This window comes from Pseudomonas sp. NFX98 (assembly GCF_047784845.1).
Taxonomy (GTDB): Bacteria; Pseudomonadota; Gammaproteobacteria; order Pseudomonadales; family Pseudomonadaceae; genus Aquipseudomonas.
In genome coordinates, this window is the sequence record NZ_JBLNNF010000010.1 from 114,629 (window position 1) to 223,976 (window position 109,348).

Consider the following 109,348-nt stretch of genomic DNA (forward strand, 5'->3'; position numbering starts at 1 on the left):
AATGGCAAATGCCGGCGGTGTTTCATGGACGGTGTTCCTTGGAAAGTGGGGGCTGTACTGACTAGCCGCCACGAGCGCAAGAAAACCCTACCTCCCTCGGCAATTATTTTTTCGTCGCCTTGCGCCGCACGTGAAGGGTGCCATCGAATTCGCTGTTGAGGCTGACCGGCAGGATGCTCGGCAACAGCTTGAGCAAGTCCTCGACGTTGCGGTTATCGAACACGCCGCTGATCGGCAGGCTGCCGAGGCTTGGGTCATCAAGGATGATCGCCGGCTTGCGGTAGCGCTGAATCTGCGCCAGGGCTTCGGCCAGCGATGTGCGCTCGAAAATCAGTCGACTGTCCTTCCAGGCAATCGCCGCGTCGGTGTCGACCGCGATCGGCTGTTGCAACAGGTGCTGTCGCACATCGACTTGTTGCCCAAGCACAAGTTGAACACTGTGTTTGGCTGCCGTTCTGTCGTTCACATTGATGACGCCGCGCACCAGCGTCACCCGCACCCCATCCTCAAGATGACTGACACTGAACAGCGTGCCCAATACGTTGACCTGTGCGCCACCGGCATCGACGCGGAAAGGGCGCAAAAGCGTTTTGGATACATCGAACAGCGCCTGCCCGGCTTGCAGTTCCACACGCCGTGAGCGCAGATGCCAGGCGACCGTGGCTCGGCTGTCACTGTCGAGAGTCATGCGGCTGCCATCGACCAGTTTCACCACCCGGCGCTCACCGATCACGGTATGGAATTGCTCGCTCTGGTAGGCCGGATCGAGCCACATCAGCCCTGCGCCGAGAAGCACCAGCAAGATCGTCGCGCCGAGTGCCTTGCGCGGTTTGCGCGGTGTCGGGGTGGGCATCGGGAAGCGATTGCGCAGTTCTTCGCGATGGCGCGCCAGGGCTTCGTCTTCGCGGGACGATGGGGTTGGGATGGGCGACTGACTCAATGGGCATGCTCCGTCTCAGCCAGCACTGTGCGGCAGGCGGCCAGGCCCAGGCGCAGATGTTTTTCCACGGTCTTCAAGGAAATACCCATGCGCGCGGCCACTTCAGCCTGGGGCAGTTCATGGATTTTGTGCATGACGAATACCATCTGGCAACGCGACGGCAACCCGGCGATGGCTTGTGCCAGACGCTCGAACTCCCGGGCCGCCTCATATTGCTGTGCGGGCAACGGCGCTTGGCAAGTCGCTTCGGGCAACTCGGGCATGGCCACGACCCAGGCCTGGCGCCGTCGCTCGCTGCGGTAGCGACTGACTGCCTGATCGTGGGAAATCTTGTGCAGCAACGCCAGTGGCGTGTGCACGCCTTCCTTTTCGCGCTTTTCCAGCAATTGCACACAGACGTCGTGCACCACTTCACGGGCAAAACCGCGATCACCAAAACGGCGACGAACACGGTCGACCAGTTCGTCGTAATGACGCACCAGCGTGGTGACCAGCGTTGGTTTGATGGAATCGAACGGCATGACAGACCTGTGGCGAGGCAGAACGGCAGCAAATATAAATGAGAAAGCTTTTCATTCATAGTCTCGGCAAAGTGGTTTGAGCGGCATTGCGAGAGCGTCTCTTCATTGATGGACACAGTAGTGGCTATTTAGTAGCCTTCCGCGCTTTCCATTGCACACGCCCCTCAAGGACGAACATGTTGGCCCTTAACTTTCAATCATCGCGCGCCGTTGCCACGGTAGCGCTGTTCTCCGTTTTGCTCGGCGGCTGTGTCGTCAACGGCACTTATCCCGATGCCACCCAGCCGGATGCCGCCAAGCTGCGCTTCGTCACCAGCATGCAGAACTCGACGTTCTCCTACTTCGATGCCGCGCATTGTGACGGCCAGACCACTGGCGCGCTCAACAACATGTTCACCAGCGATAGTCAGCGCCGGGTCGGCATGAGCGTTGCGCCACCGGCCGACGCCAAGGATTACCTGGAGATCAAACTCAAGCCCGACCAGGATGCTTACCTGCTCGCCCAGGCGGGTGGCTACTCAGTGTGCGGCAGCGGTTTCAACCTCAGGCCTCAACGGGGAGCGGAGTACGAGGTGACCCTTAAGGCCGGGCGCGGCTATTGCCTGACTACGCTGCAGCGTGTGCAGCGTATCGATGGCAAGGATGTGCGCATGCCGATGTTGCTCGACCGCAAAGGCGTTGCAGCGTGTGAAGGACGCAACGCGTTCTTCCCGAAAGTGCCGCCGGCATTACCGGATACGCCGCATCGCGTGACCTTGATCGATCAAATCATTGGCAGTTCCGTGATTGCATCGATGAAGCCCGATCCGGCCAAGCCGAGCATTTCGGCGCCGGACAAGCTCGACAAACTGATCACGGAGCGCAAGGCCAAGCTCGGTTTTGCGCTGCCGGACGACTACTGGACGCTGTATCGCCAGAACCTGATCGCGTTCGAAGAAGACATGGCGGCAAACAAGGGCGAGACGCTCAAGCGTTACACCGAGGAATACCGTGTGCGCCTGCAACGACTTGACGATAAGCAACTGGAGCAGTGGGCGCTGCCGGAAGACAAATCGGCCAAGCCTGCCAATGCGGCGGCGTTCGCGGAATACAAGGCGATGGCGATCTACTACTTCCAGATCAGCAATCGCGTGACGTTTGAAACCGTCGGCCGCCACCTGGAGCGGATGGCGCAGATGGATCAACAGTATGGCGTGTGCGCGCGTTATTCCGACTGCTGGAGAAACATCTGAAGAAAACATGAGGCGGTGAACTACGCTCGCCGCCTCGGGGGCGATTATCTGCCGGCAGCGGCTGCCAGCAGCGGCGCGATTTGCTCGTCGGTCAACGCGGCCTGAACCTCCATGTTCATGAGGTCGCTTCATTGCAGTACCCACCTCTGAATCGGTACTGGATCATTAGCCTCGGCAATACCAAAACCCGCAGAGCCACCGACGGCGTGCCAGCGCCCGAGCATCTTGACGCCTTCCGGCGGGGCGCCACCGGTCTTGAGAAAACGCTCGATCGCACTGTTGCGATTCGCTGAACTGATCGTCCAGCTGACGATGAATAACATTGGCCACCTCCTTCCAGGGATTGGCACCTGTCTGTCTTTGCGTACCGGGTTGGCGCCGGGACCACGGTCACGTTTGCTATTGCCTCGAAACGATTTCGTCCTGCAGAAGGCATAGCAGTGCCACGTACTTCACGTACGACCGCTGATCCTGTTTTTTCAGTCTTTTCAGGAGGTTGTTTCACCAGCGAAACATAGGCAACGGACGCAATGGCGAGCGGAGGAACTGCCGTACAGACTGCCTCATCAACATCCCGTGGAAGCCATGATCGGGAAACGTCGACTGCACCGTCTTGATGTATACCCGAGGCAGGCCGAAACGCACCAGTCCAAGCGACACATCAATCAGGTCGGCCCGCCGGAATGCCTCGACAGTCGTGGCGTTTGCGAAGCGATAGGGACGTACTTTGTGGTGCTCCAGGATCAGCGCACTGACTTCATCGATCAGTTCAGGGCGTTGTCGGGTTTCCAGATAATCAACGGCCAGGGCCACTGAAGGCGGTAGATAGTCCAGGGTGTTGTCGGTCCAGATGCCCAGGTCATGGAACCCTGCGGCGATCTGCACCGCCTCTGACGGCAGGCCTTGAATGTCGTTGAGCGCACGATAGAAATTCAGCACGCGATAGATGTGATTGCGATAGCCCTGCAAGTCCGTGCCGATTGCCAGCGCGAACGAGGTGAGTATCTCGTCGGTGACGGGGAATTCGAGCGCAAGGTTCATCACGCATCCCGCAGCAGGTCATTGGCGTTGAGGAGTTCGTAAGCGATTTCGGGGCGCTTTTCCATGGCGCGGCGGATCGCCGTCGGGATCGATGCGCGAGTCTTGCGGCACAGCCCCGGCAGTTCGCCGACGTGGATGCCGATGCCGCGCATGGTGCGCACTTCGTTGAAGCTGGGGACGATGTCGACGCGGATGCCCAGTTGCTCGAACATGCGCCGTTTCAGGTGCTCCAGGTCCTGGAGACTCGACAGGTTTTCCAGGCGCTCGATCAGGCGTTTTTCTTCCGCGCGGGTCAGAAACAGGATGCGTACGTCGGCCCCCGGCGTTTCCAGCAACGGGTCACGCCCGCAATCGCAGGCACCGGGTGGGCAGGGTTGGCGAATCGGAGCAGAGGTGGTCATGGGGTTCAATCATAGAGTGCTGTGATTGAATTTGCCCATAGGGATTGGACTGAAGGTGATCCAATGTGGAGCGCGGCCCCTTGTGGGAGCGAGCTTGCTCGCGATAGCGGATTGTCTGTCACATCGATTTTGAATGTGCCGACGCCATCGCGAGCAAGCTCGCTCCCACAGGGATTACGGTGAACCTGGTTTACATCATTTCAATACCAGCATCCGATAAACCCCGTTCTCGGCTTCGATCCCGTGAGTGTCATGGGTGAACCCGGGGAAGGATTTGTCGAAGGCTTCCAGCGCCTTGAGATAGGCCAGCAGCGGGCCGTCCGCAGGACCGGTGTTTTCGCCCGGCATCAGCAATGGAATACCCGGTGGATACGGCACGATACCGGTGGCGGCAATGCGCCCGGCAGCTTGTTCCAGGGTCACCAGTTCGATGTCGTTGCGCACCAGTTTCTCGTACGCCTCCACCGGGCTGAAGACCGCTTGCGGCAACGTACCGAACGCATTGGACATGGCCGAGGTGGTCTTGTGTTGCTTCATGGCGGCGAAAATTTCATCGGCCAGGTCCTTGAGTCCCATGCCCGCGTAACGGGTCTGGTTACCGGCAAGCAATTCCGGCAGGACCAGTTCCAGTTCGGCGTTGTCGTCGTAGTCGCGCTTGAAGTCGAGGAGGGCGTTGACCAGCGTGCCCCATTTGCCTTTGGTGATGCCGATGGAGAACAGGAACAGGATGGTGAAATCCGTGGTTTTCTCGACGACGATGCCTTGGCGTCCAAGGTACGCGGTCAGCACACAGGCCGGGATACCGGTCGGAAGCAGGTTGCCGTCGTCGCCCATGCCGGGGCTGAGCACCGAGACCTTGATCGGGTCCAGCATGCAATAGCCTTCCTCAATGTCACCGAAACCGTGCCAGACCTCGTTGGGGTGCAGGACCCAACAGTTCGGCTCGGTTTTCAGCAGCACCGGGTCCACCTCGTGGAACGGCACCGTGGCATTGCCGACTTGCACGGTCGGCGGTTGCCAGCAGGTGAAGAACCAGTCGTTCTTGCTCAGCATCTCGTTGTGCATGCGCGAGATGACCTGACGGAAAGACACCGCTTCTTCGATAGATTCGCTGGTGAGGATCTGCCCGCTGGGTGCTTCCATCATCGCCGAGCTGACGTCGCAGGAGGCCATGATCGCGTAGTTGGGCGAGGTCGAGGCGTGCATCATGTACGACTCGTTGAAGCGCCCGTGTTCGATCGGGTTGCGGCCGTTGCGCACGTGAATCATCGAGGCCTGGGACAGCGCCGCCAGCAGCTTGTGCGTCGATTGCGTGGCGAACACGGTCGGCTTCGACGCATCGTGATCGTCCGGGCTGCCATGCATGGCGTGGCGATCGCGGTACAGCGGGTTGAAGCGCGCGTAACCGTACCAGGCTTCGTCGAAATGCAGACGGTCGACGCTCTGGCCCAGCAACTCTTCGACGCGCGTGACGTTGTAGGTCAGGCCGTCGTAGGTGGAGTTGGTGATGATCGCGTGGACCGGCGTCGGATCGATGCCATCCTTGACCATCGGGTTGTTGGCGATGGCTGCTTTCACGCCTTCGGCGCTTAAGGTTTGCGGGAGGATCGGGCCGATGATGCCGTAGCGGTTGCGGGTCGGTACCAGATAGGTCGGCAGCGCCCCGGACAGGGTCATCGCGTGTTCGGCGGACTTGTGGCAGTTACGGTCGCACAGGGCGATCTGGTTGCGCGTGACGCTGGCCATGAGGATCACGCGGTTGGACATCGACGAACCGTTGGTCACGTAGTAAGTGCGGTGGGCGCCGAACACCTTGGCGGCGTAGCGCTCGCCCTGGCCGATGGGGCCGCTGTGATCGAGCAGCGAACCGAGTTCACCGACGGAAATCGACAGGTCGGAACGCAGCAGGTTTTCCCCGAAGAATTCATAGAACGCCCGGCCCGCAGTGCTTTTCAGAAACGCGGTGCCACCGGCATGCCCCGGTGTGTGCCAGGAGTATTCATAGGACCGTGCAAACTTCACCAGCGCGCCAAACATCGGCGGCAGCGCGGCCTGACGATAGCGCTCGATGGCCGCCAGTATGCGGCCGCTGAGGAAGCGGCTGGTGTCCTCGGGCAGCCAGATGAAGTCGTCGGCGTGTTGCATGACCACCAGCGGAATGCTCGAGGCAGTGCTGCGGTCGCTGATCAGGAATACCGGCACGCGAGTGTTGCGCTCGCGCAGGCTGATCAGCAGTTTGATGCACTCGTCGTGGCCCTCGCTTTTGTCCATCTCCCAACTGAGCAGCACACATTGAATGGCCGGGTCCGAGCGCAGGATGGAGGTGGCGTCGCTCAGGGATTCAGACGCCAGCACGTGAACGGCGCGCTCTTCCACGTCGTTGACCAATTGTTGCAGGGCGCGACCGAAGACGGTGCGTTTGTCCGGCGGGCTGCTGACCAACAGCGTCAGCATCCCGAGGGAGTGTCTATATTCCGTCATGATTGGGTCTCCAGTGCGACAGATTTCAGGTTATTTACCGGTACCGGATCGGCGGCGAGGTGCTGCGCGCTGACAGTCTGGGTCGGTACGCTGTTGTTCAGCGCTTCGAGACGAATCAGGCGGTTGTTGACGAAGCCGAACAGCGTGTAGCCGAAGATGGTCGCCACGCCGCCAAGCATCAGTGCCTGCTCACCGGAGCTGTACAGCGCCAGATAGCTGTAGGCCGCCGCGACCCAGGCAATGATGTTGGTGGCCAGAGCTTTTCCAGGCGGAACGTTGGAGACTTTTTGCATGGTCATCAGCGCGGCCATGGACAGGATGTACGGCACCAGGTTGGTGACTACGGCGAGGTTGACCAGGGTGTCGAACTGTTTGCTCAGGTTGGGGCTGATGGTGAGCAGGGCCAGCGCAGTCTGCGCCGCCAGCAGCACCAGCATGCCGACAATTGGCGTTCCCGCCTTGTTGGCCTTGGCGAAGATCGACAGGAAGTAACCGGTGTCGGCCGAGCTTTTGTACACCTGCGCGATGGTGAACTGCCAACCGAGCAACGAGCCGATACAGGCGAGCACCATCGCCGCCATCACGATGTCGCCGATCAGTGGGGTGAACATGTGGGCAAATACCAGGCCGAACGGTGCGGTGGAAGCGACCAGTTCAGCGTTACCGACGATACCGAAGATAACGTTGGTGGAAACGATGTAGATCACCGCCGCCCCCAGGGTGCCGCCAAGGACCGCAATCGGCACGTTCTTCTCGGGGTTTTCCACGGCGTCAGTGTTGGCGCAAGCCGACTCCAGACCGAGGAACGCCCACAGGGTGATCGCCACCGAGGCACCGGCCGCTTCGAACCAGGATCTGTCGTGGGGGTTCCAGCCAGCGGCGTAAACGCTGCTGTCGAACCAGAACCAGCCAACGGTCGACACCAGCACCACCGGGGCAATCACACCCCAGACCGTGATGGCGCCGATCCGGCCGGTGATCCGCGCACCGCCGAAGTTGGCGAAGGTGGTGATCCACAACAGCGCGATGGTCGCCAGGCCCACTTGCAGTGAACCAAGCTGAACGTTGAACAGCACCTGGATGTAGCCAACCGCGGTAATACTGATCGCCACGTTGGCAATCAGCAGCGACAGGCCGTAGGTGTAGTTGGTGATGTAGTTGCCGGCCTTGCCGAAGGTGTACTCAGCGTAACCGCCCATGCCGCCGGTCTTTCGGCTGAGCATCCCGCAACGCGCAAAGGCATAGGCCAGTGCGAGCGAGCCTGTGGCCGTGACCAGCCAGGAGAGAATCGAAATTGCGCCGACTTCCGCGAGTTTTGTCGGTAGTAGCACAATGCCTGAGCCCAACATGTTGACGGCGGTCAACATTGTCAGTTGCCCCACACTCATTTTCTTTGCGACTGACATTCCGTTGCCCCATTAGTTGGCAGAAGAGACTGTTAGCTATAGCAAAGGTTTGAAATGTCGCAAGAAAATGGCTTTCGTTTACTGACTCGGATCAGCTATTGAGGGTAAGGCATTATGCTGGCCCCCAAGGCTTTCGATTGTCGCCAGAATCGCTGGAATTTCAGGCGGTTAGGGTGGCATTTACATGCGCAATGTGTGGATCGCGCTGATCTCGTTCAGCGTTGCAGGCTGTGCAGTTTCTGCCCAGGCCAGAGAACTGAAGCCCGGTGATACTTATATGTGCAGCTGGGGTGCGGGGACGGCGGCTAGAGCGCAGGAACTCAAGTTGTCCGGGGTTTCGCTGTATGCGGCGCGGCAGAAAATCCAGTCTTACAAATTCGCTAAATCGTGGATGCGGATGATGGCAATGGGGATTACCGAGCAAACGTATGACAGTCCGACGAAGATGAAGCCGGCGGCATTGCGGCAGAGTTTTTATGATGATTGTGTGAAATATAAGTTGGCGCGCAAGTAATGCTTTTCTGTGTGCATAGCCGTTGCTTCGGTATCAGATACTTGTTTCGCCCATACGGCGAGCAAATGAAGGGTGAGCCAACCTTCTGCCACCCGGCAACGATAAGCGGTAAGTAGAGTGAGCACTAATTTTTAGCGCTCACTCGCGTAATGAATCAGCACAAACGCTGGTGTATCACCCGCGTCTCGGCAGCATCCAGTTTGGCCGAATGAAGTGGCAGGTATAGCCTTCAGGCAGCCGTTCCAGATAATCCTGATGCTCAGGCTCCGCTTCCCAGAACGGGCCGGCGGGCTCGATCTCGGTAACCACTTTGCCGGGCCAGAGGTCGGAGGCGTCTACATCGGCGACGGTGTCCTCGGCGACGCGTTTCTGTTCTTCGCTGAGGTAATAGATACCCGAGCGATAACTGGTCCCAATGTCGTTGCCCTGGCGATTTTGGGTGCTTGGATCGTGGATCTGGAAGAAAAACTCGAGGATCTGCCGATAGCTGATCTGCGCCGGGTCGAAGACGATTTCGATCGCTTCGGCGTGGGTGCCGTGGTTGCGGTAGGTGGCATTGGGCAAATCGCCGCCGGAGTAACCGACCCGCGTGGCGATCACGCCCGGTTTGCGTCGCAGCAGATCCTGCATGCCCCAGAAGCAGCCGCCGGCCAGAATGGCGGTTTCGGTGTTCGTCGTCATGTTACGCACCTTCCATCAGAGAACGGCCTCGTGGGGGAGGCCGTCAGACCCTCATTGCATTTTGCTGTGGTCCATCTTGCTGTGGTCCATGCTGCCGTGATCCATGGTGTCGAGGGCGCGCGCTGGAGCCTCGACCTTGATCGTCTCCTTCTCGCCCTTGGCGTTTTCCACGGTCAGGGTCAGCGGCACTTTGTCGCCTTCCTTGATCTGCCCGGTCAGGTTCATGAGCATGATGTGGTAACCATGGGGATCAAAGCTCACAGCCTTGCCGGCCGGCAGGGCGACGGACTCGACCTGCTGCATGCTCATCACATCGTCTTTCATGCTCGACTGATGAATCTGTACCAGTTTGGCCACCGGCGACTCAACGCTCAGCAGCTTGCTGTCGGTGTCGGCCTTGAGGGTCATGAACGCGCCACTCGACGGCTGGCCGGCAACGGTCGCACGGACCCAGGCGTCGTTGACCTGGGTTTGCGCCGATACCTGCCACGCCATGCCAATCAGGGACAGGCCCAAAGCTATTTGTTTAACACGTGAAGCGCAGAACGAAGTCATCAGCAGACCTCCATGACGGTGAGCAAATCTTCTGCACACTCTTGAGCGGTAAGGGACGCGGACAGGCCCAGGCGCAGATTGCCCCGGGAGTCGAACACGAAACTGGTGGCGGTGTGGGACAGGGTGTAAGTGTCGCCGCTCGGAACCTTCTCGAAGAATACGCCGAACTCCTTGGCGGTGGCGGCGGTTTCTTCCAGCGTGCCGTACAGCGCCTCGAAACTCGGGTCGAAGGCCTTGACGTATTTGTCGAGCAATTCAGGTGTATCGCGCTCGGGGTCGAGGGTGATGAAGATCACCTGCAGACGCTCGCCATCGCGGCCCATCAGTTTTTTCGCCTGGGCGGCGCGGGCCAGCGTGGTCGGGCAGACGGCCGGGCACTGGGTGAAACCGAAGAAGATCATCGGCATCAGGCCCTGATAGCTGCCCAGCATCCGGGTTTCGCCCCCGGTATCCTTGAGCTTGAAGGAGCGGCCCAGGATCTTGTCGCTCAGGTCCTTGCCGTACTTGAACGACAGCTTGCTGCTGTCATCGCAGCCGGCGAGCAGGCCAAGGCTCAGCAAGCCCATGCCTTGCAGGACCGTGCGACGGGAATACAACGTACTCATGAAAAAAAGCATCCTGTGTAGCGACAGATGGAACACAGTGCCTGACTGATCAGACGAAAAAAAGCGCAGGGATGTTAACAAACTGTTGCCCGTTAGCGCTTAATCGATGGCCGACCGGTCATGCGCCAAAAGGTCGCGGGTGCCGTGATACATGAACATACAAAAACGGCCCGCAGGCGGACACATTGCAGATACATCCGTGTTGTTACATCGGCTGGTCGAAACCTCATTGAGAGCACCGCCATGTTCCGCAAATCGCAGCAAGCCGCCCGATTCTTCAGCCAGAGCGCGCGTTTGATGGTGGGCGTTCCGGATTACGACAACTACGTCGCGCAGATGGCTATCAACCAGCCGGGCGAGCCGGTGATAAGCTATGAGGCGTTTTTTCGCGAGCGTCAGGAAGCGCGCTTTGGGCGTGGGAAATGTAATACGCGGTGTTGCTGACAAAAAGATCGCAGCCTGCGGCAGCTCCTACAGATGTACGCGATCCCCTGTAGGAGCTGCCGAAGGCTGCGATCTTTTGATCTTTGTACCTATTCAGGCGGAAGCGACCTGCGCACAGCTCCTACAGGTTTTGCGCGCACTTTTAGCGCGATGGCTGGCAGCGTGCACCAGTGCGAAGCGGTTTCCTGATCCATTCCCGCCTGCGACATCAACCGCTGACTTCGCCAGAAGCGTTGCCGACAAGGCTCGGCACGCATGTTTCCAGCCCCCGCGCTCGACTGGCACAAACACTGCATTCACCCCCTCAGCGCCATCTGAAAAAGATGGACCGCCCACTCGGTCAACGTCGATCGATCAACCGCACAGGTCGTGGGCACTATCGGTGGATCAGGCATGGCCGTCTGATTTCAACACCGCAAAAGAACAGGCAAAGACGCCTGGAACCGCAAGGTTTCAGGCGTTTTTTTTTGCTTTTTGAACCGTGATGGGCTTTGGGCAGGGTCGTTTATGAATTCCAATGTAGCCACATTGAACAAGCATCAAACGCTGATCGTGATCGGCAATGGCATGGTCGGGCATCATTGTGTCGAGCAGTTGATCGAGCGCGGCGCCCTTGACCGCTATCGGTTGCACGTTTTCAGCGAAGAGCCGATGCGCGCTTACGACCGTGTGCATTTGTCCGAGTATTTTTCCGGTCGCGATGCCGAGTCGCTGGCACTGAGTGACGCGTCGCTGTACCAGACGCCGGGTGTCACGCTGCACCTGGGCGTGCCGGTGCTGGAAATCGATCGTGACCGTCGCCAGGTGATCACCTCGCAAGGTTGCTTCACCTACGACAAACTGGTGCTGGCCACCGGCTCCTACCCGTTTGTACCGCCGATCGAAGGTGCCGATGGCGATTCGCGTCTGGTGTATCGCACCCTCGAAGACCTTGATGCGATCCGTGGCGCAGCGGCCAATGCCAAGCGCGGCGTGGTGGTCGGCGGTGGCCTGCTCGGCCTCGAAGCGGCCAATGCCCTGAAAAGCCTGGGCCTTGAAGCGCACGTAGTGGAATTCGCGCCGCGCCTGATGCCGGTGCAGCTGGATGACCTCGGTGGGTTGGCGCTCAAGGCGCAGATCGAACGGTTGGGCGTCGGTGTGCACTTGTCCCGCGCCACGCAATCGATCAGCGCTGGCGAAGAATTCCGCTATCGGATGAATTTTGCCAACGACGAATTCCTCGAAACCGACCTGATCGTGTTTTCCGCCGGTATCCGCGCGCAAGACGCACTGGCTCGCCAATGCGCGCTGGAGATCGGGCCGCGCGGTGGCGTGGTGATCGACGACACCTGCCTGAGTTGCGACCCGAACATCTACGCCATCGGCGAATGCGCATCGTGGAACGGCAGCCTGTTCGGCCTGGTCGCTCCGGGTTACCAAATGGCGCGCAGTGTCGCAGCAGGTTTGTGCGATGACGCCGCCGAGCCGTTCCAGGGCGCCGACATGTCGACCAAGCTCAAGTTGCTGGGTGTCGACGTTGGCTCCATCGGCGACGCACACGCCAACACGCCGGGCGCGCGCAGCTATCAGTTCATCGACGAAACGACCGCCAGCTACCGGCGTCTGGTGGTCGACGCCAGCGGCAAGCACGTGCTCGGCGCGGTGCTGATCGGCGACAACAGCTATTACGACACGCTGCTGCAGTACATGCAGAACTCGATTGCCTTGCCGTCGGAACCGGCCGCGCTGATCCTGCCGTCGTCCGAAGGCGCGCTGACCCTCGGCCCGGGCGCATTGCCGGAAACGGCCACGGTCTGCTCCTGCCACAACGTGACCAAGGGCGCGATCTGCTCGGCCATCGACGGCGGCTGCACCGACCTCGGCCTGCTCAAGTCGCAGACCAAGGCTTGCACCGGTTGCGGCGGTTGCGCCGGATTGCTCAAGCAGGTCTTTGAACATGAGCTGATTGCCCGTGGGGTCAGCGTCGACAAGAGCCTGTGCGAACACTTCGCCTACACCCGGCAGGAACTGTATGCGCTGGTGCGGGTGGAAGGGGTGATCACCTTCGAAGAACTGCTGGCCAAGCATGGCCGTGGCCACACCGGATGCGATGTGTGCAAACCGGCGGTGGGCTCGATTTTGGCGTCGTGCTGGAACCAGCCGATCATGGACCCGTCGCTGGTGCCGTTGCAGGACACCAACGACACGTTCATGGCCAACATGCAGAAAAACGGCACCTATTCGGTAGTGCCACGCATTCCCGGTGGCGAGATCACCGCCGACAAACTGATCGCCATCGGCGTGGTGGCGAAGAAATACGACCTCTACACCAAAATCACCGGCGGCCAGCGCATCGACCTGTTCGGCGCGCAGTTGCATGAGTTGCCGGACATCTGGGCCGAGTTGATCGAGGCCGGTTTCGAAACCGGGCATGCCTACGGCAAATCGACCCGCACGGTGAAATCCTGTGTCGGCAGCACCTGGTGCCGTTACGGCGTGCAGGACAGCGTGCAAATGGCCCTGACCATCGAAGATCGCTACAAAGGCCTGCGCTCGCCGCACAAGCTCAAGTTCGCAGTGTCCGGTTGCACCCGTGAATGCGCCGAAGCGCAAAGCAAAGACGTGGGCGTGATCGCCACCGAGAAGGGCTGGAATCTGTACATCGCCGGCAACGGCGGCATGCGCCCGCGCCACGCAGAACTGTTCGCCACCGATCTGGACGACGCGACGCTGATCCGCTACATCGACCGATTCCTGATGTTCTACATCCGCACCGCCGACAAGTTGCAGCGCACCTCGGTCTGGCGTGAAAGCCTGGAGGGCGGCCTGGATTACCTCAAGGACGTGATCATCCACGACAGCCTCGGCCTGGGTGCCGAACTCGAATCGCAGATGCAACTGGTGGTCAACCGCTATGAATGCGAGTGGGCCAACGCCCTCAAGGACCCGGAAAAACTCAAGCGCTTCCGCACCTTCGTCAACGATAAACGCCCGGACCCGGACATCCACTTTGTCCAGGAACGCGGCCAACGGCGCCCGATCATGGCCGCCGAACTCAACCTTATCCCTGTCACCGAGGAGAGTGTCTGATGAATCAGTCCAATACCCAACGCGCTGCGCCTTTGGAAAATATCGACGTCTGGCAATCGGTGTGCAGCCAGCAGGATCTGGTGAACGATTCCGGTGTGGTGGTGTGGCTGGACGGCGCGCAGGTGGCGCTGTTCTACCTGCCGAACGTTCAGGGCAAGACGCTGTACGCCATCGACAACCACGACCCGCAATCCGGGGCCAATGTTATCGGACGTGGCCTGGTCGGCAACATCAAGGGTGATTTGGTGGTGGCGTCGCCGATCTACAAACAGCACTTTCGGCTGGAGGACGGCAGTTGCCTGGAGTACCCGCAACAGCGCTTGCGGGTTTGGCCGGTGCGGTTGAATGACGGCAGGGTGGAAGTCGGGATGGCCTGACGAAGGCCTATGTAGCAGCTGGCGCAGCCTGCGTTCGGCTGCGCAGCAGTCGTAAAACCTGTGTATGCGGTTTACCAGATAGACCGCAGTGCCTGAACTTACGACTGCTACGCAGCCGAACGCAGGCTTCGCCAGCTGCTACAAATTTTGTGTCAGGTCAGAACTTGAAGGCTTGTCGTCCTACGAGTAACCATTTCCCATCCTGCTTCTGCCAGATCTGGAAGTTCTCGATCTCGGTGGGAACAACTTCCGTACCCTTCAACGCCTGCGCGGAGAAGTGATGGCGGACCAGCGCGACATCGCCGGAAACGGTGATGGTCTGGTTCTGCATCTCAAGAGTCTTGAACGCGCTTTTTCCGGTTTCGATGTCGGCGATGAATTCCTTCTTGTTCTGGATCTTGCCGCTGGAATGCCCGTAGGTCAGGTTATTGGCGGTCAAGGTCTGAAGCTGCGCGATGTTTTTGTGCAACATGGCGTCGGTCAGATGATCGACAGCTTGCGCAACATCGTTGTCAGGCGAAGAAGAGGCGGCGGCGACGTAGCCGCTGAACAGGCAGAGAAAACCAATCAGCACTTTGACTTTTTTCATGGGTGTTTCCTTGTTGTTGTAAGTTGTCGTACAACCTAGCAGATTTCTCCTGCAATGGAAGACGCAGGGCAGTGGATTGATAGCGGCCAGCAGCTACCGCAGGTCGTAAAAATCGCAATACATGGGCACAGGCTTTCAATAAGTGCGCGGATCAGTCGATAACCTTTTCAGCAATCAGACTTTAGTCGACCGACGAACGTAAGAAGAGAGGAACCACAGAGTGTCCATAAAACTGCGTTTACTGTTGTTGATCGGCACAGGCGTGCTCACTGCCTTGATCATGGGGCTGGTCAGTTACCTGGGTAATGGCCAGATGGGGCAAGCGGTGCAAGACAATGACGTCGGCATGAGCGCGCTGCGCAATCACCTCGAAGCGGACATGATGCACGATGCCCTGCGCGCCGACGTGCTGTCGGCGATGCTGGTGGGGTTGGGTAAAAGCACCAGCAGCAAGGCTGACGTGCGCAGTTCCCTGGAGGAGCACACCGTGCATTTTCGCGAGATGCTCGGGGAGAATCTCAAACTGCCGGTCGATGACTCTCTGAAAACCGCGCTGAACCAGATCAAGCCAAGCCTCGACACTTACATCAGTGCCGCCGAGCGCATCGTCAGCCTGGCGCTGGAAAATCCCGACGCGGCGCAAAAAGAACTGGGCGCCTTCAACAGCGCGTTCAGCCAACTGGAAGACCGGATGGCAGCCCTCAGCGAGTTGATCGAGAGCCACACGCAACAGACCAGCCAAGGCACGGCGCAGGCCATCATCAACGCCAACTTCACCGTCGGCGGTGTGCTCATCGCCAGTCTGTTGTTGCTGCTCGCGCTGGGTCGCTCGGCAATCGTCAGCATCATGGGCCCGTTGCAGACCGCCAGCCGCATCGCCGACAGCATCGCCCATGGCAACCTGAGCGAGCCGATTGTCGAGACGCAGCGCAACGACGAAGCCAGCCAGCTGATCCGCAGCCTGGCGACCATGCAGCGCGATTTGCGCGGCATGATCGAAGTGGTGCGCAGCAACGCCCATGGCGTCAGCGGCATGAGCGCGCAACTGAGCAACGGCTGCCACGAGGTCGCGGGCAGCAGCCAGCAACAAAGCGCAGCCGCCAGCACCATGGCCGCCGCCGCCAGCGAAATGACCGCGAGCATCGAGGAAATCACCCGACATGCCGAGCGTGCACTGGACATGGCCAATCAGGCTGAAGCCTTGGCCAAGGATGGTGGGCGGGTGATCCATCAAGTGGTCAACGACATGGACGGTATTGCCCGTTCGGCGCAGCAGTCGGCACAGGTGATTCGTACGTTGGACAAGGAATCCGAAGGGATTTTCAGCATCATCCAGGTGATCAAGGGCATTGCCGATCAAACCAACCTGCTGGCGCTCAACGCCGCCATCGAAGCGGCCCGCGCCGGTGAGCAGGGCCGTGGTTTTGCCGTGGTCGCCGATGAAGTGCGCAGCCTGGCCGGACGCACCAGCGCCTCGACCCAGGAAATCGCCACCATGGTCGCGCGCATCCAGCAAAGCACCCGCGAAGCGGTGATCAGCATGGAGGAGGGCGTGGCCCAGGTCGATAAAGGCATGGCGGTGACCGCCGATGTCGAACGCGCCATCCGCGAGATCCTCGAGGCCACGCTCAACACCACGCAACTGGTCAACGACATCAGCCGCACCATCGGCGAACAAAGCCTGGCCAGCAACGAAATCGCCCATCAAGTGGAGATGATTGCCGGCATGTCCGAGGGCAACAGCAAGGTGATCGGGCAGACGGCTTCGACCACCGATGAACTGTCGAGCCTGGCGGGGCAGTTGTCGCAGTCGGTGGATCGTTTCCGCCTTTGAGGTGTGGCTGAAAAGATCGCAGCCTTCGGCAGCTCCTACAATGGAATGCGTTTCCCTATAGGAGCTGCCGAAGGCTGCGATCTTTTGACTTTAAAGATACTTATCGGTAACCGCCCCCTCCGAAGCACTGGACACCGTCTTCGCATACTTGGCCAACACCCCGCGCTTGTACTTCGATTCCGGCCGCACCCAGCGCGATTTGCGCTCGGCCAATTCCGCATCGGATACATCCACCGTGATCTGCCGGGTCTCCGCATCGATGGTGATCTTGTCGCCGTTCTCGATCAGTGCAATCGGCCCGCCATCAAAGGCTTCCGGCGTGATATGGCCCACCACGAAACCGTGTGAACCACCGGAAAAACGCCCGTCGGTGATCAGCGCTACATCTTTGCCCAATCCCTTGCCCATCACCGCCGAAGTTGGCGACAGCATTTCGCGCATGCCCGGTCCGCCCTTGGGTCCTTCATAGCGAATCACGATCACTTCGCCGGGTTTTACTTCGCCGTTGAGAATGCCGGCCAATGCACCTTCCTCACCGTGATAAACCCGCGCCGTGCCTTCAACGCGCAAGCCTTCCTTGCCGGTGATCTTGGCCACCGCGCCGGTGGGCGAGAGGTTGCCGCGCAGGATGACGAGGTGTGAATCCTTTTTGATCGGCCGGTCGAAGGGCAGGATCACGTCCTGGCCATCGGGGTAGTCAGGCACGTTTTCGAGGTTTTCGGCGAGGGTCTTGCCGGTCACGGTCATGGCGTCGCCATGCAACATGCCGGCCGCCAGCATGCGTTTCATCAACGGCTGAATGCCGCCGATGGCCACCAGCTCGCTCATCATGTATTTGCCGCTGGGGCGCAGGTCGGCGACCACCGGGGAAATCTTGCCCAGTTCGACGAAGTCATCCAGCGTCAGCTCGACATCCACCGCGTGGGCCATGGCCAGCAGATGCAAAACCGCATTGGTCGAGCCAGCGAGGGCGATCACCACGCGAATCGCGTTTTCGAAGGCCTTGCGGGTCATGATGTCGCGCGGTTTCAGGTCGAGCTTGAGCAACTCCATGACCTGCTGGCCGGCGCGGAAACTGTCCGAGGCCTTGTCGCTGCCGACGGCGTCCTGGGAGCTGGAGCCCGGCAGGCTCATGCCCAGTGCTTCGATGGCCGAAGCCATGGTGTTGGCGGTGTACATCCCGCCGCAGGAACCGGGGCCAGGAATCGCCACTTCCTCGATCTGCTTGACCTGGATTTCGCTGATGTCACCGCGCGCATGCTGGCCCACGGCTTCGAACACGGAAATGATGTCGGTGTGCCCGGCACCGGGCCGGATGGTGCCGCCATAGACGAAGATCGAAGGCCGATTCAGCCGCGCCATGCCGATCAGGCACCCTGGCATGTTCTTGTCACAACCGCCCACAGTCACCAGCCCGTCGAAGCCTTCGCAACCGGTCACCACCTCGATGGAATCGGCGATCACCTCGCGGGACACCAGCGAATATTTCATGCCTTCGGTGCCGTTGGCGATGCCGTCGGAAATGGTGATGGTGTTGAAGATCACGCCTTTGGCGCCGGCAGCATTTGCGCCTTTCTCGGCTTCGATCGCGAGCTTGTCGATGTGCATGTTGCAGGGTGTGACCATCGCCCAGGTCGACGCGATGCCGATCTGCGGTTTCAGGAAGTCTTCGTCGGTAAAACCCACCGCTCGCAACATGGCCCGGGCGGGCGCGGCTTCGACGCCGTCGATCACTTGGGAGGAGTACTTGCGCAGATAGTCGTTATCGCTCATGACGATGCACCCATTGAGGCAAACAGCATCAGTATAGAGGCCCGGCAGCGTGTATCCGGACTAACCAGTCGGGAACAGACGCGCGGGTTTGTCGTGACGTGATATTCTTTGCGCCAACTTGGTTTGACCTATTCAGTTTTCCTGTCCTTGAGACGGGCGAACAGAATCACTGTCGCTCAAGTAGCTGAAGCCAAAAAAGATAAGAAGTCAGTTCAGTAGGGACATATAACGAGGGTCGATGCAATCAATCGGCCTTGTGTGCCCAGCCTGCGATTCGAAGGTGCCAGAGCCCGTGATCTACCGTGAAACACGGGGCTGCGTGCGTAAGAATGGAAGGGCGGATGGCGTTTTATCATAGGTGCTACAGATGTTTAAAAAAGTGAACACGGCCCTGCTGGGGTTGGCGTTGTCGTTGGGGATGACGACGGCCCAGGCCGAAGAGGCCAAGAAAGTCGATGTGCTGCTGATTGGCGGCGGCATCATGAGCGCGACCCTGGGTGTGTGGCTCAATGAGCTGGAACCCGGTACCTCGATGGAAATGATCGAGCGCCTCGACGGCGTCGCCCTGGAAAGCTCCAACGGCTGGAACAACGCCGGTACCGGCCACTCCGCCCTGGCCGAGCTGAACTACACGCCGGAAGACGACAAAGGCAACGTTTCGATCCCGAAAGCGGTTGAAATCAACGAAGCGTTCCAGATCTCCCGTCAGTTCTGGGCCTGGCAGGTTCAGCAAGGCGTGCTGAAAAACCCGCGTTCGTTCATCAACTCCACGCCGCACATGAGCTTCGTGTGGGGCGACGACAACATCAAGTTCCTGAAAAAGCGCTACGAAGCCCTGCAAGCGAGCCCGCTGTTCGCCGGCATGCAGTACTCCGAAGACCCGGCCGTGATCAAGAAGTGGGTCCCGCTGATGATGGAAGGGCGTGACCCGAACCAGAAAGTCGCGGCCACCTGGAGCCCGATCGGCACCGACGTGAACTTCGGCGAAATCACCCGCCAGTTCGTTGCCCATTTGCAAACCACGCCTAAATTCGACTTGAAGCTGTCCAGCGAAGTGCAGGACATCACCAAGAACGACGACGGCACCTGGCGCGTCAGCTACAAAAACCTGAAAGACGGCACCAAGTCCGAAACCGACGCCAAGTTCGTGTTCATCGGCGCCGGCGGCGGTGCATTGCACCTGCTGCAGAAGTCCGGCATTCCTGAAGCCAAGGAATACGCAGGCTTCCCGGTAGGCGGCTCGTTCCTCGTGACCGAAAATCCGACCATCGCCGAGCAACACCTGGCCAAGGCCTACGGCAAAGCTTCCGTCGGCGCACCGCCGATGTCGGTTCCGCACCTGGACACCCGCGTGCTGGACGGCAAGCGCGTGATCCTGTTTGGCCCGTTCGCGACCTTCAGCACCAAGTTCCTCAAGGAAGGTTCGTACCTGGACCTGCTGACCACCACGACCACGCACAACGTGTGGCCAATGACCAAGGTCGGCATCAAGGAATATCCGCTGGTCGAGTACCTTGCCGGTCAACTGATGCTGTCTGATGAAGACCGCCTCAACGCCCTGAAAGAATACTTCCCGAACGCCAAAGCCGAAGATTGGCGCCTGTGGCAAGCGGGCCAGCGCGTGCAGATCATCAAGCGTGATGAAGCCGCTGGTGGCGTGCTGAAACTGGGCACTGAAATCGTTGCTTCGCAAGACGGCACCATCGCCGGCCTGCTGGGCGCTTCCCCAGGCGCATCGACTGCCGCACCGATCATGCTGACCGTGCTGCAGAAAGTGTTCAAGGACAAGGTAGCGACCCCGGCGTGGCAAGAGAAGCTGCACCAGATCGTGCCGAGCTACGGCACTCAACTGAACGGCAATCCTGAAAAGGTTGCGCAGGAGTGGGCCTACACCGCCAAGGTGCTGGAACTGACTCCGCCACCGGTGATCGGGCAGGTAGCTGCTCCGGTGACTGCGCCGGCTGAAGCGCCTAAGGCACCGAAAGAGAATGCTGCGGCTGATATGGCGTTGTGATCGGGTTGCTTCACCGTTGAGGTGAGGCCTCATGATTAGCTGATCCGCAGAAAAGAAAGCCCGCTGAACCGGTAACGGTCAGCGGGTTTTTTTGTTGTGCTTGCTGTAGGAGCTGTCGAGTGAAACGAGGCTGCGATCTTTTGATCTGCGCTTTAAAAGATCGCAGCCTCGTTTCACTCGACAGCTCCTACAGGGTGCGGGGTTTCTTCGTAATGCGCATCTGATCCGTATTTTTCGTTGCTTTCTGCCTCTGTAATGCACACAGCTTGCAGCCCACAATAACAACACGCTCCGCCGCAACAGCAGCGGTTGCACCGCACATTCATGACGTAGGGGGCCTTATGGGCAAGATGGCGATTTTCCTCGGTGGTTTTTTGGTGGTGACAATTCTGATTGGCGTGCTGGCGACGATTTCGCCGGTGTGAGGTGAGTGGGTTCGATGCTTCAGTGCTTCTGCGCGATCTGAATCAGATTGCCGCACGTGTCATCGAACACCGCCGTGGTCACCGGCCCCATCGCCGTCGGCGGCTGGGTGAAGCGCACGCCTTCGTTGCACAGCCGGGTGTACTCGGCCCGCACATCGTCGACACCGAACGAGGTGTAGGGAATCCCGTCCTGCTTAACCGCCGACTTGAAGGGTTTGGCCGCTGGGTGGGCGTCAGGCTCCAGCAGCAACTCGACCCCGTCGGGATCGCCCGGCGAGGTGAGGGTCAGCCAGCGAAACGGGCCCATCGGGATGTCATGTTTCAGTTCAAAACCCAACACGTCGCGGTAGAAGGCCAAAGCCTTGTCCTGATCGTCGACCATCACGCTGGTCACCACAATCTTCATGAGTTTTGCTCCCGACTGATGCGCAGTTTTTTGTCTCAGCGTAGCCGCTGATGGCGCAGATGTTTACGATGGGCGACCACAGGGAGCGAGGTATCGAAGATGACATTGACCGTCGAAAGCCTGGTCAGGATCGCCATGACCAATCCAGTCAACGCAGAAATCAGCGCCCGCTTGCCGGCGCTCGGGTTGAGCCAGTGCATGCTGACCGCCGGGTGTCTGTTTCAGGCTGTGTGGAATCAGCAGGCGCAGTTACCGCCCGCGTGGGGCGTTAAGGATTACGACGTCTTTTACTTCGATGAAGACCTGTCCTGGGAGGCCGAGAACGAGGTAATCCAGTCTGCACAGCGCCTGTTCCAGCACCTGGACGTTAACGTTGAAATCAAGAATCAGGCTCGCGTGCATCTTTGGTATCACCAACGATTCGGCGGGGCTTACCCTCCACTTCAGTCGTCCAGGGACGGGATCAATCGCTACCTGATTGCCGGTACGTGCATCGGCCTGGATATTGAAACCGGCGAAATCTATGCCCCCAACGGCTTGAACGACATCGAGCAAGGGCTGCTTCGGATCAATCCGAGAAATCCCAAACCGGAGTTGTTCGAACAGAAGGCCCGGAGTTATCAGGCACGCTGGCCCTGGCTGAAGATCATTGATCCCGGCACCACGGACCTTGCCTGAAAAGCGGCAGCCCCGAACGAGGCTGCCGCCATTGGGCTAGTTAGGGATCGGGATGGTCACACCTTCCTTCTGCAAGTCTTCGCGTACCGACTGGAATTTCTGGTACTTGGAAATTTCCACCGGGCCGTCGTAGGTCATGCTCTGAATTTTGCGGGGAGGGTACTGGGCGTAAGTCTTCATCAGGTTGTTGATCGCGATGCTGATGGGGACCATTGACCAGGTGCGCTCGGTGAAGTTGTTCATGAAAATGTCGTAGCGCTCTTGCGGGTCTTGCAGCAAGTCGAAGACCTGCGGCACGGTGGCCACGTACTTGGTCGCGCCTTTCCAGCCGAGGTTGGAGTCGACCGCCAGGCCACCGGTCTGGGCGCCGTCATCGCCGCGCAGGTTGAACACGGCCTTGAAGTTGCCGACACGGGCAGCTCCGGGCGACAGTTCGTTCTCGGTGAAGTAGAACCACTCCTTGCGTGGCGATGGGCCGGTGCCAAGCAATACCGGGGTCATGTCGTAGCTGTCGAACATGATGGGCTGACCTTCGCGGTCTTTCTCCGGCAGCTTGATGCCGGCCACCGAAGCAAACGTCGCCATCAAGTCCAGGCCACCGATGATGTCGTGGTTTTTCACAGCAGGTTTGATTTTTCCCGGCCAGACCATGATGGCTGGTACCCGGTTGCCACCTTCACGTACCGTGCCTTTGGTGCCACGGAATGGCGTATAGCCGGCGTCCGGATAAACGTCCTGCCAGGCGCCGTTATCGGTGGTGTAAACCACCAGGGTGTTCTTATCCAGTCCCAGCGCTTTTAGCTTGTCCATGATGCGGCCAATACGCGTGTCGAGTTCGACAACAGAGTCGGCGTACTTGGACTTGGAGATCGACTTGTGCACGAACTCCGGTGCCGGCAAGTTCGGCTGGTGCACTTTCATGAAGTTGACGTTGATGAAAAACGGTTTGTCAGACTTGGCGGCGGTGTCGAGGAACTCCATTGCGGCTTTCTCGACATAACCGTCAAAGTAGGGAATTCCGACTACGCCGGGTTTTCCATCGACTACCGGCGTATCCACATACTCGCCGTTGATCTTGAATTCCTCGACCGGTTTTTCACCGGCCTTGCCGGATAACGCACCCTTGGTCACTTTGGTGAACATGGCGCGGGTGTCCGGGTCCATGTCCGGGAACCATTCGGGATCGGCATAGGTGTAGGCATTGAGATGGTATAGGCCGACGTACTTCATCACGTCGTAACCCTGGGCATTGGGCATGGCGTAATCGGCTTCGCCCAAGTGCCATTTACCGGTGAAATAGGTGTCGTAGCCGCCGGTTTTCAACACCGAGGCCAGTGTCCACTCGGCTGCCGGCAAACCTCCGCCCTGACCCTGGAAGGCCACGGTGGTCATGCCGCTGCGGTTGGGGATGCGCCCGGTTTGCATGGCTGCCCGGCCGGGGGTGCAACTGGGTTGGGCGTAGAACGAGAAGAAGGTTGTACCTTCTGCCGCCAGTTCGTCGATGCTGGGCGTCGGCATGCCGCGACCGACACCGCCGCCATAGGGCCCGAGGTCACCGTAGCCGGTATCGTCGGATACGATAAACAGGATGTTGGGTTTTTCTGTCTGTGCAGCGTGGGCAACGTTCATTGCCATGAGTAGTGAACATGCAAGGTAAAACCTGGAGCGGTGCGAGAACTTGTTCATGCGGGTTTCCTTTCTCAAGTTCCGATCCTTGTTGCGGGCCGCTCAACAATCGAAGGCAATACAAGGATCTTTGTGAGTAACCCCCAAACTTTTAGCCTGAATAAGCACGGGGCTTATCCCCATTACCATTCACAGCGCCCGTGAAAGACTAGTACGCAGTTTTCGTTCCGTTTGCTGTTGGCGATGTATTTCTGTGTCACTCGTCGTTTATATCGGACCCTGGCTAAAGTTGTTTCATTGAGCCTTTTGCTTGATATCGCCACAGAAAATATCAACGTTGCCATCGGTCGCGGCGGTTCGCACGACGATGGCGTGGTCACTGGCAAGCAGCTCAGACAACGGCACCGGTACGCTCCTTGAAAAAGTCCAGCCGCCTACCGGTTGGCGCTCGGTGTTGACCTTGTCATTCATCTCATACGCCACGGGGCCGGGTTGAGCGCAGCTGCCTTTGTAGATGAAAGAGTAGAGGCGCAAGGGCAGTACGACGCCGTTGGGAACGCCGCTGACGAAAAAGCTGAGCCCGGTTTGTTTGCCCCAGTCGGACAACGCCACATTGCCGATATGACCGCTGTTCTGCCGGGTGGCGTCCAGCGTCACCGACACACTTTTGTTTGATGATGTAGCGCAGCCGAACAGGCTTGCGGTGACCAATAGAACGGTAAGTGAGTTTTTGAGCTTCATTGCCAAACTCCTGTTGAAGAACTACAAGGGGAGATTAGCGGGTATAGCTCAAATATCGTCTTCTGGCGGAAAGAGAACGGTCACAAAGGCTGCTATCGAACAATTAAATACTCAACCGTTAAGCCGGTGAAACATCACTGCCTTCAACCAGCAGCATCCGGTATTCCGCGCCTTTGAATCGGTGCTGACGCGCCTCCTGATACGCAGGGCTGTCGTACCACGCGCGGGCGGCGGCCATGTCGGGAAAACACAGGATGGCGACGCCTTCCGCCGATGGGCCTTCCAGCACTTCGAACTGGCCATAGAAGGCGAGGCGGGTGATGTCGTGACCGGTGCGGGCGAGGGGAGCCTTTTGTGCGTACTGTTGCAGTTGTTCGGCGTCGGTGGTGTGTTCGCGGATGAAAATGACGTAGGCGGACATGATGAATTCCTCAGTGAATTAAAAACGAGCCTCAGGACGCTGGGCGCTGCACCGGCATGCCCAGCGTGTTTGCCTGCGAGGCTTAGCGCAGCGCTTCGACAATCGCTTTTGCCAAGGGGCCACCCGATGCCGGGTTCTGGCCGGTCAGCAGGCGGCCGTCAACCACGACCTGTTCCTGCCAGACCTCTGCCGAGGAAAACTCGGCACCCTCGGCGCGCAGTGCATCTTCAAGCAGGAACGGCACGTCAGCCTGGGCGTAGCCGGACTCTTCATCGTTGGAGAAGGAGGTCAGCTTGCGGCCGCGTACCAGCGGTGTGCCGTCTTCCAGCTTGACGCCAAGGAATGCCGCCGGGCCATGGCACACGGCGGCGACGATCTTGCCGCCATTCCAGGCCCGCTCGACGGCGCGCTTCACGTCCGGGTCGGTGGCGATATCCACCATCGGGCCGAGGCCGCCAGGGAAGAAGATCGCGTCGTAATCGAGGACGTCCACTTCCGACAGTTTGCGGCTGTTGGCCATGCGGCGGATCGCCGAGCTGTTGCGGAACGCGAGCTGCGCAGGATCGCTTTCGTCGTAGCCGTCTTCCGGTGGCGTGCCGCCCAGTGGCGAGGCGTATTCGATTGCCACGCCCGCTTCGGTAAAGACCTCGTAAGGGTGGGCGACTTCAGGGAAGAAGTAGCCGGTGCGGCGCTGGTTCGGGCCGATTTCGGCGGTGTTGGTCAGGATGAACAGGACGTGTTTGATGCTCATGGTTTAACTCCTCGAAGATCCGGAGACTTTCGTCTCAGGCGGTTTGCGGCAGATTGACCGCACGGGTGGATTGACGGGTGTTGATCAGGGTCAGGGCAAAGATCGCCAAACCGGCCAGGGTCAGGGCAAAGCCTGCCCAAGCTACAGAGAGCAGGCCGTAGCCGGCATCAATCGTGTAGCCACCGCCCCAGGCGCCGATGGCGTTACCCAGGTTGCAGGCGGCCAGCGTCATGGCGCCCACCAGCGAGGGTGCTTGCGGCGCAAAGCGGGTTAGGCGCACTTGCATGGTCGGGATGGCAGCCATCAAACCGGCACCGAGGACAAACAGCGCGGAGAACAGAATCCAGGGTTCTTGCCCGCCGGTCGCGATGATCAGCAGCACGCCGAGTGCTATGCCAAAACCGAGCACGATGCCGCGCATCGGGTAACGGTCTGCCAGGTTGCCGCCAACCGAGTTGCCCACGGTCATGCCGATGCCGAAGAGGGCGAGCGCGACCGGGATCATCGCCGGTGCCAGTTTTGCCGCATCGGTCACGATGGGCCCGACGAAGGTGTAGATCGCAAACAGACTGGCAATCCCGGTGGTCGCGACGGCCATGACACCCCAGACTTGTCCGCTGCGCAGCGCCGACAGTTCCTGGGTGATCGGAGTGCCGTTCAACGCCTCGGTACGTGGCAGCCACTGGCGGATGGCAAGTAGCGCCAGGCCGGAAAGAACAGCCACCGCGAGATAGGTTTCACGCCATCCCAGGTGTTGCCCCAGGAACGTTGCCAGTGGCGAGCCGATAATCGTTGCGACGGTCAGGCCGGTCATGACGATGGCGAAGGCGCGGCCTTCCTGACCCGGCCCCAGGATGTAGGACGCGACCATGGCGCCCGCACCGAAATAGGCGCCTTGGGGCAGGCCACTCAAGAATCGCGCGGCCATCAGCAGGTTCAAATCGGTGGCGACCGCTGAAAGCACATTGCCGACGACAAACAGCGCCATCAGTGCCAGCAGCAATGTCCGCCGATTGAGCCGGGCTGCTGCAAGCGTCACCGCTGGCGCGCCGATGACGACTCCCAGCGCATAAGCGGTCACCGCGTTCGAGGCCTGCGGCACATCAATGCCCAGGCTGGCAGAGACCAGCTGAATGATGCCCATGCTGGCAAATTCGGACGTGCCGATGCAGAAACTGCCAAGTGCCAGCGCAAACAGCGCCAGGGAGCGAGCGAGCTTGCTCGATGGATTTGTCATGTAAATGTCCTCGAATGAACTGGATGCCTTGAGCGAGCATTCCGTGGGATTTGGCGGATCCCTTTGGATGGGCTAACTTTGCTTCACGCCCAGATATTCGAGAAATTTACTTATCTGATTCTAGATATTCACAGAGCATTATGAGTCATGCGATACGACCTCAATCTCCTGCCGGTTTTCAGGGCGCTCATGGAAGAGCGCAGCGTTACCCGGGCCGCCGCGCGCCTGGGCATCACCCAGCCGGCGTTGTCGAACGGGCTGAACCGGCTGCGCGACACGCTCAAGGATCCGCTGTTCATCCGTGAGCGCTACGGCATCAAACCCACACAGTTCGCCGAAGAGATCGCGCCGGTCATCGCCGAGACCCTGGCCCGGCTGGATGAAGTGATCATCGGGCGGCAGCAATTTGATCCAGCGACTTCAAACCGGCAGTTCAACATTGCGCCGAACAGCTTCGTCGAGATCGTGCTGATGCCGAGCATCATCGCCCAGCTGCGATTGCAGGCACCCGGGGTCAAAGTGTCGCTCACGCCGTTCGGCAATGACCTGGCCGAAACCGGGGTGATTTCGGGCACGACCGACATGGCGCTCGGACGCATCATCGATCCGCCGGACAATTTGATCATTCAGCATTTGATGGACGACGGCCTCGCGTGCGTCGTGCGTGCCGACCATCCCGATATCGAAGACACGATGTCGCGCGAGCAATACGAGCAGTTGCGGCATGTCAACGTGCTGCCGCCGGGGCGAATGAAAGTCGGACTGTTCCAGGTGCTGGAACGTCAGGGTTTGCGTCGCGAGCTGGCCATTTCAGTCACGCATTTCCTGGCGGTGCCGGAAATCATCGCCGTCACCGATTACTGCGCGACGCTGCCTCGACTCATCTGCAACCAGATTGCCCAGGACCCGCGATTCAAGGTGGTGGCAGCGCCTGTCGACCTGGGCACCTTCCCGGTGGAAATCGCCTGGCACGTTCGTTATCGCAACGATCCGGCCCACCAGTGGTTGCGACAGTTGCTGATTGAAACAGCTGCTGAGTTGGCGGGGAAAACGGAAGTTTGAACGAAGGCGCCAGTTTTGGCCGACGCCATCGTCAGTGACGCTGGAGGGTCAAGCGCTTTTGCTGGCGGCCAAATGGTAGGCAACCAAAGCATTGGCATGGCCATGCCCCATACCGTGTTCGGTCTTGAGCCAGGCCACCATTTCCATGTGCTTCTTGTCGCTGGCTGTTTTAAGCAGATCGAGCCAGTGGTTGATGGGTTGCCCGTACTTCTTTTCGATGGAAGGAAAGTACGAAGCCGGTCCTTTGGTTTTTGTATCTTCGGTCACGGTGCAAACTCCGCAAGTTTGAGGAACGTCAGCCACGACCTTAGCCGGTTTTTTCAAGCCGTCTAGAAAAAACAGTGAAGACAACCTGCCAGGCGAAATATCTGATTCGCGCGCAGATCGCGGAAGTCGAGATGAGGATCAGTGGTCGGTTCGATGATGATTGAGCTGCTACTTTTACATGCACCAACGCTTGCTTGTAGTGGAGATGCAGCATGGACCGATTCACCGGCGGTTGCCTGTGCGGCAATGTTCGTATCGTGGCCTCGGGACGTCCCTATCGAGTCGGGCTCTGCCACTGCCTCGACTGCCGCAAACATCATGGGGCGCTTTTTTACGCCTCGGCGATATTTCCTCAGGATGCCGTGAAGATCGAGGGTGAAACACGCGACTACGGCGGGCGCTTTTTCTGTCCCCGCTGCGGTTCGTCGGTGTTTGCCCGCAGTGACGATGAAATCGAAGTGAACCTGGGTTCGCTGGATGCCCCGGATCAACTCAAACCCACCTACGAAAGCTGGACCGTGCGTCGCGAATCGTGGCTACCGGCGTTTCCCCTCGCCAGACACTACGAGCATGATCGTGAGGGAACCGGGCGCGTTGAGGAGTAGGGCACGCAGTAGCTCAAACAGCTTGTCGTAGCGCTTGCATCAACTGCCGCACGCACTGCGCTTCGACAACGCCTTGCTCTGCGCCTTGCTGAAACACCGCGCAACACGCCGAGGTTTCGCCATCGGAGCAACGGTAAACCGCGATGACGCTACCGGGCCCGCCGCCGGTGTGCCCGCAAGAAGTCAAACCGCCCTCGATTTCGCCCTGCATCACACCCAGTCCATAACCCGCGACAACCCAAGGGCGACCGGCAATCGGACCGCCCAAGATCCGCACCGTTTGCATTTGCTCAAGCAATGGCGCGGACAGGAGATGCCCGGCGAGCAATCGATCAAGAAACAGCGCCGCCTGTGAAACGGGGCCGATCAGCAAACCGTGATAGACCCACGCGGGGTCGTAGTTCGGGCAGGTCTCGGCTAAATCCGCGCGGGACGTAGCAAAGCGAACATTCGACAGGCCCAAGGGTGTCAACGCTCGTTGAGTGACGGCCTGTTCAATCGTCAGCTCCGTGACCAGTTCAATCAGCCTGGCGATAAGCATGTAGCCGACATTCGAGTAGCCCCAACCCGTTCCGGGACTGTAGCGAAGCCGGGTGCCTTCCAGACGTTGCATCATTTCATCCGCCGACCAGGCAGATTCATGGTTGGCGACAGCGGCGTGGTAGGGCGCCAGCTCGCCATAATCGGCGAGCCCCGCCTCATGCCGCAGCAGTTGGCGCAAGGTGAAAGGTTGATCGGGGAGTGGGTCGTCCAGTCCGATTCGACCATCGCGCACCAGTGTCAGCGCGGTCGCGGCCAGGACTGTTTTGGTGAAGCTCCACCAAGGGACCATGATCGGCGGTTCATCGGGCGTCAGCGACTGGCCGTTCGATATAAGTGAAATCAGCATGAATGGCCTTGGGAGTGGGGGGACAAGTCGGCAGGATAGCCCATTCGACTCCGAGAACGCGCCACTCCACGGACAGAAAACGAACCATCCGGACAGATCGCGCACAGATTTCCTGCTCGCGGGAATTTGTAACATTCAGTCTCACTTCGCCACAGATATTAGTCAGCCCAACGCTTTATCAATGAGGCTGCATCGTGTTTCAACGTCTTCTGTGTTCGCTGTCTGTTTTAAGCCTGTCCATCGCGGCCGCGCATGCCGCCGAGTCTGTTCCACTCAACACCCCGCGCCTGAAAGGCATGGACAACTTCCGCGATCTCGCCGGCACCACCACCGCGTACTCCACGGCCAATGACGGCACGGTGCGCGCCGGGGTGTTCTACCGCTCCAATGCGGTGACCCCGACCGCAGCGGATCTGACCATCCTCAACGGTCTCGGCATCAAGGCGGTCTACGACCTGCGGACCCCGAGCGAGATCGCCGCCACACCTGACACGCTGCTGACCGGCGCGACCTACAGCAACATCGACATCATCGGCGCCACCACCTCCGGCTCGAACATCACGAGTATCTCGTTCACCAGTGCCGCGCAAGCCTTCGCCATGATGCAAGAGACCAACCGCGCGTTCGTCAAGGATGCGGGGATGCGCAGCCAGTTCAACAGACTGTTCAACGAACTGGCCGGGGTCGACGGTGCCGCGTTGTTCCATTGCACCGCCGGTAAGGATCGCACCGGCTGGACCGCCGCCGTGCTGCTGAGCATCGCCGGGGTCGACAGTGCCACGATCATGAGCAACTACCTGGCGACCAACGACTACACTGCCGCGCGGATGGCGGCGACCCTGGCGGCAATGCCACCGAGCATGGCGGCCATCTATGCGCCGCTGCTCGGCGTGGACGCCAGTTACTTGCAGGCCGGCCTGGACCAGGTGACCGCGCAATACGGCAGCATGGACAACTACCTCAAGCAAGGTTTGGGTCTGTCCCAGCAAACCATTTATGTGCTGCGCGGCAAGATGGTCGAATACAACAGCCTGCCCGGTCAGCCAGGCTTTGTCGGCAACGCTGCCGCCGGTGCGCAACTGTTGCAACAGTTGCAGAACTCCAGCCTGTCGGGCACCTACAGCGACTACAACTACTACCTGCAATCGGCGATCGATGCCGGGACGCTCGGCGGCGTCGAGTCCACCGTCGGCGGTCAGGTGCACGCCGACGCCGCCAGCTACCTGCTGCGCCAGAGTGCGCTGATCGGTCAAGCCGCAGCGCCGTTCAGCAGCGGCACGGACCTCAAGGTCGGCCAATATCGTTTGTGGAGTACGGCCCTGGCGGGCTATCTCGGCACCGACGGTTCTTCCCATGCGCAGAGCAGCAACGAACACAGCCAAGGGTTGATGGTGGGCTTGACCCAGCGCTTTTCCGAACAACTCAGCGCATACGGCGGCTTCGGCTATAGCAAGGGCAGTGTTGGCGGGGCGGGTGGTGAAGCGGACACCGACCTGACGTTCTTCACCGCTGGCGCACGCTTTGCGCCGGACGGCCTGGAGCGCGGGCTGTTTATCGATGCAGACGCCAGCGCCGGGTGGGTCGACTACGACAGTAAACGCGACCTCGGTGGCGGCCTCGGCACGGCCAAGGGCGACAGCCATGGCAACCTCACCGGTTTGACTGTGGCGCTGGGCTACCGTGTGCCGGTCAGCGGCGTGACCCTCGAACCAAGCCTCGGCGTGCGCGTCAGCCACCTGGACCTCTCGGGTTTCCAGGAGAAAGGCAGCGAACTGGCCCTCGACGTCGACGGCATCCAGGAAACCCGCCGCAGTGCCGTGGCCAATCTCAATGCGTCGTTCGCCCCGATCGACATGGGCGCCTGGCAACTGGTGCCGGGTGTTCAGGTGGGTTACGAACATGTGCTGGGTGATCACGAGGTTGATAGCCAAGGGCATCTGCTGGGTTTGGATATCGAACAGCGTGCAGCCTTCGATAATCGGGATCAGTTCATCGGCGGCATCAATCTCATGGCTAACCTCGGCGCACTAAGTGTGGGAGCCGAAGTCGGCGCCAGCGGCGGAGGCGACAGCCACGGAAGCTATGGCAGCCTAAAGGCCAGTTATCTGTTTTGACGGGGACCTCTGTAGGAGCGAGCCTGCTCGCGATGGCGGTGTGTCAGTCGCCATGGGTGTTGGATGTGCTGACCTCATCGCGAGCAGGCTCACTCCCACAGGGTTTTGCGGCGAACACTGGATTTGCGGATGGCCAAATCCACTGTAGGAGCGAGCCTGCTCGCGATGGCGGCGTGTCAGTCGCCATGGGTGTTGGATGTGCCGACGCATTCGCGAGCAAGCTCGCTCCCACAGGGTTTTGCGGCGAACACGAGATGTGCGGAGGGCCTCGCTCCCAGCTGCTGGTAACAATCAGCCTGGATATCGCATTCGCAAACTCTTTCTCACCTCAGCCGGGCTGACGCCGTAGGCGTTCTGGAAATACTGGCAAAACCTGCCGACGTTGCTGAAGCCGTATTGCAGGGCAACGTCGGTGACCGAAGGTGCGGCACCTTGGGCCAGTTCGGCGTAGGCACGTTCCAAGCGAACCTGCCGCTGGTAGGCAACGATCGACGTCCCCATGAACCGTTGAAAACCATCCTGCAACGCGCGCAGGCTGACATTGCTTAGCCGTGCCAGATCAGTACCGCTGACCAAATTGTCGGGATGTTCCTGAATGTATTCGACAGCCAGCTTCACATGCCGTGGCGCGACTTGCGGGGCAGGGTGTTTGAGCGCTTGCGTGAAGTTGTGCGGCCAAGATTCCAGAACCGCATCGACCAGCATTTCCTGAAGGCGCGAAGGCATCAGCGAGCCCGTATTCATCAGCAAGTCGAATTCGCTTCCCGTGGCCAATTCCACCAAGGCCTTGATGCCCTGGAAGCCTGCGGCGTTCAGGTCCACCATCGGTTCGAAACGCAACTTGTCGAGGATCGGCCTGCCCAGCAGCGTCGAGAGTCGCTCGGTGAACAGCGCTCGCCTGATCGACACGCCGTAGTGCGCATGATCATCGCTGAAACGCATCGAGCGAACGTCGGCCTTGTCGATCGCCAGGCCAACCTGGGTAAAACCGACCGTCTCAGTGGCGTGATTGAAAATGATCTTGCCGGCGGTAGGAATGACGAAGGTGATTTCGTCCAGCGGGACCGGAAAGTCAACGCTGAAGTTGCCACGGTAATACATGCGGCGAAAACTCACGCCTTCATGCCTGCCGTAGACGCCGCCGATGATGATGCTGCTCGGCAGCGGCGGTGTGTCGGCGTAAAGGTTGCCGAACATCTTGCAGAACAGCGCGCCAAAGTCGTCGCTGCTCATGTCGTCGGACCTGAGGATGATCTGTTTGCGGGTCGTGCTTGAGTACACCGGAAGTGTCACCTTGAAGGGATGCGCCAATACGTTATCAGGTGTGAATGACAGGTTGGTGACGCATGGCGGAACACCGGCATACGCCTCACCCACAAGTCGACTCATCATTAATTTCTGAATGTTTCCGATTGAATTCGCTAAGTCCCATCGAATAACTCGATCTGATTAACCAACAATTCGCTGTTTTTTTGATGACGCAACGCCACGATAATTTCGCCACTATCAATGCTCAGAGGCAGTTCGCGATGGCGAAGGAAGGAAGCTACACCGGCACCGCAAAATGGCTGCATTGGGGCATGGCGCTGATCTGGGTGGCGGCCTGGGTCATCGGGATTGTGGCGACGCATTGGCGCGATGAATTCAATGCTCACCATGAACTGACTTTCCTGCACAAGGCCATGGCCAGCACGCTGCTGTTTCTCATCGTCGCGCGTGTTGCCTGGCGGTTGAGTCATCCGACGCCGGCGCTACCGGATTCGATGAGCCCCATGATGAAGCGCGGCGCGTATGTCGGGCACCTGCTGCTTTACGCCGTGGCGTTGATCGGCTTGCCGCTGTCGGGCTGGTATTGGAGTTCGGTCGCGGATAAACCAATCATGGTGGCGGCGTTGTTCGCACTGCCGCCGTTGGTCGATCCCGATCAGAGCCTGTACGACCTGGCCAAGGCGATTCACACCTATACAGCCTGGATGTGTGGCGCCCTGATCGGCGGTCATATGCTGGTTGCGCTCAAGCATCACTTCGTTGAAAAGGACGACGTACTCAAGGGCATGCTGCCGGAGCGCGGCAACTGATACTTAGCTGCGTCGCTCGGCCACCAACAGCAACGACTGCGGCAGCGGGCTTTGCGGGTGCTGCGGCTCCCGCAGGCTAGCTAGCTGAAAACCGGCCATGTCCAGCGCAGTGAACCAACTGGACAAGGTGCGCAAATACCACGGCATCGGCTGCCACCGGCCCTTGAACCCGGCGAAGGTCTCTTCCCTCCAGCCATCCTGATAATCGCCGGCTGCTGCGGCCCACGGATGCAGCGTCTGGATCACCAGCGCGCCGCCGGGGACGAGCAGGGCATGCATGGCGGCAAGCAGGGGGATGATGTCCTGGTGCAACAGGGCGAAGTTGGCGCAGATCACGTCGTAATCGCGGCCGATGTCCACTTTCGCCTCCACCAACTGTTCATAACTCGCCAGATGCACCGGCGAAGTGCCTGTCGTCTCTGCCGCCTCGACCAGCGTCGCATCGCCATCCACACCCACCACATGAATGCCCCGGTCGGCGAGTGCACGCAATAGCCAACCTTCGCCGCAACCCAGGTCGAGCACGCGCTCGGGCTGACGACTCAGCACCGCCAGCAGGACAGCCTGGTCGGTGACCTGGCGGCGGCTTTCGATGCTGCCGCTGCGCACGGCTTCGATCCAGTTGTGGGCGTTGTGATGCCAGCTTTGCAGGAGGGTGGATTCGAGGGTCGGCATGTCGATGTCCTGCGCGGGTGGTTACAGGAAAGGATAGGACCGGTTGGTCAGCATTGCCGAAAAGCACAAGACTTGCGGCTGAAAAGCCGGATAATGGCCGCCATTCGTTTAGCTCGTTATTCTGGTAATCCCGCATGGAAATCAAGGTCAATTTTCTCGACAACCTTCGACTTGAAGCCAAGTTCGACGACTTCACGGTGGTGGCCGACCAACCGATTCGCTACAAGGGCGATGGTTCGGCACCGGGTCCGTTCGACTACTTCCTGGCTTCGTCGGCGTTGTGTGCGGCTTACTTTGTGAAGTTGTACTGCCAGACCCGCAATATTCCCACCGAAAATATCCGCCTGTCGCAGAACAACATCGTCGACCCGGAAAACCGCTACAACCAGATTTTCAAGATTCAGGTCGAGTTGCCGGCGGATATCTCCGACAAGGACCGCCAGGGCATCTTGCGTTCCATCGACCGCTGCACGGTGAAAAAGGTGGTGCAGGCCGGGCCTGAGTTCGTGATCGAAGAGGTGGAAAACCTTGACGCCGATGCCCAGGCGTTGCTGATGCCTGCTTCCATGTCAGAGGCGGGCACCTATATCGCCGGCAAGGACCTGCCGCTGGAGCAAACCATCGCCAACATGTCGGGCATTCTGGCCGGCCTGGGCATGAAGATTGAAATCGCTTCGTGGCGCAATATCGTGCCCAACGTGTGGTCGCTGCATATCCGCGATGCGCACTCGCCGATGTGTTTTACCAACGGCAAGGGTGCAACCAAGGAAGGCGCGCTGGCCTCGGCGCTGGGCGAATTCATCGAGCGATTGAATTGCAACTTCTTCTACAACGATCAGTTCTGGGGTGAAGAACTCGCCAATGCAGCGTTCGTGCATTACCCGAACGAGCGCTGGTTCCAGCCGGGCCCTAAAGATGCGCTGCCTGCCGAGATTCTCGATGAATACTGCCTGAAAATTTACAACCGCGACGGCGAGTTGCGCGGCTCGCATCTGTACGACACCAACTCCGGCAATGAAGAGCGCGGCATTGTTTCGCTGCCGTTTGTGCGCCAGTCGGATGGCGAGGTAGTGTACTTCCCGTCCAACCTGATCGAAAACCTGTACCTCAGCAACGGCATGAGTGCCGGCAATACGCTGGCCGAAGCGCAGGTGCAGTGTCTGTCGGAAATTTTCGAACGCGCGGTCAAGCGCGAAATCATCGAAGGCGAATTTGCCCTGCCGGATGTACCGACCGAGGTGCTGGCGAAGTACCCGGGGATTCTGGCCGGCATTCAGGCGCTGGAAGAGCAGGGCTTCCCGGTGCTGGTGAAGGATGCGTCGCTTGGCGGCGAATTCCCGGTGATGTGCGTCACCCTGATGAACCCGCGTACCGGCGGTGTGTTCGCCTCGTTCGGCGCGCACCCAAGTCTTGAAGTGGCACTGGAACGCAGCCTCACCGAGTTGCTGCAGGGCCGCAGCTTCGAAGGCCTGAACGATCTGCCGCAGCCTACTTTTGAAGGCCACGCGGTGACCGAGCCGAATAACTTCGTCGAGCACTTCATCGACTCCAGCGGCGTGGTGTCGTGGCGCTTCTTCAGTGCCAAGTCGGATTACGAATTTGTCGAGTGGGACTTCTCCGGCGAGGGTGAAAACTCCAACACCGAGGAAGCCGCGACGCTGTTCGGCATTCTCGAAGGCATGGGCAAAGAAGCCTACATGGCGGTGTATGAACACATCGGCGCAACGGCCTGCCGCATCCTCGTGCCGGATTATTCGGAGATCTATCCGGTCGACGATCTGATCTGGGATAACACAAACAAGGCGTTGTTCTTCCGCGCCGACATCCTGAATCTGCATAGCCTGGACGAAGCCGAACTGAAGAGTCTGGTGGAGCGTCTGGTCGAAAGTGAGCTGGACGACTACACCGACATCACCACGTTGATCGGCATCGAATTTGACGACAACACCGCTTGGGGTCAGTTGACGATCCTGGAATTGAAACTGCTGATCTATCTCGCCTTGCAGCAATTCGAAGAGGCGAAAGAAGCGGTGGAAATGTTCCTGCAGTACAACGACAACACGGTTGAGCGCGGCTTGTTCTACCAGGCTGTGAATGCGGTGCTGGAGATGGAACTGGACGAAGACCTGGAGCTGGAAGACTACGAGGCCAATTTCCGCCGGATGTTCGGCAGCGAGCGGGTCGACGCAGCGATCGGCTCGGTGAACGGCAGCGTGCGCTTCCATGGCCTGACGCCGACGAGCATGAAGCTGGAAGGGCTCGATCGTCATCTGCGTTTGATCGACAGCTACAAAAAGCTGCACGCGGCGCGGGCCAAAGTGGCTGCCTTGTCCAGTTGATAGCTGTCGGGTCCTGAACCCGTTTTACATTCGTTTCACCCTGACGCCCGATGCATTGCATCGGGCGTTTTGTTTTATAGGGCGGCTGAAGTTTCTATGCGCTCCTCACATAGGATTAATGCAGATACATCACTGTTCTTTCAAATGTCCGGGGCACATTCTTAGGTGAAACAGCAACACCAACTCACCTCGTTCTTACAAAAGAGAGCCATTAAATGAGTGTGTTTACCCACGTTACCGTCGGCACCAATGACTTGAGCAAAGCCCGCAACTTCTACGACAACGTACTGGGCGAAATTGGCCATAAACGTCTGGCGGATCTCGGCGAAAACGGTTCTATCTGGGGCGAGGACGCACCGGCCTTCTTCGTTCTGAAACCGGCTGACGGGGCACCCGCCAGCGTTGGCAATGGTGTGACCGTCAGTTTCGAGGCGCCGACGCGTGCCGCCATCGACGCTTTTCACGCCGCAGCGTTGGCCGCTGGCGGTACGTGTGAAGGTCTGCCCGGGCCGCGTGGCTGGGCACCGAACGCCTATGCCGCATATGCCCGCGATCTGGACGGCAACAAACTGGCCGCCTATTGCTTCAACGCGGATTAAGGCTGTCAGGAGGCCAGCCTTGAACGGGCCGGCCTCATCAACTTCTTGCTCACAAAATTCCCAAGTAACGCCAATACATTTTCAGTCTTCGGGATCTGAAAAATACGTCGTACCCGCGTTTTCATAAAATAATAACAATCAAAGCCTTGAGGCCTTTAATGAAGAAGCGCTCACTGTTTGGCCTGTTCGTTTTTTCAATGTCCGCAAGTTCACTGCAAGCGCAGGCTGACGAAAACCAGGAAGGTTTTGTCGAGGGTGGGGCCGCGACGATCCTTGCACGCAACATGTATTTCAATCGCAATTCACTGTCCGACTATCCGGATTCAATCGGGTGGGGGCAGGGTTTCCTGATGGACTACAAGTCCGGCTTCACCCAAGGCGAAATCGGTTTCGGCATCGATGTAAGTGCCTATACCGCTTACAAGCTGGATGGTGGGCGCGGCACCGTGGGCACGGGCATGTTTCCCGCCGATGGCGATGGGGAAAGATCGGAATCGTCTACCGCCAATGCCTCGGTGAAGATGAAATGGTCGAATACGATTCTCAAATATGGCGACCTGCGTCCCTACAATCCGGTCTTCGCAACGCCTGACTTGCGCCTGATGCCGATGACCACAAGAGGCATTCAGTTGTTAAGTGATGACATTGACAAAGTCAGCATTGATGTCGGGCACTTCTATTCATCCAGGGGCTACACAAGCACCGGTCACGATGGTGGTTTCATGGCCGGGTACGCCGGGGTAGACGCCGGCAACGTGGACTACGCCGGTTTGACGTATCAGCCTGTGGATGAGGGCAGCGTCGCATTTTATGCCTCGCGTGCAGAGGATCTATGGCGCCAGTACTACGTGAATGCGAATTACAGTTTCGCGCTCACGGAGGATCAATCGCTGAGTTTCGACTTCAATCTGTATCGCTCACTCGATGAAGGGAATGCCAATGCTGGTTCGATAAACGTCACGGCCTGGTCGTTGGCGCCCTCATACGGAATCGGTCCACACACCTTCACGCTGTCTTATCAAAAAATCCATGGCAGCCAGCCGTTTGATTACCTGATGGCATCAGATGGCACTTACATGGACTCCATCTACCTGGCCAACTCTTCGCAATATGGCGACTTCAACGGGCCGGGTGAGCAGTCGGTAGGCCTCGGTTATGCGTATGACTTTGGCAGTACAGGCTACTTACATACAACGCTCAGTTTTCGTTATGTCTACGGGTTCGATATCGATAATGAAAAAGTCGATCCGGAAGGCCTGTACGCCTACTTCGCCCATTCGGACAAACAGATCGAGCGAGACATCGACCTGAAGACCGTCGTGGAAAGCGGCGCCCTGAAGAACCTGTCGGTACGCGTGCGCTATGCCGACCAATCATTTACCGGGGACAGCGTTAAGCAACTTCGAATAATTACCGAATACCCGTTCGATCTTTTTTGATGTGCACATCCCAATCCAATAAAAACAAGAGGTTTCACATGAAGAACTTTCCGGTCAAGTGCATCGCCTTGGCGGTCACACTTTCTTGCATGGCGTTGTCCGCGCACGCCGATACGGTGTATGTCCATGCGGGACGTCTGGTGGATGTCGAGAAAGGCAAGGTGCTGAGCGATCAACGCATCAAGATCGAGGGTGAACGCATCGTTGCCGTGGAACCGTGGAGTGCGCCGCCGGCCGACAGCAAAGTGATTGATTGGTCATCAAAGACCGTGTTGCCGGGGTTGATCGACATGCACACGCATATCTCCGATTGGGACATGACCAACAACGTGGCGGAACCGCTCCTGCATTCGCCGCAAGACGTCGCGCTGATGGGCGCCAAACATGCCTATCAAACTTTGCGCGCGGGTTTTACCACGGTGCACGACCTGGGCACCTATCGAGCGTTCACCGACGTCGCGCTGCGTGATGCGATCAACGAAAACCGCGTGCTGGGACCGCGGATGAACGTCGTGGGTGCGTACATCACCGTTGCCGGCGGTGGCGGCGAGGTGACGGGATTTGCGCCGGGTGTGGAGATTCCGGCCGATATGCGCGTGGGTGTTTACCGCGATGCCAATGACGCCAAACTCAAGACCCGCTACCTGTTCCAGCACGGCGTAGACACCATCAAGATGATGGGCACCGGCTCGGTACTGGCCGAAGGCACCGAACCCGGCCAAATGGAAATGACCGAAGAAGAAATGCGCGCCGTCGTCCAGGAAGCCAAGGTTCATAAAAGCTATGCCACGGTCCACGCACATGGTGCAGAAGGGATCAAAGCCGCCATTCGCGCAGGTGTCAGGTCCGTTGAGCATGCGTCGCTTCTGGACGATGAAGGCATCAAGATGGCGAAGGACAACGGCACCTATTTGGTGATGGATATCTACAACGGCGACTACATCGATGAAGTCGGCCGCAAGGAAAACTGGCCCGAAAGTTACTTGCGCAAGAACACCGAAACCACCGACGTACAGCGCCAGGCGTTTCGCAAAGCGGTCAAGGCCGGGGTGAAAATTGCCTATGGCACCGACGCTGGGGTTTATCCGATTGGCACCAACGCAAAACAGTTCGCGTACATGGTGAAGTACGGCATGACGCCCATGCAGGCGATTCAATCCGCGACCGTCGTGGCGGCTGACCTGCTCAATTGGCAGGCGGACGTAGGCGCCGTGAGTGCGGGTCGCTTCGCCGATTTGATCGCCGTCGACGGTGATCCGATTGCTGACATTTCAGTGCTTGAAACCCTTCCCGTGGTGATGAAGGGCGGGGCAATCGTGCCGGCGGATGTGTTGCCGGGTCTGTAAAAAACAGGTCGGTTGTGGCGGAAGACCGGGCTCAAGCCCGGACTTCCGTCAAAACTCTATTTGAAGGTAATCGCCCACGTGATAAAGGCTGCGATCCCGGTCGTGCAAGTCAGCGCAGTAAGAAAAAGAATGTCGATCAACTTTTCCAGGAAATGATTGCGGGCCATCTTTCTGGTGCGCAACGACCAGTACGAAAGCATGGTCGTGATCAAATACAGGATGGCGTTCACCGCAAGAAAGTCATCGCCCATCGAGTCTGCACTTCTCAACGTTGAAACGACCTGAAAGATCCCGATCACCGTAATGCACACGCCCACCATCGCGGCTGACGCGGTAAACACATGAACACAGATGTCTTCATCGAGGCTGATGAGGTCTTTTTTATCGTTCATGTCCGGTCACCGTTGTTTGTGAAGTGCAATTATTGGGCGCTGGCATCGCTTTCATGCTCCTCTGCAAAGGCCATGAACACCTGCAGGTCGAGCGCATCCAGATTGATCCGGGCGATGAAGGCAGAGAAGGCCAGGTTGGCGGCGAGCAGGCGCAGGTCAGAGGCCCAGGCGGGAACGTAAGTCGGGCCCTGGAGCCAGCCGGATTCGAACAGTGGCGCCAGGCGTACCGTGTCACCCAGGCTGAGGCGCCCGGCAAACAAATGGCCGACCAGGTCCGGCCGGTTATCTCGGATCGCAATGCGCAACAAGGTATGCACGCCGAGCAATCCGGTCAGGTAAGCGGCATCCTTGGTAAACGCCGATCCGCCCCGCAGATCGGCACCCCGGAACACCCGTTGGGTCGAGCGGAAGGACTCTTCTTGCGACTGTCCGCCCGCCAGAAAACCTTCGAACACCTGGATGAAGTCGGCGCCATCCAGGGCTTGCTGGACCGCCAGCACACGCAAGGCGAGGCGCCGCAGCCGGTTGATGTCCATGCTGCCGGTGAACAACTCGGCCAGCGTGGCAATGCCTTCCTGAGTCTGGGTTGTACGGGGCGCTCCCAAACCGAGACTTTTGAGGTTGGGTTGCAGCGCACCGTTCTGTGCAGTGGCGACATGCACGAAAGCCTCATGCTGCAACAACTGATTCTTGTCCAGTTCCGAGAACAACGCGCTGGCCCGCAGGCGGATACGACTCGCTCCGGCGATGGCTTTGGCGGCGAGGGTCGAATCGAGTATCACCGTGATCCGCCCCGCGCCGAAGAACCGGTCCAGTTCCGGTCGTATCCAGTCGGCGAAGGCTTCGGCCGGAATATCGGCCTGGGTCGGAGGAATCTGCGCACCACCCAGCAGGGCGTCGGTGATCTTGAGAAAGAAATGCGCCGCGTCCAGCATGCTCAGTTTCTGGTTGGTGTAATAGAAGTCCGGGCGCCGGTACAACGCGGATGAATATTGAGTAAACGCAGGCGTACCAATGGCCCCCGAGCATGCGTCCGGCGGTGGCATAGCTGCGAGCGGTCATGGCCAGATAGTTACTGGCCGGATGGCCCGGATCGCAGCGCTCGACAAAGTCCTCCAGGGCGGCGATATCGGCACTGTGGTCGCGGGAGCGAAGCTCGACTTTTGGCAACTCCGCACGCCCACCGCGCCATTTCGCCAGGAAGTCTTCCTCGATGCCATCCGGCCAGGACAAGGCATCCAGCACGCGGATCTTGCGGGTCAAACCGGGCAGGGCGGCATCGAGTTCGGACAGCGAGGCGCTCATGGAAAGCTCCTTGGTGGACAAGGTTCAATCGCAAGAGCTTAGACGTCGCCAAGCGGACCTGCTTCAGGTCACTCGAGCTGATCCGCTTTAGCCATTCAGCAAAACAGCGATTTTTTTACGCAGATCCCCGTGGGTTTCCTCTGAGTAAGCGATTGCAGTTTTCCAGTCGTAAAACCAGACGGGCATCTTGCGATTTTGCTCAGGCTCGGAGGCATAGCGGGGAAAGATGTGGCAGTGCAGTTCCGGCTCAGTATTGCCCAGAATTTCATAGTTCATGCGCAGGGCGCCGGTCGCTTGTAAAACCGCGTCGCCGATCCGGGCCATGTCGAGCAGGTAGGTGGCTCGGGCCTCGGCATCCAGATCGTTCAGGCTGGCAACGACCGGGTCGGGCAGCAACAGGCAGTAACCCGGCAGGAATTGCACATCACCCATTACCGCCCAACCGGAGGGCATTCGGCAGATGACTTTGTCGTTGGCGCCGTTGCGGGCCAGTTCTACGCGTTGTGAGATGAGTGGCATTCATTTTCCTTAATGATGGTGTGGGGTGCTTTTTGTGGTCATGACTGGTAGAGAACGACCAAGAGCTGATGGTGGCGACAGGCAGAAATCGGCCATTAGCTGCCACTCAACGCGACTCGATAACTCGCCCTCGACCGTGCATCATCATGCTCGCCACGATCCGGACCTAGCATCGAAGTTAAATAATTGCACAGATTTGCCCATCCATTTGCATTCGGCGTGACCAATCATTTGCATCGGATTTGACCAGCGAGGCTGGTGGACATGTCCGGCGGAAGTCGATAAAGGGCTAAGCTTGGCCCAGCCCCGGTAAAATCCGCAAGGTTGCGGTCTTCTGCGCCTTAGTTTTTCTCGGCACTGACCTGGCCGGTATACTTGGGCAGATTAATTTCCACGTCAGCTTTCTGTTGCAAGCCTAGTTCCATAAGGCGGCCGATATGGTGTTGGGCGGCAGGGCGTCGAACAGAGTTGAGAAAAGCGGGCCATTCCTTCCCGATGTCTTCGTTTGAAGGGAGGGAAGCTAAATTCACCAGTTCCTTGATCTCGCCCAGAGATTGCTTGTCGAAAGTGGCGATGCGGCGGGCCAGAGCATCGACGAAGCCGTTCAGCTCGTTTTCGGGAAAGCTGCGGTTTACGTAACCATAACGCTCGGCCAGTTTGCCATCGATGTCGTTACCGCTTAGCAGGACCTCTAATGCACGGCCTCGGCCGATAAGGCGTGGCAGGCGCGCCATTGGGCCTCCGCCTGGGACAAAGCCGGCGCCAATTTCAAATTGGGACAGCACTGCCTTGTCGCTGGCAAAACGCATATCGCTGGCCAGGGCCAGTTCGCTGCCCACGCCGGAGGCGCGGCCGTTGATCATCGCGATGGAAACCACTGGGGACTTACTCAGGCGTACCAACATGTCCGGAAGGGGCGGCAGGCCGGTCTTCCCGTTGGGCATTTCCAGGGTCCGCTCCAGGGGCTCCGCGAAGTCGTAGTGGGTCAGGAAAAAACCAGGCACCTTGCTTTCAAAAACCACCACCTTGAGGTTGGGGTCGCTTTCGATGGCGCTAATCACCTTCTCGAACTGAAAGGTAGAATCCGGGCCATATATGTTGAAAGGCGGATTGTTGATCTGTACTCGCCAGTATTCGGGGCTGACCTTATCAATGAGAAACTGGTTGGGGGAGGAACTGGCGGATTTGGGGGGGCTGGCAGTGTCGGCGGCAAGGGCCTGACCAGCCATGGTGGTGCCGCCCAGCAGCATAGTGAAGGCGAGAGTGGCGCTTACGATACGTCGTGATTTCATAATGGTGGAACTCCAATTTTATGGAATGAACAACGATGAATTGACCTGAATTTTGCTCAGGACCACGAGCACCAGTTGATGCTCGAATTAGCAGTACCGTTTTGGATGGGGTCACTATATTTATGATTATCATGAAGATAAACGGACGATTTTAAATATCAGTTAATACATGGTGTAACTAATAAGCTGAAGCTTGAGAAGGGATGGGCTATCAAATCCGAAGTGGCGATTGGGGGAATTGCCTAAGCGCAGCTGTTCTGCTCAGTGCTGCTGCCGCAATTCATAGAAAGCTGCCTATGATGTGTGTGTCTACGAGTGTAGTGCGGTTCACGGAGCTTGCTCGACAGGCCGCATTTGGTCTTCAAAGCGAGGCGGCTATGCAGTGCATATGAACGGAGACCAAGAGGGAAAGTGCTCTGGTGCACGCCTTTGGATGGGCCATGCTCGTCTGTACCAATGCTCGCGGTTTAGGGCATTAAGCCGAGATAGTTAACGTACGAAACGCCCGGTTTTACTGCCCCTGCATACCTAAATAGACCCGCCCAAAAAAGCGGTGCAATTCTGTATGAGCGGCAGTTGCTTTGGTTGTTAAGGGCAGCAGCGTCCAACTTGCGCTCGCCGTGATCGGCAAAGAGCGGCACAAAGCATTCCTTGGTAAGCGTCCGCTTAGGGTCGATTTCTGCCTATCGCGACCGGCAGTGATCGACCCAATGCTGTCTATCGAATGTCAAAAGCCAACCAAAAATTGCGTATTGGTAACAGTTGCCTACGCTTTCCAATTGCTTTCCCGAGCAATGGGGCTTTTCCTGTTGGATGGGAGTTTTGACTTTGATTAGCCAGCGGCGCTGCTGGATCAATGTTGAGTCTGAGTTTTTGCACGGAGCGATTTTCGATGAATGTACTGGCACCCACTGCTTTCCTGTTGAGCTTACTGGCAACGAGTATTCATGTTGCGCAGGCCAACGAAAAAACGCCCCTACTCAGCCTGGACGCGGCCCGAAAACTTGAGTCGTCGCTGGTCAACGAAAAGAACGTTGCTGTAACCCAAGAAAACTTCGCTTTCGCCGTGCTTGATGAATCCATGCAGAATGAAGTGAAGCTCGGAGCGACCAACAAATTTTACAATCACCGTAAACCGATGGAGCTCGATAAGCAGCCAGCCGTATTAATGAATCGCGATACTCTGTATTCATTCGCCATTATTGATGCGTCGCACGGTGCCACCATCCATGTACCCAAAGGCGACGGACGTTACACCTCGGTTCACCTCATGCAGCATGATCATGTCACAGACAACGTCTATTACGGCGGCGGTGAATACGTTATCGATCCCAAGACCGTCACCAACTTCGTCGTGGTCAATATCCGTACTCAAGTGAATCCGAATGACCCTGCAGATGTTGCCAAGGCCAATGCCATCCAAGATGAGTACAAGGTTAGTTTTCCGTCCGGTTACACACCGAAAGCCTTCAAGGCTATTGATTGGAATCAGGAGCAGCTCAAGCAAATCAAAGCGCATTACGTGAAGCTTGCCGATACCCGTGGCGTAAGCAAAACCATGGGGGCTCGCGGCGCTATCTCTCAAGATGACATCAATGTGGGGGCTGCCGTGGCTACCGGACTATTGCCCGACCAGCACGCCTGGTACTCCTTCAAATCATACAAGGTCAAGAAAGACACCTGCTACGCCGCGACTTATCCAGTACCGGGCATGACCAATCCACAGTTAGGCTTCTATTCCATGACGATGTACGGCGACGATCTGTATTTGCACACAGAGGAAGGCTCCAGTCTTTCGAACCACGAGATCGTGCCCGACAAGGATGCAAAGACGTTCACCCTGCACTTTGGCAATCCACAAAGCTGCGGTAAGGATGCTCAAAATTTGCTGATCGCACCGACAGACAACTGGACGTTGGCGTTCCGGGTGTACATGCCCGACAAGTCCGTTCAGAACAACGAGTACAAATTGCCTGAACCTAAACCTGTCACTCATTGATCATTGAGCCAAGGGTGACGAAGTATGAGGAATTACAAGCTTTGCTGGAGCATGGGGACGGCACTGCTCGTCACTCTTTGGTTCTTGCCAGGTGTTCAAGCTGAGGACTCAGCGGAGCTGGCCAAGAAAGCGCTCAACCCGGTCGCGGCCATGTACAGCCTGCCGGTGCAGTACAACTGGGATCAAAAAATGGGGCCAACCGGTGACGGCATGCACAGCGTCACCAATATTCAACCTGTGCTGCCGTTCACCCTCAATGATGACTGGAACGTGATTTCCCGAACGATCCTCCCAGTCATTGATCAGCACGGCCTGGCGCCGAACGGGGCGGCGGACAAGTCCGGTGTCGGCGATATCACTCAGAGCTTTTTCTTCTCTCCCAAGCAACCCACGGACAGTGGCTGGATACTCGGGGGCGGTCCGGCAATTTTAATTCCCACGGGCAGTGATGAACTGCTGGGCAGCGAGCAGTGGGGGATCGGCCCGACAGCAGTCGCCCTGAAACAGGAAAATGGCTGGACTCACGGTATTCTGGCCAATCACATCTGGGGGCTGGATGGTAGTCCGCCGGATGACAAGGAGAAGGTCAACCAGACCTTCCTGCAACCCTTCCTTTCCTACACCACCAGCACTCTGACCACGTGGGGTGTGAACACTGAATCGACCTACAACTGGCAATCACGCGAATGGTCGGTACCGGTCAATCTGACCGTTACGCAACTGCTGAAAATCGGCGGCCAGCCATTGACGGTCCAAGCGGGACCGCGTTACTGGCTCGACAGTCCTGACGATGGTCCACAAGGCTGGGGTTTTCGTTTTGCCGTGACCCTGTTATTTCCGCGCTGAGCCAACTCGCTCAAGCGTCTGCTTTTGGCCTATTCCGCCTGTAACCAAAGCCTACGCCTGCTTATTCAACATCGCCACACAGCGCGTGTTTAAAAGCGCCGAAGGAAACTTCATGCAAGCTACAAGACCTTGCGCCATTGCCTACGCGTACGCCAGAATCCGCCGGCTTGTGCGCCTTGAGGGCCATCGGTAACTTGGTTCGCGTCACTGCCCATCAGTGATCGGGTTTAGTAGCCCGGAGAAACAACAACGGTTGCACAAGCGTCTTTTGGTCAGGTGTCCCACCTGCCCTTAATGGTAGCTGTGCGCATGGCGTCCTCGGACGCGCCGGTTTGTTGCTTTCCCGGTCTACTAACTTGCGCACAGCTGCCACCCTTCGTTTAGTAGCGAAATGGTTGCGGCCTTACCAAGTGAGTAAAGCAACTATGTTCAAAGTCACTCCAAACCCGCCGGCAACCGATCCGGCATCCCCGTACGAACCCGACTCCAAAAAACTCAACGAAGCCGCCGAACGCGCCCTCGACTTTCACTTCCCCTCAACCGCCGACATCAAAGCCACACCGCGCACCGTCAGCACCCTCTTCACCGTCGACCCTGAGGTGACGCTCGAAACCCTGGCCGTTTATTTAGTCGAGACCCTGGCCTCAGTCGATGTGATGGTCCATCAGTTGGTCGATCACCTCGACGGGGAATCGCGCAATGCGCTGCTGGGGATTTCCAACAGCGTGATGCTGGCGGAGATCACGGCGAATCGGGTGCTGGATCAGATCGATCCGCCCGAGTAGCCGAGCAGTGAATTGCACAGCGGCCCGACAATGAGGCCGCTGCGCATCGTCATCCACTTCAAATCAGAGCTGCTACGCTTGTAACGACTTCGGTAACCCGTTTGTTTCCGCGTGCCCAGGCGAGTCGGTTTCATTGGGCGAGGGAGTGGACATGACCCCGCGTAAAAGCAAGCCTGCCAAGGCTAAGACCCGCAAGTTCGCCGTCGCCATCGAGGAAGCGGTCTTTCGTTCGCGCAAGGAGCGCATGAGTGCGGGTGAGCGATTACGCGAGAGCGTGCCGCACTCGCTGCACGCCACCTGGAAACCGCCGCGTAAACACCGCGACCCGATTGATCTGCTGGAAGAGTCCAACCGCTATCGGCTGCCCAATCTCGTGCCCGTGCGCTACGGCCGTATGTTGCGCAGCCCCTTCACTTTTTTGCGCGGTTCGGCGGGATTGATGGCCCATGACCTGGCCAAGACGCCAACCACAGGGATCGAGGTGCAGGCCTGCGGCGACTGTCACCTGTTGAATTTCGGGTTGTTCGCCACGCCCGAGCGCAATCTGATTTTTGACATCAATGACTTCGACGAAACCCTGCCCGCGCCTTGGGAATGGGATGTAAAACGCCTGGCGATCAGTTTTGTGGTGGCGGCGCGGGACAACCGGATCAGCGACAAAGCGGCAGCGGCCACCGCCATGGAATGCGTGCGTGCTTACCGCGAACGCCTGCGCAAGTTGTCCAAGTTGAGCCCGCTGGAGGTCTGGTATGAACGCCTGGATGCCCAGACAATCATCGACATGGCGCCCAACGCCGAAGTCAAAAAATTTCGCGAGCAAGTGATGGCCAAGGCCCGGCTGCGAGTCGGCGATTACCTCTATCCCAAGATCAGCAGCGAAGTGGCGGGGCGTCGCCGATTGATCGACCAGCCACCGATTCTTTATCACGTGGATGAACAGAACTTTGTGCAGCGCGCCCGTGAGGCGCTGCAGGATTATCGACTGTCGTTACCCCATGAACGGCGTGTGCTGTTTGATCGTTATCGTCTTGAGGACATTGCGGTCAAAGCGGTCGGGATCGGCAGTGTCGGGACCTATTGTTTTGTCGGTCTGTTCTTCTCTGCGGAAAACCATCCGTTGCTTCTGCAATTCAAAGAGGCTTGTCCTTCGGTGCTGGCGCCTTACGCGGGCAAGAGCGAATTCGATAATCAGGGACAGCGCGTGGTCACCGGGCAACGGTTGATGCAGTCCTCAAGCGACATTTTTCTGGGCTGGACACGCGGCCAGAATGGCCGGCACTTTTTTGTTCGCCAGTTGCGCGACATGAAAATGTCGGCACCCATCGAAGGCATTACGGCGGCGCGCTTGAAGCGCTACGCCGAATGGTGCGGCCAGACGTTGGCCCGTGCCCATGCCAAGTCCGGGGATGCGGCGCTCATCAGCGGTTATCTGGGGAAAACGGATTCGTTCGACCAGGCCATCGGCAAGTTTGCCGTGGCCTATGCCGATCAGAATGCCAAGGACTATGCAGCGCTGCTGGCCGCGGAGAGGTCCGGGCGGATCACAGCGCTGATGGAAGAAGAATGAGGAACGCTTAGCGGCCGTGAGCCGCGTTTGCCAGTTGACTGGTATCGACCCGGACAAACACCGAGTCGCCGACCGCCGTCAGCACGTCCCCGGCGAACACCTCGCAGATGACGCGGGTCTTGCGCCCGACTTCGCCTTCGACTTTCGCCCGCAGGATCAACGGAACACCCATGGGCGTCGGTTTGATGAACTTGATGCCAAGGTTGCCGGTGACGCAGTTGATGCGCGGCAGACTGGTGACTTCGCGGTTTTCCGCCCGGTAGTGATAGGCCATGGCCGCCCAGTTGGAATGGCAGTCGACCAGCATCGCGATCAAGCCGCCGTAGACCAGATCCGGCCAGCCGCAGTACATGGGATCGGGCACGTGCTCGGCGACGACGTGCACGCCGTCTTCATGCCAATGGCTCTTGATGTGCAGCCCGTGGGGATTGCTGCTGCCGCAGCCGTAGCAAACGCCGTCGGGGGCGGCGGTGTCTTGCAGGGAGGTTTGGAGGTTGGACATGTCTTGATGATCCGGAAAAATGTAAGTCTTGGTGTAATACCTGTGGGAGCTAGCCTGCTCGCGATGGCGATGTGTCAGTCGCCATCGATGTTGGATGTGCTGGCCTCATCGCTAGCAGGCTAGCTCCCACAAGGGTTTTGCGGTGGTCACGGCATTTGTGGCCAGCACAAATCTATTGTGGGAGCGAGCCTGCTCGCGATGGCGGTGTGTCAGGCGACATCGATGGTGCATGTGCCGGCCTCATCGCGAGCAGGCTCACTCCTACAGGGTTTTGCGGTGAGCCTAAATCCGTGCCAATGCCTGCGCCAGATCTGCGCGCAGGTCTTCCACGTCCTCGACCCCGACAGACAGCCGCACCAACGCATCGCCGATGCCCAGTTCTGCGCGGGTGTCGGCGGGGATGGTGGCGTGGGTCATGATGGCCGGGTGTTCGATCAGGCTTTCCACGCCGCCGAGGCTTTCGGCCAGGGCGAAGATCTGCACGTTTTCAAGGAAGCGTCTGGAGCCGGCCAGGTCGGTGTTGAGGTCGACCGAGATCATCCCGCCGAAGCCGCGCATTTGCTTGCGCGCCAATTCGTGTTGCGGGTGCGAGGGCAGGCCAGGGTAGTAGACGCGCGCCACTTGCGGCTGACGTTCCAGCCATTGCGCGAGGTCCAGCGCGTTGCTGCAATGGCGCTCCATGCGCAGTGCGAGGGTCTTCACGCCGCGCAGGGTGAGGAAGGCGTCGAACGGCCCGGCGATGGCGCCTACCGCGTTTTGCAGGAAGCCCAGGCGTTCGGCCAGTTCCGCATTCTGGCCGACCACGGCGATGCCGCCGATCACGTCGGAGTGGCCGTTCAAATACTTGGTGGTCGAGTGCAGCACGATGTCGAAACCCAGCTCCAGTGGACGCTGAATCCATGGGCTGGCGAAGGTATTGTCAGCCACGCAGATGATCCCGCGGTCGCGGCAGGTGCGGGCGATGGCGGCGAGGTCGGTTAGGCGCAGCAGGGGATTGCTCGGCGTTTCGACCATGACCATGCGGGTGTCGTCCTGCAACGCAGCTTCGAAGGCGGCCGGGTCGGTCAGGTCGACGAAACTGAAACGGTGTCCGGCGCTGCGCTGACGCACCTTGTCGAACAGGCGGAAGGTGCCGCCATATAGATCATTGCCCGAAACGATGTGCGAGCCGGCGTCGAGCAGTTCGAGCACGGTGGAGATCGTCGCCAGTCCCGAGGCGAAGGCAAAGGCCTGGGTGCCGCCTTCAAGATCCGCCACGCAGCGCTCCAGCGCCCAGCGTGTCGGGTTGTGCGAGCGCCCGTAGTCGAGGCCTTTGTGCACGCCGGGGCTCTGTTGCAAATAGGTCGAGTTGGCATAGATCGGCGGCATCAGCGCGCCGGTGGAAGGGTCTGGCGTTTGTCCCGCGTGGATCACCCGGGTTGCGAAGCCGTGTGGCGCGGCATTTTTATCGTGCTGACTCATGCAAGGGATCTCCGTAAATGATTGAGCATGTCGACCCGGGTTATCAGGCCGTGGAAGCCGGAGGCGTCTTTGATGATCGCCACCAGCCCGAGGTCGAGCACCGCTTCCAGTTGCGCCAGGCTGGCGTCGGGCGGCAGGGTTTGCAGTTTGTCGGTCATCGCGCTGGTGACTGTCATGCGAAAGTGCGAAGCGCCTTTCTGCACGCCCAGCAGGATGTCGGATTCGTCGATCACACCCACCAGTTGCTGCCCATTCACCAGCACCGGCAGTTGCGATACGTCCGCCAGGCGCATGCGCTGGAACGCGGTGAGCAGGGTGTCGTCCGGGCCGACGCTGATCACCCGGCCATCCTCGAAACGCCGGGCGATCAGGTCGCGCAAATCGCCGTAGCGCTTGCTTTGCAGCAGGCCCTGATCGCTCATCCATTGATCGTTGTAGACCTTCGACAGGTAACGGGTGCCGGTGTCGCAGACGAAGCTGACCACCCGTTTCGGCTCGGTTTGCTCGCGGCAGTAACGCAGCGCGGCGGCGAGCAGGGTGCCGGTCGACGAGCCGCCGAGAATGCCTTCGGCGCGCAGCAACTGGCGGGCGTGGTCGAAGCTTTCTTCGTCGCTGATGGAGTAGGCGTGGCGCACGCTGGACAGGTCGGCAATCGACGGAATGAAGTCTTCGCCGATGCCTTCCACCGCCCAGGAACCGGGCGTGCCGAGGGCGCCGCTGCGGCTGTATTCAGCCATCACCGAACCGACCGGGTCGGCCAGCACCATTTCCAGGTTTGGTTGCACGCGTTTGAAGAATCGGGTCAACCCGGTCAGCGTACCGGCGGAGCCGACGCCGACGACAATCGCGTCTACATCATGTTGGGTCTGCGCCCAGATCTCCGGCGCGGTGCTGCATTCGTGGGCCAGCGGGTTGGCCGGATTGTTGAACTGGTCGGCGAAGAAGGCGTCGGGAATTTCTGCGGCGAGGCGCCCGGCGACGTCCTGGTAATAATCAGGGTGGCCCTTGCCGACATCGGAGCGGGTGATGTGCACTTCAGCGCCCATGGCCTTGAGGTGCAGGACTTTTTCCGTGGACATTTTGTCCGGCACCACCAGCACCACCCGATAGCCCTTGGCGCGGCCGACTAGCGCCAGACCCAGGCCGGTGTTGCCGGCGGTGGCTTCGACGATGGTGCCGCCGGGCTTGAGGCGACCATCGCGCTCGGCCTCGTCGATCATCGCCAGGCCGATGCGGTCCTTGATGGAACCGCCGGGGTTCTGTGATTCGAGCTTGAGAAACAAGGTACAGGGGCCGGTATCGAAACGGCTGACACGCACCAGTGGCGTATTGCCGATCAGTTCGAGCACGGCAGGGCGGGACTCGTTCGGCATGTCGTCACCTCGCTGCGTGGATCCTCGGTGGGAGGCCAGAAACCGGCGATGAGTTTTTGTACCGGTCGCGGCAATGCATCGTCTGGACCATAGGCCTTGATCGCCGCACTCGCAACCATCCGCGCGAAAGTACCCCCGACATTGGGGAAATTCCCTGTGAATGGTTGGCTTTATGGGGAGTGTCGCGGGTGAAAGATGTGCCTAGAGAGTGGCCATGATCATGGCCAGATTGACCTGTTGCATGAGCTCGGTGATGGTCGACAGGCTCCCGGCTTGCAGGGTGGCCATGAGCATGGCCTGGGGCGGCGTGAGGGCCAGGGCCGCCAGGGGTTGGATATCCGGCATGACCCGTTCTGCAATGCCGATGGCAGTGAGCGTGGCTGCGGTCACCATGGCCGCCGCTGCCGCCGCGGATACCGCCACCATGACGATCACGATGGCTGCCAGCGTAGCCATCAAAACTGTCAGCGTTGTTTCCCCCGCCATGACCACCTCCGAAGCCGATTGCGCCACTGGGGATGCGTGTGAACATCCCCCGGCGAATTCAGCCAAAGCAAGGCGCGGGCCAACAGTCGGCAGCGTCGATAATGCGGCTAGCGAAACCGCTCCGGGATGGCCTCGGCATACGGATAGAAAGAAAACCAAGGTTTGGCTTCGTCGATGACGCGTTGCACCGACGGACGTTGGGTCAAACGTTCGAAGTACGCGCTCAAGTGCCGGCAATCGTCGGGGAAAGGCACGAGGGTGCTGGCATAAAACAGCGCCGGGGTGGCGGCACAATCGGCCAGGCTGAAGTCCGGGCTGGCCACCCAGGTTCGCGAGGCTAGCTGACGGTCGAGCATGCCGTAGGCGGTCAACAGGCTGGCGCGTTGTTTGCTCAGGTCGCCGTTGGTGGCGAACAAGCGATCAGCGACGATCTGTTGCATCGGCGTCTGGACGTGCAGGTCGAAAAAACGGTCCCACAGACGAACCTGCAACGCCGTATCCCAATCACTGGGCAGCAGGCAATGTTGTCCGGCGTAGAAGCGGTCCAGGTATTCGATGATGATGCTCGACTCTGCCAGGCCCTGCGGGTTTCTCTGGTCACGGATGACCGGGAACTTGCAGAGCGGCCACAGTGCTTGCAGTTCTGCCCGATCGGCGTCGCTGGAGAGATCGATGATCCTGGGTTCGAATTCGATGGCGTATTCGTAAAGTGCGACCAGCACTTTGTGGCAGTACGACGACAGCGGATGGTAGTACAGGGTCAGAGGCATTTTTAGCTCTTCGGTACAGGGGGTGAAATGCAGTATCGACCATCGCTCGACACCCTGCGATGTTCGAGACGAGAGGCAAAATCGATGAAAACCCGCAGGGTGGATTTTCAAATACCGCGCTTGGCCGTACCTCTGTGCGACAACCCTTATCCCTGCACGAAAACTACTTTCACCTCGTTTGATAATCGCGCCTCGAAATGTTTTAAGAGTTTCACGATTCATTCGACGTGACCCTTTCGAGTGGCGCTGGCCGCTCTGATTTTCCACCCGCCGCTTCGACGTACTGATGCTGATGGTCATCCATCGGGCGGGTGATTTTGCGCGCCTGTGAATGGGCGGCAGTACCTAAAAAAACAAGAATTCACCCAGGAGCACCGTATGTTCAACCGAGCAATCCCCACCGCCATCCTCATGGCCACCAGTTCCTTATGTGCGCAGGCCGCCGACAGCCACGGTTTTCTCGAAGACAGTAAAGCCACGCTGTCGATGCGTACCTTGTACTTCAACAGCGACAACCGCGACGGGGCAGCAGACCCTTCGAAAACCGAAGAGACCGCACAGGGTTTCGTGCTGCGCTACGAGTCCGGTTTTACCCAAGGCACGGTCGGTTTCGGGCTCGATGCCCAGGCATTGCTCGGGGTGACGCTGGACAGCGGACGCGGGCGCCACGTCGGCAGCGGCATGATCCCGAGTGACGGCGACGATGCGGCCAATTCCTGGAGCAGTTTCGGCCCGACCGCGAAAATGCGCCTGGGTAAAACCGAGTTGCGCTACGGCACATTGCTGCCAAAACTGCCAATCCTGATCTCTAACGATGCCCGTGTGTTGCCGCAGTCATTCACCGGCACCCAGATCACCTCGAAAGACATCGATGGCCTGACCCTGACCAGCGGTTTGCTGGAGCAGGCCGTGGGGCGCGCCTCGACGGATCGCACCGGATTGTCGGTGGCCGGCGCCACTCGGGATAGCAACAAGTTCTATTTCGCCGGGGGCGACTACGAGGTCACCAAGACGCTCAAGGCCCAGTATTACTTCGCGCAGTTGGAGGATTTCTACAACCAGAACTTCTTCGGCCTGACTCACCTGCTGCCAATCGACAGCGCCAGTTCGATCACCACCGACCTGCGTTATTTCCGCACCACATCGACCGGCGCCAACAGCTCCGCCGCTGGCCGTGCGCAGGGCTATCGAGCATCGGGTTACACCGAAGACAACAACGGTGAAATCGACAACAACACCTGGGCCGCAATGATCACTTATGCCAATGTCGGGCATGCGGTCACGGTTGGATATCAGCAGGTCGGCGATGGCAGCAACTTCGTCCAGCCCAACCAGGGCAGCCTGCCGGATAAAGGCGCCGGTGGCGGCAGCGTCTACCTGCCCACCGACCGCATGATCCAGAGCTTCACCCGCGCCGGAGAGCAGACCCGTTTCGGTCAGTACACCTACGACTTCGCTGCACTGGGCGTACCGGGGCTGAAAGCGTCGATCGTGTACCTGAAGGGCACCGACATCAAAGTGCAGAACGCCGGGGACCAGTCCGAATGGGAACGCGACATGACCCTGGACTACGTGATTCAGTCGGGCACGTTCAAGAACGTCGGCTTCTCGTTGCGCAACGGCCAGTCGAACACTGACGCGGGGCGTGATGTGGATCAGAGTCGTTTCATCATCAACTATGCGATTCCGTTGTTGTGATGCCAGGGACCGTGTAGGGCTTTGAACACTACAAAACCTTGTGGGAGCGGGCTTGCCCGCGATGAGGCCATTACCTCCAACATCAACGGTGGCTGACACGCCGCCATCGCGGGTAAACCCGCTCCCACAGGACCACCGTCGCATACAGATCTGTGGCCACAGGTATTGCCCAAAACATCAATCTTTGGACGAAGACGCATCCGCAGGTGATTTTTTCAGGCGATACGCCAGCGCCGGGCGGGTCATGCCCAGCAGGCGGGCCGCTTCGGAGACGTTCTGTTGGCTGCGTTCCATGGCTGCGTGAATCAGCGCGTCTTCCACCGAATCCAGCGCGATACCGCTGTCGATGATCGTGTCGATCCAGTTCTGGCCCGGCGTGGGCGTCGATTTCACCAACCGCCCGTCACTGGCCAAACCAATGCTTTCGGCCATCTGCGGCGAATGCGGGAAGAGGGCGTCGACGGTGATGCTCTGGTTCTCGTCGGTGATGATCACGCCCCGTTCCATCAGGTTTTCCAGCTCGCGGATGTTGCCGGGCCAGTCGTAGTTCAGGCACATCTGCAAGGCCCGGTCGGACAGGCCGAGGGTCTTTTTCCGGTAGCTGGCGTGCAGTTTTTCCAGGAAGTGTTCGATCAGCAACGGGATGTCTTCACGACGCTCACGCAGGGCCGGAATTCGCACCGGAAACACGTTCAGGCGATAGAACAGGTCGGCGCGAAAACGTCCTTGCTTGACCGCGTTTTCCAGGTCTTCATGGGTCGCCGTGATGACCCGCACATCGACTTTGCGGGTCTGCGAATCACCGACGCGTTCCAACTCCTGCTCCTGCAAAACCCGCAGCAGCGAGGCTTGCGCGCGCGGGGTCAATTCAACGATTTCATCGAGAAACAAGGAGCCACCGTTGGCCCGTTCGAAGCGGCCCATGCGCGACTGTTGGGCGCCGGTGTAGGCGCCTTTTTCCACGCCGAACAGCTCGGCTTCGATCAGGTCCGGCGGGATGGCGGCGCAGTTCAGCGCGATGAAAGGTCCACCGGCCCGCTCACTGCGCAAATGCAGGCTGCGGGCGATGACTTCCTTGCCCACGCCGGTTTCGCCCAGCAGCAACACCGAAGCCTTGCCCAGCGCCACTTTGTCGATCAGCGAGCAGGTTCGGCGGTAGATCGCCGACTGGCCGATGCCGTAGAACTTGCCGGCCTCGATCTGCAGACGCTGGCGCATGTTGGCCACTTGCACTTGCAGCGCTTGCAGTTCATCGATGATCGGGTCGCTCTGGAAGTAACGCATGATCTCTTCGGCATCGTCCCATTGCTCGGCGGGCTTGCCGATGATCCGGCACTCGGCATCGCCGCAACCGCGGCAGCTGACTTCCTTGTAGATGATCTGCCGACCGAGGAAAAACGAGCTGTAGCTGATGGCATAGCCGAGCAGCATCCAGCACACCGGTTGTTCGGAATGCAGGTTTTCGGTCTGGCAGTTTTCCACCTCGAAAGAGTCCTGCCACTCGATGTCGGCGTAGAACTGCCCGTTCGCCAGATCGATGTCGATTGCCTGTGGGCGGACGTTGACCATGCCCTTGAGCGAGTGCAGTTGCGGGCCGGTGAAGAACATCTCCAGGTCGCTGCCCTGGGGCCGAAGTTTGCGCGCCAGTTCGGCGTCCTTGAGCCCGGACTGATAGCCCAGGCGCATGAAAAACCCTTTGGCGCGTTCGACGCCAAGCATTTCGATCAGCTCGCGTCTGCACGACGCCATCATCGACACCTGGATCAACAACATGCGTTGTTCGTCCAGCCAGATTTTGCCCTCGGTCCCGTGAAAGCGAACCTGGTCGCTCAGGTCCTTGAGCGACGGCGGGTGCTGGGAAGCCTTGTACGTGGTGATCATTCAGTGCGCCCCGATTGTAGTTATGTTGGGGATGGAGATGCGTTCCGCTCAGGCTATGGCGGTTTGTTTACGCATCCTGGCGACCGGTGTTTTTCAGGCAAGGCAAGGTCGGTTTTCCTTTTTCTAAGCGGCCTGAAACCGAGCGAAATGTCAATCGCCGAATGATTGGTCATTTGCTCAAAGGGCTTGAAGACAATTGAGCAAATGATCAATTGGCCGGTCCGCTGGCCTGTCTGCCAACGCTGTCCTGGTCGCCCGGCTGCAACGCATAACAGAATCTAACTATATGTTTTTAAACGAATAAAAATAATTTAAGCCGATTTTGCAGCACTGGCACCCTTGTTGCTCCGTACCCCGAACATAACAAGGGAGTACCCGAGCATGAGCCAGCCCGCCAGCCCATTCGATCAAATGCCGCGCTACATCCGTGTCCGCAGTGGACCTGACGACACCTTCGTCGAATTCGATTTCGCCATCGGTTTTCCCGACCTGTTTGTCGAGCTGGTTTTGCCGCGCCAGGCGTTCCGCCAGTTCTGCGAAAACAACCGGGTGCAGCACATGGACGCGCAGATGTGCGCGGCCCTCGACGCCGATGCGCGCAAGTGGCGTTACGGCGAAACCCGCGACGCCGACCAGGCCGATCAACACCCGACAGAACAATAACCACAGGAGTCCACTCCATGAGTGTCGAGATCAAGACGACCACCGTCGAGACGATCCGCAATACCTTCAGCCACACCCGTCGCCGGTTTGGCGACAAGGTGGCCAGCCGTTATCAGGAAGCCAGTTTCGACCTGGAGTCGGCGACCAATTTTCATTACCGGCCGCTGTGGCAGCCGGACAAACTGCTCAACGATGCTACCCGCACGGCGGTGGTCATGGCCGACTGGTACGCGGTCAGCGACCCGCGCCAGTACTACTACGGCGCCTACGTCCAGGCTCGGGCCAAGATGCAGGAAAACGCCGAGCATGATTACGCGTTCTGCGAGAAGCGCGACATGCTTGCCGGCCTGTCTGCGGCGAATGTCCAACTGATCAGCAAGCTACTGTTGCCCCTGCGCCACGCCGAGATGGGCGCCAACATGAACAACAGCAACATCGCCGCCGACGGCTTCGGCACCAGCGTCACGCAGATGCACATGTTCCAGGCCATGGACCGCCTCGGCATCGCCCAGTACCTGTCGCGGATCGGCCTGATGCTCGATGACGGCGACGTGTTGCTGCTGGCCCAGGCCAAACAGCAGTGGCTCAGCGATGCGGCGTGGCAAGGCATGCGTCGCTATGTCGAGGACACGCTGGTGGTGCGTGACTGGTTCGAATTGACCGTGGCGCAGAACCTGGTCAGTGATGGCCTGGTGTACCCGTTGCTGTTCCACAAACTCGACGAACAACTGTCGGCCAACGGCGCCGGCCAGGTCGGCATGCTGACCGAGTTCATGCGCCTGTGGTTTGCCGAAAGCCAGCGCTGGGTCGATGCGCTGCTCAAAACAGTGGTCAACGAAAGCACGGCCAACAAGGCACGGGTGCAAGGCTGGGTCGATCACTGGAGTGCCCGTTCCGTCGAGGCGCTGCGGCCCTTGGCGGCGATGGGCCTCGATGCGTCCGCACTGGATGGCGTCTGCACCGAATTCAGCGCACGCCTGAAGAAACTTGGCCTGGCAGGAGAACGCGCATGACTTCCCTCGTTTACATGAACCTGCAGGACACCGACTACGCGCGTTCGATCGTCGACGCGATTGTCCAGGACAACCCCCACGCCGAGATCCAGCACCAGCCATCGATGATCCGCATCGAGGCCGAGGGCCGTCTCGACATCCGCCGGGAAACGGTGGAGCAACTCACCGGCAGCGTCTGGGACATCCAGGAAATGCTGATGTACGTGATCACCCTGGGCGGCAACGTCGTGGAAGAGGACGACAGCTTTTCCCTGTACTGGAACAGCTGATCGGAACCGACCGCCGTTCGATCCATAACAAGAATTCGGGAGCGCCATCATGGCCGTGAAAAAACGCCTCAATGCCAAAGACAAATACCGCTGCATGACCCGTGACCTGGACTGGGAACCCAGCTACCAGACTCACGAGGACATCTACCCGCACGAGCGCTTCGAAGGGATCAAGATCACCGACTGGGACAAGTGGGAAGACCCGTTCCGGCTGACCATGGACACCTACTGGAAGTACCAGGCCGAGAAAGAGAAAAAGCTCTACGCGATCTTCGATGCGTTCTCGCAAAACAACGGTCATACCACGCTGTCGGACGCCCGCTATGTCAACGCGCTGAAGCTGTTCCTGTCCGGTGTCACGCCGCTGGAGTATCAGGCGTATCAGGGTTTCGCCCGGGTCGGCCGGCAGTTCAGCGGTGCCGGTGCGCGCATTGCTTGCCAGATGCAGGCCATCGACGAACTGCGTCACGTGCAGACCCAGATTCACGCGATGAGTCACTACAACAAGCACTTCAATGGCCTGCATGATTTCGCGCATATGCACGACCGCGTGTGGTTCCTCTCGGTGCCCAAGTCGTTCTTCGAGGATGCACGCACGGCGGGGCCGTTCGAGTTCCTCACGGCAATCTCGTTCTCGTTCGAGTACGTGCTGACCAACCTGTTGTTCGTGCCGTTCATGTCCGGCGCGGCGTTCAACGGCGACATGGCCACGGTCACCTTCGGCTTCTCGGCACAGTCCGACGAAGCGCGGCACATGACCCTGGGCCTGGAAGTGATCAAGTTTCTGCTGGAGCAGCACGAAGACAACGTGCCGATCATCCAGCGCTGGATCGACAAGTGGTTCTGGCGCGGCTACCGCCTGCTGACGCTGGTGGGAATGATGATGGACTACATGCTGCCGAACAAAGTCATGTCCTGGTCCGAAGCCTGGGGCGTGTATTTCGAAGAGGCGGGCGGGGCGCTGTTCAAGGACCTGGAACGCTACGGCATCCGTCCGCCCAAGCACGTCGAAGAGGCGAACATCGCCAAGGATCACGTCAGCCACCAGGCCTGGTCGATCTTCTACCAATACAGCCAGGCGACCAACTTCCACACCTGGATGCCCACCGACGAGGAGCTGGACTGGCTGTCGTCCAAATATCCCGACACCTTCGACAAGATCTACCGCCCGCGCTTCGAACACTGGCGTGCGCTGCAAGAGAAGGGCGAGCGTTTCTACAACCCGACCCTGCCGATGCTGTGCCAGATCTGCCAGATCCCGCTGTCGTTCGGCGAGCCGGACGACCAGACCACCCTCAGCCATCGCAGCGCCGAGCACGAAGGCGAGCGCTATCACTTCTGCTCCCAGGGTTGCTGCGACATTTTCGAGTACGAGCCGACCAAGTACATCCAGGCCTGGCTGCCGGTGCACCAGATCCTGCAGGGCAACTGCGGTGGCGGCGATGTCGAGTCGGTAGTGCGCGACTACTACAACATCAATCCCGGCCAGGACAACTTCGAATATCTCGGCTCCACCGAGCACCGACGCTGGCAGGACTGGCACCCGAACGATCGCAACAGCGCACCTGACCCGGATCTGCTGAAGGCCAGCTAACGCCACGTATCACTGTGGGAGCGAGCTTGCTCGCGATGAGGCCAGACCAGCCACCCTTTTCGGTGACTGGTACACCGCCATCGCCAGCAAGCTGCGCTCCTACAGTCCACCGACAACAATAAGGAAAACCATCATGCCCGTGACCGCCATCGGCGCCTACGACGCCCAACCCCTGGACCGCCAGGAGAACTTTCATGGCCTGCAACTGGTGTACCTGTGCTGGGAAAAACACCTGATGTTCTGCGCGCCGTTCACCTTTCCACTGCCACCGGCCATGCCGTTCGGCGACTTCATCGAACAAGTGGTCAAGCCTTCGATTGCCCAGCACCCGGATGCGCCGCAAGTCGATTTCAGCCAGGCATTGTGGCGCCTCAACGATCAGCCGTTCACCCCGGACAACACAGCGAGCCTGATCGCCAACGGCATCGATCACAAGAGCCTGCTGCACCTCAACACCCCTGGCTTGAACGGCATTGCCGGCAGCTTCAACTGAGGACACGGCGATGAGCTACCAAGTCACCATTGAACCCACTGGCGAACAGATCGAAGTGGAAGAAGGGCAGACCATTCTTCAGGCCGCATTGCGCCAGGGCGTCTGGTTGCCGTTTGCCTGCGGCCACGGCACCTGCGCCACCTGTAAGGTCCAGGTGCTGGAGGGCGAAGCCGATCTTGGCGCGGCCTCGTCCTTTGCGCTGATGGACATGGAGCGCGATGAAGGCAAGGTGTTGGCCTGCTGTGCGATCCCGCAAAGCGACATGGTGATCGAGGCCGACATCGATGCCGACCCGGACTTCCTCGGCCATCCGGTGGAGGACTACCGCGCGGTGGTCAGCGCCTTGGTCGACCTGTCGCCGACCATCAAGGGTGTGCACCTCAAGCTCGACCGGCCCATGGCGTTCCAGGCCGGGCAGTACATCAACCTGCAACTGCCCGGCGTCGAAGGCACGCGGGCGTTTTCGCTGGCCAATCCACCGAGCCGTGCCGATGAAGTCGAACTGCACGTGCGGCGGGTCGACGGCGGGCTGGCCACCGGCAAGATTCACGATGATTTGAAGGTCGGCGATACGGTGGAATTGTCTGGGCCGTACGGGCAGTTTTTCGTCCGTGGTTCGCAGAGCGGTGATCTGATCTTCATCGCTGGCGGCTCCGGGTTGTCGAGCCCGCAATCGATGATTCTCGACCTGCTGGAGGCTGGCGATAACCGGCAGATCGTGCTGTTCCAGGGCGCGCGTAACCGTGGCGAACTGTACAACCGCGAACTGTTCGAAGCGCTGGCCCGGGACCACGCCAACTTCACCTATGTGCCGGCCCTCAGTCAGGCGGTCGAGGACCTTGAATGGACAGGGTTCAAGGGCTATGTGCATGACGCCGCGAAACAGCATTTCGACGGCCGCTTCAGCAACCGCAAGGCCTACCTGTGTGGACCGCCGGTGATGATCGATTCAGCCATCACCTGCCTGATGCAAGGGCGGTTGTTTGAGCGCGACATCTTCATGGAACGCTTCTACAGCGCCGCCGACGGTGGTGAAAGCACCCAGCGTTCAGCGTTGTTCAAACGCATCTGATTGACCTGTAAACCCGCCTTCTCGATCTGCCGATAGGGCGAGGTGTGCCTGACCCATAACAACAATAAAGGTTGAACTGAATGACTCGTCGACTGCAAAACCTGCTGGTGATCGCTACTGCTGTTACCGCGTCGTTGTCCGTGCACGCCACCGAAGGCGGCGGCACGTCCTATCCGCTGGGCGCGGAAAACTACATGTCCGGGGCGATGCCGCCGCCGGGGTTTTACGGGCAACTGTTCGTCACCCATTACGAAGCCGACAACCTGCGCGGCAACGACGGCAAGAAACTCCCGGTGGATTTTCGCGTGCGCGCCAACGCCATCACTCCGCGACTGATCTGGGTCAGCGATTACACCTTGTTCGGTGCCAGCGTGGCACTTCACGCGATCGTGCCGTTGGTGGACCTCAAGGTTGAGCTCAACGGCCAGTCGCAAAACAAACAAGGCTTGGGTGACGTGATCTTCGGCTCGGCGCTGGGCTTCCACCACAGCGAAAAATTCCACAGCATCCTCTCGCTGGACATGATCGCCCCGACCGGTCGTTACGATCGCGGCGACCTGGCCAACACCGGGCGCAATTACTGGGTGATCGAACCGGTCTACGCCATCACCTACGTCGACCCGAACGGGCTCAACGTCGATGCGAAGATCATGTACGACTTCAACCGCGAAAACCCGGCGACCGACTACCGTTCGGGCCAGGAATTTCATGTCGACTATGCCGTCGGCTGGGGGTTGGGCAATGGTTGGGTGTTGGGTGTCGGCGGTTACTACTACCGACAAACCACCGACGACCGCCAGAACGGCGAGACCATCGAAGACAACAAGGGACGAGCGCTGGCCATCGGGCCATCGATCAAATACACCAGCAAGAACGGCTGGTTCGTCACCGGCAAATGGGAGCAGGAAACCGAAGTGCGCAACCGGGCTCAGGGGAATGCGTACTGGATGAAACTGACAGTGCCGTTCTGACACCAAAAACCCTGTAGGAGCCGAGCTTGCTCGCGATGAAGCCATCACATCCAAGATCGATGGCGACTGAAACACCGCCATCGCGGGCAAGCACATCCAACATCGATGGCGACTGACACACCGCCATCGTCGGAACGCCGCCCGGAGCAAGCTCGGCTCCTACATTGGGTTAGTTGCCAGCCAACGGCGGAGTACGCGGCGGAATCAATCGCTTGCTCCCCGTCGCCTCGAACGCTGCCGCAAAACGCAGCAGCGCCGAGTCGTCATAGGCGCGGCCGGCGAAGGTCAGGCCGACCGGCATGCCGATGTCCGCCATCACACCCATTGGCACCGTGACCGTGGGCACGCCCAGGTGCCGGATGGCAAGGTTGCCGTTGGCCACCCAAACCCCATTGCTCCAGGCGATGTCCGCAGACGCCGGATTGACGTCGGCATCCGCCGGGCCAACGTCGGCGACGGTCGGGAACAGCACCGCGTCCAGGCCGAGCCGATCCATCCAGTCTTCCAGATCGAGCTTGCGCGTTTGCTCAAGCCCACGCAGACCATCGGGTACGGTGCTGATCTGGTCCCACGGCGTGATGCCGCGCTCGGCCATCTTCACGTACTCGTCCATCCCAGCAGCCAGATCGCCTTCGCGGTTGGGCAGCGTGCCGGGGTCGTGAGGGAAAATCAGCGGGCCGTCGACGTCGACCAGACGGTTCAGTTTCGGATCGCCGTTGGCCTGCAGGAAATCATCGAACGCCCACGCCGTCAGATCCCACAACTCGTGATGGAGGAATTCCTTGGAGACGATCCCGCGATTGAACACGGTCGGCGCACCGGGACGATCGCCTTCGCAATTGGACACCAGCGGGAAATCGACTTCGACCACTTCGGCACCGGCGGCTTCGAGTGCTTTGCGCGCTTGATTCCAAAGGTCAATAACCGAGGGGCGCGTGTTGATGCGTTGACCTGTCGGGCCACCGATGCCCGGTGCTTGCGAAGTACCCGCTTCCGCGTCAGCGTTGATGTACATGCGCGGCACGCCGAGGCGTTTACCGGCCAGGGCATCGGGTTTTGCCGCCAGCTCTAAATAGGAAGCGGGGCGCACCGAGGCGACGCTTGGAATCGGCACCCAGGGTTGCAGGCGCCACAGATCGCCTCGCGTATCGGTATCTTCAGCGACCACCACATCGAGTACTTCGAGCAGGTCGGCCATGGTCCGGGCAAACGGAACCACCACATCCATGGTCGGCGTCAGCGGCCAGTTGCCGCGCACCGAGATCACCCCGCGCGAAGGCGTGTAGGCGCACAAACCGTTGTTCGACGCCGGGCCGCGACCGCTCGACCAGGTTTCTTCGGCCAGACCGAAGGCCGCGAAACTGGCCGCGGTGGCCGTTCCTGCACCGTTGGATGAACCCGAGGCGAACGGCGCAGTGAGGTAACCGGCGTTGTACGGGCTCTCGGCACGGCCGTAGACCCCGCGCTGCATGCCGCCGTTGGCCATGGGCGGCATGTTGGTCTTGCCCAGGCAAATGGCGCCGGCACCACGCAGCCGTTCGATGGTGAATGCATCGCGGTAGGCGACCAGATCTTTGAAAGCGGGACTGCCCGAAGCAGCGGTGAGCCCCTTGACCAGGTAACTGTCTTTGGCCGTGTAAGGGATGCCATCGAGCGGCCCCAGCGTCTCGCCTTTGGCCCGACGGGCATCGCAGGCCTGCGCTTCCTTGAGCGCATCCGGGTTGCGCACCACCACTGCATTCAAGGCGGTTGGGGTGTCGGCGCCGTCGTAGGCGTCGATCCGCGCGAGATAGGCCTGGACCAGCTCAACCGATGTGGTCTGGCCGGATTCGAGCGCAGCGCGCAATTGGGCAATGGAAACTTCAGTGACTTCAATCATGCGGTTACCACCGGCTCTCTCAAAAATGGATTTCATAACGGAACTCGTTGCGCAGCCTTGCGCGACGGAATCCGGATTTCAACCTTGGCTGCGTATTTTGCACTAAGGCGGGGCAGGGCGCCGCCCTTGCCGATACATCCGGACACGGATAATGGCCATATCGATCCCCTTTTGGCCGGTCACACGCTGGGAACCGTCTAGCCTGTCAGCAAGAATCGAAACCGGATTGCTGATTCGTCAGCACCGATCGCATCCAAAACCAGATCTTTGCTTCCTTGCCCCTGGCCATTTCCAGGGCCACTGCCGTGTACAGACACTAAAAAAACCAACGAGCCGACATTGGGGAACTGATCCATGGACACTATGAAACGCATTCTGGGCGCCACGGTTTGTGGGCTGACGCTGCTGGCCAGCGCGGTGCACGCCGAACAGCGCGAGTTGAGGGTCTACAACTGGGCGGACTACATCCTGCCGTCCGTGCCCAAGGACTTCGCCACGCAAACCGGCATCAAAGTGACCTGGGACACCTTCGACACCAATGAATCGCTGGAAGCCAAGTTGCTGACCGGCAACTCGGGTTACGACCTGGTGGTGCCATCGAATCAGTTCATCGAAACCCAGATCAAGGCCGGTGTGTTCCAGAAACTCGACAAGTCCAAGCTGCCTAACTGGAAGCATCAGGACCCGGCGCTGCTCAAGCTGCTCGACGCCAACGACCCCGGCAACCAGTACGGCGTGCCTTACATGTACGGCACCGTGTTGATCGGTTTCAACCCGGCGAAGGTCAAGGCAGCGCTCGGCGAGAATGCACCGGTGGACAGTTGGGACCTGGTGTTCAAGCCCGAGAACATGGCAAAGCTGAAGTCCTGCGGCGTAGCGATGCTCGATTCGCCTTCGGAAATCCTGCCGCTGGCCCTGCATTACCTGGGGCTGGACCCGAACAGCCAGAACCCGGATGACTACGAAAAAGCCAAGGCATTGATGCTGAAGATCCGGCCTTACGTCACCTACTTCAATTCGGCCAAGTACATGACCGACATCGCCAACGGTGATATCTGCGTGGCTATCGGTTACTCCGGCAGCTTCTACCAGTTCGGCAACCGCGCCAAAGAGGCGGGCAACGGCGTGGTGGTGGATTGGCGCTTGCCGAAGGAGGGCGCGCCGATCTGGTTTGACACTTTCGCCATTCCGAAAAGCGCGAAGAACGTTGAAGAAGCCAACGAGTTCCTCAACAACTTGATGGACCCGAAAGTGATCGCGCCGATCAGCGACTTCCTCGGCTATCCGAATGCCAACAAGGACTCGCTGTCGTTGATCAACAAGGACATCACCGGCAACCCCAACCTGACGCCGACCAGCGAGGCACTGGCCACCCTTTATGTCGTGCAGCCGTTGCCACAGAAGCTTGAGCGGGTGCGGACGCGGGTGTGGACGGCGATCAAGTCGGACAAGTAAGACCTGAGAACACCGATCCCCTGTAGGAGGGAGCCTGCTCGCGATGAGGGCCTGGCATTCAATGATGATTTGAATGACAGACCGCTATCGCGAGCAGGCTCGCTCCTACAGGGGGATTTGTGTTTAGCCTCAAAACTCCGGCGTGTACTTCACGCTGAACATCACATTGCGCGGATCGCCGAAGTTGTTGTTGCCGTCGAGCTGGTTGTAGCCCGCCGTGTAGTAATGCTTGTCGAACAGGTTGTTGGCGTTCAGCGCCAGGCCGATTTCCGGCGTGAGCTGGTAGCCGACCCGCGCGTTCCACACGGTGTAACCCGGTACGTCAAAGGTGTGTTCATAGCCTAGCGTATGGCTTTGAGTGGTGAAGCCCAGGCCGGTGCTGACGCGACTCCAGTCGCCGCTGAACTGGTAATCGCTCCAGACCCGTAGCATGTGTTTAGGCGTCCAGGTGCTGAAGACTTTGCCTTCGTTAACCGGGTCATCCAGGTACTTGGTGGTGTTGTAGGTATAGCCGGCAAACAGTTGCAGGCCGGTGAGCACTTCGCCGCTGATCTCGGCATCGATCCCCTGGCTGCGAACCTTGCCGGATGCCGTCGAGCAGTACCTACCGTCGCAGGCGAAACCCGAAGCCAGGTCGTTGACCGCGCGGTTTTCCTGGTCGTAACGGAACACGGCCAGGGACGTGTTGACCCGGCCATCCATCAACTCACCTTTGAGGCCGATTTCGTAGTTGCTGCCGATTACCGGTTTGAGCACCGAGCCGCTCGAGTCGCGCACGGTCTGCGGTTCGAACACGTCGGTGTAGCTGGCGTACACCGCCCATTCGCGGTTCAGGTCGTAGACGATCCCGGCGTAGGGCGTGACTTCTCCGGTTTCGTTGGCGGTGCTTTCCGGATTGGCGGTGGCAACGTCACTGAACGAGAGCTGGGTCCATGACTTGTAGCTGTAGTCGTACCAGCTCACTCGCGAGCCGAGCACCAGGGTCAACGGTTCGATCGGCTTGACTCGCCAACTGCCGTACAGACCTTTTTGGCGGATATCGTATTTACTCGGCGTACCACGACCACCAGCGGTATTGATCAAACTGTCGTAGCTGATTTCCGGGCGGTTGTGGTCGATGCCGAAGATCGTGTCGGTGCTGTCGTTGAAGGTACGGGCGAGGCGGTCGTCCGAGGTGTACTTCGAATAGTTACCGCCCAGCATCACTTCGTGCTGCATGGACAAGGCGTCGAAGTGGCCGATGAGGTTCATGTCCAGACCGATCTTGGTCGAGTCGAAATCCGTCACGAAGTCGGCGTATTGCACGCCGCTGCCATCGGCTTCCAGACCATCGCCGGCACTTTGCACGCGCTGGTTTTTCGCCTTGTTGTCTTCGGTCATGCGCACGGCGCCGACCTTGAAAGCCCAGTCGTCGTTGAAGCGGTGTTCGAGATCGGCATAGAGCGTGGTGACATCGATGTCCGAATGGTTCCAGCGCGCGCCGGTGTAGGTTGAGCGCGACACATCGACCGGTGAACCGTCGGCATAGCGCGGCAGACCGCGGATCATAGGGCGCGATTCGCCATTGGATTGACTGACCGCCAGGCCCAGGGTGGTGTCTTCACGCAGATCGATGTCCAGTGCGCCGTACAACGAGTGGGTCTTGCTCCATTCGTAGTCGATGAAGGATTGGCTCTGGTCCTCGTCGGCAACGAAGCGGCCACGCACGGTGCCGGTCTGGTTCAGCGGACCGCCGGCATCCACTTGCATGCCGTAGTGATCCCAGGAGCCGGCCTTGCCGGTGACCGTCACGGTCGGGGCGTTCTGGCCGCGCTTGCGTACCAGGTTGATCGCGCCGCCGGGGCTGCCGGTGCCTTGAAGCAGGCCGGACGCACCGCGCAGCACTTCCATGCGATCGAAGAAAATCAGGTCCTGTGTGGCCCAGTTACCCAACGCATAGGTGTTGCGCGGGATCGGCACGCCGTCGTATTGCCAGTCATCGATCTGGAAACCGCGCGAGGTCACAATCAGGCCTTTGCCGACGCCCTGAACACCGACCAGGCCGGTGGTCTGGTTGACCGCATCCTTGAGGTCGACCAGGTTCTGGTCGTCCATCTGTTTGCGGGTCATGACGGTGACCGACTGCGGAATTTCCTTGAGGGTATGGGTGCCCTTGCCGATCGTCACCGCTTTGGCCGCGTAAGAACCCGAGCCTTCGGTGGTGGCGTCAGCACTGTTTTCGATGATGTTGGTCGCGCCCAGTTGCAGCGCAGCGGTGTTGGTCGTGGCCGGCTCGACGCTGAAGTTGCCCTGTTCGGTCACACGCAGTTGCAGGCCGCTGCCGCTCAGCGCTTTTTGCATGGCTTCTTCAGGGGACAGCTGGCCGATGACCGCCGGTGCCTGTTTACCCTGCACCAGCGAAGGCTCCAGCGAGACGATGTGCCCGCTCTGGCTGGCGATGGCATTCAGCGTGCTGGCGAGCGGGCCGGCGGGCAGGTTGAAGGGCAGGGTTTGCGCCTGCGCCAGAGCAGGGCCGGCCAGGGTTGCCAGGGCAACGGCGACGGAAAGCGAGTGGGACCACGGGTTGAACACAGCATTCTCCTGAAGGTGTAAGTGTCAGGAGATAGGTGGGATGAGAAATGAAAACCGGACACAAATAAGAGTCATTTTCAAAAAAAATTATTGTTTGGGTGTTTTTGCCCGGATCAACGTCAGCCACGGACTGTAGTGATCGATCCGGATCGGCAGGGTTTCCGCTAGCGCCGCGAATGTCCGGGCGGGGTCATTGAGGGGAAATACGCCCTGGACCCGCAAGTCGCGGACTTCAGGGGATACGCGCACAAATCCACGGCTGTAGGGACGCAAGGCTTGCACGACATTTTCCAGCGGCTCGTCCAGCACGTTGAGACGGCCGCTGAGCCAGTCGGCGCGATGTTGCTGATCGCCACTGACAGGTTCGATGCGCCGCGCGTAGAGCAGGGCCGATTCGCCTTCCTGCAGGACACGTTGAGTGCCGTCAAAAAGGCTGGCTTCGACGGAATGTTCCAGCACAACCACGCGACTGGCGTCTTGCTCCTGGGACACCAGGAAACGCGTGCCCAATGCGCGCACTTCGCCCTGGGCGGTGCGCACGCGCAGGGGGCGTCGGGGATCGGGCGCCACCTGAATGACCAACTCGCCACGACGCAGGATGACCAGCCGTTGCTGGTCGTCGAAATGCAGATCCACCGCGCTGTCGGCGTTCAGGCTCAGGCGGCTGCCGTCGGCCAGATTGAAACTTTCGCATTGCCCGCGCCCGGTGTGCAGATCGGCAAGCAGGGAGTCGCCCAGCGGGCTGCGCGCACCCATCCACAAACCGCCTCCAAGCAGACCAAGACCGGCGATCACCCGCAGCGCATCACGCCGCGAAGCGTGAGGTTGCAAGAGAATCTGGCGGGCGTGCTCGCTCTGGCCCGGCAAGCGTCGGTCGAGGGCACGAACCGTATTGAACGAACCACCGAGGCGTTCCTGCAAGCGTGCCCAAGCCTGGGCGTGCGCAGGGTCCATGGCCAACCAGGCATTGAAACGTTCCTGCATCGCGGCGGTGGGCGTACCGGCGCGCAGACGCACCATCCAGTCGATGGCCTGCTCGCTGACAGGGTCCAGGCGCGGCGTGCTCATGGTGTCATCTCGCTCAGATAGCACTGGCGCAACGCTTGTTTCATGTAGCGGCTGACCGTGCGTTCCGACAGGCTTAACTTGCTGGCGATGGCCACGTAACTCATGCCGTCCAGTTGGCTGTAGAGGAAGGTCGCCTTGACCACCATCGGCAAACCATCCAGTGCCCGATCAATGGCCACCAGCGCTTCGATCAGTTGCAACTGCTCTTCCGGCGAAGGCGCCACCATTTCGGGCAAGGTAGACAGGCGTTCCAGATACGCCATCTCCAGTTTGCGCCGACGATGCCGGTCGAAGATGAGCCGACGGGCGATGGTCGAGAGGTACGCGCGAGGTTGTTCGATGCTGTCGGGATCGACCCGGGCCATCAACATCTGGCAGAACGTATCGGCGGCAGTGTCCTCGGCATCCGCATGATTGCGCAGCCGACGCTGGATATGCTGCAGCAGCCAACGGTGGTGATCGCTGAAAAAGAAACTCAGCTTGCTGGTCGAGGGAGGTTGCACCGGTTGTCTTTCCAGATGTTAGTGAGAGTCGTTCTCAATGCTACCTTTGTCAACGGACTCACGGCAATGTCTGGTTTCGCTGAAATAGTAAAAAGCCCGCTGAGCCAGTGATGGCTCGGCGGGCTCTCTGCAGGCGGGATTTGACTTGGTTCAGCTACGTTGCGCCACAGGGCGCTTTACGCTGGAGGAGGTGTTTGCCTTGCGATAAGTCAGCAGCACAATACCGGTGACGACAATTACTCCACCCACCACCTGACCGGCGCTGAGCATCTGGTCCAGCACGAGCCAGCCCATCAGTAGCGTGGCCAGCGGTTCGATGTTCATCACCGGGGCGTTGCGCGGCATGTCCAGGCGCGGTACGGAAATGAACAGCACGATAAAACCGGTGCCGTACAGCACGACCAGCGTCGCCAGTGCCAGCCATCCGGTTTGGGTTGCTGGCAGGTTCAAGCCGCCGGGCAGGGCACCGGTCATGCCGGCAAGGTTGATGCTGCTGAACACGATGAAGATCGTCAGCAAGCTGCGGACCGAGCCGCGTACCTCGGACAGTTTGTGATCGGTAATCCACAACGCACAGGCAAACACGCTGGCGGCGCAGAAGGCCAGGGTAACGCCCAGCCACCATTGTGGTCCGACGCTGGCGTTGTCTGCGAGGCGGCCCGGGACGTCCAGCACAAACACCAGCCCCAGCAGAATCAGGCCCATCAATGCGGCGGTGCGTGCGGTTGGTCGCGCGCCGCCCAGTGCCCAGGTGAGCAACGCCAGCAGGATGGGGAACACGTTGGCCACCAGCAGCGCCAGTGCCACCGGCACTCGGGCAACAGCCGAGTACAGGCACAGGCTTTGGGTGGCGATCAGCAAGCCCAACAGCAACTGCCAACGCCAGGCGCCCGACGGCAAGCGCAGAGACTGGCGTTGCCAAAGGACCAACGCGGCCAATACCAATAACGTCCCGCCCGAACGCATCAGGATCGCCAGCAATACGCCGGCGCCGTCATCGAACGCCACTCGCGCCGCCACATGGTTACCGGCGAAGGCGCAGCCCATGCACACTAAAATCAGCACGGCGAGGTGGCGAGGGAAGGGCGCGTGCGCTTCTTGCCGAGAGGTCGGTTGGGTCATGGCAGAGTCTCAAATCCAAGTGCGCCACCGTAAAGCATGGCGGTGAGTTTTTATTATGTTGTCGTACAACTTGATAGGGTTTTAGCGCATTTGGCGGGGATGGACAAGGTTGAAGGCCTCATTTAAGGGCTTTTCGCAAGCAGTGCTCGATGAAGATACGTTAAGAGATCGTATGACTTTGCGTGGATTGCCCACCCAAGCGATACAACTGCTGCTGCACAAAATCCGCAAACAGCTTGATCCGGATCGGCGTCAGCGCGCCAAAGGCATGTAGCGAATGAATCGCCAGCGAAGGCAGCGGATGGTCGGCCAGCACTTGCACCAACGCCCCTGAATCCAGGTCTTGTTGCACCGTGCATTTCATCAGGTAGGCGACACCCATGTCGCCAAGCGCGGCCGCACGAAGGCCGAATCCCGAGTCGAGGCCGATGCGTCCACGGGGCACCAGGGTTTCACCGTCGGCAAAAACGATGGGCAGGGTTCGACCTTTCAGTTGATAGCGCGCGAAGGGAAGAGCGCGCAGTTCCTCGATTGTGCTTGGGGTGCCCCATTCGCCGAGGAATGCCGGGGACGCGACCAGCGCCATGTCGAGTTGCGCGAGTGTGCGGCTTTTCAAGTCGCTGTCGGTGAGGGTGCCGCCGCGGAAAATCACGTCGTAGCCTTCACGAATCAGGTCCACGTGGTGATCGACCAGGGTCAGGTCCAGCTCCACGTCCGGGTGTTCGGTGAGGAACACCGAATGGATCCTCGGCAAAAGCAATCGCCCGAGATCGCTGGGCATGCTGACCCGCAGGTGACCGCGCGCGCCACCGGTGTGGCGCAGCGCATCGGCCGAGTCATCAATGGCCTGCAACAGCGGCGCCACGCGCTCGAAAAATGCCTGCCCCTCGGGCGTGAGGCTGAGCATTCGCGTGGAGCGGCGAAACAGCTTGGCGTTCAGCTCCGTTTCCAGTCGGGCGATGCTTTTGGAAATCGCCGAAGGTGTGGTCCCGGCATTGCGCGCAGCTGCACTGAATGACCCGGCTTCTACCGCGCGGACAAAGGCAATCAGGCTGGTCGACTGATTCAACAGGCTGGGCATCTTGTGACTCCGAAGCACAACAGATGTGCCTTTTTCTGGACTGGTTGGCGCTGGGGCGCGCGACATAATACTGCGCTCCTTCAACAAGCGGAGTCAGCAAATGCAACGTCTTCAAGGAAAGGTCGCGGTGATCACCGGCGGCAACAGCGGCATTGGCCTGGCCTCGGCGTGCCTGTTCGCCAAAGAGGGCGCGCAGGTGATTATCACGGCGCGTCGGCAAGAGGTGCTGGACGAAGCCGTGCGCCACATCGGCCACGGCGCGATTGGCATCAAGGGCGATGTCGCCAGCCTTGAGCACCATGTCGAAGTTGCCGAGCAAGTTCGGGAGCGCTTCGGTGCGCTGGACGTCTACATGGCGAATGCCGGGGTCATCACGCTGACGCCCTCACATCAAGTGACGCCAGCGGAGTTCGACGCGCAATTCAACATCAACACCCGTGGTGTGTTCTTTGGCGTGCAGTCGATCATCCCGTTGCTGCGCGACGGTGCCAGCATCATTTTGACCAGTTCCCTGGCCGCGACCAAAGTGCTCGACGGGCATGCGGTGTACGCCGGCTCAAAAGCGGCCATCGCCGCATTTGCGCGCAATTGGGCGCTGGAACTGCGCGCGCGGCGCATACGGGTCAACGTACTGAGCCCCGGCCCGGTGGATACCGCGATCATCGGCAAACTCGGCGTTTCAGAAGCAGACCGCCCCGGCTTTGAGCAAATGATGGCGGACATGATTCCTGCCGGTCGACTGGGCGAGGCCGATGAACTGGCGCAAGCGGCGTTGTACCTGGCATCCAGCGACAGTTCGTTCGTCAACGGCATCGAATTGCACGTGGACGGCGGCATGTCGCTGGTCTGATCCCAGCCTCAGAACGTGCAGACTGCATCGGTGAACACCACCCGCCCGAACTGCGCATTGGCGTCCAGCGGTGTGATGGCCAGCAGTTGATCCAGACGGATCTCCTGTTCGCCATCAGCCGTTTCAAGGCTGAGAAATTCTTCCTTGTCGGCGGAGGTCCGCGTGGTCAGCGCCTTGGCCTCCAGACGAGCGCCGTCCTTCAGTTCGATATCCAGTCGATAACCGCGCATGCAGGCGATCTCAAGATAGTCGTACAGGTCGCAGCTCATGGGCTGGTAGGTGTTCATGGCATCACTCCGGGCTTGGGTGGTGTTCGATTAGGCAATATCTTCCTTCTGAGCGTGTTTTGCATCCACGAATCGACAGCGCATTGCTGGTCAATAGTCGTGAATTAGACTAAACACGGGTATCAAATCGAAGGAGTGCACCCCATGGCAGGCCTACGATGGACTCGCTGATCACTGCCGCCGCACAGGCGCTGGCAGCCGGTGATCCGCTGGGCGCGCTGGACCGGGTCGCCTTGCGCGACGATGCACCGGCGCTGGCGCTGCGCGGGATCGCCATGGCGCAACTGGGTGACCTGGCGCGGGCCAAGGCGTTGGTCCGTCGCGCGGCGCGGGCGTTCGGGCCGAAAGAGACAGTCGCCCGGGCGCGCTGCATCGTCGCCGAAGCGGAGATCGCATTGGCTTCACGAGACCTCGGCTGGCCGGTGAAAGCGCTCGATGCGGCGCGGGTCACACTGGAGGCTCACGGCGATTGGGCGAACGCGGCCCATGCGCGGTATCTGGATATCCGCCGCCTGTTGCTGATCGGGCAGCTCGATCAGGCGCAGGAAAAACTCGCTCAACTTGACCCGGCTACATTGCCTGCGCCACTGCGCGCGACCCATGAACTGGTGGCGGCAGGCATCGCCATGCGTCACCTGCAATCGCAAGCGGCGCGGGCCGCCCTCGCCAGAGCCGAACTTGCCGCGCAGCAATCCGGCATTCCCGCGTTGGTAGCAGAAGTCGAAAGCGCAGTGCGAATGCTCAATAGCCCCGCCGCACACTTGATGAGCAATGGAGAAGCGCGACCCTTGTTGCTCGATGAAGTGGAAGCGTTGCTGGCCTCGACGTCGCTGGTGGTGGATGCCTGTCGATACGTCGTGCGTGGTGCGGGCATGTCGGTTTCCCTGTCGAAGCGTCCGGTCCTGTTCACCCTCGCGCGGACCTTGGCCGAAGCCTGGCCGGCCGATGTGCCGAGGGAAACACTCATCGCCCGGGCCTTTCGCTTGAAGCTCAGCGACGAGTCCCATCGCGCCCGGCTTCGGGTGGAAATCGGTCGACTGCGTGCGGCACTCAAACCCTTGGCCAATGTGATCGCAACCAAGCGCGGGTTTGCACTGGTCACGCAGGTTTCACCCGACGTTGTGCTGCTGACGCCACCGGTCGAAGAAAAATTTGCCTCTGTGTTTGCCATGCTCGGCGACGGTGAGTCCTGGTCGAGTTCGGCGCTCGCGCTGGCGCTGGGTAACAGCCAGCGCAGCGTGCAACGGGCGCTCGAAATGCTGGCAGCCCAAGGCAAGGTGCAGTCGTTCGGACATGGCCGGGCGCGGCGCTGGATGACGCCGCCGGTGCCCGGTTTCGCGACGACCTTGTTACTCCCGGTTCCGCTGCCGGGTGGCTAGGATGAACGCCACCAACCCCTTTCGAGGAACACCAAAATGAAACAGTCAGCCGCTGAAATTCTCCGTGAATATGGTCCGTTCGAAGGTGTCGAGGATGTGCATGGCGTTACCTGGGACGGTGAGAAAGTCTGGTTCGCCACCACCGGAAAACTTCACGCCCTGGACCCATCGAGCGGCGCAACCGTGCGCTCGCTGGATGTCGCCGCCCATGCCGGCACCGCTTTCGATGGCAAGCATCTTTTCCAGATCGCCGAAGACCGCATCCAGAAAATCGACCCGCAGACGGGGCGCGTACTGTCCACGATTCCGGCCCCCGGCGGTGGCAACGACTCGGGGATGACATGGGCGGAAGGCTCGTTGTGGGTGGGGCAGTATCGCGAGCGGAAGATTCACCAGATCGATCCCGAGAACGGCAAGATCCTGCGAACGATTGAATCGAACCGCTTTGTCACGGGCGTGACCTTCGTCGAAGGCTCGCTGTGGCATGGCACGGGGGAGGGCGATGAGAGCGAACTTCGCCGTGTCGACGCGAAAACCGGCGAGGTACTGGAAACTCTCAAACTGCCAGCCGGTATTGGTGTTTCCGGGCTGGAGTCCGACGGCGGCGAGCGGTTTTTCTGTGGCGGAGGCAGTAGCGGGCGGGTGAGAGCGGTGCGTCGGCCCTGAATGCCTCAGTCCGTTTGTGGATGTCGATCTTCAATCGCGTACCAACTCGCTTTCGAGCCAACGCAGCCGTGTTTTTGCTTTTTCGGCGAGAACGGTGAGTCCAGCGTAGCGATGGCAATCGACATCCACTGCGAAAACGATCCCTTCGAATCAGACCAGAACAACGAAGAACCGCAGTTGCAGCAGAACTGGCGCTAGTGTCAGGTAGAAGAAATACGCACGCTCAGACTTGGGTTGCCACCGGGTACTTCGGTGGTATCTTTCGCAAAGAGCGTGAGAACAGCACCTGAATGAGCCCTATGAACACGAATCGTGACCAATTTCCCTTGCCCGAAGACCTCAAGGTTTTCCTCACCGTGGTGCGCAAAAATGGCTTTGCCAGCGCCGCTGAAGAACTTGGCTACTCGCCGGCCTACATCAGCAAACGCATTTCCGTACTGGAAACCACGCTGTCGACCCGGTTGCTGCACCGCACCACACGCCGCATCGCGCTGACCGACGACGGTGAGCGGGTGCGGGTGTGGGCAGAAAAACTGTTGGGCGATTTCGATGATTTTGTCGGTGAGATCTCCGAGGCGCGGCAGCAGCCCATGGGCTCGTTGCACATTTGCAGCAGCTTCGGTTTCGGCCGCAATCATGTCGCACCGGCGATCTGCAAACTGTCGCAGACCTACCCGAAGCTCGAGATTCGTCTGGACGTTTTTGATCGCGTGGTCGATATCGTCGGCGAAGGCTTCGATCTGGAAATTCGGGTAGGCGATGACCTGCCGGGTCAGCATCTGGGCCGCAAACTGGTGAGTAACCGGAGAGTGCTGTGTGCGACGCCGGAGTACCTGGCGCGGCGGGGCACGCCGCAATCGCTGGCTGATTTGAAAGACCATGATTGTCTGGTGCTGAAAGAGCGCAACAACGCTTTTGGCGTGTGGAACCTGACCCGGAATGGGCAGGAGGAATCGGTGCGCGTCAGTGGCCCGTTGTCTTCCAACAGCGGCGAGATTGTTCTGGAGTGGGCGTTGAGCGGTGGCGGGATTCTGTTGCGTTCGATGTGGGACGTCAGGCCGATGCTGGAGCAAGGGCGACTGGTGCAAGTGCTGCACGACTACACCGAGAGTGCCAACGTCTGGGCGGTTTATCCGACCCGACTCAGCCAGTCGGCGAAACTGCGGGTGTGTGTCGAGTTTCTGGAAGAGTATTTTCGCGGTCTCTCGGTTGAATGACGAACTCGTGTAGGAGCTGCCGCAGGCTGCGATCTTTTGATCTTGTTTTTAAGAAGCAAAATCAAAAGATCGCAGCCTGCGGCAGCTCCTACAGGTGAAGAATTTTACAACCAGGGATTCTCCGCCAGATGCTTTGCTTCAAACTGGCGAATCTGCTCCGCACGTTGCAGCGTGGTGCCGATGGCATCGAGCCCCAGCAACAGTGATTGCTTACGTAGTTGATCGATCTCAAACGAGATCACGCTGCCGTCCGCCAGTTCGATGGTTTGCTCCGACAGATTGACGCTGATCTGCGCCGTCTCCGCCACGCTGACCACATCGGCAATCTGCTTGAGCTGAGCTTCGGACAGCTCAATCGCCAACACCCCGTTACGCTGGCAGTTGTCGTAGAAGATCCCGGCAAAACTGGTGCCGATCAAGGCTCTGATCCCCACTTGCTTCAGACCCCACACCGCATGCTCACGACTGGAGCCGCAACCAAAGTTCGGACCGACAACCAGAAAAGCTGCGTCGTTCCAGGCCGGTTGGTTGAGGATGAAATCCGGGTTGGGCTCGCCTGATTGCAGAAACCGCACATCGAAGAACAATCCACGATCCAGTCCCTTGCGATCGATGCCCTTGAGAAACTGCTTGGGCATGATCACATCGGTGTCGATGTTGGACGCCAGAAGTGGGGCGGCGCTGCCGCTGACGTTAGTGAAAGGTTGCATGCTCAAGCTTCCAGAGCGAACGAGCGGACGTCAGTCAAATGCCCGGTGATCGCGGCAGCCGCGACCATGGCCGGACTCATCAAATGGGTGCGCGCACCGGCGCCTTGTCGACCTTCAAAGTTGCGATTGGTACTCGAAGCACAACGATCGCCGGGGGCAAGCACGTCGTCGTTCATCGCCAGGCACATCGAGCAACCCGATTGCCGCCATTCGAAACCGGCGTCGAGGAAAGTCTGCGCCAGACCCTCGCTTTCAGCTTGATTGCGCACCAGGGTCGACCCCGGAACGATCATCGCCCGTACGTGGGAGGCGACTCGTTTGCCGCGCACGACGCGGGCAACGTCACGCAAGTCTTCGATACGCGCATTGGTGCAGGAACCGATGAAGGCATGGCTGATCACTACGTCACTCAGCGGCATACCGGGCGTCAGGCCCATGTAGTCGAGGGCGCGTTGCATGCCCTGGCGCAGAATGAGGTCGGGCTGGCTTGCCGGGTCCGGCACGTGACTGCCCACCGGCGCGGCCTGATCGGGACTGGTGCCCCAGGTGACCATGGGTTCCAGGTCCGCGACATCGAGGACGACTTCGCGATCGAACACGGCGCCTTCATCGCTGTGCAGCGCCTGCCATTTAGCGACTGCCTGCGTCCACAACTCACCTTTGGGCGCGCGCGGTTTGTCTTGCAGGTAGGCAAAGACTTTGTCATCCGGCGCCATGAACGCGCCCCTGACGCCAGCCTCTACGGCCATGTTGCAAATGGTCATGCGCGCCTCGACGCTGAGGTCGGTGATCGTCGGGCCGGTGAACTCAATCGCAAAACCCGTGGCGCCCGAGGCACCGATTTTTTCGATCAGGGCCATGATGATGTCCTTGGACGTCACGCCGCTGCCGAGCAAACCGTTGACGGTCACGCGCATGGTTTTCAGGCGTTTGTAGACCAGGGTTTGCGAGGCCAGCAGATGCTCGATTTCCGACGTGCCGATGCCGAAACCAAAAGCCCCGAGAGCACCGTAAGTAGTGGTGTGGCTGTCACCGGCGGCCACCACCATGCCAGGCAGGATAAAGCCCTGTTCGGGGGCGACGACGTGCTCAATCCCCTGACGTTTGTCCAGCACATCGAACAACTCGATGCCGAAGTCGCGGCAGTTCTCTTCGAAGTAAGACACCTGACGGGCGCCGCCGGCATCCGGCATCGCGGCGATACGATTGGGGGCGGTGGGATTGACATGGTCGACCACGGCGAGCGTCGCGCTCGGGCGCCAGACTTCACGCTCCGATTCGCGCAGGCCGCTGAAGGCTTGCGGGCTGGTGTATTCGTTGGCGACCTGGCGATCGATGTACAACAGCACATGGCCTTGGTCGTCGAGCGCGCAAACGGTGTGACTGTCGATGTGCTTTTGGTAGAGCGTTCTTGGTCGGGTCATGGGGTGGGCTCTTTATTCGTCTTGTGCGAGATCACGGCTACAACGTACCAACAGCATATTCGTCGCAAATATTGCATCAAGCGTCGTTAAGTGAAGGCATTGCCCACGATTTGTGAATAGTCAGAAAGGCCAGCGCCCATCGATAAAGAAATTACCTAGCGCGCGGCTGTTCCTCTCAATATCTCGGCTCCGGAGGCTGGCATAGGCTGTGCCCTAGCTGATAATCGCCGGAGTCTTTATGCGTTTTTTTGAACTGATTACCTTGACGGTGCGTGTGCGAACCGTCGCCGATGCGCTGGTGCGAATCGAGGCTGCGCTGGATAGCCCGGATGTCGGCGGCACGCTGATAGGTTGCTGGGCTTCGGAGCTCGGGCAGTTGAACCAGATTGCCGTGTTGCGCGGCTATGAAGATGAACGTGTCAGGCAAGCCGAGCGCGAGCGCGTTCTGTTGAGCGGCGAGGCGTTCGGCATCAACGAATTCATCACCGATCTGCGCATCGAAAACTACACACTGTTTCCCTTTCTTGAGCCTTTGAGTGCCGGCAAACATGGCCCGTACTACGAACTGCGCGTTTACGATCTGATCAGCAGCGGCTTGCAGCCCACCCTCGACGGCTGGAACAAAGCCATCGGGCCGCGAACCGCCGAGCAGTATTCGCCGGTGTATGCCGCGTTCTACGCCACCGACGGTTCGCTGCCGCGCTATCTGCATATCTGGCCGTGGGCTTCATTGGAACAGCGCCAACGAGTTCGCGCCGAGGCAGTGGCCGACGGTGTATGGCCGCCGGAAAACTCCGGCCCGCAGTTGCGCGACATGCGCTCGACGATCTGCTTGCCCGCGGCGTTTTCGCCTTTGCAATGATTGGGTGCTGAACGCCATAGCCTACTGTTGATGGAAGACCCACTTGCTCACGGGTATCAACAGGCGTAAACAGAGCACGCGCCCAGCATCCGCAGGCGCGTGTTTTTTTTGACGCGTAACAAGGCGTTGAATCACACCCAATCAACACGACCAAGCGAGGCGAGCGTTGGTAGAGCGACGTCAGTTCAGCGGTGCCATGAAGGGTAAAAACCTTCGCTACCTCAATGAGCATGAAGGCCAATCAGTAAAGGCTCGGGCAGGCTTCTTGCTGCTGGAGCATTTCTCGTTGCCGGCGTTTACCCAGGCACTCGATACGATTATCACCGCCAATCTGCTGCGGCCTGAGCTGTTTTCCACGAAGACCTTCGGTTTGACTGAAGGGGAAGTGATCAGCGACTTGGGCCTGGTCATTCGTCCCGATGCCTGCCTCAGTCAGGCCGCGATTCAAGACCTGGACTTGTTGGTTGTTTGCGGTGGTTACCGCACGGCCCTCAAGACCGACGATACGCTGATCAATCTCTTGATCAATGCCGCCGACCTGGGCGTCAAGTTGGCTGGCGTGTGGAATGGCGCCTGGTTTCTCGGACGGGCCGGTTTGCTGGACGGCTATCGTTGCGCGGTTCACCCGGAACACCGTCCCGCGCTGGCGGAAATCGCCAAACTGGCCCAGGTCACCAGTGAAGCCTTTGTTGTTGATCGCGACCGCCTGACGGCGTCCAGCCCAAACGGCGCGTTTTATATGGCGCTGGAGTGGATCAAGGGCCTGCACGACAAAGCGCTGACTGATGGCATCGAAGACATTCTGGCGTTTGAAGCTTCGCGTTACCGGCGCATCAAACCCACGCTCAATGTGTCGGTTTGTGGCCCGCTGCGGGAAGTGGTCAATCTGATGGATGCGAACCTGGAAGAGCCGCTGGAGATGGACGCACTCTGTCTCTACGCCGGCCGGTCGCGCCGGCAGATCGAGCGTCTGTTCAAAGAGCAGCTGGGGACGACGCCCCAGCGCTATTACATGGACTTGCGGATCACCGAAGCCCGCCGACTGTTGCAACACACCACGTTGACCATCGTTGAAGTCTCGGTGGCCTGTGGTTTTGTTTCACCGAGCCATTTCAGTAAGTGCTACAGCGCCTATTTCGGCTATCGGCCGTCCAAGGAAACCCGGCTGGTCAAATAGCCGGTTGAGGTGTCGCGAATCAGGCCAATCATTTCGCCCCGAACAACATCGTCCAGTAAACCCCTTCATCACTGCGCGCCTCGGTCGCATAACCTGCACCGACCTGGGTGAACATCGGATTCATCAGGTTGGCGCAATGCCCTGGGCTGGCGAGCCATCCAGCCATCGCCTTGTTCGGTGAACCTTGGCCGGCGGCGATGTTTTCACCGATCTGCCGGCCACGGTAACCAGCCGCTCTTGCCCGGTCGGCCGCGGTGTCACCATCGGGATCGCGGTGAGCGAAATAGTTGCCGTAGGCCATCGCTTTACTGTGCCCTTGCGCGGCAGCGCCAAGGCTCGCGTTCCAGGCCAAGGGCCGAGCGGCGGCGAAGCGCTGGCGACCGCACATTCGCGGTTTGGCGCGGGCGGCGTTGACCTGTGCCAGCAAGGTTTTGCCGACGCTGCGTGTATCGCCCATCTGCCGGTCCAGCACTGGCTGCGCCAGCACCACTTGCCATTCACCGCGACTGCGGCTGACGCCAATGTCGGCGTACTGACTATCGAGCAACGCGGCGCAGTGGTCGTCCAGCAGCAGGTCGAAAGCCTCTTCGGCATCCTGCGCACCCACCACGCGGATAGAGCGAACGGCCACCGCCTGATACCCCGAATCTTTCAAACGCTCCCGCAAACCGCCGCCATAACCGATCGGCAGCGCCAGATTGGACTTCAGTGCCAGCGGCGACAGGCGTTGGGCGGGACGCCGCGCACAGTTTTCCGGGTGGGCTCGATAATCGTTGATGGCTTCCACCAGTTCTCGCTCCGCGCCAGCGTGGGCGGGGCTAGTGAAAAGGGCAAACGAGGTCAACAGGCACAGCGAAGTGAAGCGCAAGGCGAGGGCGGTTTGGCGCATGGTGCGGACAGCTCTGATGAGATGACAACGATAGGGAGGAGAAATATTCGCCGCTCTATGACTAACGCCCCGGAACAAGGTTCACGGGGCGCTAGGGCTTATTTGCTCATGAGGTCCGCTGTCCGACGGACGTATCGGTGGTCCATCAGATTTTGCGCATGTCGTTGAACGCCATGCGCTGCACGTCCTCTTTCAACAGGTAGATGGATACCGCGAGCAGAACAACGTCCTTCATGAGGAACGGAATGTTGCCGACCATCGCAGGAAAGCCGCCAGCCGATTCGGCCCATCCGTCAGGCATGAATGGAATGATCGTCACGGTGCCCAGGAAGGTGATGATCGAACCCAATGCACCAAGTGCTCCGAGCTTCCTGCTCCAGAAGCCGGCGAACAGCAACGCGCCGAACGTCCACTCAGCCACGCCAAGAAACCAGCTTGCGCCACGCACACCGAAGGCCGGGTACATCCAGGAAACCAATGGGCCGTTGCTGATATAGGGAATCAGTACATCGGCTTCGTACTGGAACCATTTCTGGTAACCAAAGAACAGGAAGATGATCACCATCGAGGCTCGCACCAAATGAAAGTCCAGGTCTCTTTTGAGCAGGCCCGAATTGGCGAGGGTGTTGAATAAAGCGTTCATGACTGACTGATTCCTTGGTTCACTTAAAAGGATGTTCTTGATGTCAGTGCGTGATTTGGCTGATCGCAATGACCAGCCCACTTTACGATGGGTAATTGAAATTATCGGGATTGTGGATTCTCAAATAGATGCTCTATCGTCTCAACCTAGATTGAGCCGATTTGACCGCCGCCACTCACCGGGCGTCATGCCCATGTGCTGGCTGAAGGCGCGCCTGAACGCGGCCACCGATTGGTAGCCCACCGTCTCCGCGACGGCTTCGGTCGATGCGTTGGGGTTCTTCAATTCGTTGGCGGCCAGCGTCATGCGAATCCCGGTCAAGAGATCGTTGGCCGATCGCCCGACCTTTTCCTGAAAGTGGCGGACCAGCGTTGCGCGCGACATGTTGCAGAGCCCCGCCAGTTCCGGCAGTGTCCAGGGGTGCGCCGGGTCACTGAACATGGCCGTCAGTGCGGGAGCCAGACGGGGATGGCCGACCAAAGCCAGTAATCCGATTGGGGCCTCATCCGACTCACTCGCCATACGCAACGTCAGGGTAAAGAGCGCTGCCGAAAGCGCATTCAACATTGCATGGCCGCCCAGATGGCTGGTGTTGGACTCGGCACGCATCAACGCCAGCAAACCCGCCAGTTGAGTGGAGGTTTCACTGCGACGCGAATCGTCTCCCGATGTCCTGACGACGAGCCGCGTAGGAAGGTAATCGCGAATGAAACGATCGTGCGGTGGCGCGAGGATGAAGCGTCCGCAGAGCATGTCCAGGCGTTCGCCTGTCCCCGTGTTCTCGCTGTATGTCAGATTGAGGTCGCCAAGGTAATGTGCCGGGGCGGGGGATAAACCACTGCCGTCATGCAGCACATGCCCCGAGCCATGAGGGAACATGACGATGTCACCCGCACCGAGTTGCTGCGCTCGCCCGGTACCCGGACTTTCCAGTAATGCAGTTCCACTGAGGATGACGTGATAGGGCATTTCACCCGCATTCGATTCGTCGTAGACCACTTCCCACGGTGCACCGTAGGAGCAGCGTAGCTCCAGCTGACCACGGACCGTCATCATGCTAATCAGGCGACTGAGCCAATCTGATTGGGGATTCATATTCGTTCATCATTGAGACGTTAGAGCACTATATTGATAATTATGAGGCTGAACAAGCTCACGTCCTTGGCCTAGAGTGGCGACTCCCAACCACCGCTGAAGGATACTCACCATGAGCCGTATCACTGTTCCAGCTGTTGCCTCCGCTACCGGTGCAACCGCCGTTGCCTATGCCGAAGTCAAGAAAATCGCAGGCGGCACCGTGCCTAATTTGTTCGCAGCAATCGGTCATCTGAACCCGGCGCTTTTGACGACAGTGCTGAATGCCGAAGCAACACTCGCGTCCGGCAGCCTGAGCAAACAGGACCTGGAAACCATCAAGTTGTTGATCAGCGAGCGGACTGGTTGCGACTACTGTGTGGCGGCGCACGTCATGCTGGGCAAAATGGTGGGTTTGACGACAGACACCCTCAAGAAAATCCGTCTGGGTCAAAGCACCGGCGACGCCAAGCGTGATGCGCTGGTGCACTTCGTGCTGAATCTGCATGAGACCAACGGGACGATCAAGGATCAGGAGTACAACGTCATTCGCGCCGCGGGCTACACCGAGGGTCAACTGCTCGAGATCTCTCTGACAGTTGCGATGACCATCTTTACCAACACCTTCAACCGCATCAATGACACCGATATCGATTTTCCTTCGGTGAATTGATTCGGTGTTGCAGGCGGATGCACCCTCGCATCCGCCTGACTTTTCAACTACACAGCGTCGCCAAGCTCTTCGATGATGCGTTTGGCGATGTAATCGACATGGGTCTCCAGCGCAAAGTGCCCGGTATCCAGCAACTCAACGATGGCGTTGGGGTTATCGCGTTTGAACGCCTCGGCGCCCGGCGGGATGAAGAACGGATCATGTTTGCCCCAGATCGCCAGCGTCGGAATTTGCCGTTCACGGAAAAACTGCTGGAACTGCGGGTAGCGTTCGAGGTTGTTCGCGTAGTCCAGGAACAGGTCCAGTTGAATGTCCTTGTTGCCAGGCCGTTCAAGCAGCAAGGCGTCGAGGGTGTAGGACTCGGGGGCGATAGTTTCCGGCGTGCTGACACCGTGTTCGTACTGCCAGCGAGTACCGGCCAAATGCAGGACCGCATCGGCAATCGCCTGGCGATTTTCGGCTGACGGCTCTGCCCAATAGGCCTTGATCGGTGCCCAGGCATCGCCCAGCCCTTCAAGGTAGGCATTGCCATTTTGTGAGACGAGACCGGTCATTCGTTCGGGATGCTTCACCGCCAGTCTCAGGCCGGTCGGTGCGCCGTAGTCGAATACATACATGGAATAGCGCGTCAGGCCCAGGGCGTCGACAAAATGCTCCAGGGTCTGTGCCAACGCATCGAAGCTGTACACGTACTGGCGCTGATCAGGCACTTCGGTGAAACCAAAACCCGGCAGGTCCGGCGCGACGATATGGAAGTGTTCGGACAACAGGGGGATGAGCTGGCGAAACTGGTGGGATGAACTTGGAAAACCATGCAACAGCAGCAGGGTCGGCTTGGCCCGATCGCCCGCTTCTCGGTAGAAAACGCGCACGCCGTCAACGTCGGCAAACGTGTAGCTGATGGATGCAATGCCTGGAGTCATGTTGGCCATGATGGGACTACCTCGTAACCGCTTCGGTGGTGTTTAAATGGTTTGCGAGGAAGACTGTTGCATGCAAATAAATAACCCGTCAAGCGCATTTTGACGGGTTACTATTTTTGATGGAGGGAGAATGGCTTTGGCGTATCAGGAGCCGGATACGTTTTTCTGCCGCTCGCGGTGCGCGGCCGCTTTGGCTCTGTTACCGCAGACAGCCATGCTGCACCAGCGGCGTTTTCTTCCCCGGGTGTGATCAACGAACATCAACGTGCAACTGGGGCCTTCGCAGCATTTCACATCGGAAAAGTCTTCGGTGCAGACAAACTCTGCGAGGACTTCGCCAAGGGGCAGAAGCAGGGAGTCCGGACCACGCCAACGCCGCTGAAACTGCCAGGCGAGCTTGGGCGTGTCGCCATCCTGCAGGGCAATCCGGGTAAATTTCTCGTCCCGTTCGAGCAGGCGATTCAAGGGCTCCAGCTCCGCTAGGGCCGAAGCATCCAGCGGTTTGCCTTTGTATTTGACGACGAAGCCACGAAACCATTCCCGCAGCGACCGGGCCTGTGACGCGACCATTTCCAGCTCGCCCGGCATGGCCTGCGCTTGCATCCGCTGGAGAATCTCGGGCTCTACCCAGCCAGCTTGTTTCAGCCATTCCAGCCAGCCGGCGCCATCGTCGATCCAGTCCACCGGCTCATCGATGGGCGTCGCGATCGAGTTCAGGAAATCCAGGGCGGCGGCATCGGCCAGGAACATCGCCGGGCCACGGGGTGTGCTGCTCATGAGAGTGTCCCTTGAAGGGGTGATTGGATACCGGTCAGCGTAACCACTCTAATGTGTGTTGACAAGTTACTGCCTGGCTCGTAACCTCTAAATTGTATTCGGTGTGGTTACTTATCAGCTCGACTTGGGACAGACATCATGAAAGCAATCGTTCTGGAAAAATTCGGCGGCATTGATAGCCTTGTCTACAAAGACATCCCTGAGCCCGAAGCGATGGCGGGCCATGTGGTGATCGAAATCAAAGCCTTCGGTATCAACCATGCGGAAATGCACATGCGCCGCGGGGAATGGGCTGAAGCTGCCCCGGTTTCAGGTATCGAATGCGTTGGACTGGTCAAGTCATGCCCGGGTGGCGAGTTTCCGGTCGGTGCCAAAGTCGCTGCTCTGATGGGTGGTTTGGGCCGGACGATCAACTGCGAAATTGCACCCCACTTGACCACCCAATTGCATTGAAACTGACCACCTGTTTGCATTCGACTTGACCAGTCATTTGCATTCGACTTGACCAGGCGGATTTGATTTGATCTTCCACCGTGCCTGGGCCGACTGGCAGTGGAATTCGTCTCAGCGTAATCTGGGGAATAGGCTACCCTGGAGGTTGGCCTTCAGAACGATCATGTTGAGGTGAAGGAACATTTAGCGTGGGCATCGAGCAGACGAAAACGTTGATCAGCACCCGCAGCGAGGAAAACGCCAATCGATTACTGAGGGCTGGCTGGACCCTATTGCTCGTGGCAGATCGCTGTGAGGGGGAACACCAATGGCTGCTCTATCAACTGGCTTGGCAACGTGAAGGTGAGCCAGTAGAAATCACGTTTACTGGTGTCGAGCCTGGTCCTGACCCGTTCTGACGGTTGTTCGTCTAGCTTATTATCCTTGGCGCTCGCCCCCGAACACTCGTTCCCATTCACGAGTTATCAATTCGCGACATGCTGAAGGTGATTCACCAAAGCAGCGTTGCGAAACAGTCGCCATTTTTGCCTCTGTCGCATAGCGTATGGCGACTCCGTTTTCACCCAGTAATACGCTTCCGGCACCTCTCAACAGCGTATGCCCATCCACAGCGTCATGCGCTGGAACAGCGTAGAGAGAGACGCCGCATATTCCTTCACCTGCGGCCGCCCTTGGCAGTCTGTATGCGATCGATGGCAGTGCATGGAAGTGCCCTGGAGCACACAGTTCTCAATTGAGTTCAGGGTTACTCACCGCTTCTGCACTAACCATGATCATGCTCTCGCTCGAAAGCTGTTTATCATCGAGACGCACATCTTGTAGAGACGAGGCATGTCCTTACTGAACATGCCTAGTGTTGGGTTGTAGACCCTAACGATGGCACAAGTGATTTCTTGAAGGGCTTGAAGATCAGCGATATCGGTTGGGCTGCTGCATAACACCATCCCCGTGCTCGGGGTTGTATACGTACCAGTGCCTTCTGAGGGACGACCCGATTGCATCAGTTGGGCGGAGGGCAAATCCCACTTGATTCGCAACGGTCGACACCCCGACCACGAGGTCCATCCGGACGACTCCACTCTTCGGAGAGCAGAGCGCCTGCCCGTTCAATTATTTCAGTTACTTGAGCGAGTAGTTCTGAAAGATCTGGGCTAGACATAATGTTCCTCAAGGCTAATAAACCGCTCAAGGAATGTCCCCGAGGCAGCGATGATGTATGACAGGCAGCCGACCCACCGATTCGGGCTAGGCACCACGGAAAATAGTGCTATCAAACAAATGATTGCATGGCATCTGACCAAGCGTTTGCATTCGACTTGACCACTCGCAGTGCCATTGACTTCATCGCTACTCGCCGTAACACCAAACGATCCTTCCGTTGGGCGAGAGCCTCAGTGCTTTCTACTTTTGACCCTGCGCATAGATTCTCCCTTGAGCTGAATAACGTGAGATTTGTGTACGATGCGGTCAAGGATAGCGTCCGCAATCGTTGGGTCAGTAAACAGGTCGTACCACTTCTCCTTCGGGTATTGGCTGGTGATCAGCAGAGAGCCGTTCTGAGACTGTTGATCAATGACATCCAGGAGGAAAGGACCAAGCTGCGTATCAATTCCACCGATACCAAGATCATCAATGATCAAGAGCTCGGCCCGGATCAACTGGCGGCGTAGTTTTGGGAGCGTGTGATCCGCGTAAGAAAGGGATATTTCTTCGAATAACTTTGTGGCGGTGCGATAAACCGTATGTGACCCAAGCCGGCAGGCTTGGTTTCCAAAGGCACAAGCCAACCAGGTTTTCCCTGTGCCGGTTGCACCAGTGATAATTATGTTTTGCCGCCGTCGCAGCCACTCGCATTCACTCAAGGTCATGATCTCGTTACGATCAAGGCCTCGATTAGCTTTGAACTCAATATTTTCGAGGGTCGCTTCCGACTCGCGAAGTTTGGCTGCCTTGAGTAGTCGCTCAATTTTTCTGGTCTCGCGCTGAGATGTCTCCGCCTCCATCATCAGACCAAGCCTCGTATCGAAAGGCTGTTTAAGCATTGCGGGCTCTTCGAGCTGGCGCTCATACGCGATCGCCATTCCACTCAATCCAAGGTTCAGCAGCCCTTGTGCGGTGTTTAATACATGTTTCATACCGGCTCGTCTCCCTGCGTGGCGTAGTACTGGGCGCCGCGAATGTTTGAGTGCTCAATGAGCGGCGTTGAAATTCTCAACACGGGTCGCCGGTCAGACCCGTTACGTAAAATTGACCGTAGTCGTTCCGAACTCAGGATGTTGAGCGAGTTGGCGTAGGCACAAGCCGATTCCAGTCGAGACGATACAATCTGTCCTTTGCGCACGTCGCGTCTGAGAGCGACTACAGCCCGAAGCCCTGTGGCAAAGTCCCTCCTGTCATCGAGATTTTTTTTGACGTAATACAGGGTTTCTGGACCGATACTCTGTGCCCAAGCTAACAACATCTCCGGCTGAGAATCCTGAAAATGCCCATGGTTGGGCGACAGATGTTCTCGTAATGTGCTGACACCCCGGCTAAGTTCCACCCGGTGAGTGCTGATGATTTGCCGTTGGAAGCAGACTTCAAGCCACTCATCATTTACGCGTAGATCAACAACTTGATTGGCGAAGTGATATGGGACTGAATAATTATGCTGATTGAATTCAACGTGGTAATCGCTACCGACCCGAACATGGTAAATCCATTGGCTATAGTTGTAGCCCCTCTCGGGAAGTGGTTGCAAAGCTGGAGATTCAATTTCAAGAAAGCGTACCATCCTACTTTTTGGATAAGTTCGAGTCACTCTGTCGTTCAAAACGCCAACCCAATAAGCAATTTGCTCATTAAGCTCATCTAGTGAGAAAAATGTACGTGCTCGGAGTCTGGCAAGAATAAATCTCTGTACAATCTGAACGCCAATTTCGCCCAAAGATTTGTCTTTGGGCTTGCGAGGCCTCGCAGGTGTAATGGTTACTCCGTAGTGTTCTGAAAGCTCGGAATATGCACGATTCAATACAAGTTGGTCACGCGTCGATTTGAGCACCGCAGCTTTCAAGTTGTCGGGAACCACAAACCTGGGCACCCCCTCAAAGAACTCTAATGCACGCACGTGGCAACGTAACCAATCTTGAGTTGTCTGACTTGCTACTGCTGTCGCAAATATGTATCCAGAGGCTCCCAAAGTAGCGACGAAAATTTGAGCGGTGCTGACCGCACCTGTTACTGAATCTTTTATACGCATCGTTCGTCCGCAAAAGTCAACGAACATCTTGTCACCCGGCAGGTGCACCTGTCTCATGCTGACCTTTTGCGTATTCAGCCAGCTTCGGTAAAGGCGGGTGAACTGAGCATATGAAACGCCAGAAGGCTCTTTTTCCCTAAACTCCTGCCACAACAGTTCCAGTGTCATGTCAGGCAATCGAAGCTGGTCGTGTACTTCCAGCCACTGCGGACAAACCTTCCTGTTGATTGGTCCTCTTGGGTCGCACAGCCGAGCTGTAAACGCTTTATTGTCGAGTGGCCTGAGACTTTCCCAGGTTTCGCCGCTTTGCTTCAACTGATCTCGGAGTGTGCGAACCGTATTGTGAGATACCTTCGCTAACCGGCCAACGGCCCGGTTGGATAGCTTGTTATCTGCCGCAAGGCGTAGCACCTCGCGTTGTCTCTCTATTGGTAACCTCATCGTTTCTCCCCGCGACAGGCGTGTGAACGCCTCACAAATCGCGCCGTGTGAAATTTACAGATGAACGGGGTTTGGTCGGCTTGACGCCGAACGCGGGGGAACACAGAATGGCCATGTCCTGGACTCGAAACCTGACATAACCAAAAAAAGCCTGGGGCGCCAACCCCGGGCTTTTTTGTGCTCCTGAACCACCGTGTTGCGGTTCAGTCACCTTTCATGTCGCTACCTCCTCTTTCCATGGCTGATCGTATCGATCACTTCATTGCACCTCTTTTTGCATTGCTTCCGCCTGCTTTGGAGGTGCAAAGCGCTGTTTGGCAATCCAGGTTGCAACTTCTTTTGATAGAGCAAAAGACCCGCGCCGGTTTGGCACATCGAACAAAGGCACTTCGATTCGCCCTCGCTGTTTGGCCTTGCGAAAAGCCTCATGCGACGCGTAGCCCAATTCCCGCCACAACGCGGTACTCCCGAGCATGAGCCCGTAGCGGTCTACTAGGTCGTCCTCCAATTCGGAGGCAAGAGTCTCTATCTCGATGTGTTCTTGCATGACGCGGCTTGTCCTGTGTAGTCACGCTTCATGTTAATTAACAGAGCTCTTGCCTTCCAGCCGTAAGACTTCTACATTTTTTACGGTACGGGATTTTTTGGAGTCGTTGTAGATGACTGATTTCCATAGAATAGTTGAAATCTACTTGGCGTTTTCACATGAAATGCGGAACTTTTTTTGTGAAAAAAACGATTCCCGGCGATGCCCTATCGAAACGCTACGAGTTCGCTATTGGTACGAAGGCCTGAAGCAGCGCACGTCCCTTTCTTCCGCGTATGCACTGGAGCGGCATTTCGAGAAGGAATCGTTTCAAAGAAATAGTAATGGGACGATCCGTCATTATCGGAGCAAATGGTCAGGATACGAGAAAGATCTAAATACCCCGAAGTCAAAAACACTTAAACGCGTTGAGCTTCTCGCTCCAGGTTCAACTCGAGAGTTAGAACACCCCCTCTGGGAGATAATGCGATGCGTGGGCCAAAACAAAATTGATACAGACGCCTATATGAGAACACTGAGCGTCGACGTTCAAACTGTAATATTTTCGTCAGGGTTTTCAGGATTGTCCGCGTACTCAAGGCGCGAACCCGTCACGCAACGGCTGTTGGATAAACTTGAAAAGCGAGTCAGTCTCGACTGTGTAGCTTGTCTGATTTGTTTGGTACTTGAAGCCACTCAGCAAAAGCGCAGTGTGACTGCTGTAAAAATAGCACTTACGCTGCATAATGCACTTTTAATGATTAGTATTGAACTCCAAGCTCGACATATCGCACTTCCGTTCTTGGACTGGATCATTGAGCACATCCTGCCCCTGGGGATTTTACCTCATTTAAAAATTTGGATGAACGGTAGCGACTACGTACATGCATCAGCGCATTTGAACGCGATGGTTTATCAGAATGAAAACACGCGAGGGAAAAGCCTGAGTTGGCCCCAGCGGACCAAAACTATGCAGAGACTGATTCACGGGAAGATGGGCTTTGACGTTGAGTACGCCATGAAACCCCAATTTGAACTTAGGCTTGATGCTAAGGACATTCCCGCTGAACTTGTCAAAGATTTCGAGCGTGCCTCTGCTCTTCGAACGTGGGGTTGGAACTGTATTCTTGAAGGGCGGTCAGAGCCCTTCCCGCCGGTAGATCTGTTGCTGTGAGGGACCTCATATGAAAAAGCTCAGCGGATTCTATCGTCGAAATCGCCGATGTGTGTAAATGCTTGACCAATCCTTTGCATAACCACTGACCAGCCATTTGTATTCGTCAGACCAACCCGCTTGCATTCGGCCTGATCAACGTGTGCGGCAGTGTTCATGTAGAGCCGCGTTTTACGTTCAAGTACTAGGCTCATGGCAAAAGAACGGTGCCTCCTACGATCTTCCTCGATTCGATCAATCGATGCGCCGTTGCTGCCTCAGCAAGCGGCAACTTATCATGAATGCGTATGACCACCGCACTGCTACCAATAACGTCAAAGAGTTCCTGACTCATCGAGACCAGGTCCTCCCGCTTGGCGAGGTATTGGGTCAGTACCGGCCAAGTGGCGTACAACGATCCTTTCTCCGCCAGCATCATGATGTTGAATGACTCGATAGGGCCTGATGAAACGCCGAAGCTCACAAAGCATCCCATGGGCTTCAAGCAGTCAAGCGAAGCAGGGAACGTGGCCTTCCCAACACCGTCATACACAACATCACATCCTTCGCCTTGGGTGATCTCGCGGACGCGCTCGGCGAAGTCTTCCTCGCCATAATTAATGACGTGGTCGCAGCCGTGCTTAGACGCGATTTCAGTTTTTTCGGGTGATCCAACGGTACCAATGACCATGGCGCCCAAATGCTTCGCCCATTGCGACAAGATGAGCCCCACACCGCCCGCGGCTGCATGGATAAGAACCGTGTGACCCGGCTCAACTCGAAAGGTGCGACGCAGAAGGTACTGCGCAGTCAGCCCCTTTAGCATCGAGGCAGCGGCTGTTTCGAAATCGATTGCCTCTGGAAGACGCACAAGGAAATGTTCGGATACAACGCATTGTTCGGCATATGCGCCCAACGTCTCGACGTAGGCAACTCGGTCGCCCGGAGCGAATTCCGTGACCCCATCACCTACTGCAACGACTTCTCCAGCACCTTCCTTGCCTGGAGTGAACGGGAGACAAGGCGGAGAAAATGCGCCTGTACGAAGATAGGTATCGACGAAGTTGACGCCAATCGCTCGGTTGCGAACAAGAACTTGCCCTCGCTGAAGTGGCGCAAGCTCGATGTCCTCGAAGGAGAGGACGTCCGGACCACCGTGTTGGTGGATTCGTATTCCTTTCATGTCATTCGCCTTTTCATTGTCAAAATCTACAGATGATTACGGAAGCATCACATCAAACTGGATACGCTGAAATTAGGGCCCTGGGTTCAGGGGCGCCCGACAAGCACATACCCTAAATCCGGTGAGCATCTGACGCAGCTGCCCTTTTATGAATGATTGAAACTTCCAAATCAGATTTTCGGACGACTTCAGCAACGCCCCCAACCAATGCGACCGACGTCACCGCAGTCTATGAGGACGTTGCGTCAGCTCGAAATCAGTCCAGATATTGCAGGAAGAAATTCGTCAACTTATCGAAAGGAATAAGGTTGACCTTGTCGTAGAGATCGACATGCCCCGCACCAGGAACGATGTAAAGCTCCTTGGGTTCTGCGGCAAGCGCGTAGGCCTCCTCGCTGAAAAACCGCGAATGTGCATGCGCACCTGCAATGAACAGCAGCGGCCGAGGAGAGATATTGGCGATATGCTCAAAAGGGTAGAAATTCAACAGCGGCCCAGTGCTGGTCATCGACATATCCGTCGAGGCACGTGGATGCTGGCCTCTTGGCGTACGGTAATAATCAAAGAATTCCTTTTCGACTTCGTAGGAGTCTTTATTCAGAGCCGTAGGAACGCCTGGCTCGTACCGCACCGTCTTCAAACTCAGCCCAGCGCTGCTCACCAATGGCTTTCAACGTTGCTGCTACTTGAGCTTTGTCGACGTTTGGCGCTAGACCTTGGCGACGAGCGCGGCCCATGTCGTACATCGATACGGTAGCGATCGCCTTCATGCGTGGATCAATCTGACCTGCGCTGACAGCAAAGCCGCCGAAGCCACAAATACCAATAATTCCGATTTTCTCTTTGCTCACAAACGGTCGAGTGCCGATAAAGTCGACCGCAGCGCTAAAGTCCTCGGTGTAGATTTCAGGTGAAGAAATGTGGCGGGGCTCACCACCGCTTTCACCACCAAAAGAGGCATCAAAAGCGAGGGTAACAAACCCTTCCTCAGCCATACGCTGCGCGTATAGACCTGCGGTCTGTTCCTTCACGCCGCCGAACGGGTGACCGACGATAATCGCCGCGTGCTTCTGAGTCTTATCCAAACCTTTAGGCAAGTACAGGTCACCCACAACAGAAAGATTGATCCTGTTTTTGAAGCTAACCTTCTCCACAGTAACCTTATCGCTGCGCGGGAAGGTTTTATCCCATTTTTCGTCTTCAGCCGCGTAGCTGCCACCAGTGGCTACGCTTGCGCCCAGTGCCATCGCTGCAATGATGTGTTTCATGATACGTCCCTCTATATCGGTTCAAGAGATAACCAAACAGCCAGGGTGCTTTGTCCAGCGCCCTGTGCAACCCAATGATCTGCTTGTTTTTTATGGGTGAGCGTTGCGAAGGGCAGCCCAGGCAAATGCTGCGGAGGCAGCTAGAGCAGCAACTCCGAATGCAAATGGGCTCCACCAGCCCAGGGCGTCGAACATAAATCCGCCTAAGCCTGCGCCCAAGGTGATAGCCAACTGGATCGTAGCTACCATCAGACCGCCCCCTGCCTCAGCATCATCTGGAAGCGTTTTGCTCAACCAAAGACCCCACGCTACTGGCGCTGGAGTAGCGACTAGCCCCCAAGCGGCAAGCAGAAATCCCACTGCCAACGTCGAACTGCCCATAGCTATCAAAACCGCGGAAACCAATGCCATCGATAACGGAATTCCGATCAGGTACGCATACATACGGTGTTGCAGGAGCGCCCCTATCAGGTAGGTGCCAATCACCCCGAAAACACCCAACAGCAGCAACATAAGAGACAGAGTGGTCACGCTCACCTGCGTGATCGTTTCAAGGAACGGGCGAAGATAGGTGAAGACAGCAAACTGGCCCATGAACAACAGCATGATTGCGAGCATCCCAATTGCGACCTGGGAGTTTCCCAGCAGTCGGAACGGGTTGCTGGAGCGGGCACTAGGCTCGCTGCGCATTGCAGGAATACTTGCCCACTGCCAAGCGAAAGCTAAGACCGCCAGGGGCACTACCAGGAAAAAGGACCCCCTCCATCCAATGTATTGACCCAGGAAACTGCCCAATGGAGCAGCAACGGTAGCGGCTAATGCGTTGCCGCCATTGATGAGTGCTAATCCCTTTGCGACGGAATTTTTAGGGACAAGCTTCATGACTGTTGCGGTGGACATCGACCAGAAACCCCCGATGGCCACCCCCAACAATGCCCGCCCGGTCATGAACATCAATCCGTTGTGCGCAAAGGTGACGATCAAACCCGAGACTGTCAGAAGCAGACTGAAGCCGAGCAGGACCTTTTTCCGGTCAAATCGTCCCGTCAGCGGCGTGTTCAGCAAGCTGGTGAGTACTGCGAAAAAACCCGAGATCGAAATAGCCTGGCCAGCTTGGCCCTGGCTAATCCCCAGATCCTGCGCAATTGGTGTGAGGAGGCTGACCGGCATGAACTCTGAGGCGATCAGTACAACAACGCACAGCGCCATTGAAAAAACGGCGCCCCATGCGGGTGGATGTGAAGCGGACGTAGCTCGCCCAAGCGTGGCATCAAATGTGGTCATATATCGTTTACCTCATGGATCTGTATCCATGTCAGCTAAAGTGCGAACGACGCGGCTTCAGTGGGGGGAGACAGATGGATTCCGAATTTGAATGACAGCTTAAGGTGAAACCATTACTGTGATTAGCCACCATAGTTTTCATGTAGTAATGAGAAAACATCAGTAATGAGCGCGCCCAAGATCAACGATCTACAAGCCTTTCTCGCCGTTGCCCGTGATCAAAGTTTCACGAAGGCCGCCGCAAAGCTGGGCGTCACACCCTCAGCCTTGAGTCACACGATCAGAGGGCTGGAGTCGCGTTTGGGGGTGCGCCTGCTTGCGCGAACTACGAGAAACGTGGCCCCCACCGAAGCTGGCGAAAAGTTGATGCTCTCGATCGGGCCGCTGTTCGACCAGATCACTGCCGAAGTCGAAATGCTCGGTGAACTGCGAGATAAACCAGCGGGAAGGATCCGAGTGACTTGCTCGGACGATGCAGCTGAAAGCATCATCAGACCGATGCTTACAAGCTTTCTTGAGCAGTACCCCGATATCAGTGTGGAAATCAGTATCGATTACGGCTTCACCAATATCGTGACCGACCGTTTCGATGCAGGCATACGCTTAGGCGAATCAATCAGCAAAGACATGATCGCTGTTCGAGTCAGTCCGGATTGGCGCTTGGTTGTGGTGGGAGCACCGGCATACTTCGCCCGCCATGCAGCTCCAGTCATTCCGCAGGATTTAACCCAGCATAATTGCATTAACATCCGTCACACGATGGATGGCGGGTGCTATGCATGGGAATTCGAGAATGGTGACCGGAAGCTCAATATTCGGGTGACCGGCCAACTGACCGCCAACAGCATGATTCATGTCGTCAACGGTGCCCTCGACGGTATCGGACTGGCGTATGTGCCCGATTTCATGGCCAAGCCATATCTCGCTGATGGCAGGCTTCAAGAAGTGATGCCGGAGTGGTGCCCCTACTTCCAAGGCTTTCACCTTTATTACCCGAACCGGCGACAAGCCTCATCCGCCTTCACCGCGTTCGTGGATGCGGTGAGGTATCGAGGTAAATGAACCTGGCCGACGGTGGTGATCGGAGTTCCGCTGATAGGCGCAACCCACAACACGTTTCCTACGGCCAGGCCTTACATTGTCAGTGGTTGTGAGGCGGGGCAACGCTTGCGCCTGGACCAACCTGATATTGTTCATCGGTGACCTTCTCTAGCCACTCAACATTCTTGCCATTTAATGCTTCTTGCACGGCAATATGCGTCATTGAGGTAGTCATGGACGCACCGTGCCAGTGCTTATGTCCCGGTGAACACCAGATGACGTCGCCCGCCCGAATCTCAACTATTGGCTCGCCCTCACATTGGGTCCAACCGCACCCTGAGGTGACGATGAGCGTCTGGCCTAATGGGTGAGTATGCCAAGCGGTGCGAGCGCCCGGCTCAAAGGTCACACTCGCTACCGAGACGCGCGCGGGCTCAGGTGGGAAGTTGAGCGGGTCAATCCGAACGGTTCCAGTGAACCATTCTTCGGGGCCTTTAACAGATGGTTGAGAACCTGCACGTTTAAGTTCCATTGTTTCCTCTCCAGAACCCCAAAGGGTTGCAATTACGCGGTCGGGATCAGCCCCGCGCATATCAGATATCTCGCCGAACAATGACGCCAAAACTTGCTATTCGGGTAGCGCATACGCAACCACGTAGTCGCCTTTCTGTGTCGTTGCCGAGTTACCACCAGCGCTTATGACGACGAACTGTCTTCCGGTTTTCGGCGACACGTAAGTCATCGGTGTCGCTTCCGCTCCAACCGGCAATCGCCCTTTCCATAATTCCTTGCCAGTGCGGACATCCAGCGCACGAATGTAGAAGTCCTGGGTTCCAGCCATAAACACTAAGCCGCTGGAGGTGGTGATGGGACCTCCACGCGTCGGCATGCCAATTGGCATAGGCAAGTGTGTGGCAATACCGAACGGCCCCGTTTGCTCGGTGGTGCCGAGCGGTGTCGACCAAGCGACTTTGCGGGTGGCCAAGTCGATAGCGCTGATGGTTCCATACGGTGGTTCCTGGCAAGGAATACCCAGCGGTGAAAGGAAACGCCCCTGCTCGATACCCCATGGCGTTCCCACTTGGGGGGCGTTGCCTTCATGGCCACCGCCGCTAAGGGTTTTCTCGTCATAGGCAGCGCGTGGAATCATGCGGTTCCAGATCGCAACACGGGTGTCGTTAACGATCATGTAGCCGAGGTTCTCGGCAATGGAAACAGAGCCCCAGTTCATACCTCCGAGCCAGCTCGGATACTGAATCGTCAGCCGCTCGCTTGGTGGCGTGAACTCACCCTCATACCGGGCTTTACGAAAATCGATCCGGCAAATCAACTGATCCAGCGGAGTAAGTCCCCACATCCGTTTTTCACTCAGTGGTTCTGTGCCTATGGTCGGCATACCGACAGAGTAGGGCTGGGTCGGAGAACTTCGATCATCTGCAACGCCTCCTTGCGGGACGGGGTGCTCTTCGACTTGCGCGATGGGTGCACCATTACGTCGATCAAGCATGAAAATCTGGCCACGCTTGGTCGTTTGGATAAGAGCAGGGAGTGTCCCTCCATGACCATCAGGGACGTCGTACAGTGCTGGCTGTGAAGGCACGTCATAGTCCCAACGGTCGTGATGAACGGTCTGGAAACGCCACCGCTCGCGTCCGGTAGCAATATCCAGCGCAACGATGGAGGACGAATAGCGGTCGTCCGCCTCTGAGCGATGACCCCCCCAGAAGTCCGGGGTTGCATTACCGGTCGGCAAGTAAATCAGACCCAACGCGTCATCGAAGGCTGGCGTCGACCACACATTCGGCGTGCCGGCCGTGTAGCTTTGCCCCGGAGGCGGCTCTCGGGTGATAGCCGGATTTCCCAAATCCCATGCCCAGACCAAAGCCCCTGTTTGCACATTGAAGGCGCGGACCACGCCGGAGGGTTCGCCCGTTGTCTGGTTGTCCCAAACGAGACCACCCACTACTACCAGATCTCGTACTACGGTCGGTGCAGCAGTAGGGAAATAAAGCTCCTGTTCAGGACTGCCCATGCCAATGCGCAGACTCACGCCGCCACCTTCGCCGAAGTCTACGCATGACTGGCCTGTCTGCGCATCGACAGCGATCAAGCGGGCATCGACAGTAGTCGCAATGATCCGACGCGTACACGCTGCCGTGGCCGTCTGCGACGACGCTGTCGTAAGCGCTGGCGCGGCGTCGTAGTAACCCACGCCTCGACATCTTGGGTAGACATTGTTGGCCTGTGCTTTGGAGTTGTGGTGCCAGATCTCCTTGCCCGAGTCGGCATCCAGTGCAAACAGCTGGCTGGATTGAGTGCAGCCATAAAGAACGCCGTTGACGTGAAGCGGCGTGACCACGTGGCCTTGGCTGCCTTTGGGAATTTCTCCGGTCTGGTAGGTCCAGGCAACCTTAAGGTCTGCGACATTGCTGGGAGTGATTTGGTCCACCAGAGCGTGACGAGTCCCAGAAGGCGTATGGCCAAAATAGCGCCAATCAGTCGCTGGCTGGACTCTTCCCACTGCCCTGCCAGGTACTGGCGCGGGCGCGTTATCAGCCGTCTGTATAGGCTGCGGCTGCAAGGCATAATAGAAAGTCACGATCAGGCTGAGAGCAACTATCGCAGCGCCCGTATAGGCCAACGGAGCAGGTGCTCGTGGCCCACGCCCATAAAAGTGTGGCATCGCCACCAGCACGACGAGAGCGAGTGCTGCTAGTGCGAACAGACGCGAATACAGCGGCCAGAACGCGAACCCCACATCCCACAGCGACCAAATGATGGACGCCGCGAACACGACAAGATAGAGCACTGCACCGATCAGACGGCGCTGTATCACGAAGGCTCCGCTAAGGGTTAGACCCAAACCTGCGATCGCGAAATACCAAGAACCGCCAAGGGTGATGAGATATCCACCGCCTACCAGCAGGAACAGGCCTACTAATAAAATCACTGTACCCAGGATAATCAGGAAAACGCTGTTCATCTTCGAGACGTTGGTTGATGACATCGGATTCTTATTCCTTTAACTGGATTTCAAGCGCAACCCTACCGACGACTGTAAAAGAGCCGTCCTTAATGAAACCGGGTTCATGCTGTGGCTCAGGAGTTGCGCGCTTTTACTGCACGCAGACCCATTGCATCGTCTTAACGCATGATGAAACCGCCATCCACTGAGATGGATTGTCCGGTCACATAACTTGAGGTGGAACTGCTCAGCCACAACACCGCGTCGGCGATTTCCTCAGGTAGGCCATGACGGCCCATAGGTACGCTTTTCATCATCGCTTCCAAAGCCTCACCCTGACCTGCTGCGACCATCTGGTCGGCCATTGGAGTCCAGATCAGTCCAGGGCATACGGCGTTGATGCGGATGTTGCGCGCGGCATATTCAAGCGCAGCGCTTTTGGTCAGACCGATAACCCCATGTTTTGCAGCGTGGTAATTGGCCCGCTCGGCACCGCCTACTAGCCCGCCCAAAGAGGAGCAGTTGACGATGGTTCCGCTGCCCTGTCGGCGCATGTATTGAAGTTCATACTTCATGCAACTCCACACGCCGCGAAGGTTGATAGACATGACTTTGTCGTAATCTTCCACAGTCGCATCAGCGACCTCTGCGAGAATGTTCTGGATGCCCGCATTGTTGAAAGCAGCGTCGAGACGGCCAAAGGTCGAGACGGTTTCATCCACCATAGCTTTCACCTGATCGATGTCCCCAACGTCGCAGCCAATGCCAATTGCCTGAAAGCCTGCTTTGACCAAGGCCTCAGCAGCAGCGCAAGCAGCATCTTTATTGATGTCTGCCAGAGCAACGGATGCGCCGGCTGCCGCGAATGCCTTGGCTGTGGCCAAGCCAATCCCCGACGCTGCGCCGGTGACCAGCGCAACCTTGTTTTCAAAAGAAAAGCCCATTTGTGATTACTCAATAGCAAATTGGTTTAGTTGGAGATGCGTATGACCCAGTTAGCAGAAAGCGCTCATCCGTCTTGATGACGTTGGCTAGCTCAGCCTGCTGCCTGTTCATTTGCCGGCTTTCGTTGCCCCATTTAATGGCGCTGCCGAAGTGGCATCCGCTTCGAGTCCCGGAACCACGAGTAAACTGATCGTGGCACCGCAAAGAGGTCGTGGAGTCATCGTTACGCCTCGGTTTGAAGAGTTTGCAACTGCTACCGCATGCTCGTTATTGATTACGTCTTTTCAAACTAGCCAACGTAGGTGGCGATGAATACCTAGGGTAAACGGGATGATCTGCTGAGTAGCACTCAACAATTAGGTGAAAAGCAGGCTGTACAAGGCTTTGCGAGGCAGCGTTAACAGAACAGAACCATTAATGAGTTCTGCTCAGTATTTCATGTGGTTTTTGGCAGGTAGTCCAAGGATCGGCCATGTACTAGCTTTGTCAGTTCGACCGCTAGTGAGCAGGAGCTGAACCATGCAAACCCTCGTTTCTGTGAGTGCGCTTGTCGCCGTTTTGATGGCCTCAGCGTTTGCGTGCGCTGATGACAGCGCTAAAGACCAATCAATGAGCGTCGCTAGGAACGGAGAGCAAGCGTCCATCCAAGGCGCACCCGCTAACTTCGTTGGTAATGCTCGGATCGACCCTCTGTTTCCTGTCCGCGCGCCATCGAAAGTTTCAGCCGGTGCGGTGACATTTCAACCTGGCGCTCGATCAATATGGCATACCCACCCACTTGGCCAAACGCTGGTGGTGACGGCAGGAACAGGTTGGGTTCAACAGGAGGGCGGAGAAAAAATCGTCATCAAGCCAGGCGACGTAATCTGGACGCCTCCAGGAGTGAAGCATTGGCATGGAGCCACTGCGACTACTGGCATGACCCATATCGCAATCCAGGAGTCGCTGGACGGCAAAAACGTCGAGTGGATGGAGCCTGTTAGCGAAGCGCAATACGAGGCGTCGCGATGAACATCAAGAAGGCGAGCTTGGCCTCACTATCAATGCTGCTCGCGGCATGCACCACCTCTGACCGGACCACTAGTGCGTCGCATTCGACAGTTCCGAGCCTGGCAGACATGCGCGCAGTATCACCAGCGCTGGCGCATAACACTGAATCGACTCTACTGGGCGAAGTTTGGAAGCGTCCTGGCCTGTCGCCGCGTGACCGCAGTCTTGTGACTTTGGCGGTGCTGATTTCCAAACAGCAAACGGTTGAAATGGCTTATCACTTCAATCTGGCACTTGATAACGGTGTAAAATCCGCCGAACTGTCTGAAGTCATCAACCATCTAGCGTTTTATACGGGCTGGGGGAACGCAACGGCTACCGTACTTATCGCTAAGGAGGTATTCGCAGCGCGCGATATCACGCAGGATCAGCTACCACCGGTCTCCCCAAGACTCTTGCCTATCGATGAGGTCTCGGAAAAGGTCCGTACAACCTTTGTCGACAAGACGGTTGGCCCGGTGTCCCCTGGGCTGGTGCAGTACACCAGCACTGCGTTGTTCCACGACTTATGGCTACGGCCCGGCCTTGCTCCCCCGTGACCGCAGCTTGATTACAGTGAGCGCGCTGATAGCCACCGGCCAGGTTGCTCAACTTGGCGCTCACCTGAACCGTGCCATGGACAATGGCCTCACCCAGAGCGAAGCCTCGGAAATGTTGACGCAGCTCGCGTTCTACGCGGGCTGGCCAAATGTGTTTACGGCAGTACCGGTGGTTAACGAAGTGTTTGCCAGCCGCAGGAAAACCTGACCGAGAAAGTCGCTCACGCCCCTAACGGATCAAGCTCACGAATCAAGTCGATGAGCAGGCGAAGGCCCATGGGAAGCTGCCGGTGGCTTGAGTAGTACATGTGGAATCCTGGTGCTACGCTGGCCCAATCATCCAATACCCTAACCACGTCACCGCATTCCACCAAGGCCGCCATCGCTGGCTCCGGCGCGTACATCAAGCCGGCACCTCGGCGTACTAGCGACAGACCGACACGTGTCTCGTCGATGGTGATAACGCCTGGCACAGCGATGGCGAGATGCTCGCCATCCTTGTCGAACTCCCAATCGTACATGCACCCGTTTCCCAACCGAATGCGCAGGCAGCGGTGTTTGAGCAAATCGGTGGGGTGTGTAGGAACACCAAACCTTTCGAGATAGTCGGCAGTACCTGCCACTACCCACCGGATGTCCGGAGACAAGCGCTGAGCAATCATATCCTCCGGTACCGTACCGCCATATCGGATGCCTGCGTCATGGCCGCCCCCGATCACGTCGACGATCAAATTGGTCACCGTCAAGTCGATCTGGATTTCAGGATAGCGGTCATTGAATACTGGCAAAACAGGGCCGAGGAGAAGATCGGCGGCATCGCTCAGGGTGTTCAGTCGAATGCGGCCGGTTGGCTCGTCGCGGAAGCGATTGAGGGCTTCCATGGCTTGACCGATCTCGTCCATTGGCACGCTGATTACGCTGTGAAGCTCTTCACCGGCGGCTGTTAGCGTGACGCTGCGGGTGGTTCGGTTAAGAAGGCGAACACCGAGACGTGTCTCCAGACCTTTGATTGCATGGCTCAATGCTGAAGCGCTAATACCAACATCTTGTCCGGCACGACTGAAGCTTTTGTGCCTGGCAATGGCCAAAAAAAATACAAAATCGGCAAGGTTGGCTCGGCTGACCTGCATGCTGTTTCCCATCCGGTGGCTTGATAGTATGGCTGCTGCTTAAGTATTGGATGCGGCAGCCATAGGGATTTTACCCACCATTTGGCACCTCACTGCTGAGTATGCCTCAACCTACTATCAGATTTGGCTCAGCATTATTCTCAAGGGATTACGCCTGGCACTCGCAACCTAAGCCGTAACACGGAAGGTCACTAAGGCTAACGGCCTTCAGCCGTCGAAGAGGCAGACACCTCGCAGCCTATATCGCCAGATTTCGCTACTCACACTCGCCACACCCGTCCAATACCTTATTCCCCATGGCCCCGGTGAGCATCGCTGGAATGCACCTTAAAGCTGAACTCGTTGAAGATATTTTAGCTTGAATAGGATGGCCCTCATGAATGCAATGGCCTGGTCAAGTCGAATGCAAATGACTGGTCAAGTCGAATGCAAACAGGTGGTCAAATCGATGCAATTACACAATCAACGGCAGCTACGCGCAATACACTCGGGCCCCAGTGTCGAATGTGGCGTTGATCGAGGCCGATTTGCCATGGTCAGAACTGGCCGCCATTCCGGAAACCTATGCGACTGCATGGACCTGCCTGTTTCGTAATCTTGAGCTGGCGCCAGGGCAAAAATTGCTGATCAGAGGCGCGACCTCTTCGTTCGGTCAGGCAGCGGTGAAACTGGCCGTCAACGCCGGTGCACACGTGGTAGCGACATCGCGTAACGCTGAGCGCTTTGCCATGCTCGAAGCGTTGGGCGCCGTGCGCGTGGAGCTGGCGGGCGCCGGGTTGTCCGGTCGAATCGTCGAGTCGGGACAGTTCGACGCGGTACTGGATCTGGTCGGCAACAGCACAGTGCTTGATTCACTGACGATCGTGCGTCGGGGCGGCAAAGTGTGCCTGGCGGGATGGTTGGGTGGGCTGGCACCGATCGCTGATTTCAATCCATTGCTGCAAATGGCGAGCGGGGTCTACCTCACCTTTTTCGGCAGCTTTGTGTTTGGTACCACTGGGTTCCCACTGGCGGACGTGCCCTTGCAGGCCATCGCCCAGGACGTGGCGGCAGGGCGCCTGGACGTCAAACCATCGCGGGTTTTCCGGTTTGAAGAGATTCATGAGGCGCATCGCGTGATGGAAGCGAACGAGGCGGGCGGGAAAATGGTGGTCGTGCTTGCTTGATCATCCATCAGACGGAAACAGCGCAAACCTGTGGGAGCGGTCCTGCTCGCGAAGACGGAGTGTCAGTCACTATTGATGTCGACTGGTCCACCGCTTTCGCGAGCAAGCCCGCTCCCACATTTTTTCAGTAAACATCCCGCAAATAGCGCTTCTGCTCACTCAACTGACGCCAGTAATCCGCAGCGCCTTCCGTGCACAGTCCACCGTGATCCTGCGCGACCCGGCGCAAGGCCTGGTCGACATCCTTGGCCATGCAACTGGCATCGCCGCAGATGTACAACTGCGCACCTTCCTGTAGCCAATGCCACAACTCGGCACCCTGTTCGCGGATGCGGTCCTGCACGTAGATTTTCTGCGCTTGATCGCGGGAGAACGCCAGGCTGAGTTCCGTCAGCAGGCCATCGCGCTGCATGCCTTGCAGTTCATCGCGATAGTAGAAATCGCTGGCCGCGTGTTGTTCGCCGAAGAACAGCCAGTTCTTGCCGCTGTCACCCCGTGCGCGGCGTTCTTGCAGGAAAGCGCGAAATGGCGCCACGCCGGTGCCGGGGCCGATCATGATCATCGGCAGGTTGCCATCGGCCGGTGGGCGAAAGTGCTTCGACGGCTGGACGAACACCGGCACGTCTGCGCTCTCTGCGCGGTCGGCGAGAAAGGTCGAGGACACGCCTTTGCGTTTGCCGTAGCGCACGGCGGCCACGGTGAGATGGACTTCCTGCGGGTGTGCCTTGGGGCTGGAGGCAATCGAATACAGCCGAGGTTGCAGGCGCTTGAGGGTTCCGAGTAGTTCACTGGCCGAGCAGTCGACGGGAAACTCCTGCAACACGTCCGCCAGTTGCCGGCCCCAGAGCCAGTCTTTCAGTTCAGCCTTGCGCTCACCGCCCAGCAGCTGTTTCAACGCCGGGTTGCGGCTGCGTTCAGCGATGAACGCCAGGGTGTCGCTGTTGGGCCGGGCGATCTCGAAATGCTCGGTCAATGCCTGGCTCAATGGCAGCTCACCGACCTTGTCGACCTTGACCAGGGTGTCGGCGCCAAGGCTCGTCAGTTGCAGCATTTCACCGACCAGCTCCGGGCAGTTGCGAGGCAAAACACCCAGAGCATCGCCGGCTTCATAGCTCAACCCGGAGTCGGCGAGCGCCAGGGAAAACATGCGGGTTTCCTTGTTCGCGCTCTGCTGGTTCAGGTGCAGGTTGTTCAGTAATCGAGAGGCAAAAGGTTTGGTCTTGCACGGCGTCGAGACAGGGCTAACGACAACGCTCGGTGTCGGTTCGACCGTGACCGGTTGCAGGGTTTTCTGAAGTTCCGCCAGCCACTGATCCGCACGCGCTTCGAACTCGGTATCGCAATCGACTCGTTCCATCAGCCGCGTGGCGCCCAATTCCTGGAGACGTTGATCGAGTTTTTTACCGTGCTGGCAGAACTGGTCGTAGTTGGGATCACCCAAGGCCAGCACCGCATAACGCAGGGATTCCAGGCGTGTTTCTGCGCGGTTCAAGGTTTGCCAGAAACCTTCGCCGTTGTCCGGCGCATCGCCGTCGCCGAAGGTGCTGCTGATCAGCGCCAGGGTTTGCGTACTGGCGAGTTTGCTTGCGGGGAAATCGGCCATCGCGCTCAACTCGACAGCGATTCCAGCATCGCGCAAACGTACGGTAAAACGTTCGGCCAGGGCTTCGGCATTGCCTGTTTGCGAGGCCCACAACAGCGTCAGGATTGGTTTGCTATCGACCATCGAATGTGTCGCGTCGGTGCTGTCCGCCCGACTGAACAAACCACCCAACACACCGTCCAGCCAAAGTCGCGTGTCAGCCGCTAGCGGCGCGTTGGCAGGCAGCACCGGAACGCCCAACGCCTGCCGGCCCGCAGTAGATTGCAGGCCACTGACAAAGCCAGCCAGATAAAGACGCTCACGGTCATTAAGCGCGGGAGAGGGCAGGCGACTGATGCCGGCGATATCGGCAAAGGCTTCGATACTCGACATGACAGGCTCCTCGGGTAAGGGGGAAAGGTTGTCGGCGACAGGTTCCGGGATTTCGAGAAACTGATGCTCGATCAGCTCTACCCGTTGCAGGGCGACGGCGCAGAACTTGAATTCCGGCTGCAGAGAAATCGGGTCGACTGCGTCGTGGGTCACCGCGTTGATCGCGAGGTTTTCCCCGAACACATCGTTCCAGTGGAAAGGCGCAAAGCAGTTGCCCTGGCGCACCCGGTCGGTGACCACGGCCGGCAACACGGCGCGGCCACGTTGAGAGCGCACCTCGACGTGGTCCTTGTCACGAATGCCGAGACTGGCGGCATCTTCCGGATGGATCTCGACGAAGGGGCCGGGGTTGAGCTTGTTCAGGGTCGCGACCTTGCCGGTCTTGGTCAGGGTGTGCCACTGGTGCTGCAAGCGCCCGGTGTTGAGGACAAAGGGGAACGCTTCATTCGGCATTTCCGCAGGCGGCATGTGCGGGCGGGCGAGGAATATGCCCTTGCCGCGCTCGGTGGCGAAGACAATGGCGGGACGGCTGCCATCGGCCTCGACCTTGAGCGTTTGGCTCACGCCATCGTTCTGGTAGCGAACCGGATGGCGTTCTTCGGCGTCGTTTTCCGCACACGGCCATTGCAGCGGTTTTTCCCGCAGGCGCGTGTAACTCGCGCCACGAATGTCATAACCGGTCTTGGGATTCCAGGCCTGTTTGATCTCTTCGAACACCTCGGAAGCACAGCTGTAGGTGAACGCCTCGGCGAAGCCCATTTCACAAGCGACCCGGGCGATGATCTGCCAGTCGGCGAGCGCCTCGCCGGGCGGCTCCACGGCTTTTTGCATCAGCGTCAGGTTGCGCTCGGAGTTGATCATCACCCCTTCGGCCTCGGCCCACAGTGCGCCGGGCAGGAGGATGTCGGCGTAGCGATTGGTCTCGGTGTCGAGGTAGGCGTCCTGGGTGATGACCAGTTCGGCGGCCTGCAAGCCCTCGATCACTTTGCGCCGGTTGGGCACCGACGCCACGGGGTTGGTGCAGATGATCCAGCAGGCCTTGATCCGGCCTGCGGCCATTTGCTCGAACATGTCGACGGTGCCAGCGCCCACCGTGCGCGGCAGGCTGTCGGCGGGGATGCGCCACATGTTTTCGATGAACGTCCGGTCAGCCTCTACCAGTACCGAACGCTGGCCGGGCAGGCCTGGGCCCATGTAGCCCATTTCCCGTCCGCCCATGGCATTCGGTTGCCCTGTCAGGGAAAACGGGCCGCTGCCCGGCCGGCAGATTGCGCCGGTGGCCAAGTGCAGGTTGCACAGGGCATTGGTGTTCCAGGTGCCGTGGGTGCTTTGGTTGAGCCCCATCGTCCAGCAACTCATCCACTCGGCCGCTTCACCGATCCATTGCGCCGTTTGGCGAATGTCGGCTTCGGCGAGGCCGGTGAGGGCGGCGACCTTGTCCGGTGCGTAGTCTTCGAGGAACTCGGGCATCACCTCCCAGCCTTCGGTGAACGAGGCGATGAAGTCCGGGTCGGTATGGCCGTTTTTCACCAGCAGATGCAGCAAGCCATTGAGCAGTGCCAGATCGGTGCCGGGGCGGATTTGCAGGAACAGGCCGGCCTTGTCTGCCGTGGCGCTGCGTCGTGGATCGACCACGATCAGTCTGGCCCCGGCCTTGACCCGGTCCATCATGCGCAGAAACAGGATCGGGTGACAGTCGGCCATGTTGGCACCGATCACGAAGAACAGGTCCGCGCGGTCGAAGTCTTCGTAGGAACCAGGTGGCCCGTCGGAACCCAGCGAGAGTTTGTAGCCGCTGCCTGCGCTGGCCATACACAGGCGCGAATTGGATTCGATGTTGTTGGTGCGGACAAAACCCTTGGCCAGTTTGTTGATCAGGTATTGCGCTTCCAGCGACATTTGTCCCGACACATAAAAGGCCAACGCATCCGGCCCGTGGAGGTCGAGCATGTCGCGCAGTCTGCTGGCGGTTTCGCTGATGGCCTGGTCCATGGCGACCCGCACCGGGTCGCGGTCACGCGCTTGGCGCAAGTAAGCGTTTTCCATCCGTCCGGAGTCGGCAATCGCTTGCCCGCAAGTCGTGCCCTTGGTGCAGAGCCGGCCAAAGTTCGTCGGATGCGTCTTGTCTCCGGAGACCTTGACCACCCGGTTGCCTTCGACCTGCATGACGATGCCGCAGCCCACACCACAATAGGGGCACACGCTGCGTACGGTTTTGTCTGCCATCCTCGTCCCTCGAAACTTTGCCAGCTGATCGGCCCGCAAACGCAAAAGGCGCCATGCGGCCCTCCGTCGAAACGGGGGCTACACGGCGCCTTTGTCGTATAGGGTGCAATCTGCGTTGACTGCGTAACGGGTGTTTGCAAGCAGCGGGCCAGAACCTGGGAAGCTTGGCTGTAGTGGCTTTCGACGGGGTTAATGGTTAAGACATAAGCGCTACGTGCACTTTTTTATTGCGATGTTCGGACTGGATGCACCAGCTCAAGCCATAACGCGATCCGTAGCAGCTGGCGCAGCCGAACGCAGGCTGCGCAGCAGTCGCAAAGACAGACTACGCGGCACATCAGGCATATCGGGTGCATCGGGTTTACGACTGCTGCGCAGCCGAACGCAGGCTGCGCAGCAGTCGTAAACC

The 109,348-nt window shown here is 58.5% G+C and carries 98 protein-coding genes and 7 pseudogenes (1 of these 105 only partly in view); 45 read left to right on the forward strand and 60 right to left on the reverse strand.

What is annotated here, in order from left to right:
• From ACM110_RS15325 to ACM110_RS15335, 3 genes are all read right to left on the reverse strand, one after another.
• On the reverse strand, positions 1-26 hold the 5' portion of the coding sequence (locus ACM110_RS15325; RefSeq protein WP_416128430.1) for a TonB-dependent siderophore receptor. Its footprint begins 2,314 nt before the window's first position; only the first 26 of its 2,340 coding nucleotides appear in the window; the start codon lies at positions 24-26; its stop codon lies off the left edge, out of view.
• Between the two features lie 77 nt (positions 27-103).
• Positions 104-940, reverse strand: coding sequence for a FecR family protein (locus ACM110_RS15330; RefSeq protein WP_416128431.1), 837 nt, complete (start codon positions 938-940; stop codon positions 104-106).
• Complete coding sequence (locus ACM110_RS15335; protein ID WP_416128432.1) at positions 937-1,461, reverse strand: RNA polymerase sigma factor; 525 nt, start codon at positions 1,459-1,461, stop codon at positions 937-939. The genes ACM110_RS15330 and ACM110_RS15335 overlap by 4 nt, the downstream gene beginning before the upstream one ends.
• A gap of 176 nt (positions 1,462-1,637) precedes the next feature.
• Here ACM110_RS15335 and ACM110_RS15340 point away from each other — a divergent pair, with 176 nt between their 5' ends.
• Entirely contained in the window at positions 1,638-2,693 is a 1,056-nt protein-coding gene (locus ACM110_RS15340; RefSeq protein ID WP_416128433.1) for a hypothetical protein, read from the forward strand.
• A 44-nt stretch (positions 2,694-2,737) separates the two neighbouring features.
• Here the strand turns inward: ACM110_RS15340 and ACM110_RS15345 are convergent.
• The 5 genes and pseudogenes from ACM110_RS15345 to potE all read right to left on the reverse strand — a co-directional run bounded on the left by ACM110_RS15345 (position 2,738) and on the right by potE (position 8,022).
• Positions 2,738-3,016 (reverse strand): annotated as a pseudogene (locus tag ACM110_RS15345) (DUF3303 domain-containing protein).
• A 178-nt stretch (positions 3,017-3,194) separates the two neighbouring features.
• On the reverse strand, positions 3,195-3,734 hold the full coding sequence (locus ACM110_RS15350; RefSeq protein ID WP_416128434.1) for an HD domain-containing protein: 540 nt from the start codon (positions 3,732-3,734) through the stop codon (positions 3,195-3,197).
• The gene (locus ACM110_RS15355; protein ID WP_416128435.1) at positions 3,734-4,135 is read right to left on the reverse strand and encodes a hypothetical protein; all 402 of its coding nucleotides are present in this window, start codon (positions 4,133-4,135) and stop codon (positions 3,734-3,736) included. The genes ACM110_RS15350 and ACM110_RS15355 overlap by 1 nt, the downstream gene beginning before the upstream one ends.
• 195 nt (positions 4,136-4,330) lie before the next feature.
• A complete protein-coding gene (locus ACM110_RS15360) occupies positions 4,331-6,616 on the reverse strand; it encodes an Orn/Lys/Arg decarboxylase N-terminal domain-containing protein (RefSeq protein WP_416128436.1) in 2,286 nt (761 codons plus the stop codon).
• The gene (potE, locus tag ACM110_RS15365; protein WP_416128437.1) at positions 6,613-8,022 is read right to left on the reverse strand and encodes a putrescine-ornithine antiporter; all 1,410 of its coding nucleotides are present in this window, start codon (positions 8,020-8,022) and stop codon (positions 6,613-6,615) included. The genes ACM110_RS15360 and potE overlap by 4 nt, the downstream gene beginning before the upstream one ends.
• Positions 8,023-8,206: 184 nt before the next feature.
• Between potE and ACM110_RS15370 the strand changes: the two genes are divergently transcribed.
• Positions 8,207-8,536 (forward strand): hypothetical protein, encoded by a 330-nt coding sequence (locus ACM110_RS15370; RefSeq protein WP_416128438.1) that lies wholly within the window; start codon positions 8,207-8,209, stop codon positions 8,534-8,536.
• 174 nt (positions 8,537-8,710) lie between these two features.
• Here the strand turns inward: ACM110_RS15370 and msrA are convergent, their stop codons facing one another.
• The 3 genes from msrA to ACM110_RS15385 are packed head-to-tail and all read right to left on the reverse strand — an operon-like array spanning position 8,711 to position 10,377.
• Positions 8,711-9,217, reverse strand: a complete 507-nt coding sequence (gene msrA / locus ACM110_RS15375; RefSeq protein WP_416128439.1) for a peptide-methionine (S)-S-oxide reductase MsrA — start codon at positions 9,215-9,217, stop codon at positions 8,711-8,713.
• A gap of 51 nt (positions 9,218-9,268) precedes the next feature.
• Entirely contained in the window at positions 9,269-9,772 is a 504-nt protein-coding gene (locus ACM110_RS15380) for a copper chaperone PCu(A)C (protein WP_416128440.1), read from the reverse strand.
• Positions 9,772-10,377 (reverse strand): SCO family protein, encoded by a 606-nt coding sequence (locus tag ACM110_RS15385; RefSeq protein ID WP_416128441.1) that lies wholly within the window; start codon positions 10,375-10,377, stop codon positions 9,772-9,774. Before ACM110_RS15385 ends, ACM110_RS15380 begins: the two co-directional genes overlap by 1 nt.
• Before the next feature lie 243 nt (positions 10,378-10,620).
• Here ACM110_RS15385 and ACM110_RS15390 point away from each other — a divergent pair, with 243 nt between their 5' ends.
• The 3 genes from ACM110_RS15390 to nirD all read left to right on the forward strand — a co-directional run bounded on the left by ACM110_RS15390 (position 10,621) and on the right by nirD (position 14,267).
• Positions 10,621-10,821: a YbdD/YjiX family protein gene (locus ACM110_RS15390; protein ID WP_416128442.1), complete on the forward strand. Its 201-nt coding sequence runs from the start codon at positions 10,621-10,623 to the stop codon at positions 10,819-10,821.
• A 507-nt stretch (positions 10,822-11,328) separates the two neighbouring features.
• A complete protein-coding gene (nirB, locus tag ACM110_RS15395) occupies positions 11,329-13,890 on the forward strand; it encodes a nitrite reductase large subunit NirB (RefSeq protein WP_416128443.1) in 2,562 nt (853 codons plus the stop codon).
• Complete coding sequence (nirD, locus tag ACM110_RS15400; RefSeq protein WP_416128444.1) at positions 13,890-14,267, forward strand: nitrite reductase small subunit NirD; 378 nt, start codon at positions 13,890-13,892, stop codon at positions 14,265-14,267. The genes nirB and nirD overlap by 1 nt, the downstream gene beginning before the upstream one ends.
• 157 nt (positions 14,268-14,424) lie before the next feature.
• Here nirD and ACM110_RS15405 read toward each other — a convergent pair whose 3' ends face one another.
• Positions 14,425-14,856, reverse strand: coding sequence for a nuclear transport factor 2 family protein (locus ACM110_RS15405; RefSeq protein ID WP_416128445.1), 432 nt, complete (start codon positions 14,854-14,856; stop codon positions 14,425-14,427).
• A gap of 280 nt (positions 14,857-15,136) precedes the next feature.
• Between ACM110_RS15405 and ACM110_RS15410 the strand changes: the two are divergent.
• Positions 15,137-15,832, forward strand: a pseudogene (locus tag ACM110_RS15410) (HAMP domain-containing protein); the annotation flags it as partial.
• A gap of 261 nt (positions 15,833-16,093) precedes the next feature.
• Positions 16,094-16,690: pseudogene (locus ACM110_RS15415) on the forward strand (methyl-accepting chemotaxis protein); the annotation flags it as partial.
• Positions 16,691-16,780: 90 nt separating this feature from the next.
• Here the strand turns inward: ACM110_RS15415 and ilvD are convergent.
• Positions 16,781-18,463 carry a dihydroxy-acid dehydratase gene (ilvD, locus tag ACM110_RS15420; protein WP_416128446.1) on the reverse strand — a complete coding sequence of 561 codons (1,683 nt, stop codon included), beginning with the start codon at positions 18,461-18,463 and terminating at the stop codon, positions 16,781-16,783.
• A gap of 367 nt (positions 18,464-18,830) precedes the next feature.
• On the opposite strand from ilvD, the gene mqo reads away from it, so the two are divergent.
• Positions 18,831-20,477, forward strand: a complete 1,647-nt coding sequence (gene mqo / locus ACM110_RS15425) for a malate dehydrogenase (quinone) (RefSeq protein WP_416128447.1) — start codon at positions 18,831-18,833, stop codon at positions 20,475-20,477.
• A gap of 444 nt (positions 20,478-20,921) precedes the next feature.
• On the opposite strand, the gene ACM110_RS15430 is transcribed toward mqo, so the two are convergent.
• Entirely contained in the window at positions 20,922-21,308 is a 387-nt protein-coding gene (locus ACM110_RS15430) for a VOC family protein (RefSeq protein WP_416128448.1), read from the reverse strand.
• A gap of 99 nt (positions 21,309-21,407) precedes the next feature.
• Here ACM110_RS15430 and ACM110_RS15435 point away from each other — a divergent pair, with 99 nt between their 5' ends.
• On the forward strand, positions 21,408-21,986 hold the full coding sequence (locus ACM110_RS15435) for a nucleotidyltransferase family protein (RefSeq protein ID WP_416128449.1): 579 nt from the start codon (positions 21,408-21,410) through the stop codon (positions 21,984-21,986).
• A 36-nt stretch (positions 21,987-22,022) separates the two neighbouring features.
• Here ACM110_RS15435 and ACM110_RS15440 read toward each other — a convergent pair whose 3' ends face one another.
• The 5 genes from ACM110_RS15440 to ACM110_RS15460 form a co-directional block, all read right to left on the reverse strand.
• Positions 22,023-23,672 carry an arylsulfatase gene (locus ACM110_RS15440; RefSeq protein WP_416128450.1) on the reverse strand — a complete coding sequence of 550 codons (1,650 nt, stop codon included), beginning with the start codon at positions 23,670-23,672 and terminating at the stop codon, positions 22,023-22,025.
• 234 nt (positions 23,673-23,906) lie between these two features.
• The gene (locus ACM110_RS15445) at positions 23,907-24,353 is read right to left on the reverse strand and encodes a hypothetical protein (RefSeq protein ID WP_416128451.1); all 447 of its coding nucleotides are present in this window, start codon (positions 24,351-24,353) and stop codon (positions 23,907-23,909) included.
• A 118-nt stretch (positions 24,354-24,471) separates the two neighbouring features.
• The gene (locus tag ACM110_RS15450; protein ID WP_416128452.1) at positions 24,472-24,774 is read right to left on the reverse strand and encodes a DUF1330 domain-containing protein; all 303 of its coding nucleotides are present in this window, start codon (positions 24,772-24,774) and stop codon (positions 24,472-24,474) included.
• Between the two features lie 82 nt (positions 24,775-24,856).
• Positions 24,857-25,525, reverse strand: coding sequence for a type 1 glutamine amidotransferase domain-containing protein (locus ACM110_RS15455; RefSeq protein WP_416128453.1), 669 nt, complete (start codon positions 25,523-25,525; stop codon positions 24,857-24,859).
• A gap of 34 nt (positions 25,526-25,559) precedes the next feature.
• Positions 25,560-26,762, reverse strand: a complete 1,203-nt coding sequence (locus tag ACM110_RS15460) for an MFS transporter (RefSeq protein WP_416128454.1) — start codon at positions 26,760-26,762, stop codon at positions 25,560-25,562.
• A 147-nt stretch (positions 26,763-26,909) separates the two neighbouring features.
• Between ACM110_RS15460 and ACM110_RS15465 the strand changes: the two genes are divergently transcribed.
• Positions 26,910-27,824 (forward strand): LysR substrate-binding domain-containing protein, encoded by a 915-nt coding sequence (locus tag ACM110_RS15465; protein WP_416128455.1) that lies wholly within the window; start codon positions 26,910-26,912, stop codon positions 27,822-27,824.
• A 48-nt stretch (positions 27,825-27,872) separates the two neighbouring features.
• Here the strand turns inward: ACM110_RS15465 and ACM110_RS15470 are convergent, their stop codons facing one another.
• Complete coding sequence (locus ACM110_RS15470; RefSeq protein WP_338586192.1) at positions 27,873-28,091, reverse strand: DUF4287 domain-containing protein; 219 nt, start codon at positions 28,089-28,091, stop codon at positions 27,873-27,875.
• A gap of 212 nt (positions 28,092-28,303) precedes the next feature.
• On the opposite strand from ACM110_RS15470, the gene ACM110_RS15475 reads away from it, so the two are divergent.
• Complete coding sequence (locus tag ACM110_RS15475) at positions 28,304-28,696, forward strand: GFA family protein (protein ID WP_416128456.1); 393 nt, start codon at positions 28,304-28,306, stop codon at positions 28,694-28,696.
• 13 nt (positions 28,697-28,709) lie between these two features.
• Here the strand turns inward: ACM110_RS15475 and ACM110_RS15480 are convergent, their stop codons facing one another.
• Positions 28,710-29,585: a serine hydrolase domain-containing protein gene (locus ACM110_RS15480; protein WP_416128457.1), complete on the reverse strand. Its 876-nt coding sequence runs from the start codon at positions 29,583-29,585 to the stop codon at positions 28,710-28,712.
• Positions 29,586-29,779: 194 nt separating this feature from the next.
• On the opposite strand from ACM110_RS15480, the gene ACM110_RS15485 reads away from it, so the two are divergent.
• Positions 29,780-31,699: a tyrosine-protein phosphatase gene (locus tag ACM110_RS15485; RefSeq protein ID WP_416128458.1), complete on the forward strand. Its 1,920-nt coding sequence runs from the start codon at positions 29,780-29,782 to the stop codon at positions 31,697-31,699.
• Positions 31,700-31,990: 291 nt separating this feature from the next.
• Here the strand turns inward: ACM110_RS15485 and ACM110_RS15490 are convergent, their stop codons facing one another.
• Entirely contained in the window at positions 31,991-32,932 is a 942-nt protein-coding gene (locus ACM110_RS15490) for a helix-turn-helix transcriptional regulator (protein WP_416128524.1), read from the reverse strand.
• A gap of 296 nt (positions 32,933-33,228) precedes the next feature.
• Here ACM110_RS15490 and ACM110_RS15495 point away from each other — a divergent pair, with 296 nt between their 5' ends.
• Complete coding sequence (locus ACM110_RS15495; RefSeq protein ID WP_416128459.1) at positions 33,229-33,777, forward strand: cytochrome b; 549 nt, start codon at positions 33,229-33,231, stop codon at positions 33,775-33,777.
• A gap of 3 nt (positions 33,778-33,780) precedes the next feature.
• Here ACM110_RS15495 and ACM110_RS15500 read toward each other — a convergent pair whose 3' ends face one another.
• A complete protein-coding gene (locus tag ACM110_RS15500) occupies positions 33,781-34,452 on the reverse strand; it encodes a class I SAM-dependent methyltransferase (protein WP_416128460.1) in 672 nt (223 codons plus the stop codon).
• 134 nt (positions 34,453-34,586) lie between these two features.
• Between ACM110_RS15500 and ACM110_RS15505 the strand changes: the two genes are divergently transcribed.
• From ACM110_RS15505 to ACM110_RS15520, 4 genes are all read left to right on the forward strand, one after another.
• Positions 34,587-36,791, forward strand: a complete 2,205-nt coding sequence (locus ACM110_RS15505; protein WP_416128461.1) for an OsmC domain/YcaO domain-containing protein — start codon at positions 34,587-34,589, stop codon at positions 36,789-36,791.
• Positions 36,792-37,006: 215 nt separating this feature from the next.
• Positions 37,007-37,390: a VOC family protein gene (locus ACM110_RS15510; RefSeq protein WP_416128462.1), complete on the forward strand. Its 384-nt coding sequence runs from the start codon at positions 37,007-37,009 to the stop codon at positions 37,388-37,390.
• 158 nt (positions 37,391-37,548) lie between these two features.
• Complete coding sequence (locus ACM110_RS15515; RefSeq protein ID WP_416128463.1) at positions 37,549-38,829, forward strand: OprD family outer membrane porin; 1,281 nt, start codon at positions 37,549-37,551, stop codon at positions 38,827-38,829.
• 38 nt (positions 38,830-38,867) lie between these two features.
• Entirely contained in the window at positions 38,868-40,175 is a 1,308-nt protein-coding gene (locus ACM110_RS15520; RefSeq protein WP_416128464.1) for an amidohydrolase family protein, read from the forward strand.
• A gap of 56 nt (positions 40,176-40,231) precedes the next feature.
• On the opposite strand, the gene ACM110_RS15525 is transcribed toward ACM110_RS15520, so the two are convergent.
• The 4 genes and pseudogenes from ACM110_RS15525 to ACM110_RS15540 all read right to left on the reverse strand — a co-directional run bounded on the left by ACM110_RS15525 (position 40,232) and on the right by ACM110_RS15540 (position 43,683).
• Positions 40,232-40,567: a hypothetical protein gene (locus ACM110_RS15525; RefSeq protein WP_416128465.1), complete on the reverse strand. Its 336-nt coding sequence runs from the start codon at positions 40,565-40,567 to the stop codon at positions 40,232-40,234.
• 29 nt (positions 40,568-40,596) lie between these two features.
• Positions 40,597-41,872, reverse strand: a pseudogene (locus ACM110_RS15530) (flavohemoglobin expression-modulating QEGLA motif protein).
• 87 nt (positions 41,873-41,959) lie between these two features.
• Positions 41,960-42,391, reverse strand: a complete 432-nt coding sequence (locus tag ACM110_RS15535) for an HIT family protein (RefSeq protein ID WP_416128466.1) — start codon at positions 42,389-42,391, stop codon at positions 41,960-41,962.
• Positions 42,392-42,732: 341 nt separating this feature from the next.
• On the reverse strand, positions 42,733-43,683 hold the full coding sequence (locus tag ACM110_RS15540) for an enoyl-CoA hydratase/isomerase family protein (protein WP_416128467.1): 951 nt from the start codon (positions 43,681-43,683) through the stop codon (positions 42,733-42,735).
• Between the two features lie 892 nt (positions 43,684-44,575).
• On the opposite strand from ACM110_RS15540, the gene ACM110_RS15545 reads away from it, so the two are divergent.
• From ACM110_RS15545 to ACM110_RS15560, 4 genes are all read left to right on the forward strand, one after another.
• On the forward strand, positions 44,576-45,682 hold the full coding sequence (locus ACM110_RS15545) for a DUF1254 domain-containing protein (RefSeq protein ID WP_416128468.1): 1,107 nt from the start codon (positions 44,576-44,578) through the stop codon (positions 45,680-45,682).
• Between the two features lie 51 nt (positions 45,683-45,733).
• Positions 45,734-46,528 carry a transporter gene (locus tag ACM110_RS15550; protein WP_416128525.1) on the forward strand — a complete coding sequence of 265 codons (795 nt, stop codon included), beginning with the start codon at positions 45,734-45,736 and terminating at the stop codon, positions 46,526-46,528.
• Between the two features lie 425 nt (positions 46,529-46,953).
• Positions 46,954-47,313 (forward strand): DUF6124 family protein, encoded by a 360-nt coding sequence (locus tag ACM110_RS15555; protein WP_416128526.1) that lies wholly within the window; start codon positions 46,954-46,956, stop codon positions 47,311-47,313.
• A 394-nt stretch (positions 47,314-47,707) separates the two neighbouring features.
• Positions 47,708-48,880 (forward strand): DUF2252 domain-containing protein, encoded by a 1,173-nt coding sequence (locus ACM110_RS15560; RefSeq protein ID WP_338586494.1) that lies wholly within the window; start codon positions 47,708-47,710, stop codon positions 48,878-48,880.
• Positions 48,881-48,887: 7 nt separating this feature from the next.
• On the opposite strand, the gene ACM110_RS15565 is transcribed toward ACM110_RS15560, so the two are convergent.
• The 5 genes from ACM110_RS15565 to ACM110_RS15585 all read right to left on the reverse strand — a co-directional run bounded on the left by ACM110_RS15565 (position 48,888) and on the right by ACM110_RS15585 (position 53,472).
• Positions 48,888-49,382, reverse strand: coding sequence for a PaaI family thioesterase (locus tag ACM110_RS15565; RefSeq protein WP_416128469.1), 495 nt, complete (start codon positions 49,380-49,382; stop codon positions 48,888-48,890).
• 282 nt (positions 49,383-49,664) lie between these two features.
• Positions 49,665-50,843, reverse strand: a complete 1,179-nt coding sequence (locus ACM110_RS15570; RefSeq protein ID WP_416128470.1) for a trans-sulfuration enzyme family protein — start codon at positions 50,841-50,843, stop codon at positions 49,665-49,667.
• Positions 50,840-52,216 (reverse strand): pyridoxal-phosphate dependent enzyme, encoded by a 1,377-nt coding sequence (locus ACM110_RS15575; RefSeq protein ID WP_416128471.1) that lies wholly within the window; start codon positions 52,214-52,216, stop codon positions 50,840-50,842. Before ACM110_RS15575 ends, ACM110_RS15570 begins: the two co-directional genes overlap by 4 nt.
• Before the next feature lie 201 nt (positions 52,217-52,417).
• A complete protein-coding gene (locus ACM110_RS15580; protein ID WP_416128472.1) occupies positions 52,418-52,672 on the reverse strand; it encodes a hypothetical protein in 255 nt (84 codons plus the stop codon).
• Positions 52,673-52,809: 137 nt separating this feature from the next.
• Positions 52,810-53,472 carry a glutathione S-transferase family protein gene (locus tag ACM110_RS15585; RefSeq protein WP_416128473.1) on the reverse strand — a complete coding sequence of 221 codons (663 nt, stop codon included), beginning with the start codon at positions 53,470-53,472 and terminating at the stop codon, positions 52,810-52,812.
• Positions 53,473-53,850: 378 nt separating this feature from the next.
• On the opposite strand from ACM110_RS15585, the gene ACM110_RS15590 reads away from it, so the two are divergent.
• Positions 53,851-55,170 carry an OprD family porin gene (locus ACM110_RS15590; RefSeq protein ID WP_416128474.1) on the forward strand — a complete coding sequence of 440 codons (1,320 nt, stop codon included), beginning with the start codon at positions 53,851-53,853 and terminating at the stop codon, positions 55,168-55,170.
• A gap of 177 nt (positions 55,171-55,347) precedes the next feature.
• Here ACM110_RS15590 and ACM110_RS15595 read toward each other — a convergent pair whose 3' ends face one another.
• Complete coding sequence (locus tag ACM110_RS15595; protein WP_416128475.1) at positions 55,348-57,051, reverse strand: sigma 54-interacting transcriptional regulator; 1,704 nt, start codon at positions 57,049-57,051, stop codon at positions 55,348-55,350.
• Between the two features lie 381 nt (positions 57,052-57,432).
• Here ACM110_RS15595 and ACM110_RS15600 point away from each other — a divergent pair, with 381 nt between their 5' ends.
• The 7 genes from ACM110_RS15600 (at position 57,433) to ACM110_RS15630 (ending at position 63,126) form a co-directional block, all read left to right on the forward strand.
• The gene (locus ACM110_RS15600; RefSeq protein WP_416128476.1) at positions 57,433-57,714 is read left to right on the forward strand and encodes a phenol hydroxylase subunit; all 282 of its coding nucleotides are present in this window, start codon (positions 57,433-57,435) and stop codon (positions 57,712-57,714) included.
• A gap of 17 nt (positions 57,715-57,731) precedes the next feature.
• Positions 57,732-58,727, forward strand: a complete 996-nt coding sequence (locus tag ACM110_RS15605; RefSeq protein ID WP_416128477.1) for an aromatic/alkene monooxygenase hydroxylase subunit beta — start codon at positions 57,732-57,734, stop codon at positions 58,725-58,727.
• The gene (locus ACM110_RS15610) at positions 58,724-58,996 is read left to right on the forward strand and encodes an MmoB/DmpM family protein (RefSeq protein WP_338586240.1); all 273 of its coding nucleotides are present in this window, start codon (positions 58,724-58,726) and stop codon (positions 58,994-58,996) included. The genes ACM110_RS15605 and ACM110_RS15610 overlap by 4 nt, the downstream gene beginning before the upstream one ends.
• Before the next feature lie 49 nt (positions 58,997-59,045).
• Positions 59,046-60,590 (forward strand): aromatic/alkene/methane monooxygenase hydroxylase/oxygenase subunit alpha, encoded by a 1,545-nt coding sequence (locus ACM110_RS15615; protein WP_416128478.1) that lies wholly within the window; start codon positions 59,046-59,048, stop codon positions 60,588-60,590.
• A 133-nt stretch (positions 60,591-60,723) separates the two neighbouring features.
• Positions 60,724-61,083: a phenol hydroxylase subunit P4 gene (locus ACM110_RS15620; RefSeq protein WP_416128479.1), complete on the forward strand. Its 360-nt coding sequence runs from the start codon at positions 60,724-60,726 to the stop codon at positions 61,081-61,083.
• Positions 61,084-61,093: 10 nt separating this feature from the next.
• The gene (locus ACM110_RS15625) at positions 61,094-62,155 is read left to right on the forward strand and encodes an NADH:ubiquinone reductase (Na(+)-transporting) subunit F (protein ID WP_416128480.1); all 1,062 of its coding nucleotides are present in this window, start codon (positions 61,094-61,096) and stop codon (positions 62,153-62,155) included.
• Between the two features lie 80 nt (positions 62,156-62,235).
• Entirely contained in the window at positions 62,236-63,126 is an 891-nt protein-coding gene (locus ACM110_RS15630; RefSeq protein ID WP_416128481.1) for a transporter, read from the forward strand.
• A 169-nt stretch (positions 63,127-63,295) separates the two neighbouring features.
• Here the strand turns inward: ACM110_RS15630 and ACM110_RS15635 are convergent, their stop codons facing one another.
• Positions 63,296-65,005 carry an amidase gene (locus tag ACM110_RS15635; protein WP_416128482.1) on the reverse strand — a complete coding sequence of 570 codons (1,710 nt, stop codon included), beginning with the start codon at positions 65,003-65,005 and terminating at the stop codon, positions 63,296-63,298.
• A gap of 354 nt (positions 65,006-65,359) precedes the next feature.
• Here ACM110_RS15635 and ACM110_RS15640 point away from each other — a divergent pair, with 354 nt between their 5' ends.
• Positions 65,360-66,460 (forward strand): polyamine ABC transporter substrate-binding protein, encoded by a 1,101-nt coding sequence (locus ACM110_RS15640; protein ID WP_416128483.1) that lies wholly within the window; start codon positions 65,360-65,362, stop codon positions 66,458-66,460.
• 129 nt (positions 66,461-66,589) lie between these two features.
• Here ACM110_RS15640 and ACM110_RS15645 read toward each other — a convergent pair whose 3' ends face one another.
• The 5 genes from ACM110_RS15645 to ACM110_RS15665 all read right to left on the reverse strand — a co-directional run bounded on the left by ACM110_RS15645 (position 66,590) and on the right by ACM110_RS15665 (position 72,805).
• A complete protein-coding gene (locus ACM110_RS15645) occupies positions 66,590-69,031 on the reverse strand; it encodes a TonB-dependent siderophore receptor (protein ID WP_416128484.1) in 2,442 nt (813 codons plus the stop codon).
• An 87-nt stretch (positions 69,032-69,118) separates the two neighbouring features.
• Positions 69,119-70,099 (reverse strand): FecR domain-containing protein, encoded by a 981-nt coding sequence (locus ACM110_RS15650; protein ID WP_416128485.1) that lies wholly within the window; start codon positions 70,097-70,099, stop codon positions 69,119-69,121.
• Positions 70,096-70,602, reverse strand: coding sequence for a sigma-70 family RNA polymerase sigma factor (locus ACM110_RS15655; protein WP_416128486.1), 507 nt, complete (start codon positions 70,600-70,602; stop codon positions 70,096-70,098). The genes ACM110_RS15650 and ACM110_RS15655 overlap by 4 nt, the downstream gene beginning before the upstream one ends.
• A gap of 150 nt (positions 70,603-70,752) precedes the next feature.
• Positions 70,753-71,724: an EamA family transporter gene (locus ACM110_RS15660; protein WP_416128487.1), complete on the reverse strand. Its 972-nt coding sequence runs from the start codon at positions 71,722-71,724 to the stop codon at positions 70,753-70,755.
• Between the two features lie 160 nt (positions 71,725-71,884).
• The gene (locus tag ACM110_RS15665; RefSeq protein ID WP_416128488.1) at positions 71,885-72,805 is read right to left on the reverse strand and encodes a LysR family transcriptional regulator; all 921 of its coding nucleotides are present in this window, start codon (positions 72,803-72,805) and stop codon (positions 71,885-71,887) included.
• A gap of 100 nt (positions 72,806-72,905) precedes the next feature.
• On the opposite strand from ACM110_RS15665, the gene ACM110_RS15670 reads away from it, so the two are divergent.
• Complete coding sequence (locus ACM110_RS15670; RefSeq protein ID WP_416128489.1) at positions 72,906-73,655, forward strand: SDR family oxidoreductase; 750 nt, start codon at positions 72,906-72,908, stop codon at positions 73,653-73,655.
• 8 nt (positions 73,656-73,663) lie between these two features.
• Here ACM110_RS15670 and ACM110_RS15675 read toward each other — a convergent pair whose 3' ends face one another.
• The gene (locus ACM110_RS15675) at positions 73,664-73,942 is read right to left on the reverse strand and encodes a Rho-binding antiterminator (RefSeq protein WP_416128490.1); all 279 of its coding nucleotides are present in this window, start codon (positions 73,940-73,942) and stop codon (positions 73,664-73,666) included.
• Positions 73,943-74,100: 158 nt separating this feature from the next.
• Between ACM110_RS15675 and ACM110_RS15680 the strand changes: the two genes are divergently transcribed.
• Entirely contained in the window at positions 74,101-75,321 is a 1,221-nt protein-coding gene (locus tag ACM110_RS15680) for a helix-turn-helix domain-containing protein (protein WP_416128491.1), read from the forward strand.
• Positions 75,322-75,357: 36 nt separating this feature from the next.
• Positions 75,358-75,987: a glutaminyl-peptide cyclotransferase gene (locus ACM110_RS15685; protein WP_416128492.1), complete on the forward strand. Its 630-nt coding sequence runs from the start codon at positions 75,358-75,360 to the stop codon at positions 75,985-75,987.
• 5 nt (positions 75,988-75,992) lie between these two features.
• On the opposite strand, the pseudogene ACM110_RS15690 reads toward ACM110_RS15685, so the two are convergent.
• A pseudogene (locus ACM110_RS15690) lies at positions 75,993-76,181 on the reverse strand (GFA family protein); the annotation flags it as partial.
• Between the two features lie 105 nt (positions 76,182-76,286).
• On the opposite strand from ACM110_RS15690, the gene ACM110_RS15695 reads away from it, so the two are divergent.
• Positions 76,287-77,204 carry a LysR substrate-binding domain-containing protein gene (locus ACM110_RS15695; RefSeq protein WP_416128493.1) on the forward strand — a complete coding sequence of 306 codons (918 nt, stop codon included), beginning with the start codon at positions 76,287-76,289 and terminating at the stop codon, positions 77,202-77,204.
• 104 nt (positions 77,205-77,308) lie between these two features.
• Here the strand turns inward: ACM110_RS15695 and leuD are convergent, their stop codons facing one another.
• Together leuD and leuC are read right to left on the reverse strand one after the other, a co-directional pair.
• Entirely contained in the window at positions 77,309-77,914 is a 606-nt protein-coding gene (leuD, locus tag ACM110_RS15700; RefSeq protein ID WP_416128494.1) for a 3-isopropylmalate dehydratase small subunit, read from the reverse strand.
• Between the two features lie 2 nt (positions 77,915-77,916).
• Complete coding sequence (gene leuC, locus ACM110_RS15705; RefSeq protein WP_416128495.1) at positions 77,917-79,338, reverse strand: 3-isopropylmalate dehydratase large subunit; 1,422 nt, start codon at positions 79,336-79,338, stop codon at positions 77,917-77,919.
• A gap of 238 nt (positions 79,339-79,576) precedes the next feature.
• On the opposite strand from leuC, the gene ACM110_RS15710 reads away from it, so the two are divergent.
• Positions 79,577-80,200 (forward strand): NIPSNAP family protein, encoded by a 624-nt coding sequence (locus tag ACM110_RS15710; protein ID WP_416128496.1) that lies wholly within the window; start codon positions 79,577-79,579, stop codon positions 80,198-80,200.
• Between the two features lie 166 nt (positions 80,201-80,366).
• Positions 80,367-81,377, forward strand: coding sequence for a GlxA family transcriptional regulator (locus ACM110_RS15715; RefSeq protein WP_416128497.1), 1,011 nt, complete (start codon positions 80,367-80,369; stop codon positions 81,375-81,377).
• Between the two features lie 28 nt (positions 81,378-81,405).
• On the opposite strand, the gene ACM110_RS15720 is transcribed toward ACM110_RS15715, so the two are convergent.
• From ACM110_RS15720 to ACM110_RS15730, 3 genes are all read right to left on the reverse strand, one after another.
• On the reverse strand, positions 81,406-82,266 hold the full coding sequence (locus tag ACM110_RS15720) for a CAP domain-containing protein (RefSeq protein ID WP_416128498.1): 861 nt from the start codon (positions 82,264-82,266) through the stop codon (positions 81,406-81,408).
• A gap of 145 nt (positions 82,267-82,411) precedes the next feature.
• Positions 82,412-82,909, reverse strand: coding sequence for a YkgB family protein (locus tag ACM110_RS15725; protein WP_416128499.1), 498 nt, complete (start codon positions 82,907-82,909; stop codon positions 82,412-82,414).
• 141 nt (positions 82,910-83,050) lie between these two features.
• The gene (locus tag ACM110_RS15730) at positions 83,051-84,004 is read right to left on the reverse strand and encodes a cupin domain-containing protein (protein ID WP_416128500.1); all 954 of its coding nucleotides are present in this window, start codon (positions 84,002-84,004) and stop codon (positions 83,051-83,053) included.
• Positions 84,005-84,116: 112 nt separating this feature from the next.
• Here ACM110_RS15730 and ACM110_RS15735 point away from each other — a divergent pair, with 112 nt between their 5' ends.
• Positions 84,117-84,656 (forward strand): carboxymuconolactone decarboxylase family protein, encoded by a 540-nt coding sequence (locus ACM110_RS15735; protein WP_416128501.1) that lies wholly within the window; start codon positions 84,117-84,119, stop codon positions 84,654-84,656.
• Positions 84,657-84,703: 47 nt separating this feature from the next.
• On the opposite strand, the gene ACM110_RS15740 is transcribed toward ACM110_RS15735, so the two are convergent.
• The gene (locus tag ACM110_RS15740; protein ID WP_416128502.1) at positions 84,704-85,588 is read right to left on the reverse strand and encodes an alpha/beta fold hydrolase; all 885 of its coding nucleotides are present in this window, start codon (positions 85,586-85,588) and stop codon (positions 84,704-84,706) included.
• A 135-nt stretch (positions 85,589-85,723) separates the two neighbouring features.
• A complete protein-coding gene (locus tag ACM110_RS15745) occupies positions 85,724-86,356 on the reverse strand; it encodes a CGNR zinc finger domain-containing protein (protein WP_416128503.1) in 633 nt (210 codons plus the stop codon).
• Positions 86,357-86,494: 138 nt separating this feature from the next.
• On the opposite strand from ACM110_RS15745, the gene ACM110_RS15750 reads away from it, so the two are divergent.
• The 3 genes and pseudogenes from ACM110_RS15750 to ACM110_RS15760 form a co-directional block, all read left to right on the forward strand.
• On the forward strand, positions 86,495-86,809 hold the full coding sequence (locus ACM110_RS15750; RefSeq protein WP_416128504.1) for an alcohol dehydrogenase catalytic domain-containing protein: 315 nt from the start codon (positions 86,495-86,497) through the stop codon (positions 86,807-86,809).
• Positions 86,810-86,997: 188 nt separating this feature from the next.
• Positions 86,998-87,207, forward strand: a complete 210-nt coding sequence (locus ACM110_RS15755; protein WP_416128505.1) for a hypothetical protein — start codon at positions 86,998-87,000, stop codon at positions 87,205-87,207.
• 423 nt (positions 87,208-87,630) lie between these two features.
• Positions 87,631-87,853: pseudogene (locus tag ACM110_RS15760) on the forward strand (inositol monophosphatase family protein); the annotation flags it as partial.
• A gap of 347 nt (positions 87,854-88,200) precedes the next feature.
• Here ACM110_RS15760 and istB read toward each other — a convergent pair.
• From istB to ACM110_RS15775, 3 genes are all read right to left on the reverse strand, one after another.
• A complete protein-coding gene (gene istB / locus ACM110_RS15765) occupies positions 88,201-88,944 on the reverse strand; it encodes an IS21-like element helper ATPase IstB (protein WP_416128506.1) in 744 nt (247 codons plus the stop codon).
• Positions 88,941-90,488 carry an IS21 family transposase gene (gene istA / locus ACM110_RS15770; RefSeq protein WP_416128507.1) on the reverse strand — a complete coding sequence of 516 codons (1,548 nt, stop codon included), beginning with the start codon at positions 90,486-90,488 and terminating at the stop codon, positions 88,941-88,943. The genes istB and istA overlap by 4 nt, the downstream gene beginning before the upstream one ends.
• Positions 90,489-90,747: 259 nt before the next feature.
• Positions 90,748-91,035, reverse strand: coding sequence for a hypothetical protein (locus tag ACM110_RS15775; protein WP_416128508.1), 288 nt, complete (start codon positions 91,033-91,035; stop codon positions 90,748-90,750).
• 112 nt (positions 91,036-91,147) lie between these two features.
• On the opposite strand from ACM110_RS15775, the gene ACM110_RS15780 reads away from it, so the two are divergent.
• The gene (locus ACM110_RS15780) at positions 91,148-92,188 is read left to right on the forward strand and encodes a hypothetical protein (protein ID WP_416128509.1); all 1,041 of its coding nucleotides are present in this window, start codon (positions 91,148-91,150) and stop codon (positions 92,186-92,188) included.
• 190 nt (positions 92,189-92,378) lie between these two features.
• Here ACM110_RS15780 and ACM110_RS15785 read toward each other — a convergent pair whose 3' ends face one another.
• The 4 genes from ACM110_RS15785 to ACM110_RS15800 form a co-directional block, all read right to left on the reverse strand.
• Positions 92,379-93,350: a quinone oxidoreductase family protein gene (locus tag ACM110_RS15785; protein ID WP_416128510.1), complete on the reverse strand. Its 972-nt coding sequence runs from the start codon at positions 93,348-93,350 to the stop codon at positions 92,379-92,381.
• Between the two features lie 256 nt (positions 93,351-93,606).
• Positions 93,607-93,858, reverse strand: a complete 252-nt coding sequence (locus ACM110_RS15790) for an alpha/beta hydrolase (RefSeq protein WP_416128511.1) — start codon at positions 93,856-93,858, stop codon at positions 93,607-93,609.
• An 85-nt stretch (positions 93,859-93,943) separates the two neighbouring features.
• The gene (locus ACM110_RS15795; protein ID WP_416128512.1) at positions 93,944-94,618 is read right to left on the reverse strand and encodes an alpha/beta hydrolase; all 675 of its coding nucleotides are present in this window, start codon (positions 94,616-94,618) and stop codon (positions 93,944-93,946) included.
• Positions 94,619-94,708: 90 nt separating this feature from the next.
• Entirely contained in the window at positions 94,709-95,902 is a 1,194-nt protein-coding gene (locus ACM110_RS15800) for an MFS transporter (protein WP_416128513.1), read from the reverse strand.
• A gap of 165 nt (positions 95,903-96,067) precedes the next feature.
• Here ACM110_RS15800 and ACM110_RS15805 point away from each other — a divergent pair, with 165 nt between their 5' ends.
• Complete coding sequence (locus ACM110_RS15805) at positions 96,068-96,964, forward strand: LysR family transcriptional regulator (protein ID WP_416128514.1); 897 nt, start codon at positions 96,068-96,070, stop codon at positions 96,962-96,964.
• A 79-nt stretch (positions 96,965-97,043) separates the two neighbouring features.
• Here ACM110_RS15805 and ACM110_RS15810 read toward each other — a convergent pair whose 3' ends face one another.
• The 3 genes from ACM110_RS15810 to ACM110_RS15820 form a co-directional block, all read right to left on the reverse strand.
• Positions 97,044-97,475: a cupin domain-containing protein gene (locus ACM110_RS15810; protein WP_416128515.1), complete on the reverse strand. Its 432-nt coding sequence runs from the start codon at positions 97,473-97,475 to the stop codon at positions 97,044-97,046.
• 96 nt (positions 97,476-97,571) lie between these two features.
• The gene (locus ACM110_RS15815; RefSeq protein ID WP_416128516.1) at positions 97,572-99,950 is read right to left on the reverse strand and encodes a membrane-bound PQQ-dependent dehydrogenase, glucose/quinate/shikimate family; all 2,379 of its coding nucleotides are present in this window, start codon (positions 99,948-99,950) and stop codon (positions 97,572-97,574) included.
• Between the two features lie 137 nt (positions 99,951-100,087).
• Entirely contained in the window at positions 100,088-100,852 is a 765-nt protein-coding gene (locus tag ACM110_RS15820) for an SDR family NAD(P)-dependent oxidoreductase (RefSeq protein WP_416128517.1), read from the reverse strand.
• A 520-nt stretch (positions 100,853-101,372) separates the two neighbouring features.
• Between ACM110_RS15820 and ACM110_RS15825 the strand changes: the two genes are divergently transcribed.
• Positions 101,373-101,864 carry a cupin domain-containing protein gene (locus ACM110_RS15825; RefSeq protein WP_416128518.1) on the forward strand — a complete coding sequence of 164 codons (492 nt, stop codon included), beginning with the start codon at positions 101,373-101,375 and terminating at the stop codon, positions 101,862-101,864.
• A pseudogene (locus ACM110_RS15830) lies at positions 101,861-102,650 on the forward strand (carboxymuconolactone decarboxylase family protein). The gene ACM110_RS15825 and the pseudogene ACM110_RS15830 overlap by 4 nt, the downstream one beginning before the upstream one ends.
• A gap of 13 nt (positions 102,651-102,663) precedes the next feature.
• Here ACM110_RS15830 and ACM110_RS15835 read toward each other — a convergent pair.
• Positions 102,664-103,572 (reverse strand): LysR family transcriptional regulator, encoded by a 909-nt coding sequence (locus tag ACM110_RS15835; protein ID WP_416128519.1) that lies wholly within the window; start codon positions 103,570-103,572, stop codon positions 102,664-102,666.
• A gap of 527 nt (positions 103,573-104,099) precedes the next feature.
• Here ACM110_RS15835 and ACM110_RS15840 point away from each other — a divergent pair.
• Entirely contained in the window at positions 104,100-104,738 is a 639-nt protein-coding gene (locus ACM110_RS15840; RefSeq protein WP_416128520.1) for a zinc-binding dehydrogenase, read from the forward strand.
• 124 nt (positions 104,739-104,862) lie between these two features.
• Here ACM110_RS15840 and ACM110_RS15845 read toward each other — a convergent pair whose 3' ends face one another.
• The gene (locus ACM110_RS15845) at positions 104,863-108,939 is read right to left on the reverse strand and encodes a molybdopterin-dependent oxidoreductase (protein WP_416128521.1); all 4,077 of its coding nucleotides are present in this window, start codon (positions 108,937-108,939) and stop codon (positions 104,863-104,865) included.
• Positions 108,940-109,348 lie beyond the last annotated feature (409 nt).

Excerpts from the sequence above, each read along its gene's own strand:
- ACM110_RS15335 (WP_416128432.1), bottom strand. The coding sequence starts at position 1,461 with ATGCCGTTCGATTCCATCAAACCAACGCTGGTCACCACGCTGGTGCGT.
- ACM110_RS15340 (WP_416128433.1), top strand. The coding sequence starts at position 1,638 with ATGTTGGCCCTTAACTTTCAATCATCGCGCGCCGTTGCCACGGTAGCG.
- ACM110_RS15350 (WP_416128434.1), bottom strand. The coding sequence starts at position 3,734 with ATGAACCTTGCGCTCGAATTCCCCGTCACCGACGAGATACTCACCTCG.
- ACM110_RS15355 (WP_416128435.1), bottom strand. The coding sequence starts at position 4,135 with ATGACCACCTCTGCTCCGATTCGCCAACCCTGCCCACCCGGTGCCTGC.
- ACM110_RS15360 (WP_416128436.1), bottom strand. The coding sequence starts at position 6,616 with ATGACGGAATATAGACACTCCCTCGGGATGCTGACGCTGTTGGTCAGC.
- potE (WP_416128437.1), bottom strand. The coding sequence starts at position 8,022 with ATGTCAGTCGCAAAGAAAATGAGTGTGGGGCAACTGACAATGTTGACC.
- ACM110_RS15370 (WP_416128438.1), top strand. The coding sequence starts at position 8,207 with ATGCGCAATGTGTGGATCGCGCTGATCTCGTTCAGCGTTGCAGGCTGT.
- msrA (WP_416128439.1), bottom strand. The coding sequence starts at position 9,217 with ATGACGACGAACACCGAAACCGCCATTCTGGCCGGCGGCTGCTTCTGG.
- ACM110_RS15380 (WP_416128440.1), bottom strand. The coding sequence starts at position 9,772 with ATGACTTCGTTCTGCGCTTCACGTGTTAAACAAATAGCTTTGGGCCTG.
- ACM110_RS15385 (WP_416128441.1), bottom strand. The coding sequence starts at position 10,377 with ATGAGTACGTTGTATTCCCGTCGCACGGTCCTGCAAGGCATGGGCTTG.
- ACM110_RS15390 (WP_416128442.1), top strand. The coding sequence starts at position 10,621 with ATGTTCCGCAAATCGCAGCAAGCCGCCCGATTCTTCAGCCAGAGCGCG.
- nirB (WP_416128443.1), top strand. The coding sequence starts at position 11,329 with ATGAATTCCAATGTAGCCACATTGAACAAGCATCAAACGCTGATCGTG.
- nirD (WP_416128444.1), top strand. The coding sequence starts at position 13,890 with ATGAATCAGTCCAATACCCAACGCGCTGCGCCTTTGGAAAATATCGAC.
- ACM110_RS15405 (WP_416128445.1), bottom strand. The coding sequence starts at position 14,856 with ATGAAAAAAGTCAAAGTGCTGATTGGTTTTCTCTGCCTGTTCAGCGGC.
- ilvD (WP_416128446.1), bottom strand. The coding sequence starts at position 18,463 with ATGAGCGATAACGACTATCTGCGCAAGTACTCCTCCCAAGTGATCGAC.
- mqo (WP_416128447.1), top strand. The coding sequence starts at position 18,831 with ATGTTTAAAAAAGTGAACACGGCCCTGCTGGGGTTGGCGTTGTCGTTG.
- ACM110_RS15430 (WP_416128448.1), bottom strand. The coding sequence starts at position 21,308 with ATGAAGATTGTGGTGACCAGCGTGATGGTCGACGATCAGGACAAGGCT.
- ACM110_RS15435 (WP_416128449.1), top strand. The coding sequence starts at position 21,408 with ATGACATTGACCGTCGAAAGCCTGGTCAGGATCGCCATGACCAATCCA.
- ACM110_RS15440 (WP_416128450.1), bottom strand. The coding sequence starts at position 23,672 with ATGAACAAGTTCTCGCACCGCTCCAGGTTTTACCTTGCATGTTCACTA.
- ACM110_RS15445 (WP_416128451.1), bottom strand. The coding sequence starts at position 24,353 with ATGAAGCTCAAAAACTCACTTACCGTTCTATTGGTCACCGCAAGCCTG.
- ACM110_RS15450 (WP_416128452.1), bottom strand. The coding sequence starts at position 24,774 with ATGTCCGCCTACGTCATTTTCATCCGCGAACACACCACCGACGCCGAA.
- ACM110_RS15455 (WP_416128453.1), bottom strand. The coding sequence starts at position 25,525 with ATGAGCATCAAACACGTCCTGTTCATCCTGACCAACACCGCCGAAATC.
- ACM110_RS15460 (WP_416128454.1), bottom strand. The coding sequence starts at position 26,762 with ATGACAAATCCATCGAGCAAGCTCGCTCGCTCCCTGGCGCTGTTTGCG.
- ACM110_RS15465 (WP_416128455.1), top strand. The coding sequence starts at position 26,910 with ATGCGATACGACCTCAATCTCCTGCCGGTTTTCAGGGCGCTCATGGAA.
- ACM110_RS15475 (WP_416128456.1), top strand. The coding sequence starts at position 28,304 with ATGGACCGATTCACCGGCGGTTGCCTGTGCGGCAATGTTCGTATCGTG.
- ACM110_RS15480 (WP_416128457.1), bottom strand. The coding sequence starts at position 29,585 with ATGCTGATTTCACTTATATCGAACGGCCAGTCGCTGACGCCCGATGAA.
- ACM110_RS15490 (WP_416128524.1), bottom strand. The coding sequence starts at position 32,932 with ATGAGCAGCGACGACTTTGGCGCGCTGTTCTGCAAGATGTTCGGCAAC.
- ACM110_RS15495 (WP_416128459.1), top strand. The coding sequence starts at position 33,229 with ATGGCGAAGGAAGGAAGCTACACCGGCACCGCAAAATGGCTGCATTGG.
- ACM110_RS15500 (WP_416128460.1), bottom strand. The coding sequence starts at position 34,452 with ATGCCGACCCTCGAATCCACCCTCCTGCAAAGCTGGCATCACAACGCC.
- ACM110_RS15505 (WP_416128461.1), top strand. The coding sequence starts at position 34,587 with ATGGAAATCAAGGTCAATTTTCTCGACAACCTTCGACTTGAAGCCAAG.
- ACM110_RS15510 (WP_416128462.1), top strand. The coding sequence starts at position 37,007 with ATGAGTGTGTTTACCCACGTTACCGTCGGCACCAATGACTTGAGCAAA.
- ACM110_RS15515 (WP_416128463.1), top strand. The coding sequence starts at position 37,549 with ATGAAGAAGCGCTCACTGTTTGGCCTGTTCGTTTTTTCAATGTCCGCA.
- ACM110_RS15520 (WP_416128464.1), top strand. The coding sequence starts at position 38,868 with ATGAAGAACTTTCCGGTCAAGTGCATCGCCTTGGCGGTCACACTTTCT.
- ACM110_RS15525 (WP_416128465.1), bottom strand. The coding sequence starts at position 40,567 with ATGAACGATAAAAAAGACCTCATCAGCCTCGATGAAGACATCTGTGTT.
- ACM110_RS15535 (WP_416128466.1), bottom strand. The coding sequence starts at position 42,391 with ATGCCACTCATCTCACAACGCGTAGAACTGGCCCGCAACGGCGCCAAC.
- ACM110_RS15540 (WP_416128467.1), bottom strand. The coding sequence starts at position 43,683 with ATGAAATCACGACGTATCGTAAGCGCCACTCTCGCCTTCACTATGCTG.
- ACM110_RS15545 (WP_416128468.1), top strand. The coding sequence starts at position 44,576 with ATGAATGTACTGGCACCCACTGCTTTCCTGTTGAGCTTACTGGCAACG.
- ACM110_RS15550 (WP_416128525.1), top strand. The coding sequence starts at position 45,734 with ATGGGGACGGCACTGCTCGTCACTCTTTGGTTCTTGCCAGGTGTTCAA.
- ACM110_RS15555 (WP_416128526.1), top strand. The coding sequence starts at position 46,954 with ATGTTCAAAGTCACTCCAAACCCGCCGGCAACCGATCCGGCATCCCCG.
- ACM110_RS15560 (WP_338586494.1), top strand. The coding sequence starts at position 47,708 with ATGTTGCGCAGCCCCTTCACTTTTTTGCGCGGTTCGGCGGGATTGATG.
- ACM110_RS15565 (WP_416128469.1), bottom strand. The coding sequence starts at position 49,382 with ATGTCCAACCTCCAAACCTCCCTGCAAGACACCGCCGCCCCCGACGGC.
- ACM110_RS15570 (WP_416128470.1), bottom strand. The coding sequence starts at position 50,843 with ATGAGTCAGCACGATAAAAATGCCGCGCCACACGGCTTCGCAACCCGG.
- ACM110_RS15575 (WP_416128471.1), bottom strand. The coding sequence starts at position 52,216 with ATGCCGAACGAGTCCCGCCCTGCCGTGCTCGAACTGATCGGCAATACG.
- ACM110_RS15580 (WP_416128472.1), bottom strand. The coding sequence starts at position 52,672 with ATGGCTACGCTGGCAGCCATCGTGATCGTCATGGTGGCGGTATCCGCG.
- ACM110_RS15585 (WP_416128473.1), bottom strand. The coding sequence starts at position 53,472 with ATGCCTCTGACCCTGTACTACCATCCGCTGTCGTCGTACTGCCACAAA.
- ACM110_RS15590 (WP_416128474.1), top strand. The coding sequence starts at position 53,851 with ATGTTCAACCGAGCAATCCCCACCGCCATCCTCATGGCCACCAGTTCC.
- ACM110_RS15595 (WP_416128475.1), bottom strand. The coding sequence starts at position 57,051 with ATGATCACCACGTACAAGGCTTCCCAGCACCCGCCGTCGCTCAAGGAC.
- ACM110_RS15600 (WP_416128476.1), top strand. The coding sequence starts at position 57,433 with ATGAGCCAGCCCGCCAGCCCATTCGATCAAATGCCGCGCTACATCCGT.
- ACM110_RS15605 (WP_416128477.1), top strand. The coding sequence starts at position 57,732 with ATGAGTGTCGAGATCAAGACGACCACCGTCGAGACGATCCGCAATACC.
- ACM110_RS15610 (WP_338586240.1), top strand. The coding sequence starts at position 58,724 with ATGACTTCCCTCGTTTACATGAACCTGCAGGACACCGACTACGCGCGT.
- ACM110_RS15615 (WP_416128478.1), top strand. The coding sequence starts at position 59,046 with ATGGCCGTGAAAAAACGCCTCAATGCCAAAGACAAATACCGCTGCATG.
- ACM110_RS15620 (WP_416128479.1), top strand. The coding sequence starts at position 60,724 with ATGCCCGTGACCGCCATCGGCGCCTACGACGCCCAACCCCTGGACCGC.
- ACM110_RS15625 (WP_416128480.1), top strand. The coding sequence starts at position 61,094 with ATGAGCTACCAAGTCACCATTGAACCCACTGGCGAACAGATCGAAGTG.
- ACM110_RS15630 (WP_416128481.1), top strand. The coding sequence starts at position 62,236 with ATGACTCGTCGACTGCAAAACCTGCTGGTGATCGCTACTGCTGTTACC.
- ACM110_RS15635 (WP_416128482.1), bottom strand. The coding sequence starts at position 65,005 with ATGATTGAAGTCACTGAAGTTTCCATTGCCCAATTGCGCGCTGCGCTC.
- ACM110_RS15640 (WP_416128483.1), top strand. The coding sequence starts at position 65,360 with ATGGACACTATGAAACGCATTCTGGGCGCCACGGTTTGTGGGCTGACG.
- ACM110_RS15650 (WP_416128485.1), bottom strand. The coding sequence starts at position 70,099 with ATGAGCACGCCGCGCCTGGACCCTGTCAGCGAGCAGGCCATCGACTGG.
- ACM110_RS15660 (WP_416128487.1), bottom strand. The coding sequence starts at position 71,724 with ATGACCCAACCGACCTCTCGGCAAGAAGCGCACGCGCCCTTCCCTCGC.
- ACM110_RS15665 (WP_416128488.1), bottom strand. The coding sequence starts at position 72,805 with ATGCCCAGCCTGTTGAATCAGTCGACCAGCCTGATTGCCTTTGTCCGC.
- ACM110_RS15670 (WP_416128489.1), top strand. The coding sequence starts at position 72,906 with ATGCAACGTCTTCAAGGAAAGGTCGCGGTGATCACCGGCGGCAACAGC.
- ACM110_RS15675 (WP_416128490.1), bottom strand. The coding sequence starts at position 73,942 with ATGAACACCTACCAGCCCATGAGCTGCGACCTGTACGACTATCTTGAG.
- ACM110_RS15680 (WP_416128491.1), top strand. The coding sequence starts at position 74,101 with ATGGACTCGCTGATCACTGCCGCCGCACAGGCGCTGGCAGCCGGTGAT.
- ACM110_RS15685 (WP_416128492.1), top strand. The coding sequence starts at position 75,358 with ATGAAACAGTCAGCCGCTGAAATTCTCCGTGAATATGGTCCGTTCGAA.
- ACM110_RS15695 (WP_416128493.1), top strand. The coding sequence starts at position 76,287 with ATGAACACGAATCGTGACCAATTTCCCTTGCCCGAAGACCTCAAGGTT.
- leuD (WP_416128494.1), bottom strand. The coding sequence starts at position 77,914 with ATGCAACCTTTCACTAACGTCAGCGGCAGCGCCGCCCCACTTCTGGCG.
- leuC (WP_416128495.1), bottom strand. The coding sequence starts at position 79,338 with ATGACCCGACCAAGAACGCTCTACCAAAAGCACATCGACAGTCACACC.
- ACM110_RS15710 (WP_416128496.1), top strand. The coding sequence starts at position 79,577 with ATGCGTTTTTTTGAACTGATTACCTTGACGGTGCGTGTGCGAACCGTC.
- ACM110_RS15720 (WP_416128498.1), bottom strand. The coding sequence starts at position 82,266 with ATGCGCCAAACCGCCCTCGCCTTGCGCTTCACTTCGCTGTGCCTGTTG.
- ACM110_RS15725 (WP_416128499.1), bottom strand. The coding sequence starts at position 82,909 with ATGAACGCTTTATTCAACACCCTCGCCAATTCGGGCCTGCTCAAAAGA.
- ACM110_RS15730 (WP_416128500.1), bottom strand. The coding sequence starts at position 84,004 with ATGAATCCCCAATCAGATTGGCTCAGTCGCCTGATTAGCATGATGACG.
- ACM110_RS15735 (WP_416128501.1), top strand. The coding sequence starts at position 84,117 with ATGAGCCGTATCACTGTTCCAGCTGTTGCCTCCGCTACCGGTGCAACC.
- ACM110_RS15740 (WP_416128502.1), bottom strand. The coding sequence starts at position 85,588 with ATGGCCAACATGACTCCAGGCATTGCATCCATCAGCTACACGTTTGCC.
- ACM110_RS15745 (WP_416128503.1), bottom strand. The coding sequence starts at position 86,356 with ATGAGCAGCACACCCCGTGGCCCGGCGATGTTCCTGGCCGATGCCGCC.
- ACM110_RS15750 (WP_416128504.1), top strand. The coding sequence starts at position 86,495 with ATGAAAGCAATCGTTCTGGAAAAATTCGGCGGCATTGATAGCCTTGTC.
- istB (WP_416128506.1), bottom strand. The coding sequence starts at position 88,944 with ATGAAACATGTATTAAACACCGCACAAGGGCTGCTGAACCTTGGATTG.
- istA (WP_416128507.1), bottom strand. The coding sequence starts at position 90,488 with ATGAGGTTACCAATAGAGAGACAACGCGAGGTGCTACGCCTTGCGGCA.
- ACM110_RS15775 (WP_416128508.1), bottom strand. The coding sequence starts at position 91,035 with ATGCAAGAACACATCGAGATAGAGACTCTTGCCTCCGAATTGGAGGAC.
- ACM110_RS15780 (WP_416128509.1), top strand. The coding sequence starts at position 91,148 with ATGACTGATTTCCATAGAATAGTTGAAATCTACTTGGCGTTTTCACAT.
- ACM110_RS15785 (WP_416128510.1), bottom strand. The coding sequence starts at position 93,350 with ATGAAAGGAATACGAATCCACCAACACGGTGGTCCGGACGTCCTCTCC.
- ACM110_RS15790 (WP_416128511.1), bottom strand. The coding sequence starts at position 93,858 with ATGACCAGCACTGGGCCGCTGTTGAATTTCTACCCTTTTGAGCATATC.
- ACM110_RS15795 (WP_416128512.1), bottom strand. The coding sequence starts at position 94,618 with ATGAAACACATCATTGCAGCGATGGCACTGGGCGCAAGCGTAGCCACT.
- ACM110_RS15800 (WP_416128513.1), bottom strand. The coding sequence starts at position 95,902 with ATGACCACATTTGATGCCACGCTTGGGCGAGCTACGTCCGCTTCACAT.
- ACM110_RS15805 (WP_416128514.1), top strand. The coding sequence starts at position 96,068 with ATGAGCGCGCCCAAGATCAACGATCTACAAGCCTTTCTCGCCGTTGCC.
- ACM110_RS15810 (WP_416128515.1), bottom strand. The coding sequence starts at position 97,475 with ATGGAACTTAAACGTGCAGGTTCTCAACCATCTGTTAAAGGCCCCGAA.
- ACM110_RS15815 (WP_416128516.1), bottom strand. The coding sequence starts at position 99,950 with ATGTCATCAACCAACGTCTCGAAGATGAACAGCGTTTTCCTGATTATC.
- ACM110_RS15820 (WP_416128517.1), bottom strand. The coding sequence starts at position 100,852 with ATGGGCTTTTCTTTTGAAAACAAGGTTGCGCTGGTCACCGGCGCAGCG.
- ACM110_RS15825 (WP_416128518.1), top strand. The coding sequence starts at position 101,373 with ATGCAAACCCTCGTTTCTGTGAGTGCGCTTGTCGCCGTTTTGATGGCC.
- ACM110_RS15835 (WP_416128519.1), bottom strand. The coding sequence starts at position 103,572 with ATGCAGGTCAGCCGAGCCAACCTTGCCGATTTTGTATTTTTTTTGGCC.
- ACM110_RS15845 (WP_416128521.1), bottom strand. The coding sequence starts at position 108,939 with ATGGCAGACAAAACCGTACGCAGCGTGTGCCCCTATTGTGGTGTGGGC.